Source organism: Nonomuraea sp. NPDC049758 (genome assembly GCF_040674635.1).
Lineage (GTDB): Bacteria > Actinomycetota > Actinomycetes > Streptosporangiales > Streptosporangiaceae > Nonomuraea.
The window spans coordinates 336,184-422,979 of sequence record NZ_JBFAMZ010000004.1 but is presented as its reverse complement, the minus strand read 5'-3'; the positions used below and the strand labels follow the sequence as shown (position 1 = coordinate 422,979).

Sequence of the window (86,796 nt, the reverse complement as noted above, 5' to 3'; positions counted from 1 at the left end):
TAACCATTTGTATACAGATATACTCTTCTCATTTCGTAGCGCGCGCCGACGGCCTCCCGCCGGGCGTGGGGGCGCCCCCCCCACCCCCCCCCGCCCCCCCCGCCTCCGCCGTCTCAGGCGGATGCGACGAGCGCGGCCCGGGCGCCGGCCGCCTTCAGCGCCCATCCGGCCAGGACGCCCGCCAGCAGGGCGAAGCCGTGCAGGTCCAGCAGCGCGCACAGGACGACGGCGGCCACCGCTGCGACCGCGGGGAACAGCGGGGCGGGGACCCGGTCGCGGTGCGCCACGAGCTGGAAGCCGGCCCCGGCCAGGACGATCATGAGCACGACGCCGATCGTGCCGAACGCCGACAGGGTCCAGGCGCCCGACAGGACCGCGTAGAACGCGCCCAGCGAGCGTTCCATGGGGCCGGCGGCGGTCACGGCGAGGCCGCGTTGAACAGGGTGCCGAACACGCCGCCGTCCTGGACGACGAGCGCCGTCCCCAGCCGGATCGCGCATCCACCCGGTCTCCAGCCCCGGCACGGCGAACTGAAGCAAACTGGGAACCGCCATGCCGACGAGGACGACGGCGGTGACGTATGGCTTGAAAACCGCCTAAGCCTCGCACGCCATCCATGAATCGGACATGGATGGATGTACGAGGCTTGGCGTGACAAATGTCCTACGCGGCGACCTTCACCGGCTCCCGCACGGGAACGGCTCCGAACACCGGCGCCTCCCGCCTGGGCAGGAACCGCGACGCCACGGCGATCAGCACGCCCAGGAGGACCGCGATGCCGAGCGCGCCGCGCAGCGAGGTGGCGTCCGACAGGAAGCCGATCACCACCGGGCCGAGCAGCAGGCCCGCGTAGCCCATGGCGCCCGCCTGGGCGATGGCCGGTCCGGGTGCGTCGGTCGCGGTGCCCGCCAGGGACAGCGTCAGCGGCGCGATCGTCGCCACGCCGAGCCCGACGAAGAACATCGCCAGCACCGCCACCAGCGCCGCCGGAGCCATCAGCACGACCGTGAAGAACCCGGCCGTGGCCACGCCGGACACGCCCAGCATGCCGCGCACCCCGAACCGGGAGCGCAGCCGGTCACCGGTGAGCCTGGCCAGCAGCATGCCGGCCTCGAACACCGGGTAGCCGAGCGCGGCCAGCGCCTCGGGCGCGCCGAGCTCGTTGCGCATGTACAGGCCGTTCCAGTCGGCGACCACGCCCTCGACCATGAAGGCGAAGAACATGATCGCGCCGAGCAGGTAGACGATCGCCGGCATGCGGTGCCGGGCCGTGCGCGCCGCCTCCGTCGCCGGGGCCTCCGGCAGGTACGTACGGCCGATCAGCAGCGCGACCGGCAGCGAGACCAGGGCGACCAGCGCCAGGTTGGCGGTGAACGACAGGCCGGCGGCGATCGACAGGCTGCCCAGCGCGCCCGCCGAGATGGCGCCCACGCACCAGCCGGCGTGCATGCCGTTCATCAGCGGGCGGCCGTACGCCTGCTCGACGGTGGAGCCCTGGGCGTTCATGGCGACGTCCACGGTGCCGAAGGCCATGCCGAAGAACGTGGCGGCCACGATCAGGAGGGGCAGGTTCGGGGCGAAGGCGACGGCCAGCAGGCCGACCGCGGTGAGTGGGGCGCCGATCCGCAGAACCGCCCTGCTGCCCGCGCGGGCCATGATCCGTCGCATGGACTGCATGGTCACGAGGGCCCCGAGGCCCCATGCGAGGAGCACCGCGCCGACCGTGGACTCGGACAGGCCGAGTTTGTCGGTCAGGGCGGGGATGCGCACGGTCATCGTGCCCACCATCAGGCCGCCGAGGACGAAGGTGAGGATCGCCCCGTAGCGGGCCGTCCTCAGGTCGCGGGTCATAAGGCACACCTCTCACAAACTCGTTATTTCGCCACAAAACAGGCGCTCCCATGGGGGAGCGCCCAGGAAATCCGGGGGGATGAGCACTCGAAGGGACAAAACCACCAACCACCACGCGCCCGGCCCTCCGCCCCGGTTCGCCCGGCGTTCGGCCGGCCCCCACCGCCCGTGTGCCCGGCTGTGCGGGGGCAGGGCGACTCAAGCTGTTGATGGGGCTGCTGGGGGGCGTTGGCGGGCCGAGGCCGCGGCCCTTGGGTGGGTTGAGGCGGTTCGGGGCCCTTGGGTGGGCTGAGGCGCAGGCTGAGGGCGCGGGTGGGTGTCGAGCGGGTGGTGTCGGTGAGCGGGTGGCCGGTCGGCGTCGGTCGGGGTCAGCTCGTCCTGCTTGGTGAGCGACCCGGGCGCTCGATCGTGGCCCGCGTCATGACCGGACGGCCGGCCCTGCCGGGCTGACGGCCAGGCCGGTCGGTTACCGCCGCTCGGCCGCCGCCCGCGCCCTCCGGCCTACCGTCTGCCTGACGGGGGCCTGCGCGTCCGGCCTGCCCAGCCCGTACGGGCCGGTCTGACGGGGACGGCGGGCGCCGCCGGGGCGCTCGGTCTGGACGGGAAGCGGGCGAAGGCCGCGGGACAGGGGTCGTGGGAGCACGGGATCGTCATCGCGAGACCGCCCTCCCATCCGTTCCGGTCCATCACAGGAAACCGCGGAGAACCGCGGAAAGCTCCGTGATCGAAGCTCCGACACCTGAACCACGAGTGACCCTGCCACATTCCCGTGACCACGGTGACTCACGACACACGCGGACCAGACGGTTCAGCCGGGTTTGAGCAGCGCTCTCAGCCGGGCTTCGAGGGCACGCAGGTCCGCCTCCGAGTTGAGCTGCGGGTCATGGCTGGCCACGTCCCACAACCCTTCGCACGCCAGCCGCACGATCTGCGCGGCCAGCGGGTCGGGCTCGTCGCCCAGCCCCTCCCGGTGCCATCGCGACATCGCCTCTCGCAGCGGCGCGAGCAGGAAGAGGTTCCCCGACGCGCCCGTCACGACCGCCCATCGTCGCAGCCGCCCCGAGCGCACGGCGATCAGCGTGGCGCCGAGGTACCGCTCGGTGTACGTGCCGTCCGGCTGTGCGGCCATCAGGTCGTCGAACTCTTCGATCAGCCGTTCGACCATGCCCTTGATCAGGGCCTCTTTGGTGCCGAAGTGGTAAAGAAGGCCGCCCTTGCTCACCCCGGCCCGGTCGGCCACGGCGGACAGCGTCAGCGCGGCCGACCCCTGGTCGCACAGGAGGTCTTCCGCCGCGTCCAACAGCTCGTCCCTACGCATGCCTCAACTGTACCGTCCGGACGGTACAGTGGCAAACGAGATACCCTGATCTGGTGACACGACCGTCGGCCTATCTTGATCATGCGGCGACCACGCCCATGCTGCCCGAAGCGATCGAGGCCATGACGGAGCAACTCAAACGCGTCGGCAACGCCTCGTCGCTGCACGCCGCGGGCCGTCAGGTGCGCAGGGTCGTCGAGGAGTCCCGCGAGAGCATCGCCGACGCCCTGGGGGCCCGGCCGAGCGAGGTCGTGTTCACCTCGGGCGGCACCGAGGCCGACAACCTCGCCATCAAGGGCCTCTACTGGGCGCGCGGGCCCCGGCGGCGCATCCTGCTCAGCTCCGTCGAGCACCACGCCGCGCTCGACCCGGCCGCGTGGCTGGCCGAGAGCCAGGGCGCCGAGGTCGAGCTGCTCGACGTCGACGAACACGGCCGGGTCCATCCCGACACGCTGCGCGCCGCCATCGAGCGCGACCCCGACGACGTCGCCATGATCAGTGTCATGTGGGCCAACAACGAGGTGGGCACGGTCCAGCCGGTCCACGTGCTGGCGGCCGTCGCCCACGACCACGGCGTCCCGTTCCACACCGACGCGGTGCAGGCGATCGGGCAGCTCCCGGTGTCGTTCGCCGACTCCGGCGCCGACGCCCTCACGCTGACCGGCCACAAGGTCGGCGGCCCGATGGGCGTGGGCGCGCTGCTGCTGACCAGGGGGCTGACCCCGGTGTCGGTGCAGCACGGCGGGGGTCAGGAGCGCGACGTGCGCTCCGGCACCCTCGACGCGCCCGCCATCGCCGGCCTGGCCGCCGCCGTGCGGACCGCCGTCAAGGAGCAGGAGGCCCTGGGCCGCCGCCTGACGGCGCTGCGCGACGAGCTCATCCAGCGCGTCCGTCAGGCCGTCCCCGACGTCGTGCTCAACGGCGACCCGACCGGCCGGCTGCCCGGCAACGCCCACTTCTCCTTCCCCGGCTGCGAGGGCGACGCGCTGCTCATGCTGCTCGACGCCAAGGGCGTGGAGTGCTCGACCGGCTCGGCCTGCTCGGCGGGCGTGGCGCAGCCCTCGCACGTGCTGCTCGCGATGGGCGCCGACGCGGCGGCCGCGCGCGGCTCGCTCAGGTTCACCCTGGGCCACACCTCGACCGCCGCCGACGTCGACCGCCTGATCGAGGTGCTGCCCGCGGCCGTCGAGCGGGCCCGCAGGGCCGGGCTCAGCTGAGGAAGGGGGAGACCGCGGCCCAGGCGGGGTCGTCGCCCACGTCGACCCGCGGCTCGCCCTCCTGCCAGCTCACGATCAGCTCCTTGGCGTGGATCGCCGCGTCGGAGGCCGGGTCGGCGTAGACGTGGATGACCCGATGGCCGGCGGCGCTCAGGTGCGCGGCCAGCAGGGCGTCGTCGCGCAGTTCGAGCAGGCGGGCGGCCAGGCGCTCCTCGAAGTCGCTCAACGCCTTCAGCGAATCGCCGGCGGGCAGGCCGTCGGCGTCGCGGTGGGCGTACGGAAGGGTGATCTCGATGTGCTGGTCGAGCAGCGGGTGGTCGACGGGCCGCAGCGGGAAGCGCGCGGTGGCCACCAGCGGCGCGCCCTCGCCGGTCTGCCCTTCGAGCAGCAGCCACTCCTCGCCCTCATAGCCCGAGGCCAGGTCGGCGACCACGGCGGGCAGGTGGACGGCGGCGACCGCGTCGATCGGCTGGAACGTGGCGGGCGTGATCTCGCCCACCCATCTGGCGACGTCGTCCTCGCCCAGCAGCCGGTCGAGGGCGAGCAGCGTCGCCTCCAGGCGGGTCTCCTCGTCGAGCTCGCCGAAGATCGGGTGGTGGGCGGTCACGTCGACGCGCGGCTGGTTGCGCGGCACGCGCAGCCCGAAGACCAGCTTGTCGAGCGCGAACTCGAACCCGCCCACGTCGAGCGTCAGCTCCAGCGCCTGCGGGTTGGCCTGCCGCGACGGATGGAACTCCCACAGCAGGTCGGCCGGCGGCGCGGCCCTGGCCCAGCGGTGGGCGAGCGAGCGCAGCTCGGCGTCGCCGGCCGCGGTCACCACCAGGGCGTGCGCGGCGTTCCTGCCGGGCGCCACCTCCCAGACCAGGCCGGGGTCGATCGCGGCCACGGCGGGGGCGACCAGCTCCTCGATGCCGTCGGCGGTGCCCGCCGCCACCAGCGAGTCGAGCCGCGGCCTGGCCTCCTGCCACCACGCCCAGAACGCGGCCACGCCGTCGCCGGGCCGGCCGGCCTCTTCGTCTTCGTCCTTGCGCCCGAACAGTCGCATGCGCTGAATCCTTCCAGACGGAGCCGATGGCCGCGCACTCCCCGCCGGACAGTACGCTGGAACGGTCATGGGACTGCGTGTGCTTGCCGCCATGTCGGGCGGCGTCGATTCCGCCGTGGCCGCCGCCCGGATCGCCGAGGCCGGTCACGACGTCACTGGTGTGCATCTGGCCCTGTCGGCCAACCCTCAATCCCACCGCACGGGCGCGCGGGGTTGCTGCACGATCGAGGACTCCCGCGACGCGCGGCGGGCCGCCGACGTGATCGGCATCCCGTTCTACATCTGGGACATGGCCGAGAGGTTCCAGCGCGACGTGGTGGAGGACTTCGTGGCCGAGTACGCCGCGGGCCGCACCCCCAACCCGTGCCTGCGGTGCAACGAGAAGATCAAGTTCGAGGCGGTGCTCGACCGGGCGCTCGCCCTCGGCTTCGACGCCGTCGCCACCGGCCACCACGCCAAGCTGTCCGACGGCGTGCTGTCCAGGAGCGTCGACCAGGGCAAGGACCAGTCGTACGTGCTGGGGGTGCTCACCCGTGAGCAGCTCAGCCACGCGATCTTCCCGCTCGGCGGCTCCACCAAGGCCGAGGTGCGCGAGGAGGCCGCCCGGCGCGGCCTGACCGTCGCCGACAAGCCCGACAGTCACGACATCTGCTTCATCGCCGACGGCGACACCCGCGGCTTCCTGGCCGGCCGGCTCGGCGCCGAGGAGGGCCCGATCGTCGACCAGGAGGGCGCGGTGGTGGGCACCCACCAGGGCGCCCACGGCTTCACGGTCGGCCAGCGCAAGGGCCTGCGCATCGATCGTCCGGCCGCCGACGGCAGGCCGCGCTACGTGTTGTCGATCGAGCCGGTCTCCAACACGGTCACGGTCGGCCCGCGCTCGGCGCTGGAGGTCACCTCGATCTCCTGCGTCCGCCCTGTCTGGAACGGCCCGTCCCGCCTCGACGACCTGACCGTACAGCTCAGGGCCCACGGCGAGGTCTACGGCTGCCGCTTCGAGGAGGAGGCGGGCGGCGGCCTGCGCATCGACCTCGACCGCCCGGCCACCGGCGTCGCGGCGGGCCAGGCGGCCGTGCTCTACTCCGGCGACACGGTCATCGGCTCGGCCACCATCGTCTCGGCCGCCTAGGGCAGCGTCACCGACTCACCGACCTTGAGCCGGCGCATGTCGGCGCCCTGCTTGTCCGACTCCAGCTCCAGGTAGGTGTCCACCAGCGACAGACCGATGTCGTTGAGCAGGCCGTCGTGCGTGGAGAACGCGCGGGCCGGGCGCACCGTGCGCAGGTACTCGACCATCTCGCTGAGCTTCATCCAAGGGGCGTTGGTCGGCGCGAGGAGGGTGGGCACCTCGACGCCGGGCAAGGTGAGCGCGTCGCCGGGATAGAACACCTCGTCGTCGAGCATGAAACCGACATTCTGCACGACGGGCGCATCGGGGTGGTTCTTGCTGTGCCACTCGCCGAACGCCTTCACCCGGAAACCCGCCGCGTCGAAGGCGTCGCCGTGCCGGACCACCTGGACCTTGACCGGCACGTCGGTCAGCTGGGCCGCGACGCCCTCGCACGTCCAGACCTCGACCCCGGCGGGAGCGGCCTTCAGCTTCTCGATGTCGAAGTGGTCGAAGTGCTGGTGGGTGATCAGGACCGCGTCGACGCCGTCGAGAACCGGCTCCTGCGAGAAGGTGCCCGGATCGATGACCAGGACCTTGCCGTTCTTCTCAAGGCGTACGCAGGCGTGCGTGAGTTTGGTGAGCTCCATTCGGCAGAGCCTACGCTTGTGCCCATGTCTACGTGGGAAGCCACCGGGGTCGGGTCACATCCGGGTGAGGATCATCTTGAGGCGATCCGTGTCGTGTTCGGCGAGTTGCCCGGCCTGCCGTACCTGCCGGAGCTGCCGGCCCGCGGGGTCGGCGCCGACATGATCGGCAGGACGGCCGGGCTGCTGATCGACCTGCCGGTCGAGGTGCAGCCGTCCGGGTGGCGGCTGGCCGACCGGCCGGGCCGCGACCATCAGCGGGCCGTCGATCACCTGCGCCGCGACCTCGACGGGCTGGAGGAGGTCGCGCACGACTACACCGGGCCGTTCAAGCTGCAGGTGTGCGGGCCGTGGACGCTGGCCGGGTCCCTTGAGCTGAAGTACGGCGACAAGATGCTCTCCGACGCGGGCGCCGTGCGCGACCTGGTCGCGTCGCTGGCCCAGGGGGTCGCCGACCACTGCGCCGAGGTGCGGCGGCGGCTGCCGGGGGTCACCGAGATCGTGCTGCAGCTCGACGAGCCGGGGCTGCCGGGCGTGCTGGCGGGCACGGTCCCGACCGCGTCGGGGTTCGGGCGGCTGGCGGCGGTCGAGGAGTGGCGGGTGGAGGAGTCGCTGCGGCTGTTCCCCGATGCCGTGGTCCACTGCTGCGCGCCCGGGGTGCCCTACGCGCTGCTGCGGCGGGCCGGTGCGCGCGCGGTGTCGGTCGACGCGTCGCTGCTGCGCCGCAGGGACGACGACCAGCTCGGCGAGCTCTTCGAGGCCGGGGCGGGCCTGCTGCTCGGCGTCGTGCCGGGCAGAGACGTCGCGCTGCCGGACACCGGGGTGGTCGCCAGGCCCGCGGTGGAGCTGTGGCGGCGGCTCGGGTTCGCCCCCGACGGGCTGGCCGCCAAGGTCACGCTGACGCCCGCCTGCGGCCTGGCCGGAGCCTCGCCCCGCTACGCGCGGGCGGCCCTGGCGGCGTGCAGGAAGGCCGCCCAGGTGCTCAAGGACGATCCGGCAAGCGGGATGCAAGGCGGCTGAGTAGCGTCCTTGCCATGATTGCTCGCGCTCTGGCCGTCGGTGCCGCCATGCTGATCGCGTCCGCCTCGATCGCCGTCCCCGCCGGGGCCTCGGCCAACCCGGAGATCTGGAGCTGGGGGCCGATCTACTCGGCCGACCGGGCCGGGAAGGCCAAGGGCAAGGTCCTGCTCGACCGGCCGGGGTTCGTGGTCAGCGGCGGGCTGTACGACTTCCCCGGCCGTACCGGGTGCTCGTGGCTGCAGCTGCGCTGGGTCAAGGACGGCGGCGGCGAGGGGCGCAAGACGTACCGCAACTGCTCGGGCGCCAAGCCGCTGGAGTTCTCGCTCAAGACCGGCTACATGCTCTCCGTCGAGGGCAGGGTCTGCCGGGGCACGGCAAGGAAGATCACCGGTAACTGCTCGGTCTGGGAAGGCGTCTGGGCCCAGGGCGGATGACCGGGGGAGTCGTTCCTGTCGGGGCCCGGCGGTAGCGTTTCCTCAGCGTGTCCGACGTGGAAGGAGACCCAGCGTGAGCGAGCGTGACACCGAGGTCGGGGGCGTGCCCGTGGCCGCGCTCAAGCGGCATGCGGAGCTGAGCGAGCTGGTCGAGGACGCGCGCTGGCGCTACTACGTGCTCGACCAGCCCACGGTCAGCGACGCGCAGTTCGACGAGTGGTTCCGCGAGCTGCTCACGCTGGAGCAGGCCCATCCCGAGCTGCAGACGCCCGACTCGCCCACCCAGAAGGTGGGCCCGCCGGTCTCGGGCGACTTCGCCAAGGTCAGCCACCTCAACCGCATGGAGAGCCTCGACAACGCCTTCAACCAGGCCGACATGGCCGCCTGGATGGCCCGCGTAGAGCGGCTGGCCGAGCGCGACCCGGGGCCCTACCTGTGCGAGCTGAAGATCGACGGGCTGGCCATCGCGCTGGTCTACCGCGACGGCAGGCTGGAGCGCGGCGCGACCCGGGGCGACGGCCGGGTCGGCGACGACGTCACGGCCAACGTGCGCACGATCAAGGGGGTGCCCCACCGGCTCAAGGGCGAGGGAATCCCGAGCCTGGTCGAGGTGCGCGGCGAGGTCTACATCCCGGTCGAGGGCTTCAAGCAGCTCAACGAGCAGCTCGTGGAGCAGGGCAGGCCGCCGTTCGCCAACCCGCGCAACTCGGCGGCGGGCACGCTGCGGCAGAAGGACGCGCGCGTCACCGCCCAGCGGCCGCTGCGCATGCTCGTCCACGGCATCGGCGTCTGGGAGGGCTCGGCCGTGCCGCGCGCCCAGTCGGAGGTCTACGAGCGGCTGCGGGAGTTCGGGCTGCCGGTCAGCGACCTGTTCAAGGTGGTGCCCGGCCTCACCGAGGTCGACGAGTTCATCGAGCACTACCGGGTGCACCGGCACGATCCGGCTTACGAGATCGACGGGGTCGTGGTCAAGGTCGACGACTTCCGCACGCAGCGGGAGCTCGGGTCCACCTCGCGGGCCCCGCGCTGGGCGATCGCCTACAAATACCCGCCGGAGGAGGTCAACACCAAGCTGCTCGACATCCAGGTGGGGGTGGGCCGCACCGGCCGCGTCACGCCGTACGCGGTGATGGAGCCCATCGTGGTCGCGGGCTCGACCGTCGAGCGGGCCACCCTGCACAACGCGGCCACGGTGATCAAGAAGGGCGTGCTGGTCGGCGACACCGTGGTGCTGCGCAAGGCGGGCGACGTCATCCCCGAGATCGTCGGGGCGGTCACGGCGTTGCGCGACGGCTCCGAGCGGGAGTTCGTCATGCCGACCCACTGCCCCGAGTGCGGCACCGAGCTGGCCTACGAGAAGGAGGGCGACGCAGACCTGCGCTGCCCCAACGCCCGCAGCTGCCCCGCCCAGATCCGCGAGCGCCTCTACTTCGCGGCCGGCCGGCGCGCGCTCGACATCGACGGGCTGGGTTACGTGGCGGCGACCGCGCTCACCCAGCCGGTGCCGCCGCAGGAGCCCGTCCTGCGCACCGAGGCCGATCTGTTCGACCTGACGATCGAGCAGCTCATGCCCATCCGGTCGGTCGTCCGCGACCAGGACACCGGCCTGCCCAAGCTCGACCCCGAGACCGGCGAGCAGAAGGTCGTCTCCCTGTTCTCCAACCTCGACGGCGGGCCCAGCCAGGCCGCCCGCACGCTGGTCGACGAGCTCGCCCGCGCCAGGTCGGCGCCGCTCGCGCAGGTGCTGGTCGCGCTGTCGATCCGGCACGTCGGGCCGCCGACGGCGCGCGACCTCGCCGACTCCATGCGATCGATCGACGCCATCATGAACGCCTCCGAGGAGGAGCTGGCCTCGGTCAAGGGCATCGGGCCGCGGGTGGCGGCGACGATCCGGGAGTGGTTCGAGGTCGACTGGCACCGGGAGATCGTCGAGCGGTGGCGGCGGGCCGGGGTGCGGATGGACGACGGCCCCGCTCCGGAGAAGACGGAGCCCCAGATCCTGGAGGGGCTGACGTTCGTGGTCACCGGGACGCTGGAGGCGTACACCCGCGACACCGCGTCCGAGGCGCTGACCAGCCGGGGCGGGAAGGTGGCCGGATCGGTGTCGAAGAAGACGTCGTTCCTGGTGGCGGGCGAGAACGCCGGGTCGAAGTATGACAAGGCGGTCAGCCTGAAGGTGCCGATCCTCGACGAGCAGGGGTTCGAGCTGCTGCTGAAGGAGGGCCCGGAGGCCGCGGCGCGCGTGGCGGTCGTCGAGGAGACGTAGCGAAGCCCGGCTCGCCCTTGCGGCGGGGCTGGTATTCGGTGGCCCCGCGGATGCGCACCCGGCGGGCTGGGGATCAGTGTCGTGTACGGACTGTCGATGACCGCGCTACCCATAGTGGTTTTTGGGTATATGTCGGAAAGGAGAAGTGACGGAACGTACGCGCTTGGTTTCGCGAAGTGGGGTGAAGGTCGTACCCTCCCATAGTGACCTAATGGGGGTTCTGTTACCGATGACTGACCCAACCGACACCCGTGACACCGGTCCACGCGTCGGCACGCCGCTCTGGGCGTTCCTCGCGGGCATCACCGTGATCGGCTTCACCGCGCTGGTCGTGGCCATGCTCAGGCTGGATCCGGTCGCGCTGGCGGAGCTCGCCCGCACCCCGTTGTTCTGGGTGCTGGCGGTGCTGGTGATGCTGGGCGAGCTGCGGCCCGTGATGGTGTCCTCGGCGACCGCGGTCGGCGGCACGTACCCGTCGACCATGTTCACCTTCGCGGTGCTGCTGCACTTCGGGCTGTCCACCGCCGTGCTCATGCAGGCCGTCGCGATCGCCATGAACGGCGTCGTGACGCGCAAGGCGTGGCACCGGGTCATGTTCAACGTCGCCCAGTCCACCCTCGCGCTCACCGCCGCGGCCGTGGTGCTCGGGCTGTTCGGCGTCGTGCCGGGCCCGGCCGTGCCGTGGACGCCCAGCGGGGCCGACCTGCCGGCGATCGCGCTGGCCGGGGTGGCCTACTTCGCCACCAGGGCCGCGCTCGTGTCCGGGGCGGTCGCCCTGCACGAGCGGCGTTCGATCGTCCGCGTGCTGCGGGTCACCGCCGGGCCGCAGGGGCTCGTCTACACCGCCCTGCTGGGCCTCGCGCCGCTGGTCGTCGTGGTGATGGACCATTCGCCCGGCCTCGTGCCGCTCTTCGTCGCCCCCCTCGCCGCCGTCTACTTCACCGCCACGCTGTCCATGCGCCGCGACCACCAGGCCCTGCACGACGAGCTGACCGGCCTGCCCAACCGCAAGATGCTCATCGTCAGCACGGAGGAGGCGCTGGCCGAGTCCCGCCAGGACGAGCGGGTCGGGCTGTTCCTCCTCGACCTCGACCGGTTCAAGGAGGTCAACGACACGATGGGCCATCCGGTGGGCGACCGCCTGCTGCAGATGGTGGCCCACCGGCTGACCCACTCCGTGCGTCCGGGCGACGTGGTGGCCAGGCTCGGCGGCGACGAGTTCGCCGTGCTGCTGCCCTCGATCCGGGACGCCAACGCCGCCAGGGAGGTGGCCGCCAGGCTGCGGGCCGCCCTGACCGAGCCGGTACGCCTGGAGGGCATGAGCTTCGACCTCGACGGCTCGGTAGGCATCGCGCTCTTCCCCGACCACGCCCCCGACTTCGAGCTGCTGCTGCAACGCGCCGACGTGGCCATGTACCTGGCCAAGGAAGGGCGTACCGGGGTAGAGCTCTACCAGCCCGACAAAGACCGCAACTCGCCCGAACGGCTCAACCTGCTGGGCGATCTGCGCCGCGCCATCGACAACCGCGAGCTGCAACTGCACTACCAGCCCAAGGTCAGCCTGGCCGGTGGCGCGGTGACCGGGGTGGAGGCCCTGCTGCGCTGGTGCCATCCGGTGCACGGGCCGATCCCGCCGTCCGACTTCGTCCCGCTGGCCGAGCAGACGTACCTGATGCGCCTGCTCACCGAATACGTCATCGAGGCCGCTCTTGAGCAGGCCGCCCGCTGGTGGCACACCGGCCTGCAGGTGCAGATCTCGGTCAACATCTCCGCCCGCGACCTGCTCGACGCGGCGCTGCCCGAGCAGCTGGAGGTCGGCCTGACCCGGTACGGCCTGCCGCCCGCCGCCATCCAGCTGGAGGTCACCGAGCGCATCCTGACCGGCGACCAGGCCTACACCCAGGAGACCATCAAGGCGCTGGCCACGCTCGGCGTCCCGCTGTCCCTTGACGACTTCGGCACCGGCTACTCCTCGCTGATCAGGCTCCAGCGCCTGGCGGTCTCCGAGGTCAAGATCGACGCCTCGTTCGTCCGCCGCATCGCCGAGTCCGAGGACGACGACCGCATCGTCCGCTCGATCGTCGACCTGGTGCGCTCACTCGGCCTGCGCTCGGTCGCCGAGGGCGTGGAGTCCGACGACGTCGCGCTGCGGCTGGCCGAGATGGGCTGCGACCTGGGCCAGGGCTGGCTGTTCTGCCAGCCCATGCCGGCCGCCGAAGCCACCGCCTGGCTCCGGGGCCGCTGCGAGGTGGCGCCGGCGATCGAGGTCGGCTACCAGAGCGAGGTCACTCAGACGGCCTGAGTCGTTACAGAACTGTACTTCGTCGAAGTACACTTCGTCGAAGTACCCTTCGTCGAAGTACAGTTCGATGTCTGGAGGCGCCTTGATACCGAAGCCTGAACGGATCTTCGCGCGCGACTCCGAATGGGAGGCCCTGTCCGCCTTCGTCGAGCGTGTCGGGCCTCGGCCCCGGCCTCGGCTCGGCGTCGTCAGCGGCAGGCGCCGCCAGGGCAAGACGTTCCTGGTGGAGTCGCTCGCACGTAAGACGGGCGGCTTCTATTTCGGCGCGACGGAGGGCACCCCGACCGAGTCACTGAACCTCTTCGCCGCCGCTCTGGCCCGGTACATGGGGGCTTCGGCGCCGTTCCGCTTCGCGACCTGGGACGAGGCGATCGGCCAGCTCTTCGCCGTCAGCGCCGAGCGCCGCGCTCTCATGGTGATCGACGAGTTCCCCTACCTCAGCAAGGCGTCGCCGGCCCTGCCCTCGATCATCCAGCAGGCCGTCGACCGGGCGGTCTTCGACGAAGTGCCGGCGTCCCTGCTGTTGTGCGGCTCGGCGATGTCCGTGATGGGCCGGCTCCTGGCGGGCAACGCGCCGTTGAGGGGGCGGGCTTCCATGGAACTCGCGATCCGGCCGTTCGACTACCGCCTCGCCGCGCAGTACTGGGGAATCACTGATCCGCAGTTGGCCGTGAAGGTACACGCGGTCACCGGCGGGACCCCCGCGTACCTGCCTCTGGCCAACGACGACAGGCCGGACGGCCTGGAGGACTTCGACGACTGGGTGCGGCGCACGGTGCTCTCGCCCTTGACCCCGCTCTTCAAGGAGGCCCGCTACCTTCTCGAGGAGGAGGCGGAGGTGCGGGACTCCGCCATGTACAAGTCCGTGCTGGCTGCCGTGGCCACCGGAAACGGCACCCGGGGCGGCATCGCGAGCTATGTGGGGCGCAAGGCGTCCGACATCGGCCATCATCTCAACGTGCTGGAGGACAGCGACCTGCTCCGCAGGGAGGTGGACGTCTTCCGCTCCTCGCGATCGGTCTACCGCGTGTGTGAGCCGCTCATCCACTTCTACGAGGTCGTGATGCGACCCCAGTGGGGGCCGCTGGAGAGCGGCCGGGCCGAGTTCGTGTGGCAGGACGGCCAGGCCAGTTTCAGCGACCAGGTGCTCGGCCCGCACTTCGAGGAGATGTGCCGCCAGTTCCACCTGCTTGAATTCGAAGTCTTGGGAGAGCTGCCGGGCGAGATCGGCGCGGGTACCGTCGTCGATCCCGTACGGCACGAGCAGATCCAGATCGACGTCGCGGTCTTCGCGCCCGCGATGCGCGGCGAGCGCAAGCGGGTGTTGTCGCTGGGCGAGGTGAAATGGGGCAAGGTCATGGGGCACCGGCACGTCGCCCGGCTCAGGAGGGCACGCGACCTGCTCGACGCCAAGGGATTCGACGTGCGGGACGCCAAACTGGTCTGCTACGGCGGGGCGGGATTCGAGGCCGGGCTGGCCCAGGAGAGCGACGTGCTGGCCATCGGCCTGGACCAGCTCTACGGATGAGTGTGTTTCCACCGGGTTAAGGGTTCGGGCCTGCGGCGTCAAGCCCCCTAGGATGGCAGTGTCCCAAACTCCATCCACGAAACGGGTTCAACGACTCATGTCCGCCATAACCCGCGACGAGGTCGCGCACCTGGCCCGGTTGTCCAGGCTGGCGCTCACCGACGACGAGCTCGACCACTACGCCACCCAGCTCGATGCCATCATCGAGTCGGTCGCGAAGGTGGCCGAGGTCGCCGCCGAGGACGTGCCGCCTTCGTCGCACGCGCTTCCGCTGACCAATGTCTTCCGTGCCGACGAGGTGCGACAGTCCCTGACGCCCGAGCAGGCCCTTTCCGGCGCTCCGGCCGTCGAGGACGACCGCTTCCGTGTGCCGCGCATCCTCGGGGAGGAGGCATGAGTCTGATCCGCAAGACCGCCGCCGAGCTGGGCGCGATGATCGCCGCGGGCGAGGTGTCGGCCGCCGAGGTGGCCGAGGCGCACCTCGACCGCATGGCCGAGGTGGAGCCCAAGGTCCAGGCGTTCCTGCACGTCGACCGGGAGACCACCCTTGAGCAGGCGCGGGCGGTCGACGCCCGGCTGCGTGCGGGCGAGAAGCTCGGGCCGCTGGCCGGGGTGCCGGTCGCGCACAAGGACATCTTCGCCACCCGCGACATGCCGACCACGGCCGGGTCCAAGATCCTCGAAGGGTGGCGGCCGCCGTACGACGCGACCGTGACCGCGCGCCTGCGCGCGGCCGGGCTGGTCATCCTCGGCAAGACGAACCTCGACGAGTTCGCCATGGGCTCCTCCACGGAGAACTCCGCCTACCACCCCACCCGCAACCCGTGGGACCTGGACAGGATCCCGGGCGGCTCGTCCGGCGGGTCCAGCGCGGCCGTTGCCGCGTACGAGGCGCCGCTGTCCACGGGCACCGACACCGGCGGCTCGATCCGGCAGCCCGCCGCCGTCACCGGCATCGTGGGCATGAAGCCCACTTACGGCGGTTCGTCCCGGTACGGGCTGATCGCGTTCGCGAGCTCGCTCGACACGCCGGGGCCGTTCGCGCGGAACGTGCTCGACGCGGCGCTGCTGCAGGAGGCGTTCTCCGGGCACGACCCGATGGACTCCACGTCGGTCGACGCGCCGGTCCCGAGCGTCGTCGAGGCGGCCAGGAACCCTGACGTGTCCGGCATGCGCATCGGCGTGGTCAAGGAGTTCGCCGGCGAGGGCTACCAGCCGGGCGTGCTGGCCCGCTACCACGAGGTCGTCAAGCTGCTGGAGTCGCTGGGCGCCACGGTCGTCGAGGTGTCCTGCCCGTCGTTCACGACCGCGCTGCCGGCGTACTACCTGATCGCGCCGTCGGAGTGCTCGTCCAACCTGGCCCGCTTCGACGCCATGCGTTACGGCCTGCGCGTCGGCGACGACGGCACCCGCAGCGCCGAGGAGGTCATGGCGCTGACCAGGGCGGCCGGGTTCGGCCCCGAGGTCAAGCGGCGCATCATGCTGGGCACGTACGCGCTGTCCAGCGGCTACTACGACGCCTACTACGGCCAGGCGCAGAAGGTGCGCACGGTCATCTCGCGCGAGTTCGAGGCGGCCTACGAGCAGGTCGACGTGCTGGTCTCGCCGACCACGCCGACCACGGCGTTCCGGCTGGGCGAGCGCACCGACGACCCGATGGCGATGTACCTCGCCGACCTGTGCACCATCCCGTCCAACCTCGCGGGCAACGCGGCCATCTCGGTGCCGTGCGGCCTGGCCGACGAGGACAACCTGCCGGTCGGCCTGCAGATCATGGCCCCGGTTCTGGCCGACGACCGTTGTTACCGCGTCGGCGCCGCCGTCGAGAAGGCCCTGGAGAGCCGCTGGGGCGGCCCGCTGCTGAAGGAGGCCCCGTCGCTATGACCATGGTCTATGACGAAGCGCTCGACAGGTTCGAGCCGGTGCTCGGGCTGGAGACGCACGTCGAGCTCGGCACCAAGTCGAAGATGTTCTGCGGCTGCAAGACCGCCTTCGGCGCCCCGGCCAACACCCAGGTCTGCCCGACCTGCCTGGCGCTGCCCGGCTCGCTGCCCGTGGCCAACGCCATGGCGATCGAGTCGACGATCCGCATCGGCCTGGCGCTGAACTGCTCGATCGCCGAATGGTGCCGCTTCGCCCGGAAGAACTACTTCTATCCGGACATGCCGAAGAACTACCAGATCTCCCAGTACGACGAGCCGCTCTGCTTCGACGGCTACGTCGACGTCGAGGTCAACGGCGAGACCGTGCGCATCGAGATCGAGCGCGTGCACCTGGAGGAGGACACCGGCAAGTCCACCCACGTGGGCGGCGCGACCGGCCGCATCCACGGGGCCGACTACTCGATCGTCGACTACAACCGCGCGGGCATCCCGCTGGTGGAGATCGTCACCAAGCCCATCCCGGGCACCGACCGGCTCGCGCCGGAGGTGGCCAAGGCGTACGTCACCGAGCTGCGCGAGATCATGCGCTCGCTCGGCGTGTCCGACGTGCGCATGGAGGAGGGCTCGCTGCGCTGCGACGTCAACGTCTCGCTCATGCCGCGCGGGTCGTCGGAGTGGGGCACCCGCACCGAGACCAAGAACGTCAACTCGCTGCGCAGCGTCGAGCGGGCGGTGCGCAGCGAGATCGAGCGCCAGGCGGGGGTCCTCGCCGAGGGTGGCAAGATCATCCAGGAGACGCGGCACTTCCACGAGGACACCGGCACCACCACGTCCGGCCGGTCCAAGGAGGAGGCCCAGGACTACCGGTACTTCCCGGAGCCCGACCTGGTGCCGATCGAGCCCGACCCGGCGTGGGTCGCCGAGCTGAAGGCTGCGCTGCCCGAGCTGCCGTCGGTCAAGCGCAAGCGGCTGCAGGCCGAGTGGGGTCTGTCCGACCTCGACATGCAGGCCATGCACAACGCCGACGCGATCGACCTGGTCGAGGCCACGGTCGCGGCCGGCGCCCCGGCGGCCGACGCGCGCAAGTGGTGGATGGGCGAGCTGGCGCGGCGCGCCAACGAGAGCGGCGTCGCGCTGGCCGAGCTGCCCATCACGCCGGCCCAGATCGCCAGGGTCACCGAGCTGGTGGCCTCGGGCGCGCTCAACGACAAGCTCGCCCGGGAGGTGCTCGAAGGCGTGCTGGCCGGTGAGGGCACGCCCGACGAGGTGGTCGAGGCGCGCGGCCTGCAGATCGTCAACGACGAGGGCGAGCTGTCGGCGATCATCGACCAGGTGCTGGCCGACAACGCGGACGCGGCCGAGAAGGTGCGGTCCGGGAAGGTCGCCGCCGCCGGTGCGCTGGTGGGCGGCGTGATGAAGGCCAGCCGCGGCAAGGCCGACGCGGCCCGCGCCCGGCAGCTCATCCTGGAGAAGCTGGGCGTCTCGGAGTAGGCGCGGTTCATCCGCGGGGCCCCTGGTGGTCCCGCGGATCCGCGCACGTGCGGCGGGGCCCTGGTGGTCCCGCCGATCCGGACATATCGGCGGAGCCACCGAGGGGGCGCCGTGCCTTCCGCGTGTCGTGCCGACGGAAGGCGGGTCCCAAGAACCACCGGACGACGTTCCCGGTGGGCGGGCCGGTCAGTCCTCGCGTGACACGGGTGTGACCGCATCGACGCCCCGGCGTGCCATCAGCCGCCGCAACACCGGCGTGAGCAGCGCGAGCAGGGCCAGGACGAGGAGCACGGCGGCGATCGGGCTGCGTACCAGCACGCTGACGTCGCCCGCGCCGATGGCGAGCGCGCGGCGGAGCTGGATCTCGGCCATCGGCCCGAGGATCATGCCGATCACCGCGGGCGCGACGGGCAGGCCGAAGCGGCGCATGGAGAACCCGAGCAGGCCGAGGACATACAGGACGAACAGGTCCACGACGGTGCCGTTCAGGGCGTAGACGCCGAGCGCGGCGAACAGCACGATCCCGGCGTACAGGTACGGCCGGGGGATGCGCAGGACGCGGGCCCACAGGGGAGCCAGCGGCAGGTTCAGCACCAGCAGCATCGTGTTGCCGACGAACAGCGAGGCGATCATCGCCCACACCAGGGCCGGGTTGTGGTCGAAGAGCTGCGGGCCGGGCTGCAGGCCGTACTGCTGGAAGGCGGCCAGCAGGATGGCGGCCGTGGCCGACGTGGGCAGGCCCAGCGTGAGCAGCGGGACCAGGGTCCCGGCGGCCGAGGCGTTGTTGGCCGCCTCCGGGCCCGCGACGCCCTCGATGGCGCCCTTGCCGTACTCCTCCTTGGCCACGCCCTTGGCCAGGCGCTTCTCGGCCGCGTACGACAGGAACGTGGGGATCTCCGCGCCGCCGCCGGGCAGCGCGCCGAACGGGAACCCGAGCGCGGTCCCGCGCAGCCACGGCAGCCACGAGCGCCGCCAGTCGGCGCGGCCCATCCACGCCCGGCCCACGGGCACCACCTCGGGCGCGGCGTGCCGCAGCCGGGAGGCCACGTAGAGGGCCTCGCCGACCGCGAACAGGCCGACCGCGACGATCACCACGTCGATGCCGTCGAGCAGCTGCGGGACGCCCAGTGTGAGCCGCGCCTGACCGGTCTGCTGGTCGATGCCGATCAGGCCGATCACCAGCCCCAGCCCCAGGGAGGCCAGCCCGCGCACGACCGAGCGCGACAACACCGACGACACGGCGGTGAAGGCCAGGATCGCCAGCGCGAAGTAGTCCTCGGGGCCGAACGAGATCGCGAAGCTCACCACGGCGGGCGCGGCCACCACCAGCAGCGCGGTGGCGATCGTGCCCGCCACGAACGACCCGACGGCCGCCGTGGCCAGGGCCTGCGCCGCCCGCCCGCGCCTGGCCATCTTGTTGCCCTCCAGGGCGGTGATCATGGAGGACGACTCGCCGGGCGTGTTGAGCAGGATGGAGGTGGTCGAGCCGCCGTACATGCCGCCGTAGTAGATGCCGGCGAACATGATGAACGCGCTGGCCGGCGGCACGGTGAAGGTGATCGGCAGCAGCAGCGCCACGGTCATCGCGGGCCCGATGCCGGGCAGCACGCCGACCAGGGTGCCGAGGGTGACGCCGATCAGGGCGTACAGGAGGTTGACGGGGGTGAGGGCGGCGGCGAAGCCGTCCATGAGGAGCTGGAGCGAGCCCATCTCAGATCACCCCGCCGAGCGGGCCGGCCGGCAGCGAGACGCCGAGGCCCTTGACGAACAGCAGGTACGTCGTCACGCCGAGCACCACGGCCACCACGGCGGCCCGCACCTTGTGCTCGGCCCCGAGCACGACGGACAGGCCGAAGAACAGCAGGCTCGCGCCGATGACCCAGCCGAGCACGTCGAGGAGCGCGGCGAAGGCCAGGAAGACGCCGCTGACCAGGCCGACGCTGCGCCAGTCGGTGGGTGCGTCCGCGTCCACGTCCTCGCTCTCCTCGGGGTCGCCGGCGCCGCCGCGCAGCACGTCGATCACGTAGAACAGGCCGATCAGCACCATGGCCGCGCCGACCAGCATGGGGAAGAAGCGCGGCCCGAGGCCGAGCTGGGAGGCCGCGGCCGAGACGTCGAGCGTGCCGACCATCACGAACACGCCCAGCCCGAGCACCACGACCGCCAGCCCGAGTTCGGGCCGCCACCGGCGAGCCATCAGGACACGAGCCCCATTTCGGCGATGATGCCCTTGACCTTGGTCTCCTCGGACTTCAGGTAGTCGGCGAACTGCTGCCCGGTCTGGAAGGAGTCGATCCAGCCGTTCTTGGCGACGGCGTCCTTCCAGGGCTGGGAGTCGTGCATCTTGGTGACCAGGTCGGTGAGGGACTTCTTGGCGGCGTCGTCCAGGCCGCCGGGGGCGACGAAACCGCGCCAGTTGGCCAGCTCGACGTCCAGGCCGCCCTCCTTCAGCGTCGGCGCGTCGAGGCCGGCGACGCGCGAGCCGCTGCTGACGGCCAGCGCCCGCAGCTTGCCGGACTTCACGTGCTCGGCGAACTCGCCGACGCCCGAGATGCCCGCGCTGACCTTGCTGCCCAGCAGCGCGTTGAGCGCCTCGCCGCCGCCGGAGTGGGCGATGTAGTTGACCTGCTTGGGGTCCACGCCCGCCGCCTTGGCCATCAGCCCGGCCACGATGTGGTCGGTGCCGCCCGCCGAGCCGCCCGCGACGGAGATCTTCGCCGGGTCGGCCTTCCACGCGGCGACCATGTCGGCCAGCGTCTTGAACGGGGAGTCGGCCGGGACCACGACGATCTCGTACTCCTCGGTCAGCTTGGCGATGGGGGTGGTCTCGGCCAGGGTGACCTTCGACTTGTTCTGCTCGATCGCGCCCACCATGACCAGGCCCATGGTCATCAGCAGGTTGCCGTTGCCCTTCTCGCCGGCGAGCTGGGCCAGGCCGATCGTGCCGCCCGCGCCCGGCACGTTGTAGACCTCGACCTTGCGCTTGGGGTCGGCCGTCTTGAGCGCCTGCTCGGCCGTGCGGGCGGTCTGGTCCCAGCCGCCGCCGGCCGCCGCGGGGGCCATGATCCGCAGAGAGCCGTCGCCGCCGGAGGCGCCGGTCTCGCCGCAGCCGGACAGGGCGGCGACGGAGAGTGCCGCCAGGGCGGCGGCGAATACGCGCAAGCGCATGATCACTCCAAGGGGGGATTCGCACAGTCGTTGGCCTGCGATGGTGATGCCCGTTCCCTGCCCGGTCGAGGCTTTGGGCGGTTGCCGTCATAGTGGTCGTATTGGTCGCGACCTGGCCGTGACCTGGCTTTGTTTCCATGTGGGCGTGCGCAGGGTTACCGACGCCCCCCTCGGCACCCAGTTGTTCGTGCTCCAGATGGTGATCGTGCTGCTCGCCGTCGGCGGCACGGCAGGCGTGTGGGCGGGGCACACGAGGGAGCAGCTCGACGCGCTGCACCAGCAGCGCGCCCTGGCCATCGCCCAGTCGGTGGCCGCCCTTCCGCAGGTGCGCGACGCCTTCAGGCTGGAGAACCCGGAGTCGGTGCTGCAACCGCTGGCGCTCAGCGTCCAGCACGAGACCGGAGCCGACTACGTGGCCATCGCCAACGCCGAGCAGAAGCGCTACGCCCATCCCAACGCCGCCCTGATCGGCAAGCGGCTGTCCACCGACGGCACGGCGGTCCTGCGTACGGGCCGCAGCTGGGTCGGCACCGAGACGGGCACGATCGGCACCACGGTCAGGGGCAAGACCCCCATCCGCGACGAATACGGCAACGTCATCGGCCTGGTGTCGGTCGGCGTGCTCCAGACCACGGTCACCGGCCAGCTCGGCGGCGCGCTGCCGCCGCTGATCTGGACCGCGCTGGCCGTGCTGCTGGCCGGCCTGGCGCTGGCCGCGCTGATCACCGCCCGGGTGCGCAGGCAGACGTTCGGGCTGGAGCCGCGCGAGATCGCCGCGCTGCTGGAGCAGCGCGAGGGCGTGCTGCACGGTGTGAAGGAGGGCGTGCTGGCCCTCGACCTGGCCGGGCGGGTCACGCTGGTCAACGACGCCGCCCGCGACCTGCTCGGCGACCTCGGGACCGACGTGACCCGCATGCCGGTCTCCGAGCGCATGCGCGACGTGCTGACCGGCGCCGACCCCGGCGAGGACCGCGTGGTGCTGCACGGCGAGCGGGTGCTGGTGCTCAACAGGACCCCGGTCGCGGTACGCGGCCGGCACCGCGGCTGGGTCGTCACCCTGCGCGACCGCACCGAGCTGGTCCGCCTGGCCCGCGAGCTGGACGACACCAGCAGCGCGACCGAGGCCCTGCGCGCCCAGGCCCACGAGTTCGCCAACCGCATGCACACCGTCGTCGGCCTGCTGGAACTCGGTGAGCACGAGGCCGCGATCGGCTTCATCACCCGCACCACGGCCGGCGCGTACGCCACCGGCCTGCGCGAACGCGTCCAGGACCCCACGCTGGCCGCGCTGCTGCTGGCCAAGTCGGCGGAGGCGGCCGAGCGCGGGGCGCGGCTGGTGCTGGCCGAGGACTCCGCCGTGCCGGCGGGCGCGCTCGGCGACCCGCAGGACGCCGTCCTGGTGGTCGGGAACCTGGTCGCCAACGCGATCGACGCGCTCGACGGCGCGGGCGGCACGATCGAGGTCTCGGTCGTGGCCGACGCCGAGGGGCTGCACGTCCGCGTCGGCGACTCAGGGCCCGGCATCACCCCCGAGCTGGTGGAGGAGGTCTTCAGGGAGGGGTTCACGACGAAGGCAGCCCTGTCGGGGCCGCGCGGCCTGGGCCTGGCGCTGACCCGGCAGGCGTGCCTGCGCCGCGGCGGCTGGGTCCGGGTGCGCAACGCCGGCGGCGCCGTCTTCACCGCCCTGCTGCCCGCCGAGGCCCGCGCGTGAACGACGTCCGGGTCCTGGTGGTGGACGACGACTTCATGGTCGCCCGGATCCATGGCGGCTACGTCTCGCGCGTGCCCGGCTTCGAGGTCGTCGCCGTGGCGCACACGGGGGCCGACGCGCTCGCCGCCGTGGCCGAGCTCCGGCCCGACCTGGTCCTGCTCGACATCTACCTGCCCGACATGTCCGGCCTGGAGGTGCTCAAGGCCATCGACGACGTGGACGTCCTGATGATCAGCGCGGCCCGCGACGTCGCCACGGTCAGGGAGGCCATGCGCGGCGGCGCGGTCAACTACCTGATCAAGCCGTTCACCGCCGCCGCGCTCACCGAACGCCTGCGCCAGTACGCCGACACCCGCAGGCGGCTCACCGCCATCGGCCCCCAGGCCCGCCAGGACGACGTGGACCGGCTGTTCGGCGCGCCCAAGCAGCCCGTCCCGGTGCCCAAGGGCCTGTCGGCGGCCACCTGCGCGCTGGTGGCGCAGGCGCTGCGCGAGGCCGGGCGCGACCTGTCGGCGGCCGAGACGGCCGAGCTCACGGGCCTGTCGAGGGTGAGCGCGCGGCGGTACCTGGAGCACCTGTGCGCGTCGGGCCGGGCCGAGCTCCACCCCAGGTACGGCACCGCCGGGCGGCCGGAACATCGCTACCGGTGGCTAGGTTGACACACTTCCGTATTCGTTTCTGGTGACATAGTCGGATACTCGTGCCTTACTGTTGCCTGAGACTTGGCTGCGGACCGGGAGGAGATTGAGGCGTGCGAAACGCCGGACCGATCGAATCACCGACGGACCCGTTCGCCTCGGTGCCGATGCCCACGTCGGGTGTCTCCAAGAAGCCGCGGATCGAAGGATTACCTCCGGGCGTGTCCCGTGACATCTTCGGCCCGCAGGACCAGCAGGAGCCCCGGCCGGCCCCAGGACCGAGCGCGCCCGGCGGTCAGACCGGCGGCGCGCTGCCACCGAAGGCGCCGCCCGCGCAGCCGTGGCCGATGAAGGACAAGGACCCCGCCGGGCCCGCCCCCGTGTTCGGGGGGAGCGGCGACCGGCCGCCCGCCTTCGAGCCGGAGCCCGTCCGCCGGCGCCGCCTGCTGCCCGGGGTGCTGGTGCTGGTGCTCGTCCTGGCCACGCTGGCGTACGTGGTGCCGGCCGTGATGATGTCGGGGGCCGTGCTGCGCGGCACCCGGGTGGGCGGCGTGGAGATCGGCGGCCTGACCGTCACCCAGGCGGCCGACAAGCTGCGCACCGAGCTGGGTCCCAGGCTCAGCCGGCCGGTCACGGTGAACATCAACGGCAAGAAGGACACCGTCCAGCCCGACGAGGCCGGTCTCGAACTCGACGTGGTCGGCACCATCGGGCAGGCCCCCAGCGGCTTCCCCGGCCCGGTGGAGGTCTGGCGCGGCCTGACCGGCACGACCGACGTCCCGCCGAAGATCACCATCGACTCCTCCCAGCTCGCCAGGACCGTCGAAGGCCTGGCCGAAGGCGTGGACAAGCAGGCCCGCGAGGGCAGGGTGACCTTCTCGGGGCTGGAGCCCAAGGCCCGCATGCCCGAGGACGGCGTGCTCCTCGACCGCGACGACGCCGTGCGCCGGATCGGCGAGGCGTTCCTGCGCGGCGGCGGCGCGGTGGTGCTCTCCATGCGCCCGGCCAAGTCCGCCACCTCGGCCGAGAGCGTCGAGTCGGCCCTGGCCGCGGCAAGGAAGGCCGTCTCCGCGCCCGTCACGCTGACCCTCGCCGGCAAGCAGGCCCAGCTCACCCCGGCCGTGATCGCCGCCCACCTGACCTACGTGCCGGACGGCGACGGCGCGCTCGTCCCCGAGTTCGACGCGGAGGCCGCGCTCGCGCCGGTGGAGAACAGCCTCGTGGACGCCACCCAGCAGCCGCGCGACGCGACGTACCAGATCGTCGGCGACAAGCCGGTGCTGGTGCCCGCCCGCAAGGGCCGGGGCGTGAACGCCAAGCTGCTGGCCCGCGACGTCGAGAAGCTGCTCGCCTCCGCGGGCCCGCGGACCGTGGAGGTCAAGCTGGGCGTGGTCACCCCGGAGGTCACCACGAGCCAGATCCGCGGCCTCGGCATCAAGGAGAACGTCGGCACGTTCAGCACGACCTTCGACTGCTGCCCGCCGCGCGTCACCAACATCCGCCGCATGGCCCAGGAGCTGGACGGCAGGCTGGTCAAGCCGGGCGAGACGCTCTCGCTCAACGAGGCGACCGGCGAGCGCACGGTCGAGGACGGCTACGTCCGGGCCGGCCAGATCGTCGGCGGCCGGATGGTCGACATCGTCGGCGGCGGCGTCTCCCAGTTCGCCACCACCATGTACAACGCGGCCTTCCTCGGCGGCTTCGACCTGGTCGAGCACGAGCCCATGGACTACTACGCGCCCTCCTACCCGGCCGGGCGCGACGTGGCGCTGCTCTACCCCGACCGCGACCTCAAGTGGCGCAACGACTCCGAGTACGGCGTGCTGATCAAGACCGCCACCACCGCCACGACGGTCAGCGTCACCCTGTGGAGCACCAAGCGGTACGACAAGGTCGAGGCGGTCGAGTCCGAGCGGCGCGACTTCAAGCCGTTCGGCCGGGCGACCAGCGGCGAGCCGGGCTGCGTGCCCGCCACCGGCCAGCAGGGCTTCACGATCGACGTCACCCGCGTGTTCCACAAGGACGGCGAGATCGTGAAGAAGGACAAGAAGCTGGTCACCAAGTACCGGCCACAGACCGCGCTCACCTGCGGCACGGCCGGCTAGGACGTGGCGACCGCCAGGATGCGGTCGTCACCCGGACGCGGTGAGCCTCGGCCGTCCTTGTTGCTGGTGCTCACCCACAGGCCGCCGCCGGGCGCCGCGGTGACCGCGCGCAGCCTGCCGTAGCGGCCGGTGTAGTGGGCCACGGGCACGCCCGGGGAGCCGTCCCGGGCCAGCGGCACCTGCCACAGCCGCTGGCCGCGCAGCGTGCCCACCCACAGCGCGCCGTCCGCGTACGCCATGCCGGACGGCGACGCCTCGCCGGTGGACCAGGTGACGATGGGGTTGACGAACCGGGCGTCCTTCCCCTTGCCCTCGACCACCGGCCAGCCGTAGTTGGCGCCCGGCCGGACCAGGTTGATCTCGTCGTAGGTGTTGGCGCCGAACTCGGAGGCGTACAGGCGGCCCGCGGTGTCCCAGGCCAGGCCCTGGACGTTGCGGTGGCCGTAGCTGTAGACGAGCGTGCCGAACGGGTTGCCGGGGGCGGGGGCGCCGTCCACGGTCATGCGCAGGATCTTGCCGCCGAGCGAGTCGCGCCGCTGGGCCAGGCCGCGGTCGCCGGTCTCGCCGGTGGTGGCGTACAGGTAGCCGTCGGGGCCGAAGGCGAGCCGGCCGCCGTCGTGGATGCCGCCCTTGGGGATGCCTCGCACGAGGAGCCGCTCGTCGCCGAGGCCGGCGTCGCCGAGCCGGTAGCGGACGATCCGGTTGTCCTGCTCGGCGGTGTAGTAGAGGAAGACCTGCCGGTCCTTGACCGCCACGCCCAGCAGGCCGCCCTCGCCGCCGGGCCGCGCGTCGCCGATCCTGGCGACCTCGGTGACCTTGCCCGCGGGGGTGACGCGCAGCAGCCTGGCCGTGTCCCGCTCGGTGACCAGGGCGTCCCCGCCGGGCAGGAACGCGATCGCCCACGGCACGGCCAGACCGGTCGCCACGTCCTTGGGGGCGCGGGGCGCCTTCACCGTCGGGGCCTTGGCCGTGAGAGTGGAGGCCGCCGGGACCGAGGTCGCCGGGTCCGCGGCCGTCGGCGCCTCGCCGCCGGCCGAGCAGGCGGGGAGCGCGGCCAGGAGCACGATCGTCCAGAGCTTCCTCATGTGTTCCATACTTCCCCGCGGGTCGTAAGGTTCGCGGCATGAAGATCTGGGTTCCGTCCGAAGCGGCGGCGGATGTCCTGTCTGACATTTCAGGCGTCGAATGCACTGTCTACGATGGTTCGGCCATGCCGGATGGCATCGAGGACGTCGAGGTCTGGATCCCGCCGCTGGTCGTGGTGCCCGACGTGCCGGGGACGCTGGCGCGGATGCGCTCGCTGCGGCTGGTGCAGACCGTCACCGCCGGGGTGGAGCCGTACCGGCCGCACCTGCCCGAAGGGGTGGTGCTGTGCAACGCCCGAGGCGTGCACGACGCCGGCACCGCCGAGTGGGCGGTCGGCGCGATGATCGCGGTGCTCAGGGAGTTCCCCGGATTCACCGACGCCCAGCGCCGCGGCGAGTGGACCTACCACCACACCGGCGTGCTGGCCGACTCCACCGTGCTCATCGTCGGCCACGGGTCCATCGGCGCGGCGGTCGAGCGGCGGCTGAGCGGCTTCGAGGTCGAGGTCGTCCGGGTGGCCAGGAGCGCGCGCGAGGGCGTGCACGCGATGGAGGAGCTGCCCGCGCTGCTGCCGTCGGCCGACGTCGTGGTCCTGCTGGTGCCCGCCACGCCCGACACCGCCGGCATGGCCGACGCCGCCTTCCTGGCCCGCATGAAGGACGGCGCCGTCCTGGTCAACGCGGCCAGGGGCGGCGTCGTCGACACCGAAGCCCTGATCGCCGAGCTCAAAACCGGTAGGCTACGCGCCGCGCTCGACGTCACCGCGCCCGAGCCGCTGCCGGAGGGCCACCCCCTTTGGAGCGCTCCGGGCGTGCTGATCACGCCGCACATCGCGGGCAGCACCCCCGCCTCCGTGCGGCGCACGCTCCGGCTGATCCGCGAGCAGCTCGGGCGCTACCTCGCAGGTGAAGAGTTGATCAACGTCATTACCGACTCGTATTGAGAGGATCCCGGAACGTGGCTGGTCCGTGACCTTTCGTGCGTACGGTGGCGTCTGCAGGGAGTTCCTGACTCGCTGTCAAGGAACTCTTGGCGGAAATTGGTCTGTGTGGTTATCAGATCGGTGACGACATCGGCGTTGTCACCACCCGCGCATCCGCGACCGCACACACTGGCGATGTGAGCGCCGGGCTTCGGCGGTCACTGGTGCAGGGTTCAAGACAGGATGGGCAACGACTGTGATCCGCTGGCGTGATCCACGGGCGCCGCTGGCCGCCGCAGGGGCGGCCGGAGTGGTGGCGTTCGCCGCCGCGCTCCTCGCGGGCGGGCCGGCCGTGCTGACCGGTGCCGTGGCGGGAGGCGTGGCGGCCCTGGTCGCCGCCGCCTCGCTGCTGGTGGCCTCGGTCCGGTCGGCCGAACATCGCTCGATGGCGATGGCCGCGCGCTGGATGGGCGGCGGCGCCGTCGTGTGGCTCGCCGGCGTGGCGCTCCGCGCGGTCGCCACCAGCTTCGTCGTCAGCTTCGCCGACCTGTTCGTCCTGCTCGGCACCGTGATCATCGCGGGCGGCGCGCTGATCGCCGCCGACCGCAGGTTCCCGGCCAAGGTCGTGTTACGGCATCTCACGGACGCGTACCTGTGCGCGGCCTCGCTCTTCCTCATCGGCTGGGTGGTGGCGCTGCGCCACTACTACGAGGACGCGGGCGACGCGCCCACGTTCACGTTCGCCATGGTGCCGCCGATGATCGCGTTGCTCGTCACCTGCGGGGTGATCCCCTCGGTGCTCACCAGCCGGGCCGGCTCCTGGCTGCTCGGCCTGGCCGGGGTGGGCGTGCTGGCCACCATGACCGTCGGCGGCCTGTCGGCCGCCATGGCCCGCCTGGCCGGCGACCCGCCGCCCATGTGGACCGTCATGCTCGTGCCCGTCGCGCTGCTGCTGCTGGCCGCCGTGCCCTGGGGGCCGCGGGCGCGGCCGGTCGGCGGTCCCGTCGTGCGCAACGTGGTCGCGATGATGCCGCTCGCGCTCGTCGCCGTGGCCGCCTGCACGCTGCTCGCCCACCTGGCCGGAGCCCGGGCCGCGCAGCCGGTGACCGGCGTCGTGGTGGTCGCGGTCTCCGTGGTGCTGCTCCTGCTGGTACGCCTGTTCGTGCTCTCGGCGGCGTCCATCCGGCTGCGCGGCCTGGTCTCGCTGGGCGAGCGGCAGCTCAGGGAGCTGGCCGAGAGCACCGGCGACGTGGTGCTGCTGTGCGACTACGAGGGCGTCGTCCACGAGATCGGCGCCGGCGTCGAGGTCACGTACGGCTACCCGCCCGAGGAACTGGTCGGCGGCTCGATCTTCGACTACATCCACCCCGAGGACGTCCCGGGCATCCAGGCCGCGATGCGCGCCATGACCACCGACGAGGAGGGCGCCGCGCCGGGCGCCTGCATGATCGCCTGCCGGGTGCGCGCCGCCGACGGCACCTGGCGGCCCACCGAGTCGGTCGCCACCCGCCACATCGGCGGCGACGACCTCATGCTCGTCACCACCCGCGACGTCAGCGACGAGGAGGCCCTGCGCAACCAGGTCGCCCACCTGACCTTCCACGACGGCGTCACCGGGCTGCCCAACCGCGCCTACTTCGAGGAGCGCACCCGCGAGGTGCTGGCCGGCCGCACGTCCGGCAACGTCGCGGTGATCTTCCTCGACCTCGACGGGTTCACCTCGGTCAACGACTCGGTGGGGCACGCCAGCGGCGACTACCTGCTCGGCCAGGCCGCCCGCCGGCTGCGCGGGGCCGTACGCGCCGACGACACGCTGGCCCGGTGGGGCGGCGACGAGTTCGCCGTGCTCGTGGAGACCGGCGGCGACGCCCAGATGGCCGTGGACATGGCCGAGCGCCTGGTACGCGCGGTCTCCCAGGAGCCGTTCCGGGTCGCCGACCGCGACGTGGCGCTGACCGCGAGCGTGGGCGTGGCCTTCACCGAGGACGGCCTGCCCGCCGGCGACCTCATGCGCAACGCCGATGTGGCGATGGCGCGTTCCAAGGAGCTGGGCGGGCGGCGGGTCGAGGTGTTCGCCGCGCAGATGCACGCCGACGTGGTGCGCCGCCTGGAGCTGGCCGCCGACCTGCAGCGGGCGCTCATCGAGCAGCAGTTCGCCATCGAGTACCAGCCCGTGGTCGACCTGGCCACGTCCCGGGTGACCGCGGTCGAGGCGCTGGTGCGGTGGTGGCGCGGCTCGGTGTTCGTGCCGCCGGAGCAGTTCCTCGGGCCGGCCGAGGACACCGGGCTCATCGTGCCGCTGAGCGAGTGGATCCTGCGCGAGGCGTGCCGCGAGGTGGCGTCCTGGCGGGCCTCCTCCTGGGACATCGGGCTGTCGCTCAACCTGTCGGCCCGGCAGATCACCGCGCCCCGCTTCGTCGAGACCGTCGAGCAGGCGCTGGCCGAGAGCGGCCTGCCCGCCTCCGCGCTCACCCTTGAGGTGATCGAGGAGATGCTCGTCGAGGACGCCGAGGAGACCATCAGGCGGCTGTCGGAGCTGCGCGCGCTGGGCGTGCGGCTGGCGATCGACGACTTCGGCACCGGTTACGCCTCGCTGGCCTTCCTCCGGCAGCTGCCGGTCGACATGATCAAGATCGACCCGTCGTTCGTGTCCGGGCTCGGCAGGGACGACACGCTGACCCTGCTCACCCGCACGATCGTGCGGCTCGGCCACGACCTCGGGCTCACCGTGGTGGCCGAGGGCATCGAACGGCCCGAGCAGCTGGAGCTGCTGCGCGAGATGGGCTGCACCAGAGGGCAGGGATTCCTGGTGGCGCGTCCCATGGCGGCCCGCGGCGTGGACAGTCTCATGCGGACGAGTCTCACCGTGTGAGACTCGCGTCCCGCCAAGTTGACATCGGGGCGTTCTGAGCGGCTATGGTGTAAGGCATGCTTCGCAGTGAGATTCTCGTAGTACTTCGCCGGCGCGCAGGCCGATAGCGAAGCACTCCGACCTGCGCGCCGCCCCAGTCCCACCCCCGCCGGTGGGAAGGGGCATTTTTTATGTCCTTAAGTGAGTAGCCACGCAAGGAACGAGCCGATGACCGAACGGATGACAGGTGCACAGGCCCTGGTGAGGGCGCTGGAGCACGTGGGAGTCGACACCGTGTTCGGGATCCCGGGCGGCGCGATTCTGCCCGCCTACGATCCCCTTTACGACTCGACCAAGGTCCGGCACGTGCTTGTACGGCACGAGCAGGGCGCCGGCCACGCGGCCGAGGGTTACGCGCAGGCCACCGGCAAGGTCGGGGTCTGCATGGCGACCAGCGGCCCCGGGGCCACCAACCTGGTGACGCCGATCGCCGACGCCTTCATGGACTCGGTGCCGATCGTGGCGATCACCGGCCAGGTCGCCGCGCCGATGATCGGCACGGACGCGTTCCAGGAAGCCGACATCTCCGGCATCACCATGCCGATCACGAAGCACAACTTCCTGATCACCGATCCCGCGGACATCCCGCGCACGATCATGGAGGCCTTCCACATCGCCTCGACCGGCCGTCCGGGGCCGGTGCTGGTGGACATCTCCAAGGACGCGTTGCAGGCCCAGACCACCTTCAGCTGGCCGCCTGTCATGCAGCTGCCGGGCTACCGCCCGGTCACCAGGCCGCACTCCAAGCAGATCCGCGAGGCCGCCAAGCTGATCGCCGAGTCCCAGCGGCCGGTTCTGTACGTCGGCGGCGGCGTGCACAAGGCCGGCGCGTCGGCCGAGCTGCTGCAGCTCGCCGAGCTGACCGGCATCCCGGTCGTCACCACCCTGATGGCCCGTGGCACGTTCCCGGACAGCCACCCCCAGCACATGGGCATGCCGGGCATGCACGGTAGCGTCTCGGCCGTGGGCGCGCTGCAGAGATCCGATCTGATCATCGGGCTGGGCGTGCGCTTCGACGACCGCGTGACCGGCAACCTGGCCTCGTTCGCGCCGCAGGCCAAGATCGTGCACGCCGACATCGACCCCGCCGAGATCTCCAAGAACCGGCACGCCGACGTTCCCATCGTGGGCGACTGCAAGGAGGTCATCAGCGACCTCGTCGGCGCGATCCAGGCCTCCGGCCAGAAGGGCGACTACACCGACTGGTGGACCGTCCTGAACGGCTACAAGGAGACCTACCCGCTGGGCTACGAGACCTTCGAGGACGGCACGCTGGCCCCCCAGTACGTGATGGAGCGGCTGAGCGCCATCGCCGGGCCCGACGCCTACTACGTGTCCGGGGTCGGCCAGCACCAGATGTGGGCCGCGCAGTTCATCGACTACGAGAACCCCGGGACGTTCATCAACTCCGGCGGCCTCGGCACGATGGGCTTCGCCGTCCCGGCCGCCATGGGCGCGAAGATGGGCCGGCCGGAGGCCACCGTGTGGGCCATCGACGGCGACGGCTGCTTCCAGATGACCAACCAGGAGCTGGCCACCTGCGCCCTGGAGGGCGTGCCGGTCAAGATCGCCGTCATCAACAACGGCAACCTCGGCATGGTCCGCCAGTGGCAGACGCTCTTCTACGAGGAGCGGTACTCCAACACCAACCTGCAGACCGCGCGTCGCATCCCCGACTTCGTCAAGCTGGCGGAGGCCTATGGTTGTGTGGGCCTCAGGTGCGAGCGCGCCGAGGACGTCGACGCGACCATCAGGAAGGCCATGGAGATCAACGACGTGCCGGTCGTGATCGACTTCGTCGTCCACCAGGACGCCATGGTCTGGCCCATGGTCGCGGCCGGCACCAGCAACGACGACATCAAGATCGCCCGTGACATGGCGCCGAAGTGGGAGAACGAGGATGAGTAGACACACGCTGTCCGTGCTTGTCGAGAACAAGCCGGGTGTTCTCGCTCGGGTCTCCGCGCTGTTCAGCAGGCGGGGGTTCAACATCGACTCGCTCGCCGTCGGGCCCACCGAGCACGACGACATCTCGCGCATCACGATCGTGGTGAGCGTGGAGGAGCTGCCCCTTGAACAGGTCACCAAGCAGCTCAACAAGCTGGTCAACGTCCTGAAGATCGTCGAACTGGACCCGTCACAGTCGGTCCAGCGCGAACTCATGCTGATCAAGGTCAAGGCGGACGCCGAGAACCGGTCGCACGTCCTCGAACTCGTCAACCTCTTCCGTGCCCGCTGCGTGGACGTCGCGGCCGACGCGGTGACCATAGAGGTCACCGGCACTCCCGACAAGCTTGAGGCCTTCGTCAAGGTCCTTGAGCCGTTCGGGATCAAAGAGCTCGTTCAGTCGGGCATGGTGGCCATCGGCCGCGGCGCCCGTTCCATCACAGACCGGTCCCTCAGGGCACTGGACCGTACCGCCTGAAAGGTTTTATTCAAGTGACCGAGATCTACTACGACGACCAGGCCGACCTGTCGATCATCCAGGGGCGTCACGTGGCCGTGCTGGGGTACGGCAGCCAGGGCCACGCCCACGCGCTCTCCCTGCGTGACTCCGGCGTCGACGTGCGCGTCGGCCTTCCCGAGGGCTCCAAGAGCCGCGAGAAGGCGGAGAACGACGGGCTGCGGGTCGTCACCCCGGCCGAGGCGGTGGAGGAGGCCAACCTCACCATGATCCTCGCGCCGGACCACATCCAGCGCCACCTGTACGCCGAGCACGTCGCCCCCAACCTCGTCGAGGGCGACGCGCTCTTCTTCGGCCACGGCCTCAACATCCGCTACGGCCTCATCGAGGCGCCCGAGGGCGTCGACGTCTGCATGGTCGCCCCGAAGGGCCCGGGCCACTTGGTCCGCCGCCAGTTCGAGGCCGGCCGCGGCGTCCCGTGTCTGGTCGCGGTCGAGAAGGACGCCTCCGGCAAGGCCCTCGACCTGGCGCTGTCGTACGCCAAGGGCATCGGCGGCACCCGCGCCGGCGCGCTGCGCACCACCTTCACCGAGGAGACCGAGACCGACCTGTTCGGCGAGCAGGCCGTGCTGTGCGGCGGCGTCTCCGAGCTGATCAAGGCGGGCTTCGAGACCCTCATCGAGGCCGGCTACCAGCCCGAGGTCGCCTACTTCGAGTGCCTCCACGAGATGAAGCTCATCGTCGACCTCATGTACGAGGGCGGCATCTCCAAGATGTACTGGTCGGTCTCCGACACCGCCGAGTACGGCGGCTACACCCGCGGCCCGCGCGTCATCACCGACGAGACCCGTCAGGAGATGCGCCGCATCCTCGGCGAGATCCAGGACGGCACCTTCGCCCGGCAGCTCGTCGAGGAGTTCGACGGCGGCCAGAAGGAGTTCACGCGTCACCGCGAGGAGCTGGCCGAGAACCCGATCGAGAAGACGGGCGCGAAGCTGCGTCCGATGATGAGCTGGCTGAAGGGCTGACCTTTCGCCGTACGTCGCCCGCCTGCTGCACGGTCAGCGGGCGGGCGATGCTTTTCGCCCGTTTTCGGGGGTTCTCTGGCGAGGCGATGGCATGATGCCGGGATGCCTTTCGATCACAACGATCACTACCACCCGGCGATGGCGCGGCTCGTGCCCGAGGGGGCCAGGACGGCGCTCGACGTCGGCTGTGGCACCGGGCGGTTCGCGCGGCGGCTGGCGGGCCTCGGGATCGAGGTCGACGCGGTCGACCCGGCGTCCGAGGTGATCGAGGCCGCCTCGTCGGCGCCGGTGAGCGGGGTGCGGTTCCTGTGCGCCGACGTCACGCGCATGGAGCTGCCCGCGGGGCGCTACGACTACATCTCCTGCCTGGCCAGCCTGCACCACATGCCGTTCGCGACCGTGGCCGCCTTCCGGGACGCGCTGGCGCCCGGCGGGGTGCTGGCCGTCCTCGGGTGCTACGCGGAGCGGACGGCCGCCGACTTCGCGTGGAGCCTGGCCGCCATACCGGTGAACGCGGCGGCCCGGGTGGTGGTGGCGGCGGGGGAGCGCGTGGGCGGGGCGCGTGCCGGGTCCGTGCCCGCGCCGGTGCGGCCGCCGGACATGTCCTTCGCGGAGGTACGGCGGGAAGCGGCGTCCCTGCTGCCCGGCTTCTCCCTGCGCCGGCTGCTCTTCTGGCGCTACCTCCTGACCTACCACAAACCCGCCACGTAGGGTCATCCGTTCGGACCTACCGCAAACCCGCCACCTCGGGGCTGCCGGGGTGACCTGTCGCGAGGCGCGGCCCCTCGGGCTTGCGGCGCTGACCTGCCGCAAGGCGCCCGGCTTCCCGCTTACACGGCTGACCGGCCGCGTGGGTGCGGGCCCGCGCGGTGGGTCGCGGTGAGGGCCCAGGCGGCGATGGCCGCCGCGACCGTGGCCGGGGCGATGAACGGGGTGACGGCGGCGTGCAGGCGCAGCGCCGAGGCCGCGACGACGGCGCCCGAGACCACGCAGAGCACCACACCCAGCGGGCGCAGCACCCCCGAGCGCGGGCCGACCGCCCGGCCCGCCAGGCTGGTCAGCGTGCCCGTGACGTAGGTCGTGGACAGCCCGGGGCCGCCCGCCCAGCGCGTGACCGCGCTCTGCAGGCCCATCGCCGTCCCCGAGGCGGCGATCAGCGCCGGATGTGGCAGCACGCGCGCGGCCCATCCGGCCGCCACAACCAGCAGCAGCGCCAGCTCCGCGAGCAGCACCACCAGCGGCCGCACGGGCACCCCGATCGGCACTCCGACCGGCCCCTCCGCAGGCTCCCTGGCCTGCACCTCCACGCGTTCCCGGTCCAGCCCCTCCGCCCGTTCCCTGCCCGGCGCCGTCGCGGGCTCCTGGGGCTGTGCCTCCGTCGGGGTGCGGGCGGGTGGGGTGGTGGGCCGCGGGGGCGGGGGAGCGCGTCCTGCGGGGGTGGTGCCGCCCAGCAGGGTGAAGCCGATCGCCAGACCCAGGCAGAACGTGGTCAGGGCGATTCCCGAGCGGATGACGTGCGAGGTGTCGCCGGTGCCGAGCGCCAGGCCGAGCAGGACGACGTTGCCGGTCATGTTCGCGGTGAACACCTGTCCGAGCGCGAGAAAGCTCAGCGCGTCGACGGCCCCTGCCGCGAGCGCCAGAGCGAGCATGGAGAACCGTCCGAAACGCATACCCTGAGCACTATAACGATTACTCTGGGTGATTAGTCAACGGGGTGGCGGGACAGCTGCGAGCTCTCGGGAAGCGTGATAATAATACCGGTATAGTTATCGCGCCGAGGGCTGGGAGGCCGCTGTGATCACGCTCAAGACCGCCGGGGAGATCGACGCCATGCGGGAGGCGGGCCGTGTCGTGGCCAACGTGCACGCCGCCGTCAAGGAGCGGGCCGCCGCCGGGGTGTCGCTGCTGCAGCTCGACGAGGTGGCCCGCGAGGTCATGCACGAGGCCGGGGCGCGGTCGTCGTTCCTCGGCTACCACCCGTCGTTCGGGGCCATGCCGTACCCGGGGGTGGTGTGCACGTCCGTGAACGGGGTCATGCTGCACGGGTTGCCCACGCCGTACCGGCTGCGCGAGGGCGACGTGCTGAGCGTGGACTTCGGCGCGCACATCGACGGCTGGCACGCCGACGGCGCGGTCACCTTCACCGTCGGGCCCGGCCGCGCCGAGGACCTCAAGCTCATCCGGGTGGCCGAGGAGACGCTGGCGGCGGGCATCGCGGCCGCCGTGCCGGGCGGCCGGATGGGTGACATCGGGCACGCGATGTCGCTGGTCGGCCGCGGCGCCGGCTACGGCATGCAGAACGACTTCGGCGGCCACGGCATCGGCCGGGCCATGCACGAGTCGCCGTTCGTGCCCAACGAGGCCCGCCCCGGACGCGGCCTGCGGCTGCGCCCCGGACTGGTGATCGCCATCGAGCCGAGCCTGATGGCGGGCGGCGACGACGAGTACGTCATGGCCGAGGACGGGTGGTCGGTGTGCTCCGGCGACGGCAGCAGGAGCGCCCACGTCGAGCACACGGTGGCCATCACCGCTGACGGCCCGGTGGTTCTCACCCTCCCCTGACGCCTCCCGTCAGCGCCCGGTCACGGCGGGGCCGGATATTCCTCTGCCGCGTACACCGATCGGTCAAGAAGGGCGAGCTGTGTCACCCCTTCCCCCAAGCCGCGTATTTGCGCTGGTAAAGACAGAAATAGCGGCGTTTGTTGAAAGAGGGCCTAGGGCAAATCTCCTCCCGATAGCTACGGAGAGTAGTCGATAGGTATCAAGGAGAATCGATATGTTCAGACAAGGGCTCATCCTGGCCGGGCTCGTCGGCGGGATGGTCATGGTCGGCGGCTCCGCTCTAGCGGCGACCCCTCACATGGCCTTCGTCCCTCACTCCGACGAGGACCCGGGCCGGGTTCTCTTCGTCTGCGGTGACGAGAACATCTTCGCCCGTGGCGAGGTCGACAACAGCACCAGCGGCGTGCTCGTCCTCGAGACCGGCGACATCCTGAGCCAGATCCTCGGCATCAAGAGCAAAGACACGAAGTGCGCCGTCAGCTGAAGTAATTCCTCAGCGGCTGAACTGCGCGACTAAGGGGCCTGCCCGCCGGGGCAGGCCCCTTTGTCGTGCCCTTTTCGGGGTCCCGATGCGGAAGCAGAAGGTTCGGGCCGTGCTGCCGGAGGGGGCGGGCCCGGCCGCGGTCCGGTGTGCGGGGGGACGTGCGGCGCGGGCCCGCCGGGAGGGGAGCGTGCCGGGCATGCGGTGGGACGACCGGCTTGGGGGTGGGGGCCGGTGACGGCCCGGCGCTCCCGGGGTCAGGGGTTCGCCACGGCGTTGAATCCGAATTCTGGCGCGCCCATGTCGGCTATGTAGTGAAAATGCGGACTATATCTGGAGCTCCAGGTGATCGGATCGTGATGACCATCCTGTCGAGCCGGGTGAACTGCGGCGGCCCACCGGGCATGCGGAGGCCGCCGGGGGGCGTTCACCGGTTCGTCAGCACTGGGCCGGCTTCAGCCACGAGCACTCCAGGTCGCCTGCCGTGCCCTGGTCTGCGGCCTTGAGCTGGGCGGTGACGTCGGTCGCCGTCGCCCGCGAGAACTGCGCGAGCCGTACGGCGATCTTGTCCTCGATGTCCTTCGGCGAACCGGACAGGTACTGGTTCAGCATGATCGAGAAGATCAGCGGCTCGCCCTCGGCGCTGGTCACGTAGCCGGACAGCGAGGTCACGCCGGTCAGCGAGCCCGTCTTGGCGTGCACGTTGTTCGCCGCGGGGGTGTTCCGCATCCGGCTGCGCAGCGTGCCGCCGGTGAAACGGTCGGCGTTGCCGGCGATGGGCAGGGCCTCGTACCAGGTGCTGAACCACGGCTTGGTCCGTACGGCGGTCAGGAGCTGGACGATCGAGTCCGGCGAGAAGCCGTCGCGGCGCGACAGGCCGGAGCCGTCCCGCATGTTGATCACCTGGGCGCCGTTGGCCTTCGCGAAGTCCGTGGCGACCTTCAGCCCGGCCGACCAGGTGCCCTGGTTCGCGGCCTTGCGGCCCATGGCCTTGGTGAGGATCTCGGCGTGCATGTTGTTGCTCAGCTTCAGGAACGGCACCAGCAGCTCGCTCAGGGGCATCGAGTCGTGCCTGGCCAGCTCGGCCGCCCCGGCGGGAGCCGTGCCCGTCGCCGTCGGGCCGAGCACCCGTACGCCGTGCGCGGCCAGCGCCTTGCGGAACAGCGAGGACACGTAGGCCGTGGGGTCGTCCACCGCCACCCACTCCTGGTACGGGTCGGCGACCGTGCCGGTGATCACGACCGTCCGGGTGCCGTGCTGCCGCTCGATGAGGACGTCGGTCTCGGCGCCCACGGTGGCCTTGTTGACGATCTTCAGGTAGTCGGTCGCCGGGGTCGTCGAGACCTTGACCTGGCCGCCGTCGGCCTCGACCGAGACGATCACCGAGCCGGCGTCGTAGTCGCGGTCGGGGGAGGCGGTCAGCGCGGAGATCGGCGCCGCGTAGTAGGCGGTCTCGTCGTCCCAGGCCCAGTCGGTGCCGAGCCGCTGGCCGTCGAACCAGGTGTCGTCGGCGATCAGCTTGCCCGTGACGACCTTGACGCCGGCCGCCGCGACCTTGGCCGCCAGCGCGTCGTAGTCCTCGGCGAGCATGGTCGGGTCGCCGGTGCCGCGCAGCACGAGGTCGCCGGTGAGCACCGAGCCGACCTTGCGGCCGGCGTTCAGCACGGTGGTCGGGAAGCGGTAGTCCAGGCCGAGCGTCTCCACGGCCGCCGCCGAGGTGAACAGCTTGGTGTTGGACGCCGGGGTCATGAGCTTGCCGGCGTCGGTGGCGTAGAGCTGCTCGCCGTTCGCGGCGCTCTTCACGACGACGCCCGCCCTGGCGATCGTGAGCCGGGAGTCGCCGAGGATCTGGTTGATGTCCTGGGTCAGGTCGGCCACGCCGGGCGAGGGGTCGAGGGCGACCGCCGGTGTGGAGGGGCCGGACGCCCACGCGAGTGCCGCGACGAGCGTGCCCGCGAGGAGGGAGGCTGAGGTGCGCCGCATGTGGTCTCCAAGGGACTGGGGGATCGCATGTGAGCATGAATCAGCGCAGTCGCCGTGTAATCCGCAAATATCCGTATTTCTGAAGCCGGCTCGGCGCCCCAGCGCCTATCGGCGCATAACCCCAGCGGCCCGGCGCGAGGGCGCGTCCTGGGCGGAGGCAGGGAGGGCGCGTGACGTGGCCGGGATGCGGGGTCGGGGGTCAGGCGGAAGGGTGGCCGGAGGCGAGGAGGAAGCCGCAGTCGCCGAAGGCGATCTCGTCGCCCGACTTGACCCGGACGGGCCCCACCAGCCGCCACCCGTTGAGCCGGGTGCCGTTGAGCGAGCCGAGATCGACCAGCAGCCAGCCGCCGTCGCCCTCCCGCCGCAGCTCGGCGTGCACGCGCGACACCGTCAGGTCCGACAGGACGAGGTCGCAGGCCGACCCCCGGCCCACGACGTAACGCAGCCGGTCGTCGTCCGGCAGCGCCAGCCGGGGCAGCCGCGGCCGCCGCCAGGCCGCCTGCAGCCGGGTGGTGAGTTCCGACACCGACGAGACCGCGTCCGTCAGCCGCTGCCTGATCGTGGGCCGGCGCGGCAGGTCGGCGACCAGCTCGTCGAGCTCGTGCTGGTTGCGTGCCCGCAATGCCTGGTCGACCCGGCCGACGAAGGTGTCGTGGGAGATCCGGCCCTCCACGGCCCGGTGCTTGAGCTCGTCGATCGCGCGGTCGCGTTCCCCGTCGGAGGCGCGGAACGGCGGTTGGGTGGAGCTCATGTCCCGAGTATCGGCCTGAACGGCGTTCCGTGTCCAGAATACGCGAATCAGTTGCGATGGCCATACTCAGTATGCATACTCAGTATCCATGTCGATCAGACACGGACTGCTCGCCCTGCTGAGCAGCGCACCGCGTTACGGCTATCAGCTCCGGGTGGAATTCGAGGCGTCGACGGGGGCGACCTGGCCGCTCAACATCGGCCAGGTCTACACGACGCTCGCCCGCCTGGAACGTGACGGCCTGGTGGCGCCGGGTGGAGCCGACGAGCAGGGCAGGGCCGTCTACACGATCACCGAGGCCGGTCGGGAGGAACTGGAGCGATGGTTCAGCACCCCCGTCGACCACTCCGACCGGCCTCGGGACGAACTCGCCATCAAGATCGCGATGGCCGTCGCCGCCACCGACGTGGACGTGGGCGCGGTCATCCTGGCCCAGCGAATGGCGACCATGCGCACGCTCCAGGACCTGACCAGGGCCAAGAGGGCCGCCGGTGACGGCCTCGCCCAGCGGCTCGTCCTGGAATCGATGATCTTCAAGGCCGAGGCCGAGCAGCGCTGGCTCGACCACTGCGAGGCCGTTGTCAAGGAGAAGAACCAATGACTGTGGTGGAGCTGCGGGACGTGACCCGCGAGCACGGCCAGGTGCACGCCCTGCGCGGCGTGAGCCTGGAGGTGGCACAAGGGGAGCTCGTCGCGGTCATGGGCCCGTCGGGCTCGGGGAAGTCGACGCTGCTCAACGTGGCCGGCGGCCTCGACCGGCCCACGTCGGGCACGGTCCGGATCGAGGGCCGCGACCTGGCCGGGGTCCGCGACCTGGCCGCACTGCGACGCGGCAGCGTCGGGTACGTCTTTCAGGACCTCAACCTGATCCCGTCCCTGACGGCCGCCGAGAACGTGATGCTGCCCAGGGAACTGGACGGCGTCCGCGCCGGCCAGGCCCGCCGGGAGGCGCTGGCCGTCCTGGCCGACGTGGGCGTCGACCAGATCGCCGACCGGTTTCCCGAGGAGCTGTCCGGCGGCCAGCGTCAGCGCGTGGCCATCGCCAGGGCGCTGGTCGGCGAACGGCGGCTGCTGCTGGCCGACGAGCCGACCGGCGCGCTCGACACGGCCACCGGCGACGAGATCCTGCACCTGCTGCGCAACCGCTGCGACGAGGGCGCGGCGGTGCTGCTGGTCACCCACGAGCCGCGCTACGCGGCCTGGGCGGACCGGGTGGTCTACCTGCGGGACGGCCTGATCGCCGAGGCGTCGGCGGTGCGGATGGAGAGCTCGCGATGAGCGCCTTCCTCGCCGCCCTGCGCATCTCCCGCAGGGACGCGTCACGCTTCAAGGGCCGCAGCGCCCTGATCATGGTGATGATCGGCCTGCCCGTCCTGGTGATCACGGCGGTGCTCACCGGCGCCGCCACGACCAGCGTCACCCCGAAGGAGCGGGCGGTCACGCGCTTAGGGGCGGCCGACGCCCGCCTGATCACCTTCCCGTACCGCGCCCCGGTCCGGCAGGACTACAGCGGCGACTCCGCGTACCAGCCGAAGAGCGGCACCTCACAGCGGCCGTGGACGCCCGCGGAGATCAACACGCTGCTCCCGGGCCGCCTGCTGCGCTACCAGACGAGCCTGGCCAACGTCCGGCTGCCCGACGGCTTCAACCAGGCGGACGTCGTGGAGGTCGATCTGCGCGACCCCATGACGGCCGGGATGCGCATCCTGGAGCAGGGCCGCTACGCCGCCGCGCCCGGCGAGGTGACGATCTCGCCGAAGATGGCCGACCTGGGCGTCCGGGTGGGCGACACGCTCACCTTGCGGCGGCCGGACCGCACCGTGAAGGTGGTCGGCGTCGCCGAGAATCCCAACCGGCCCGGCATCCTGGAACTGTTGGCCCTGCCCGAAGGGGTGCTCGTCCACCAGAACGACGGCAACAGCAGCGGCTGGCTGGTCGACACCGCCGGTCCGGTCCTGCGGTCGAAGGTGTCGCAGCTCAATGACGCGGGCCTCGGCGTCACCTCCCGCGCGGTGCTCGACGCCCACAAGGACGACGACTCCCGCGGGAACCCGAATGACACCCGCGACCTTGTCCAGCTCGGCGTGGTGATCGTGTTCGTCGTGATGGAGACAGTGCTGCTGGCAGGGCCGGCGTTCGCCGTGGGGCTGCGGCGGCGGCGCAGGGAGCTGGCGGTGATCTCCGCACAGGGCGGGTCGCCCCGGCATCTGCGCATGATCGTGCTGGCCGACGGCCTGGTGCTCGGCGGCGCGGCGGCCGTGCTCGGGGTCGTCCTGGGCATCGGCCCCGGCCTGCTCGTCGAGTCGGTCGCGGCCAGGGAACTGGACTGGTCGCACGGGCCGGCCGACGTGCCGTGGCTGCCGGTGCTCGGCGTGGCGGCGCTCGGCCTGGTCAGCGGGCTGATCGCGGCGATCGTGCCCGCGGTGCAGGCGAGCCGGCAGAACACCGCGCAGGTGCTGTCTGGCCGGGCCGCCGAGGTCCGCGGGCGCGCCCGGCGCCCCCTGCTCGGGATCGTGCTGGTGGCGGCCGGGCTGGGCGCGATCGGATACGCCATGACCAGGGGTCAGGTGACGATGATCGCGGCCTTCGTGCCGTTCGTGTTCGGCATGGTGGCGTTGATGCCGTGGCTGGTCCAGGCCACCTCGCGGATCGCCGCCCGGCTGCCGCTCCCGCTGCGCCTGTCCGTGCGCGACGCCGCGCGCCACCGTGTCCGTACGGCCTCGGCCACCGCCGCGGTCATGGCGGCGACCATGGGGGCGGTCGCGATCGGCATCGGCAGCAGCAGCGCGTACGCCCAGCAGGAGGAGCAGAACGTCACGGTGTTCCCGCTGGGCACCACGGTGATCGGCGGCGCCACGGAGATGGACGGCCAGACGTGGGCCCGGCTGAAGGACGCCGTCCGCGCCCGCTTCCCCGGCACCGACATCGTCACCGGGCACGAGGCGACGGACGCCAAGGGCCGGGACCTCTGGTTGACCGTGCCGCGGACGTGCGAGCCGGCATGCGCGCAGCGGTTCTACGACCAGCCGCCGATCGGCGGGGCGGACCTGCTCGCCTTCCTCCAGAAGCGCCGGGACCCGCAGGCGGCCGCCGCGCTGGCGGCGGGCAAGGCCGTGGCGTTCAGCCCGGACGTGGTGCGCGACGGCACGATCGAGCTGACCATGAGCGACAGGGACTCCGACACCATCAAGGAGCGGAGGCGGATCCGGATCCCGGCCGTGGTGTCGAGCGGCGCCGACCCCCGGCAGGCGGGCGCCATGATCCCGCCGCAGGCGCTGGCCAAGGCCGGCCTCGGCACGGTCGAGCGGCTGCTCTACACCGCGTCCCCGCCGCAGGACGAACGGCGCATGGAGGCCGACCTGCGGGGTGAGGTGAACGGCAACCTGTACCTGAACGTCGAGCGGGGGAAGGCGGAGGACCGCGCCTTCGCCCTGCTGGTGCTGCTCGGCGCGGCGCTGGTCCTGGTGCTCGGGGGCACGTTCGCGGCCACCGGGCTGGCGGCGGCGGACATGCGTCCTGACCTGAACAACCTGTCGGCGGTCGGCGCGGCGCCCCGGGTGCGCAGGCTGGTGGTGGCCGCCCAGGCCGCCTACATCGCGGGCCTGGGCGCGGCGGTTGGCCTCGTCGCCGGCGCGGTGGCCGGTGTCGCGCTGACCTGGCCGATGACCAGGATGGGCTCAGGCGGCATGCACGGGCTGCTGGAGGGGCCGGGCGCGATCGACGTCCCCTGGTCGTTCCTGGCCGTGGTCGTGCTGGGCCTGCCGCTGGTGGCGGCCCTGGTGGCCGGGCTGTTCACCCGGACACGCCTGGTGCTGGCCCGTCGGGTGGCCTGAGCCGGTACCGCAGCGTCACCAGCACGGACAGGAAGATGATCAGCGCCGGGACCGCGGTCTGCCCGACGAGGACCGCGGTCACGGCGCTGTCCGGCTGCTGGACGGGCGTGCTCGCGTCGGACTCGACGAACCCGCCGATCGACAGGATGACCCCGAAGATCAGCGCCCCGAACGAGCTGACGCCGCTCTCGATGGCCGTCCACAGCCCGGTCAGCACGCCGGCCCGCCGCTTGCCCGACTCGGCGGCGTCGGCGGCGACCACGTCGGCCAGCATCGAGAACAGCATGAGCTCGACCCCGGCGATGCCGATGCCGACGAGCAGGATGGTCAGATGGGCGTACAGGGGGCCGAACAGCGGGGTCGCCATGGCCGCCGCCGTGCCGCCGCCGAACAGCAGCGCGGCCAGGATCATCGCGCCGCGCTTGTCGAAGCGCCGGGCCAGCCACACCCACAGCGGCATGGTCAGCAGCATCGGCCCGACCAGCGCCGCGAAGAGCGTCTGCGTGCTCTTCGGCGACCCCAGCGTGTACGACGCGAAGTACGGCGCCGCGGCCAGCATCATGCTGACGGCGAGCATCTGCAGGCAGGCCATGACGGTCAGCCACAGGAACGCCCGGTTGCCCCTGATCGCCGCGAGCTGCTCGCGCCACCCGCCGTGGTCGGCCTCCGGCGCGCCGGTCATGGGGGCGCGGGCGGTGCCGAAGAACGAGCCGAGCATCGAGGCCAGCAGGATGAGGGCGATCGTCAGGCCCATCAGCCGGTAGCTGCCGAGCGTGCCCTTCTCGCCCTGACCGGTGGCGATCATCGGGGCCAGCACGCCGCTGATCGCGGTGGCCGCGCCGATGAAGACCATCCGCCACTGCAGCAGCGAGGTGCGCTCGTGGTAGTCGTCGGTCATCTCGCCGGGCATGGCCTTGTACGGCACCTCGTACAGCGCGTACGCGGTCGCCGTCGCCATGAAACAGAGCCCGACGTACAGGGCGGCCGGGACCCCGGTCAGCGGCGGCCCGGCGAAGACGAGGAAGAACGCGACGGGCAGCGTCAGCGACCCGGCCAGCAGCCAGGGGCGGCGCGGCCCCATCCGCGAGACGGTCCGGTCCGACCAGCGGCCGACCAGCGGGTTGATGATCAGGTCCCAGACCTTGGGCGCGGTGACCACCACGCCGGCCAGCCAAGCGGGCACGGCCAGGAAGTTGGTCATGTAGTACAGCAGGAGCAGGCCGGGCACGGCGCTGACCGTGGCCGTGCAGAAGGAGCCCACGCCGTAGCCGAGGCGCACGCCCCTGGAGACCGTGGGCGCGCTCACCGGCGATGTGATCATGAGGCCCATTCAAGCCGAGCGAGGGCTTGTTCGGTAGGGCCCAGTTTCCCGGGCCCACCGGCTACTCGCCCGTGTCGGCTACTCGCGCACGTTGGCGCAGACCACGTGCGCGCCGATCTCGATCATCCGGCGCTCGCTGCGCGCGTCGGCGACCCTGGCCATGAGGATCGGCGCGCCGCTGGCCGCGAACTGCGGCAGGCGGGCGCGTACCAGGCGGTGCAGGTCGCGGACGACGTCCTCGGCGGCCGACATGTGCACCTTGACGTGCAGCATGATCCCGGTCGCCCCGGACGCGGTGCCCGCCTCGGAGATCCACACGTGGTGCACGAGCGGGAAGTCGCCCAGCAGCTGCGCGATGGCCTGCCGCAGCGCCGGCAGGATCGGGTGCGTGCACCGGCGGTAGCCGGGGTCCACCTGCTGCATCGGCCCCGACAGGTGGGGCCGGGGCGCGGGGACCCACGGCAGAGCGGGCGCCTGCGGGGTGGGCGGGGCCACCTGCGCCAGCGAGGGCACGCGCGAGACGGTGGCCATGGCGCCGGTCGCGTAGGCGGCGGGCGCCGCCCCCGACAGGACGGGTGTGGGCCCCGAGCGCGTGCCGGTGAGGAAGCGCTGGAGATCGTCGATGGGCACGGCCGCGGCTGCGGGGCCCGCGGCGTCGATCACGATCTCCGGCACGCCGGTGACGCGCTGGATGTCCAGGATGGTGTCGGCGTCGCACACCGACAGGGAATGGCTGCCGCGGTGCCTGGCGTAGGTAGCAGGGCTGGTGTACCCGAGCAGAACCCGGTCACCCGCCTGGGTCGTCCCAAGGACGACCGATCGATCTGGTCGCACTGCCACCAGGACTCCACCGTCGGCGAGGGCCGCCAGCAGGCGATGAGGCATGCCATGCTGTGCGAGCACGTCGGCAAGCGCAGGATTCCCGATGCTCATATGACGAACCATAGGTAGTCGGCCACGGCTTATCAGGCTAATGGCCAATAAATCCCCCGATCAAGACAAAGATGTGTGCAGAGTGGATGACTTTGTTGCCGCCTGGGTACCGGAGCCCCGTCCCGGGGGGTCGCGACGCCGAGCGGGCCGTCTCAAATCGTGGGTCCCTCGTGAACGCGTTCACAAGCGCGGATAGACTCTGAGGGATCCGAGGGGCCCAGCGACGTGTCCCTCCAGCCCGCCGCATGCCCCTAAGGATCCACGCCTGTGAACAAGCCCGTCGTTCTGGTCGCAGAGGAGCTGTCCGAGGCCGGCCTCGCCGTGCTCGGCGCCGATTTCGAGGTCCGCCACACCGACGGAGCGGACCGTTCCCAGCTTCTGCCCGCCCTCGCCGACGTGGACGCCCTGATCGTGCGCTCCGCCACGCAGGTCGACGCCGAGGCCATCGCCGCCGCGCCGAAGCTGCGCGTGGTCGCCCGCGCCGGCGTCGGCCTCGACAACGTCGACGTCGAGGCCGCCACCAAGGCCGGTGTCATGGTCGTCAACGCGCCGACCTCCAACATCACCAGCGCCGCCGAGCAGACCATCGCGCTCATCCTGGCCAGCGCCCGCAACACCGCCCAGGCCCACGCCGCGCTGAAGAACGGCGAGTGGAAGCGCTCGAAGTACACCGGCGTCGAGCTGGACGAGAAGGTCGTCGGCATCCTCGGTCTCGGCAAGATCGGCCAGCTCGTGGCCCAGCGGCTCCAGCCGTTCGGCGTCGAGCTGATCGCCTACGACCCCTACCTGCCGCCGGCCCGCGCCGCGCAGATGGGCGTCAAGCTGCTCAGCCTCGAAGAGGTGCTCAAGCAGGCCGACTTCATCACCGTGCACCTGCCGAAGTCGAAGGAGACCCTCGGGCTCATCGGCGACAAGGAGCTGCACGAGGTCAAGCCGTCCGTGCGGATCATCAACGTGGCCCGCGGCGGCATCGTGGACGAGGCCGCGCTCTACTCGGCGATCAAGGAGGGCCGCGTCGCGGGCGCCGGCCTTGACGTGTTCGCCAAGGAGCCGTGCACCGACAGCCCCCTGTTCGAGCTGGACCAGGTCGTCGCCACGCCGCACCTCGGCGCCTCCACGCACGAGGCCCAGGAGAAGGCCGGCACGCAGGTCGCGCGGAGCGTGAAGCTGGCGCTGGCGGGCGAGTTCGTGCCCGACGCGGTCAACGTCCAGGGCGGCGCGGTGGCCGAGGACGTCAAGCCGGGCCTGCCGCTGGCCGAGAAGCTGGGCCGGGTGTTCACCGCCCTGGCCGGCGAGGTCGCCACCAAGCTCGACGTCGAGGTCCGCGGCGAGATCGCCTCCCAGGACGTGCGGGTCATCGAGCTGGCCGCGCTCAAGGGCGTGTTCGCCGACGTGATCGAGGAGCAGGTCACGTACGTCAACGCGCCGCTGCTGGCCAAGGAGCGGGGCATCAGCGTGGAGCTGGTGACCAGCTCCGAGAGCCCCGACTGGCGCAACGTGGTGACCGTGCGCGGCGTGCTCGCCGACGGCCGCCAGATCTCGGTCTCCGGCACGCTGTCCGGCCCCCGGCAGATCACGAAGATCGTCGAGGTCAACGGCTACGAGATGGAGATCGAGCCGACGGCCCACCTGTCGTTCTTCGCCTACACCGACCGTCCCGGGGTCGTCGGCGTGGTCGGCCGGCTGCTCGGCGAGGCCGGCGTGAACATCGCCTCGATGCAGGTGGCCCGCGACGTCAAGGGCGGCAAGGCGCTCATCGCGCTGACCGTCGACTCGGCCATCCCGGCCGTCGTGATCGACCAGATCGCGGCCGAGATCGGCGCCGAGAGCGGCCGTTCGGTCGACCTGGAGGACTGACCTCGCGACCTGAGGACTGAGCCCCCGATCGGGGGGAAGGCCGTCACCTGGACCGTTCCGGGTGGCGGCCTTTTCTTGTCTCAGAATGCGAGATAGTAGGACATCCAACGAGACAGCGAAACAGCCGCCGGGTACCGTGTATGGAAATGCGCCAGGTTCTCGTACTCATTACCTGCCGCGGCGGGGCCTGTTAGGGCAGGCCGACGACCCGCCGCGGTGAGTGGTGATGCCGTCGGCCGGTCAGTCCCTTCCCCTTCGCCCGGTCCGTGACCCGGACCCGCGAGAGCAGGCCCGGTCGGATTCGCGACCGGGGTCCGACGCCCCCTTTTCTGGAACGCGCCAGCGAAACGAGATGAGCGACATGTACGAGATGTACGCCTGGAACCGTACCGAAGAGAACGAGAACGAGGCCGCCGAGGCCCTGCAGACCGCCCTCGACCGCAGGGACAACGGCGGCGCCCCCCAGAACTCCGCCCGGTAGCGCCGCCCTCAGACCCGCGCCGCGGCGTGGGCCAGGGCGAGCGCGCCGAGCAGCGGCGCGTCGTCCGTGAACCGGCCGGGCCGGATCTCCGGCGGGAACGGCACGGCGCGCCGCACCTCCCCGGCCAGCCTGGGCACGATCAGCCCGGCCGCGCCCATCATGCCGCCGCCCAAGACCAGCACCTCGGGGTCGAGGGTGACGCACAGGTTCGCCACGGTCATGGTCAGCACCGACAGCGCCTGCGCCACCAGCTCCGCCAGCGGCCCGGAACGCGCGGCGAGCACCTCCTCCGCCGTGGTCGCGCGGCCGAGCAGCGCGCCGCCCCTGGCCGCCAGCCCCGCGCCGGAGACCAGTTCCTCCAGCGGCGCCCGCCCGTCGGCGAAGGCCGCCTGCCCCGGCGTGACCTGGAGGTAGCCGATCTCGCCCGCCGCGCCGTGCGCGCCGGGCGTCACCCGGCCGCCGACCACCAGGGCCGCCGCCAGGCCGGTGCCGAGGTTGAGATAGACGCCCGTGGAGACGCCGCGCAGCGCGCCCCACCGCAGCTCGGCCGCCGCCGCCGCGTTCACGTCGTTGTCGATGGCCACCGGCGTCGCGCCGAACTCCTCGCGCAGCAGCCTGGGCAGCTCCAGCCCTTCCCAACCGGGGACGTTCGGCGCCAGGCGCACCACGCCGTCCCTGATCACCCCGCAGGTGGAGAAGCCGACCGCGGCCGGCCACCCGTCCAGGGCGCGGGCCGCGGCGAGGGCCCGGACGAGCGTGTCCGGGCCGGTCTCCAGCCGGGTGCGCCCGGCGACCACGGGCCCGTCGGAGCCTGAGACCCCGATCGCGACCTTGGTCCCGCCGACGTCGATGCCCAGGACCCGGCTCACCGCGCGGCGCCCCTGCGGGCCAGCGAGTCGATCGCCACCGCCAGGGCCAGCACGCCGGCCGTCACCATGAACCGGACGGAGGAGTCCACGCTCAGCAGGTACATGCCGTTGGTGATCGACTGGATGACCAGCACCCCGAGCAGCGCGGCGTAGGCCCGCCCCCGTCCGCCGAACAGGGACGTGCCGCCGATGACCGCCGTGGCGATGGCCATGAGCAGGATGTCGCTGCCGCCCGACCCCTGGTTGACCGCCGACAGCCGGCTGGCGGCCAGCACGCCGCCCGCCGCCGCCAGCGTCGAGGCCAGCACGAACGCCAGGATCCTGATCCTGGTCACGTTGATGCCCGCGCGCCTGGCGGCCTCGGCGTTGCCGCCGACGGCGTACAGGTGGCGGCCGAACGCGGTGTGCCGCAGCACCAGGTCGAGCAGGACCACCAGCGCGCCGAAGAGCACCAGCAGCAGTGGCACGCCGCGGTCGGCCGACATGACCGCCACCGCCGCGCCGAGCACGACCGCCAGCCCGCCCGCCGTCACGGGGACCTGCCAGGCCGGCGCCACGGGCAGCCCGGCGGCCAGCCGCGCCCGCCTGGCCAGCGTGGCGATCCCGGCGTGACCGCCGGCCAGCCCGATCACCAGCGCCCAGGACAGCCATCCCGGCAGCCAGGTGTCGCTCAGCCCCGAGATGAACCCGTTGAACGGCAGGTTGATCGTCCCGCCCTGGCGCAGCAGGTAGAGCAGCAGCCCGAGCCAGCCCATCAGCCCGGCCAGCGTGACCACGAACGACGGCATCCGCAGCTTGGTCAGCATGAGCCCGTGCAGCAGCCCGATCGCCGCGCCGGCCGCCAGCGCGAGCAGGATGGCGAGCAGGGCGTTCCAGTCCTGCTTGACGTGCGCGATCGTCATGATCGTGGCGCACAGGCCGCTGACCGAGCCGGCCGACAGGTCGATCTCGCCGAGCAGCAGCACCATCATGACGCCGAGCGCGATCGTGCCCGTGGCGGCCATCTGGAGTGCCAGGTTGGTGAGGTTCTCGGGCGACAGGAAACGTTCGTTGAGCGTGCTGAACACGATCGTGATCGCCACCAGGCCGCCGACCACCGGCCAGGCGCCGGCCTCTCCCTGGCGCAGCCGTCCGGTCACCGTGATCGGCATCGCCGTCATTCGCCCGCTCCTGTGATCGCGGCCACGATCTCCTCGCGGGAGGCCTCGGCCGTACGGAACTCACCGGCGTTGCGTCCGAGACGCAGCACCACCACCCGGTCGCTCACCTCGCGCACGTCGGCGAGGTTGTGCGAGATGACCAGCACCGCGAGCCCGCGCTCGCGCAACCGCCTGATCAGCGCCAGCACCTGGGCCGTCTGCTCGACGCCGAGCGCGGCGGTCGGCTCGTCCAGGATGACCAGCCGGGGTTCGCCGAGCAGCGCCCTGGCGATGGCCACCGACTGCCGCTGGCCGCCCGACAACGTCGACACCGGCACCCTGATGTCGCCGATGCGCACGTCGAGCTGGGCGAGCAGGTCGCGGGTCGCGCGTTCCATGCTCAGGTGGCGCAGCACCGACCAGCGGCGGCGTTCGGCGCCGAGGAACAGATTGGCCACGACGTCGAGGTTCTCGCAGAGCGCGAGGTCCTGGTAGACGGTCGAGATGCCGAGCGCCTGCGCGTCGTGCGGGGTGGCGACGCGCACCGGCGCGCCGTCCACCGTGATCTGGCCCTCGTCCGGCACGACCGCGCCGGAGATGGTCTTGACCAGCGTCGACTTGCCCGCGCCGTTGTCGCCCATGAGCGCCACGACCTCGCCGGGACGCAGCTCCAGCCCTGCCCCGTCGAGCGCCCGCACCGCTCCGTACCGTTTGGAGATCCCGGTCGCCGCGATCATCTACTCGATGCCCGCCTTCGCGCAGGCGGCCTTGACCTCGGCCGTGCAGATCTGGTCGGCCTTGTAGAACCCGTCCTTCACGATGGTGTCCTTGATCTTGTCGGCGGTGACCGCGATGGGGTCGAGGAGGAAGGCCGGGATGTCGGCCGTGCCGTTGTTCACCTTGGAGGTGGCGGCGGGCTGCTCGCCCTTGGTCAGGGCGACGGCCAGCTCGGCGGCCTTCTCCGCCTCTCTCCTGATGTCCAGGTAGATGGTCATGTACTGCTCGCCGGTGAGGATGCGCTGCACGGCGGCCAGCTCGGCGTCCTGGCCGGTGATGGGCGGCAGCTCCTTGTAGCCCGCGCGCTTCATGGCCGCGATGGCGCCGCCCGCCATGCCGTCGTTGGCCGACAGCACGCCGACGATCTGGTCCCGGCCGATGGCGGTGATCGCCTGCTCCATCTGCTGCTGCGCCTTGTCGGGGCTCCAGTCGGGGGTGTCGAACTCCCTGCCGACCTTGACCCTGCCGTCCAGGACGCTCTTGGCGCCCTTCTTGTAGTCGGCCGAGCTGGGGTCGGTGGGCGAGCCGTGGATCATCACGATCTGGCCCTTGGCCGTGGTGCCCTTGGCGTTCATGGCGTCGAGCAGCGCCTGACCCTGCATCTCGCCCACCCGTACGTTGTTGAACGAGACGTAGTAGGCGTAGTCGATCCCCGAGATCAGCCGGTCGTAGGCGACCACCGGGACCTTCTTCTGCCTGGCCTGGTTGACCAGGGGCGCCACTGCGTTGGCGTCCACGGCGTCCAGGACGAGCACGTCGGCGTCCTGGGTGAGCGCGGCCTCGACCTGTTGTTGTTGTTTGGCCGCGTCCTGCTCGGCGTTGCCGTAGATCACCTTGCAGGCCGGGCACAACGCCTTGACCTTGGCCTCGAACAGCGGGCGGTCGAAGGCTTCGTACCGGGTGGTCTTGGATTCGGGGAGGAACAGGGCGATCGTCCCGCCCTGCCGCGGCCCGTCGGCCTGAGTGGCCGTCGTGCCGGTGGTGGTGCTGTTCCCGCAGGCGGCGGCCAGCAGGACCGCCGCCGCGGGGATGAGTCGCCAAGCTCGGTGCATCGCACTTCGTCCTCTCAGAAGATGCCCGCCCCCGCTTGGTAAGAAAGGTAGTTTACTATCAGGCGTGTTGGCTAGAGTGCACCTCGGAGGGAGGCCGGACATGCGACGCGACCTGGCGAATCCACGGCTGCTGCGGGTGCTCAACGAACGCCGTCTGCTCGACCAGCTGCACGAGCACGGCCCCGCCTCGCGCGCCGACCTGGCCAAGAGCACCGGCCTGTCCAAGCCCACGGTCTCGGCCGCCCTGGCGGGGCTGGCCGAGGACGGCCTGGTCCACCTGGTGGGCGAGGTGTCCGGACGGCCCGGCCCGGTCTCCTCGCTCTACGACGTGAACGCCGCCTCGACGCACGTCGCCGGGATCGACATCGGCCGCGACTGGATCAGGGTGGCCGTGGCCGATCTGCGCGGCGCGTTCGCGGGGCGTACCGACGGCCGCAACACGGCCCGCACGTCGGCCGAGCTGGCCGCGCTGGTCGGCGAGCTGGCCGCGGCGGCGGCCCGCGAGGCCGAGGTCGAGTGGCGCTCGATCACCTGCGCGGTGGTGGGCTCGCCCGGTGTGTACGACCCCGTGCGCGGCGGCCTCGACTTCGCCCCCAACCTGCCCGGCCCGCCTGACCTGGCCGACCGGTTGCACGCCGCCCTGGGCGTCGACCTCGTCATCGAGAACGACATCAACCTGGCCGCCGTCGGCGAGCACGTTCACGGGGCCGGGCGGGGCAAGGCCAACTTCGCCCTGGTGTCCATCGGCACCGGCGTCGGCATGGGCATCGTGATCAACGGCGAGCTGTACGTCGGGGCGCGGGGGGCGGCGGGCGAGGTGTCCTACATCCCGGCCGCCGAGGAACCCCCCGCCCCCGCCCCACCGACCGGCCCTTTCACGCACGCCGCCGACCCCTTCGCCCAGGACGCCGACTCCTTCGCCGAGGACGCCGACTCCTTCGCGCACGACGGCGACCCCTTCACGCACGGGGCCACCGAGGCGGCCACCTCCGCGCCCGGTGTGGTGCGCGCCGCCCGGGCGGCGGGGCTGGAGCTGGAGACGGCGAGGGAGGTCTTCGCCGCCGCCGCCGAGGGGAACGCGGCGGCCAGGTCGGTGGTGGAGGCCGAGGGCCGGCGCATCGGCGGGTTGCTGGTGGCCGTGGCCGCCGTGCTCGATCCGGAGGTGATCGTGCTGAGCGGGGGAGTGGGGCGCAACCTCGACCTGCTGGGCGCGTCCGTGGAGCGCCGCATCGCCGAGCTCGGGCCGCTGCGCCCGCGGGTGGTGGCCAGCGCGCTGGGCGACAGCGGCGTGCTGCTGGGCGCGGTCGCCCACGCCAAGTCCCGCGCCTGGGACCTCATCTTCGACGCCCGCAAACACTGACCTTCAGCCCCGCCTCCCCTGTAGGCCGGTAGCTCCGCGCCCTGGGGTACCAACAGCCAGCCCCTCTTCCCTGTAGGCCGGTAGCTCCGCGCCCCGAGGTGCCGACTCCCAGCCCCCGCCTGTGGGAGGGGGGTTTGGGGCGATGCGGGGGAATGGGGGCGCGCTTACGATATGGGGGTGGCCGGCCTCCTTCGTTCTGTGTGGCGCGAGCCTCGTCCTCCCGGCCCGCCCCTGCGGGTGTGGCGTGACTGGGCGCTCGTCGCGGTGCTCGTGCCGGCCGCGGTGATCGAGGGCGTGCTGCGGCCCGACCTCCGCTGGCCGGTGGTCTCGACGGCCGTCACCGTCGCGCTGATCCCCACGCTGCTGTGGCGCAGGACCAGGCCGCTGCTCATGGTCGCGCTCGTGTTCGGCGCCACCACCCTGGCCCCGCTGCTGACCGGCGGCGAGCCGGTGGAGACGTACACGCTGGCGTTCGTCACGATCGTGCTCTACGCGCTGTTCCGGTGGGGCTCCGGGCGCGAGGCCGTGATCGGGATGGCGGCCGGGCTGGTCGCGGTCGGCCTGTCGCTGGTGTCCGGACGCATGGCGCCCGGCGACGTCGTCCCGGCGCTCGGCGTGCTGGTCGCGACCGTCGGGCTGGGCAGCGCCTTCCGCTACCGGGCCGGCGCGCGGCTGCGCGAGCTCGACCAGGTCAAACTGCTCGAACGTGAACAGCTCGCCCGCGACCTGCACGACACCGTCGCCCACCACGTCTCGGCCATGGCCATCCGCGCCCAGGCGGGCCTGGCCACCGCCGCCTCCGAGCCGGGCGCGGCCACCGACGCGTTACGGGTGATCGAGGCCGAGGCGTCGCGCACGCTCGCCGAGATGCGGGCCATGGTCCGGGTGCTGCGCAGGAACGAGCCGGCGGAGCTGACCCCGGGCCGCCACCTCGACGACCTGCGGCGGCTCGCCGGACGCCCGCGCGTCGGCCCGGCCGTCGAGGTGGAGATCGCGGACGGGCTCGGCGACCTGCCGCCCTCGGCCGGCGCGGCGCTCTACCGCATCGCCCAGGAGTCGATCACCAACGCCCGGCGGCACGCCCGTCACGCCACCCACATCACCGTCCGGGTCACCGCCGACGACGCCGCCGTACGCCTGACCGTGAGCGACGACGGCGACCGCGCCGGCGGGGTCGCCGCCCCCGGCTACGGCCTGATCGGCATGATCGAACGCGCCGCCCTCCTCGGCGGCACCTGCGAGGCCGGCCCCAACCCCAACCGGGGCTGGACGGTCACCGCCGTCCTGCCGAAGGAGACCGCATGAACGCCCGGCGGGAGGCTGCGGGAAGCGACCCGGAGGGCACGGAGGCCATCCGGGTGCTGGTGGCCGACGACCAGGAGATCGCCCGTACCGGGCTCAGGATGATCCTCGACGCCCAGCCCGGCATCGAGGTCGTCGGCGAGGCCGGCGACGGCAGGCGGGCCGTCGAGCTGGCCCGCCGCCTGCGCCCCGACGTGTGCCTGTTCGACATCCGCATGCCCGGCCTCGACGGCATCGCGGCCACCCGCGAGCTGGCCGGCCCCGACGTCGCCGACCCCATGGCGGTCGTCGTGATCACCACGTTCGACCTCGACGAGTACGTCTACGCCGCCCTGCGCGCCGGAGCCAGGGGTTTCCTGCTCAAGGACGCCGGCCCGGCGCTGCTCGCCCAGGCGGTGACCGCGGCGGCCGGCGGCGAGGCGCTCATCGCTCCGAGCGTGACCGCGCGCCTGCTGGCCGCGTTCGCCGGGGCCGGGCGTACGGAGGCGCCCGCGCAGCCGGTCGAGGCGCTCACCGGCCGCGAGGAGGAGATCCTGCGCGCCGTGGCCCGCGGCCGGACCAACAGCGAGATCGCCCGCGAGCTGCACATCTCGCTCAGCACGGTCAAGAGCCACGTCGCGAGCCTGATGACCAAGCTCGGCGTGCGCAACCGCGTCGAGATCGCCATGTGGGCCTACGAGACCGACCGCGTACGCACCTGACCTCCAAGGGTTCTGCGGACGACCCACTCGGCCACCGCCAGGTTGATCACCCAGCCCGCGCCGACGAGCAGCGCCCGGCCGAGCTCGCCGGGCGGCCCGAAGGCGGCCAGCCCGAACGCCAGGGTGAACGCCTGCGTGCCCGCGCCGAGCCCGATCGCGTACCCGCGGGTCATCCAGGCGCGATGCCGGGCCACGTCGCGCCGCCGGATCGCGGCCAGGCCGAGCAGGAGGCAGGCGGCCATGGCCGTCCCGAACAGCAGCCGGAAGGCGGCCAGCAGCGTCCCGTCGCCGGCGGGAAGGTCGGAGAAGAGCGTCAGCCACACCCCCGACAACGCCGCGACCAGCCCGCACGCCACCAGCACCCGCCCCGCCGCGCGGTGCCACCCCGGCCGCCCGGCCCGGAACCGGGCCTGGAACTGGAACGTGCCGAGGACGCAGAACACCAGGGAAGCCGGGATGTGCAGCAACACCGGCACGGGCATGGCGAAGAAGCGCGCGTTGTCCGCCGTGACGGGGGCGCCGGCGGCCAGTTCGGTCAGCCGGAGTGCGCCGGCGACCAGCGGGACGACGCTGAGCGCGAGCAGCCCGGCGGGTGCGATCCATCTCATGCCCGAGAGCGTGCCGTCCGCGCCCGTGCCCGGTCATCGCGCGGACGGCCGGTCCTGATTCGCACCATCGGCGGGCGGGCGGTCGTACTTTCGGCCATCGAGCCGTCGCCTTTCGACCGTTGAGCGTCCGCGCAGGTCACGCCCACACTGGCGGCACATCAGCGGCACGAGGGAGAAAACGATGAAGGCGTACGTCCTGCGCTCGTTCGGCTCGCCCGACCAACTCGTCCTGACCGACGTGGAGCGGCCCGTGCCGCGCGACGACGAGGTGCTGGTCCGGGTGCGGGCCACGTCCGTGCAGCCCTACGACTGGCACTTCATGCGGGGGGAGCCGTACCTGGCCCGGGTCATGGGCGGCGGGGTCGGGCTGCGACGGCCGCGCATCGCCGTCCTCGGGGCCGACGTGGCGGGGGAGGTCGAGGCGGCCGGCAAGGACGTCACGCTGTTCCGTCCCGGCGACGAGGTGTACGCGATGTCGCTGGGGGGCGGCTTCGGCGAGTACGTCTGCCTGCGGCAGGGCGAGGTGGCGCCCAAACCGGCGGGCCTGTCGTTCGAGCAGGCGGCGGCGGTGCCGATGGCGGCCAACACCGCGCTGATCGCGCTGCGTGACGAGGGACGCCTCCAGCCGGGCCAGAAGGTGCTGGTCAACGGCGCGTCCGGCGGCGTGGGCACGTTCGCCGTGCAGCTCGCCAAGGCGCTGGGGGCGCACGTCACGGGCGTGTGCAGCGGGCGGAACGCGGACCTGGTCCGCTCGCTCGGCGCGGACGACGTCATCGACCACACCAAGGAGGACTTCGCGGCCTCGGGCCGGCGCTTCGACCTGCTGCTCGACGTGGCGGGCGGCCGCCGGGTAGCGGACTGCCGCCGCGTGCTGACCAGGCAGGGCACGTACGTGCTGGTCGGCGGGCCGGCCGGCCGCTGGGTGCAGCCGGCCGGCCACATGTTCGCCGCGCTCGCGTCGGGGCCCTTCGTCCCGCAGCGGATCGTCAGGGCGGACGTCGTCCGCTGCGGGAGCAACAGGGCGAACCTGCTGATGCTGACCGGGCTGATCGAGCGGGGCGCGGTCACCCCGGTCATCGACAGGACCTTCCCCTTCGGCGAGCTCCCGGCGGCCGTCCGCTACCAGGAGGAGGGGCACGCCCCGGGGAAGGTCGTCGTCACAGGGTCGCGGTGAGCATGGCGGGGGCGGGGGCCTTCTGGAGCTGCTTGTAGTCGGCCCAGCGCTTGACGCCCTTGGGGTCGGGGCGTACCGCGCCGACGAAGGCCTGCCTGCGCCACTGCGACAGGCGTTCCTCCTTCACCACGTCGCCGGTGTGGGGGGAGTGGACCATGTAGCCGGGCTTGGAGATCATTCCGACGTGGCCGAGGCCGCTGAAGAACACCAGGTCGCCTGGCTTGAGGTCCTTCCAGGCGATCTTCCTGGAGAAGGCGCCGTACTGCTCCGCGGCGGTTCTGGGGAGCTCGATGCCGGCGTCCTCGTAGGCCCGGAGCATGAGGCCCGAGCAGTCGTAGCCCCGTTCGCTGGCGCCGCCCCACACGTACGGGGTGCCGCGCTTGTCCATGGCGTATTCGAGGGCGACCTTCCAGGCCGGTTTCGGCACGTGCCGTTCCTGGACCTGTTTCACCTGGGGGCCGGTGAGGGTGATGGAGGGGGTGGGGGCGGCCGGAGCGGCGGGAGCCGCGGGAGCGGCAGGCACGAGACCTGCGGCGCCCGCTGCCACCGCCACAAGGATGGCGATGCTAGACAGGGGACTGTCCTTCCACGTGGCCGACCGGGTTAGCTGACGGGCTCGGGCCTGGAAGTAGCCCTACGGCGGCTCCTCGGGGGGAGGCGCAGCCGATTCGCCCCGGGGGGAAAGGTGGGTCCCCGGCTCCACGCAGCGGCTGCGTGGATTAGGCTCGACGGACTCTAACGAAACGGTCAAAAGGTCGCAATCCCCCCAAAACGGATTGTCCGGTTGTTGAGATGATGTGTTCGTCAGCCGAGACGAGCCGGTAAGGTACCGCCCATGGAGTCGCGTAACATCCGCCTGGCCGTCATCCCCGGGGATGGCATCGGCGCCGAGGTCGTAGCCGAAGGGCTCAAGGTCCTGGAGGCCGTGGGCACGAAGATCGAGCCCACCCACTACGACCTGGGCGCAGCCCGCTACCACCGCACGGGCGAGACCCTGCCCGACGCGGTGCTCGAAGAGCTGCGCGGCTACGACGCGATCCTGCTCGGCGCCGTGGGCGACCCCAGCGTGCCGCCCGGCATCCTGGAGCGCGACCTGCTGCTCAAGCTCCGGTTCGAGTTCGACCACTACGTCAACCTGCGGCCGGTCAAGCTGTTCCCCGGCGTCGAGACCGCGCTGGCCGGCGCCACCGCCGAGCACATCGACATGGTCGTCGTCCGCGAGGGCACCGAGGGCCTCTACGCGGGCACCGGCGGCGTCATGCGCCGCGGCACGCCGCACGAGATCGCCACCCAGGAGTCGCTGAACACCGCCCACGGCGTCGAGCGCGTCGTGCGGTACGCCTTCCAGAAGGCTCAGTCGCGGCCCCGCAAGAAGCTCACGCTCGTCCACAAGACGAACGTGCTCACCTTCGCCGGCGACCTCTGGCAGCGCACGGTCAACCGCGTGGCCGCGGAGTTCCCCGACGTCACCACCGACTACAGCCACATCGACGCGGCCTCGATGTTCTTCGTCACCCAGCCCGAGCGCTTCGACGTGATCGTCACCGACAACCTGTTCGGCGACATCATCACCGACCTCGGCGCCGCGATCGCCGGCGGCATCGGCCTGGCGGCCAGCGGCAACATCAACCCCGAGCGCACCTCGCCGAGCATGTTCGAGCCGGTGCACGGCAGCGCCCCCGACATCGCCGGTCAGGGCAAGGCCGACCCGACCGCCACCATCCTGTCCGTGGGCATGCTCCTCGACCACCTCGGCCTGCACGCCGAGGCCGCCAAGGTCGAGCAGGCCGTGGCCGCCGACATCGCCGAGCGGGTGACCGGCCGCGCCGGCCGCTCGACCAGCGAGATCGGCGACGACATCGCCGCGCGAGTAGCCGGCTAGGACCGCCTAGCCCCGCACGCGCCTGGCGGTCCGAACGCGGACTGCCAGGCGCTTTTTCGCGTTCGCCGGATCTAACCACCCCAACTGCCTCTTGCCATCCCAAATCGCGAGACACTAGGAAGTACGAATACTGCTCGCGGGCAGTAGCTAACAGAATCAGCTTTCGAAGTCGCAGATTCGTAGAGAGAAGGACCTTCGTCATGACCATCGCTCAGAAGCTCAGCTTCGACGTGCAGCATTCCGACCACGCTCGCACCGCGGCCGAGCGGGAGCAGGTACTGGCGAACCCCGGGTTCGGGCAGGTCTTCACCGACCACATGATCTCGATCGACTACACCGACGGCGAGGGCTGGCACGACGCCCGGCTCATGCCGTACGGGCCGCTCTCGCTCGACCCCGCGACCTCGGTCTTCCACTATGCGCAGGAGCTGTTCGAGGGCCTGAAGGCCTACCGGCAGATCTCCGGCTCGATCGCGACCTTCCGGCCGTACGCGAACGCCGCCCGCTTCAACCGCTCGGCCGAGCGCATGGCCATGCCCGAACTGCCGGAGGACGCGTTCGTGGAGTCGCTGGAGCTGCTGGTCTCGGCCGACAAGGAGTGGGTGCCGACCACCGAGGGCCACAGCCTCTACCTGCGCCCGTTCATGTTCGCCACGCAGGCCGGGCTCGGCGTCAACTACCCGTCGAAGACCTACAAGTACATGGTGATCGCCTCGCCGGCGGCCTCGTACTTCAGCGGCGGCATCAAGCCCGTCTCGGTCTGGCTGTCCACCGAGTACACGCGCGCCGCGCCCGGCGGCACCGGCTTCGCCAAGTGCGGTGGCAACTACGCCGCCGCCTTCGTCGCCCAGCGCCAGGCCGTCGACAACGGCTGCGACCAGGTCGTCTGGCTCGACGCCCACAAGCACGAGTACGTCGAGGAGATGGGCGGGATGAACCTGTTCTTCGTCTTCGGCAACAAGCTCGTCACCCCGGCGCTCACCGGCACCCTGCTGCCCGGCATCACCCGGGAGTCGATCCTGGAGATGGCCGGCGACCTCGGCCTGGAGACCGAGGAGCGGCTGATCTCGGTGGACGAGTGGGAGTCCGCCTGCGCCTCCGGCGAGCTGACCGAGGTGTTCGCGTGCGGCACCGCCGCCGTGGTCACGCCGGTGGGCTCGGTCAGGGGCGACGACCGCTCCTGGACCATCGCCGACGGCACCCCCGGCCCGGTGACGATGCGGGTGCGCGAGGAGCTCGTCGGCATCCAGTACGGCGCCCGTCCCGACACCCGCAACTGGATCCACAAGATCGGCTAGAGCCGCGCGGACGGCCGGCGTTCAGGCGCCGGCCTCCGTCAGGGCCGCGGTGTCGACGTGGAGGTTCCACGGATCGGGCAGGAACACCGGCTCGCCCAGGGAGACGACGTTCTCGCTGCGGTAGCGCCGCCCGCCCGGCCCGCCGAACAGCGTCACCAGCCGCTGGAACGGGTCGATGACCAGGTAGAGCGGCACCCCGCCGCGCGCGTATCCGCCCGTCTTGACGAAGTGCACGTCGTAGGTCGTGGCCACCGAGACGACGTCCACGAGCAGGATCGTCGAGGCGCCGTGGACGGCGTGCTCCTCGTGCAGACGCGGCCGGCGCGGGACCACCGCCAGGTCGGGCACGTAGAGATCGTGGCCGGGGCCCAGGTAGACGGTGATGTTCGGCCAGATCTCCCAGCCCCGGACCGCCGCCGCGGCGGCGAGCTGGAACAACGTCCGGGACAGGATCGTGTTGTGCTGCCAGGTGCCCGGCTCGTTCACCACGATCCGGCCCTGGACCGTCTCGATGCGGAACTCGGGGAACAGTTCGCGCACGGTGCGGTAGCGCTCTTCCAGGGGCCTGACCATGCCGCCGTCCTCATGCTTTCCCGGGGGTTTCCAAAGGATCACTCAGAGTAACGGCGGCGGCGTCCCGTGATCTAGTGGTTCTTCCTGATCATCGTGATCCCGTCGGCGACCGGCAGCATGACCACGCTCACCCGCGGGTCCTCGATCACCAGGTCGTTGAACTCGCGGATCTGCACCGTCGTCGTCTCCGAGCGCGCCGGGTCGGCCACGTGGCCGCTGCGCAGCGTGTTGTCGGCCAGCAGCAGGCCGCCCGGCCGCAGCCGCTCGACCAGCAACTCGTAGTAACCGGGGTAGTTGCCCTTGTCGGCGTCGAGGAAGGCCAGGTCGATCGGCTCGTCGAAGGCGGCCAGCGTCTCCAGGGCGGGCCCGAGCGTCAGTGAGACACGGTCCGCCACACCCGCCCGCTCCCAGTAGCGCCGGGCGATCGACGTCCACTCCTCGCTCACGTCGAAGCAGTGCAGCCGCCCGCCGGACAACCCCCGCGCGATGCACACCGACGAGTAGCCGGTGAACGTGCCCACCTCGACCGCCACGGCCGGAGCCGCGAGCTGGGTCAGCATGGTCAGGAACCGGCCCTGGTCGGCGGAGATCTGCATCCTGGCGGCGTCGCCCGTCGCCTCGGCGGTCTCCCGCGCCAGCTCGTCGAGCAGGGGGTCGGGCGGGGTGGAGTGGTCGAGGATGTACCGGCCCACCGCGGGGTCGAGGAGGTTCGCCTTCATGAAGGTCATTCTCCCCCTCACAGCGTTCTCTCATCGTCATCAGGTACCAATGAGGGACCCGCCCTGGGCGGCTGTCCGGAGCGGGGTTGTGTCGTTGGTAGGGTCTGCGCGATCGGTGAGCTGGAAGTGGGCGGATGATGAAGCGGTTGGTTGCGGTCGCGGTCGCGTGTGCGGCGCTGGTGATGCTCGGTGTGCTGGCCTTCTCGGAGCCGGGTGAGACGGCCGGGTCGGTACGCCTGACCAGGCAGCTCGACGGTTCGATGGTGCTGGCCGACAGGTCCGGCGACGCCCCCGTGCTCGACGTGTACGAAGACTTCGACTGCCCGATCTGCAAGGAGATGCACTCCAAGGTCGACGGCACGATCCAGAAGCTGGCCAGGGAGGGCAGGCTCAAGGTCGTCTTCCACCCCGTGACGATCTTCCAGGACGAGCCCATGCGCTCCAACTCCATCAGGGCCGCAGCCGCAGCCCGATGCGTGCCGGAGGAGAACTGGCTGGCCTTCAGGGACGAGCTCTACGCCATGCAGCCCGCCCCGCACGGCTCGGCCTCGGGCTTCACCGTGCAGGAGCTGGTGGCCGCCGCCAGGAAGGCCGGCGCCTCGGTGGACGAGTGCGTGACCTCGCAGTCGTACGCCAAGACCCACCTGGCGGAGACCTCGAAGATCCACATCCAGGGCACGCCGACCGTCCTGCTCGACGGGCAGCAGCTCGGCAACGAGGTGTTCGACCCGGCGGCGCTCGAGCGCGCCGTCACCGGGGGCGGCGGCGTGCAAGTGTAAAGGTCGTGTCCACAAGCTGAGACCGATGTGCCAGATGGTGAATCCCTGTGGCAGACTGGCAGGCACCATGTTCTACGGTCTGCTCATTATCGGCAGGCGCGCTGGCTGACACAGGGACACCGCCAGCGCGCAGACCTCTCACGTCCGTGAGGGGTCTTTTTGTTTTCCAGGACACGGATCCGAAAGAAGAGACTTCATGGCCGACGACCGCTTCCACGTCTACGACACGACCCTGCGCGACGGCGCGCAGCAGGAAGGACTCAACCTCACCGTCGTCGACAAGCTCGCCATCGCACGGCAGCTGGACAGCCTGGGCGTCGGTTTCATCGAGGGGGGCTGGCCGGGCGCCAACCCCAAGGACACAGAGTTCTTCAGGCGCGCTCGAACAGAGCTCGACCTGAAGCACGCGCAGCTCGCCGCGTTCGGCGCGACCCGCCGGGCCGGTGTGAAGGCCGCCGACGACCCATTGGTAGCCGCATTGCGCGAATCCGGCGCGCCGGTCGTGACCCTTGTCGCCAAGAGCCACGACCGGCACGTGGAGCTGGCCCTCCGCACGACTCTCCAGGAGAACCTCGCGATGATCCGCGACACGGTTTCTCACCTTCGTGCGGAGGGACAGCGAGTCTTCCTCGACGCCGAGCACTTCTTCGACGGCTACACCTCCAACCCAGCCTACGCGCTGGAAGTGCTGCGGACCGCCGCCGAAGCCGGGGCCGACGTCATCGCCCTGTGCGACACGAACGGCGGCATGCTGCCCGACGAGCTGGCCGAGACCGTGCACGCGGCCGTCCAGACCGGGGCCCGCGTCGGCATCCACTGCCACGACGACACCGGCTGCGCCGTCGCCAACACCCTTGCCGCGGTCAAGGCGGGCGCGACGCACGTCCAGGGCTGCGCCAACGGCTACGGCGAGCGCTCGGGCAACGCCAACCTCTTCACCGTCGTCGCCAACCTCCAGCTCAAGCGCGGCTTCGACCTCGTGCCGCGGGAGGCGCTGGCGGACATGACCCGCATCGCCCACGCGATCACCGAGGTCACCAACGTCACCCCCAACTCGCACGCCCCCTACGTCGGCATGTCCGCCTTCGCCCACAAGGCCGGCCTGCACGCCAGCGCCATCAAGGTCGACCCCAACCTGTACCAGCACATCGACCCGGCCGCCGTGGGCAACGACATGCGCATGCTCGTCTCCGACATGGCCGGCCGCGCCTCCGTCGAGCTCAAGGGCCGCGAGCTGGGCTACGAGCTGACCCCCGAGCACACCAAGACGCTCGTCGAGCGGGTCAAGGAGCTGGAGTCACAGGGCTTCACCTTCGAGGCCGCGGACGCGTCGTTCGAGCTGCTGCTGCGCGACACCGTCCAGGGGGCGCGCCGGCGGCACTTCGAGGTGGAGTCGTGGCGGGTGATCGTCGAGCGGACGAAGGGCGGCGAGCTGGTCAGCGAGGCCACCGTCAAGCTGCACGCCAAGGGCGAGCGCATCGTCGCCACCGGCGAGGGCAACGGCCCTGTGAACGCCCTGGACAAGGCCGTACGGCAGGGGCTAGAGCAGCTCTACCCCGAGCTGGCCCGGCTGGAGCTGGTGGACTACAAGGTCCGCATCCTCGAAGGCACCCACGGCACGGACGCCGTCACCCGCGTCCTCATCACCTCCAGCGACGACACCGCCGAGTGGGCGACGGTGGGGGTGGCCGAGAACATCATCGACGCCTCCTGGCAGGCGCTGGAGCAGGCGGTCACGTACGGCCTGCTGCGCGCCGGCCGCGACTGCAGCTGACCCCGGGGGCGGCGCGCGCGCCCCGAGCGGTTCCTGGGGTGCGCGCTCCGAGCGGGCTTCGGCTTCGGGGCGTTGCGCGCCTGGGGGCTCAGGCGTTTTTGATCTGGCGCCTCCGGCGCGGGCGCTGCTGGGTGTCAGCGTGGAAGGACCTCGGCCCGTACGCCGGGGAGATCGCCGAACGCGGCGGAGGCGTCCATGGTGACCACGGTGCGCGCGGTGGCCGCCGCCGTCGCCGCGATGAGCAGGGCGTGGGCTCCTCGTTTCTTCCCCTCCCGCCGGACATGAGCCATGAGGCGCCCATGAACCCTGGCGACGTCCGTGGTGTACTCCTCGACCGGAATCAGGGCGAGGGCCTCGTCCACGAATGCCTGCCTGCGCGGGCGACGGGCGTCGTCGGCCAGTTCGACGCCCACGAGCAGTTCGGCCACGGTGATCGCCGCGATCGCCACGTCGTCGGCGTCCCCGATCACCGCGTCGATCGCCGCACTGCCCCGCTCGGCTGCGCTGAGCACCCCGGTGTCCAGGATCAGGCGTCGGGCCACGTGTCCCTCATCTCGTCGTCGAGCGCCTCGCGGGCTGCGGCGACGTCCGTTTCGAAGTCGGCGTCCAAGGAGGCCGCGCTTCTCGCCAGGAACGCCTTGACCATGCGGCCCGGTGCCGTGGGGGCCGGTCCGATCACGGCGATCTGCTTCCCGCCGCGGGTGACCACGATCGTCTCTCCGTGTTCGGCCTCGTCCAGGACGGCGGCGAAGCTTCTGGACGCTTCGGTGGCGGTCATCACTTTCATGGAATCGGATTATCTGATCGACGGGATGTCGTCTGGGGGTCGCCGGGGCGGACGAGGCCGGATTCGTAGGCGTGGCGGACCATCTGGGCGCGGTCGCGGAGGGCGAGTTTGGCCAGCAGGCGGTTGATGTGGGTGCTGACGGTCGCCTCCGTGATGGACAGCGTGCCGGCGATCTCGGTGTTGGACAGACCCTGCGCGACCAGCCGCAACACCTCCTCCTCCCGGGCGGTCACCCCCGTGGCCGCCGGTGACGGGGCGGGGGCCGTACGCCGGTAGGCCGCCACGACGCGGCCGGTGACCGCCGGGTCGAGCAGGACGTCGCCCCGCGCGGCGCTGCGGATGGCGGCGAACAGGTGCTCGGGCGGCGACACCTTGAGCAGGAACCCGCTGACCCCGGCGTGCAGCGCGAGGTCGAGGTTCTCGTCGGTGTCGTAGGTGGTCAGCACGATCACCCGTGGGGGCGCCGGGGTCGCGAGGATGCGGCGGGCGGCCTCCAGGCCGTTCAGGCGGGGCATCGCGATGTCGAGCAGCACGACGTCGGGGCGCAGGTCGCGGGCCAGCTCCACGGCCCGCTCGCCGTCGGCCGCCTCGCCCAGCACGGACAGGTCCGGCTGGGTGCCGATCATCAGGCGCAGCCCGGCCCTGATCATCGCCTGGTCGTCGGCGATCACCACGCCGATCCCGCCGCCGGGCTCGTCAAAGGCGGGGGCGGCGAAGGCGCCGGACTCGTCGAGGGCGGAGGTGGTGGAGGCGTCGGGGGCGTCCGGGGGGCCTGAGGAGGAGGGGGTCACAGGGGGAGCTCCGCACGTACCGTGAAGCCGCCTCCAGGAAGGGGCAACGCCGTCAGCGTGCCCTCGAAGAGGGCGGCTCGCTCGCGCATGCCGATCAGCCCGTGGCCGCCGCCTCCGGCCGACGGCGGCCGGGGGCCGCGCGGCCCCTCGTCCGTGATCTCCAGCCGGAGCTCTGCCGGCAGGTACGAGACGCTCACCGCCGCCCGCGTCGGCCCGGCGTGCTTGAGGGTGTTGGTCAGCGCCTCCTGGACGATCCGGTACGCCGACAGATCCAGCCCGGCCGACAACGGCGCCCGCTCGCCCGACACCGCCAGCGTGACGTCGAGCCCGGCCGACCTGAACTGCCCCAGCAGATCCTCCAGCCGGTCCAGGCCGGCCTGCGGAAGCAGGTCGCCGGCCTGCGTGCCGCGCAGCAGCCCGAGCATGCGCCGCAGCTCCTCCATGGCCTCCCGGCCGGCTGCCTCCACCGTGCTGAGCGCCTGCCGCTCGGGCTCCTGGTCCGCGCGCAGGAGCAGCCGGACGGTCCCGGTGTGCATGGTCATCACGCTGACGCTGTGCGCGACGATGTCGTGCAGCTCGCGGGCGATGCGGGCACGTTCCTCCTGCACCGACTCGCGCGCCAGCAGCGCGCCGCGCTCGGCCGCCTGCACGGCCAGCACGCGGTGGCGGCGTACGGCCAGACCGGCTCCGGCGGCGATGGCGCACATCACCAGCGCCACGGCGACGTCCCCCCATCCGGACGGAGGGGAGGTCCTGGACAGCATGGCGGCCACGAACACGCCCGTCGCGGTCAGCCCGGCCACGGCCCGCGCGCTGTCGGGGCGCACCTCGGCCAGCAGCGTGCACAGCAGCACGAGCTGGGTGTAGAACTGCCAGGCCGCGGGGGAGCCGGGCGCCAGCGCGAACGTCGCGATGTTGGTGGCCGAGTAGACGACCAGGATCGCGAACGGCGCGCGCGTCCGGAACAGCACCGCGACGGCGGTGACCAGCCCGGCGGCGATCCACAGCAGCACGTAGGAGCGAGGAGAGGCCATCGAGCGCACGCTGACCTCCTCCGCGACCGCGAACAGGGCCACGACCGCCGCCACGAGCCAGTCGACGGGGGAGGGGGAGCGGCGGTGGAGCATGAGGCGAGAGTAGCCCGCCCGGATTGTCACAATGTGCAGCGGAATCCACCGAAAGGGGGACGTCGGATCCAAGCCTGCCTTGACGACGGACCCGGCGGGCGACGCCTACCGTGCCCGGCATGTTCACCGACGCACTCTCCATCCGCCGCCTCCTGGCCGGCGGCAGCCTCGTCCTGGCCCCGGTCTGCCTGATCCTCGGCATGATCACCGACCCGTCCGAGCCCGGGGTCGAGGACCCGCTGGTCTACGCGCACAACCCGGGCGCCGTGGGCGTCAGCGCGACGCTCCTGCACTACACCTGGGTGCTGTTCGTGCCGGGGGTGATCGGCCTGGTCCTGCTCGTCCGGGGCAAGGGCAGGGCGCTGGCCACCGTCGCGGGCGCGCTCGCGGTGCTCGGACTGACCAACTTCTCGTCGCTGATGATCTCGGACTTCTTCGACATCGTGCTCTTCGACGCCCTGCCCGCCGCGCAGGCCGAGCAGCTCATGCAGGACGCGGCGCAGCCCGCCCTCATCGCCGCCTGGCAGCTGCCCGGGATGATCGGATCCTTCCTGGGCCTGGTCCTCGTCGCGGTCGCGTACGCGCGGGCGGGGCTGCCGGCGCGGCGGGAGCGGGCGGCCTAGAGCCGGTCGGGGCCGCCGTCCTCGTCCAGCCAGGCCACGACGTGGGTGGTGAAGCTGTCCACGAGGGTCAGGGGTTCGCCGGCCAGCACGAGAAGGGCGACGAGCTGGTTGACGCCGAACGCGCGCTCCCACGTGACCGCCCGCCGGTAGGTGCCGGCGTCGACGGCGTCGCGCAGGTGCTCCCAGCCGTGCCAGCCCATGAAGGCCGCGTCGATCGCCGGGTCGAACAGGTGGGCCCGGTCCCAGTCGAGGACGCCGACCAGCTTGCCGTTCGCGTCCCAGTGGACGTTGTCGCCGACGAGGTCGCCGTGGACCAGCGAGTCGGGGACCTGTTCCAGGGCCAGGGCGTCGTCGAGGCGCCGGCGTCCCTCCTCCCGCCACCTGGCAGGGAAGCGCGGGATGACCTCTTCGGCCAGGATCGTGCTCCAGCTCGCGGGCCCGGCGTACGAGCGCGGGGCGGGCAGCAGGGCCCGCAGCTCCGGGGTGACGGGCAGCTCGCGGAGGGCGCCGAGCAGGTCCCCGATCAGAGCCGGGTCGCCCTGGCCCGCGCCGAGACCGGCGCCGTCCAGCCAGGACACGGCCACGGCGGCGCGCTCCCCGAACATCGTCACCGGCGTCAGCGGCTCGGGCACCGCGAACGGCAGCCCGGCGGCCGCGATCGCGCGCAGCAGCTCGGTCCGCCGCGGCAGCGCCGCGCTCACGCTCGGCCGCCGGCCGACCCGCACGGCCGCCACCCCGGGGAGCAGCACGACGTCGTGCATCCCGCCGGGGGCGAGCCGCGCACTGCCGAGGGGAGCGCCGGGCACGAGCGCGTCGACGATCTCCAGCAGGTCAGGGGGCACGGGCTCGCTCATCGGCTCATCTCTTCCGAGGGGGAGGGGTACGCGTAAAGCCTACGCGGGTCCTGACCGGTGCCCGGCCTCCATACGATGGGGTCCCATGAGCTTCAGTGTGCTCGGCGTGCACGCCCACCCGGACGACGAGGCGATCTGGACCGGCGGCACCCTCGCCAAATACGCCGACGAGGGCGCCACGACCGCCGTCGTCACCTGCACCTGGGCCGAGGGCACCCAGCGGGCGCAGGAGCTGGAACGGGCCCTCGACATCCTCGGCGCGGGCAAGCCCCGGCTGCTCGGCCTCGCCGACGCGGGCAGGCCCGAGTCCGCCCCCGGCCGTCCGCGCTTCCTCGACGTGCCGTTCGACGAGGCGGTGGGCCTGCTGGTCGAGCACATCAGAGCCGTCCGGCCCGACGTCGTGCTCACCTTCGACGGCTTCGGCGGCTACGGCCACCCCGACCACGTGCACGTGCACCGGGTCACCCTGGCCGCGGTCGAGGCGGCCGGCTACGACCAGCTCTACCCCGGCACGGGCGACCCCTGGCGGCCGCACGCGCTCTACCTGGCGACCGTCCCGCGCTCGGTCGTGACGGCTCACTGGCGGGCGGTCTTCGGCGCCGATCCGGAGCCGGGCCAGGCCCTGCCCGGGGTCCCCGACCACCAGGTGTCGGCCGCGATCGACGTCTCGCGCTGGTCGGAGCGCAAGTGGGCGGCCATGCTCGCCCACGAGTCCGAGGTGGAGCGCGGCGCGTCGATGACCATGCTGACCGGGCTGCCGGAGCGGGCCCGCGCCCAGATGCTCGCCAACGAGTGGTACCGCCGGATCGCCTTCTAGAGCGGCTAGAGCAGGCCCGCGGAGAGGGTCTCGCCCTCGACCTTGAGCTTGCCCCCCGAGCACGACACCTTGGGCGAGTCGGTGCCCGGCACGATCACCGTCAGCAGCGACTTCGCCGCCGGCGACACCACCACGTTGGTCGCGTCCTTGGCCAGGTAGGTGGGCGAGACCCAGCCCAGCTTGCCGCCGCGCTCCACCTTCTGGCCGCCGACCCGCTCGCACGAGGAGAACTGCATCAGCGTCACCTTGAAGGCGCCGTCGGCCAGCACCACCTTGCCGCCGCTGTTCGAGACGACCTTGTACGAGGGCGCGAACCGCCACAGGTTCCTGACCTTCTTGCCCCCGGAGGCCGTGTCGAGCACCGCCATCAGGTCCTGGCCGTGGTTCACCAGCACCGAACGCGTCCGGCTCACGCCGTAGGCCCGGTCCGTGAGGCGGAAGGCCTGCCGCTTCTTGCCGTAGGAGGTCTTGGTCAGCCTGGACGAGGTGCGCGGCCGGAACCGGGCCCCCTCGACCGTCGGCACGTTGTGCGCCTCGGGGGAGAGCGTCCAGTAGCGGTAGGCGCTCTTCTCGTAGGAGTGGAAGCCGCCGTCCATGAGGATGTCGTGCCCCTGCGCGTAGTACGTCACGCCGAGGTGGTCCTCGTGCCCGTGGAACTTCATGCCGGGCCCGAACCTGATCGAGTAGTACGACGAGTCCGGCTTGCCCCAGGCCGTCCGGCCGTAGACGTAACCGGCCTTGTAGACCTTGACCTTCTGCTCCGGGGTGCCGGTCTCCATCTTCGGCTCGGTCTCGGCGCTGCCGTCGCCGATCGGGACCATGTAGCCGTTGGGCATCGTGGAGTGGGCGATGAAGTCCTTCAGCGCCTCGGCCCGCCGGCTGATCTCGGCCGGCACCTTGCGGTCGCACGCCTTCATGTTGGTGATGGCGACCTGGAGGCGGCCGTACACGTAGACGGCGTAGCGGGGGGCCTGCTCCATGAGCGCGCCCTGGGAGTCGACGTCGAGCTTGACCGTGCCGGTGAGCCGCCTGGAGGCCAGGTTCGACCAGTCGGAGCGGCCGTACCGGCAGCCGATGCCCATGAGGGCGATGTCCTGGTCGATGCCGTGGTTGTGGCCCTTCTTGTACAGCCGCGCGTCCGACAGCAGCTTGGCGTGGTCGGCCAGGCTGTCCTTCAGCCAGCTCTCCTTGACGTGCATGCTCAGGCACAACAACGGCTGCGTGCGCAGCGAGACCGGGTGGTCCTTCCACACGTACGGCTTGGTGGCGGCGGCCCCGCGCCGGTTGTTCGCCACCCAGTCCTTGGTGATCTCGGTGGCACGATCCAGGTAACGCCGCTCGCCGGTGTTCTCGTAGGCCACGACCAGCGTGCCCATCCAGCGCAACGACTGGAAGACGAACTCCCACGACCGGTTCCGGTACGGGCTCGCCCCCCAGTCGATGTCCTTGCCCAGCTTGTACGCCGGCAGCCCCACCAGCGAGATCTCGCCCTTCATGACGTCCTCGGCCGTCGGGGTGCCCGGCAGCCAGTCGCCTTGGCACTGCGCGGTACGGGTCACCTTGTCGGCGGCCTGCGCCGGGCTCGTCAGCCCGCCGAGCGCGAGCGTGAGGGCAAGAGGTATCGCGAGCCGGCGCACGCCAGGGTTCCTTCCGGACAAGAAAGTGAGGGCGGGACATGCTTTCGGAATCACGATCAACCGGTCAAGTCGCGTACCGGATCGTTAACGGCCCGATGCCCGCCGGTGCCTCCGGCAGCGCCGATGTCATGCTGGGGCGGTGAGATTCGACGACATCGTGCTGCCCGACACGCCCGCCTGCCGCGGAGCGCTGGAGGTGGCCACCCGCTACCAGTCACCCTCGCTGCTCAACCACGCCATACGCGCGTACCTGTGGGCCGCCGCCTACGCCCAGAGCAGGGCGATCGACTTCGACGCCGAGCTGCTCTACGTGTCGTCCATGCTGCACGACATCGGCCTGGTCGCCGAGTTCGACAGCCACACGGTGCCGTACGAGGAGGCCGGCGGCCACGTGGCCTGGGCCTTCTGCGCGGGGGCCGGCTGGTCGCCCGAGCGCCGGCTGCGCGCCGCCGAGGTGATCATCCGGCACATGTGGGAGGAGGTGCCGGTGGAGGAGGACCCGGAGGGCCACCTGCTGGAGCTCTCGACCGGCATGGACATCTCCGGCCGGCGCACCGAGGACATCCCCGACGGCGTGCGGCGCGAGGTGCTGGAGCGCTACCCGCGGCTGGAGATCGCCAAGGAGTTCGCCGCCTGCATCGCCGACCAGGGCGCGCGCAAGCCGTCGAGCTACGCCGGCCGGTTCGTGCGCGGCGGGATCGCCGACCGCATCGCCGCCAACCCCCTCGACGCCTAACCCTTGGGCCCGGCGCTCTGCACGACGTCGAAGCTCCACACCTGGGAGTCCGTCGCCGCCGGGCCCTGCCCGTGACCGTGACCCTGGCCCTGGCCGTGCCCTGCGGCGGCCTGGGCGTGGCCGCGCTGGAAGGCCTGGCCCTGCTGCCAGGTCCGGAAGTCCTCCTCGCTGCGCCAGCGCGTGTAGACGAGGTACTGGTCGGTGCCCTCGACCGGCCGTAGCAGCTCGAACCACTCGAACCCGTCGGCCGACTCCACCATCCCGGCCCGGCCGGAGAACCGCCGCTCCAGCTCCTCCCGCATCTCGGCGGGCACGGTCAGGACGTTGATCTTCACGATGGACAACGGAGGACCCCTCTCGGCGAAGCCTTAGCGCACGACCCGCTGCGTCGCAGGTGAGGGCTCCAGGCTAACGCGGGCCACCGCCGGTACGTGATCCCTGTCCAGCGCGTCCCGCAGGTTCGGCAGGGTGACCCGGGACAGGTGCTCGCTCAGCTCGCTCATCGGGGCCGCCTCGTCGGCGGCCACGCGCAGCCGTACCTCCGGGTGGCCGCGCGGGCCGACCAGGTCGGCGTCGGCGTTCAGGACGGCGGGGCTGGCCGCGACGTCGGCGGCGACCGCGTGAGCCATCCCGCCCGCCGCGATCTCGGTGACGCCGTCCGGTCCGGCCTCCAGGCGCAGCCGGGTGTGGGCGTCCCTGCGGCCCTGCGCGACCAGCCAGCGCAGGGCCAGCAGCGCGACCAGGACCGACACGGCGGCCACGGCCCACCACACGGGCGGGCTGTTGCGGGTGAAGAACCCGCGCACGCCCGCGTCCAGGATCGGCGTGGACGGCCCCAGCAGCCCGCGGGCCAGCGCCAGTCCGCCGAGCACGGCCAGCACCAGCCCGACCAGGGCCAGCCCCCACCGGTTGCCGCGGCCGGTCTTCCTGTTCATCGGCGCTCCTTGACGTTGACCGCCACCCGGTACGGCTCCACCGGGTCCAGCCCGGCGAGCCTGGTGAGGACGGCTTCGCGCACGGCCCGGCCGAAGCCCTCGTCGTCCCAGCCGGACGTGGCGGGCGTGACGGCGACCGTATGGCCGCGCAGGCTGGCGTGCGCCGAGCGCACCCCGGGCACCTCCTCGGCGGCGTGCTCCAGGGCCCTGGTGAAGCTCTTGGGACGCACGCCGATGATCAGGTCGGGGTCGCCGGTCCGCACGGGGACCATCCGCGGCCGTCCCGGCACCAGGGCGGTGACCAGCAGCGCCAGGCCTGCCAGCGCCACGATCGCGGCCCCGGTCAGGACCAGCGGGTCCGACCACGGCGTCGTGGCCGCCCACGCCAGCATCCGGTCGTAGGGCAGCCATCGCAACGGGCTGCCGGCCAGCGCGGACACCGTCTCGGCGGCGACCAGCAGCCCCAGCAGCGTGAGCAGGACGGCGACCACGATGGCGGGCACCCGGCGCTGCGGCCGGAACGCGCGCACCGCGGCCCGGTCGGCGCCCTTGTCCCGCGGCGGCGCCGCTTCCGGCTCGCCCCGATGCGCCCCCGCCCCGCCCGCCGGGACGGCCCCCCGCGTCTCCCCGGGCTCCTCGGACGGGAGCGGGCGGGTCATGCCGGGCCTCCCGCCAGATCGGTCATGATCACGTCGAGGCGGGTGACGTCCAGGCCGGTCTGCATGGCCACCCGGTTACGCACGTGCTCCCGCAGCCGCGCGGCCACGGCGTGCAGCGGGGCCGGGTAGGCGACGGTCACGTCCAGCTTCAGGGTGGCCCGCTCGCCGCGCACCTCGGCGCTGGACGAGTGCGTCCACGGCGCCCCGCCCAGCCGCACGTCGAGCACCTCGGGCACCTCCCGCGCCGCGCAGCAGGCGATCTTGGTGACCACCCGCTCGGAGATCTCGGTACGGCCCCGCCGCTCGGGCTCGGCCGACGGCGCGAGCCGCTGCCGGGGAACCGTGACCTGGGGAGTGGTGGTCATCGCCGCCTCGCGGTCAGGCCGGACAGGTTCAGCTCGCCGGTCTCGGCGACCTTGCCGACCAGGAAGCCGACCGCGCCGAGGACGAGGACGAGCAGGAACGCGCCGAGGCCGCCGAAGGCCCCCGCGAGTCCGAGGATGATGCCGACCGCCATGCCGATGACCGGCAGCCAAGGGACGTTGCTCATGATTCCTCCACCACGTCGATCACGTCGTCGATGCGTACGTTGACGGGACGCCCGCCGCCCGGCTCCCACACCGCCTGGCGGACGTCCTCGGCGGTCTCGGGCAGCGGCCGTTCCAGGGTCGCCACGATGGCGATCTCCACCGTGTCCCCGTCGGCCGAGACGCCCATGACCCGCGCCCCGGGCAGGTACGTCGCCACCGTCCCGAACGGGCCGCCGGAGAGCCTCGCCACCCCCGGGCAGGCCCGTACGAGCTCGGCCAGCGTCTCGGCCTCCGCCTTGGCGTCGGCGTCGGCGTCGGCCCGCGTATAGGCGGTGGCGCCGGGCCCGGTCATTGGACCCGGGGCTCCGGCTGCTCGATGACCTCGCGGCGACCGTCGCCCCTGTCCCTGTCCCTGTCGCGGTCCTGGCCGGGCAGGTGCACGTCGTCCACCCTGATGTTGACCTCGGTCACCTCCAGGCCGCACATGCGCTCGACCGCCGCGATGACGTTCCTGCGCACGGCCGCGGCCAGGTCGGGGATGGCGGTGCCGTACTCGGCGACCAGGTCCATGTCCACGGCCGCCTGGCGCTCGCCGACCTCGACCGAGACGCCCTGGGCGACGCTGCGCTCCCCGCCGACCATCCCGCGCACGTTGCCGAGCGCCCTGGCGGCGCCGCCGCCCATGGCGTGCACGCCGGAGACCTCGCGTGCGGCCAGTCCGGCGATCTTGGCGACGACGACGTCGTCGATGCTTGTCGTGCCCTTGTCGGTGACCAGCGAAGTCGCCGGCCCGCCCTCCTGCGTTCTGGCCCGCGGTACGGCAGAAGTCTGGTTGACCATCGTGTCCGGCACGTTCCGTCACCCCCTAGAAGTCTCTGATAAGCAGAGATATCCGCTTAACCACCACCGATGCCCCACAAAACGGACTCTGGGGGCATTTATGGCGAGTTCCTGACTTTTTTGCCGGTGGGCGGACCCCTCCGGCGGCGGCGATAGCCTTGTCAGGTGCGTATAGCGAGGTTCTCCACAGGCGAAGGCGTGTCGTTCGGCGTGGTCGAAGGCGGCCCTGGAGAGGAGTTCGTCTCCACGGTCTCCGGCCATCCGTTCGGCCAGGTGCAGTTCACCGGCGAGCGCTTCCCGCTGTCCCAGGTGAAGCTGCTGGCCCCGATGCTGCCGAGCAAGGTCGTCGCCATCGGCAGGAACTACGCCGAGCACGCCCGCGAGATGGGCAACGAGGTGCCCGACGAGCCGCTCATCTTCATGAAGCCGTCCACGTCGGTGATCGGCCACGGCGAGGCCATCGCCTACCCGACCTCGCTGTCCGACCGGGTCGACTACGAGGGCGAGCTGGCCGTGGTGATCGGCAGGCTCTGCCGCGACGTGCCCGTCGACCGGGTCAAGGACGTCATCTTCGGCTACACCTGCGCCAACGACGTCACCGCCCGCGACCTGCAGAAGAAGGACGTGCAGTTCACCCGGGCCAAGAGCTTCGACACGTTCTGCCCGCTCGGGCCCTGGATCCAGACCGATCTCGACGCGAGCGACCTGGCGCTGACCACCACGGTCAACGGCGAGATCCGGCAGAGCGGCCGCACCAGCCAGCTCATCAACGACATCCCCGCGCTGGTCGCCTACGTCAGCGCCGTCATGACGCTGATCCCCGGCGACGTCATCCTGACCGGCACCCCGGCGGGCATCGGCCCGCTGGAGATCGGCGACGAGGTCAGCGTCGGCATCGAAGGCATCGGCACTCTCACGAACAAGGTGGTCTCCCGTGACTGATCTACGGGTGCGTTTCGCCCCGTCCCCGACCGGCATGTTCCACGTCGGCGGCGCCCGCACGGCGCTGTTCAACTGGGCCCTCGCCGAACAGTCCGGCGGCCGCTTCGTCCTGCGCGTCGAGGACACCGACGCCACGCGCAACCGTCCGGAGTGGACCGAGGGCATCATCTCGGCGCTCGACTGGATCGGCATCAACGGCACCAACCCGGTGTTCGAGGGCCCCTACTTCCAGTCGGCCTACGAGCCGCAGCACCGCGAGGCCGTGGCCAAGCTGCTGGCCGACGGCAAGGCGTACCACTGCGACTGCACCCGCGAGACCCTGGTGGCCCGCACCGGCTCCGAGCACAAGGGCTACGACGGGTTCTGCCGCGAGCGCGGCCTGACCGAGGGCGCGGTGCGCTTCCGCACCCCCGACGAGGGCATCACCCTCGTCGAAGACCTGATCAGGGGCAACGTCGAGTTCCCCAACGAGGCGCAGGAAGACTTCGTGATCGCCCGCACCGACGGCTCGCCGCTCTACGTGCTGGCCAACGCCGTCGACGACATCACCCAGGGCATCACGCACGTCGTGCGCGGCGAGGAGCACCTGGGCAACGCCGCCAAGCAGGTGCTGCTGTGGCCGGCGCTCGGCTCCACCCCGCCGGTCTGGGCCCACCTGCCGGTGATCGTCAACGAGCAGCGCAAGAAGCTGTCCAAGCGCCGCGACAAGGTGGCCCTGGAGGACTACCGCGACGAGGGCTACCTCGCCGAGGCCATGGTCAACTACCTCATGCTGCTCGGCTGGGGCCCCGGCGAGGACCGCGAGATCATGCCGTGGGCGGAGATGGTCCCGCTGTTCAGGCTGGAGGACGTCAACTCCGCCAGCGCCTTCTTCGACGAGAAGAAGCTGCGGGCCTTCAACGGCGAGTACATCAGGGCCCTGCCGCTGGAGACCTTCGAGGAGCGCTGCTCGCCCTACCTCGACCCCGCCTGGGACCGCGAGCTGTTCAGCAAGGTCGCGGCGCTGGCCCAGACCCGCATCGGCGTGCTGTCGGAGATCCGGCAGAACGTCGACTTCCTCTTCCTCGACGAGCCCGTCTTCGACCAGCCGTCCTGGGACAAGGCGATGAAGAACTCCCCGGTGGAGATCCTCGGCGGCTATCTCGACCGCCTCCAGACGGTCGCCTGGGACCCTGACTCGCTCAAGGAGGCCCTGGAGGAGGTCGGCGCGCCGCTCGGGCTCAAGCTGGGCAAGACCCAGGCCCCCGTGCGCGTGGCGATCACCGGCCGGACGGTGGGCCTGCCGCTGTTCGAGTCGATCGAGGTGCTCGGGCGCGAGCGGTCCATGGAGCGGATCCGAGCGGCGCTAGCGCGCCTGCGAGGCTGAGCGACGACCCGACGGCCATCGACAGCCACACGCCCGTGACGCCGAGCCACGAGCTCAGCAGATAGGCGAGGGGCAGCTGCACCGCGAAGCCCGCCAGCGTGGCGGCGAGCAGGCGGCTGCCCTTTCCGCTCGCCTGGAGCACCCCGCCGACGGCGATCAGCCCGCCGAACGGCACCAGGTAGAGCGCCATCCAGCGCAGGAAGCCCACGGCCACCGCCGGGTCGTCGGTGAACAGCCCGGCCGCGGGCGCGGCCACCAGGTTGACCACCACCGCGACCACCGCCCCCGTCACCAGCCCGAGCCGCAGCGGTGACCCGACGGGCTCCGACCGCGCGGTGCGGATCATCGCCGCCTGGCGCAGCGCGTAGAAGACCATGACGCCGGCCAGCATGATCTTCTGGCTGATGCCGTACCCGGCGACCTCGGCCGTGCCGAACCCGGCGACGATCTCCACCAGCGCCATGCCCACCAGGGAGCGGGCCAGGAAGTCGCCCGACATGGGCAGGCCGGTCCGCAGCACCTCGCCGGCGAGCAGGCCGTCGCCGCCAGCGGCGCGGAGCCGTACGAGGGAGGTCGCCGCCACCCCGAGCGTGACCAGCCGCGCCGCCACGGTGGCCAGCGCGGCCCCCTGGACGCCCAGGTCGAGGCCGTAGATGAACAGCGGGTCCAGGACGATCACCAGGGCGTTGCAGATCAGCGCGTTCCGCATGGGGGTCTTCGTGTTGCCCAGCCCCTTGAGGACGCCGTCCACGACGGTCTGGGCGAAGAACACCGGCAACCCCGCCAGCGAGACCAGGAAGAAGCCGGCCGTCAGCCCGGGATCGTCGGTGAACAGGGCCGCCAGCGGCTCGCGCAGCAACACGCCGGGGACGGCGACGGCGACCGAGAACGCGGCCCACAACACCCAGCCCGTCCTGATCACGGGCCCGATCGGCGCGTGCCCGTCACGCCGCCCGATCAGCACGGTCATCCCCGTCGGGACGGCCAGGAACAGCCCGTAGGCCAGGTATTCGGCCGTGGTGCCCACGGTGACGGCCGCGATGGCGCCCTCCCCGAGCCCCGAGACCCACAGCAGGTCGATCACCCCCACCGCCACCACGGCGGTGAGCAGCTCCACGTAGATGGGGAGAGCCAGCCGGAACATGCGTACCTCGATTCGTTGTACCTCGTTTCGAGGTATAGCGTTACGATGCACGACATGGCAAGCGGCGGGGATCTGTCCCTCACCATCCTGGGCTTCCTGAACGAACGTCCGATGCACGGCTACGAGCTCAAGGCCCGCCTGGCCGCGCTCACCGGCCACCTCCGCCCGGTCAGCGACGGCGCCCTCTACCCCGCCATATCGAGACTGGAGAGCAAGGGCCTGGTCGAGCGGCACGAGGAGGCGGGCGCCGCGGCGGCCCGCAGGCAGGTGCTCACGCTCACCGGCAAGGGCCGCGAGGAGCTGCTGCGGCGGCTGCGCGAGCCGAGCGAGCTCGACATCAGCGACCAGACGCGCTTCTTCGCCCTGCTGACGTTCCTGTCGGCGCTGCCCGACCCCGCCGACCGGTCACGGGTGCTGCGCCGCCGGCTGGCCTTCCTGGAGGCCCCGGCGAGCTTCTTCTACGAGGGCGGCCGGCCGGTCCGGATCAAGGACGAGCCCGACCCGTACCGGCGCGGGATGCTGGAGATCGCCCGCGCGTCGAGCCGGGCGGAGAAGGAATGGCTCCGGCAGCGCATCGAGGAGCTGCCGGAGCCGTAGGGAAAGCCTCATCGGGGGAGGCGGGGGAGGCGGGGGAGCGGCGGTCAGTCGAGGCCGCGGCGGGCCAGCAGCGGCCCGATGCCCGCCTCGCGCCCGCGGAAGTTGCGGAAGGCGGTCAGCGGGTCGAGGCTGCCGCCCCTGGAGAGCAGCTCGCGGCGGAAGTGGTCGCCGTTCGCCCTGGTCAGGCCGCCGTTCTCCTTGAACCACTCCACACTCTCGGCGTCGAGCACCTCGCTCCAGATGTAGGAGTAGTAGCCGGCGCTGTAGCCGCCCGAGAAGATGTGGGCGAAGTAGTTGGTCCGGTAACGCGGGCGCACCAGTCGCACGTCGATCCCGGCCGCCTCCAGGGCCCGCTGCTCGAACGCCTGCGCGTCGGCCACCTGCTCGCCGGGCGCCAGCCGGTGCCAGGCCCAGTCGAGCAGCGTGGCCGCCAGGTACTCCACCGTCGCGAAGCCCTGGTTGAACTTCTCGGCCGCGTTGAGCTTGTCCACCAGCTCGGCGGGCATCGGCTCGCCCGTCTCGTGGTGCTTGGCGTAGTTGGCCAGGACCTCCGGCCAGGTCACCCACATCTCGTTGACCTGCGAGGGGTACTCGACGAAGTCGCGCGGCACGCTGGTGCCCGACACGCGCGGGAAGCGCACCTGCGAGAACAGCCCGTGCAGCGCGTGGCCGAACTCGTGGAAGGCGGTGTTCACCTCGTCGTACGTCAGCAGCGTCGGCCCCGAGGCCGGCTTGGTGATGTTGAGGTTGTTCATGACCACCGGCAGCTCGCCGAACAGGTGCGACTGGTCGACCAGGTTGTTCATCCACGCCCCGCCGCGCTTGTTCGCCCTGGCGTAGGGGTCGAGCAGGAACAGGCCGAGCGCGCCGCCGTCCTCGTTGAACACCTCGAAGACGGTCACGTCGGGGTGGTAGCCGCGCAGGTCGGGCCGTTCGGTGAAGGTGATGCCGTAGAGCTTGGTGGCGGCGAAGAACACGCCGTCCCTGATGACCCGGTTCAGCTCGAAGTAGGGGCGCATGGCGTCGGCGTCGAAGTCGTAGCGGGCCAGCCGCACCTTCTCCGAGTAGTACGACCAGTCCCACGGCTCGATCTCGAACCCGGCCTGCTCGGTCAGCGCCTCGGCCTCCTTGCCGGCGTTGCGCACCGCCGGGCCGACGAGCTGGCCGAGCATCTCCTCGACCGCCTCGACGGTCTTGGCCGTCTGGTCGGCCACCGAGTAGGCGGCGTGGTCGGGGAAGCCGAGCAGCGCGGCCCGCTCGGCCCGCAGCGTGGCCATCCTGGCGGCCCGCTCGAAGTTGGCCGGGGCGCGGCCGACGCTCCGCTCGTACAGGCGGCGGCGCACGTCGCGGTCGGTGAGCTGGGCCAGGCCGGGCTGGTTGGTGAAGTTCAGCAGCGGCAGGACGTACGTGCCGTCGTCCTTGCGCAGGGACTCGATCCTGGCCTCGTCGAAGCCGTCGAGCTCCTTGGCGTCCGTGAGGACCAGGGCCTCCTCGGTGGACGCCTTGAGCAGGGTCTGCGCGAACTCGGTCGACAGCTTCGACAGCTCGCCGTTCAGCTCGCGCAGCCGGTCCTGCTCCGGCTCCGACAGGTCGGCCCCGGCCCGGACGAAGTCCTCCCGGTACTTCTCCAGCAGCCACGCCTCCTCGGCGTCGGACGTGCCGACCTGCTTGATCCGCGCCCACAGCGCCCGGTTGAGGCGGATCGCGTCGTTGTGCGCGGTCAGCTTCGGGGAGATCTCCTTCTCGATCTCCATGATCCCGTCGCTGGAGTTGGACGCGGCCATGCTGAAGAAGACCGTGGCCGTCCGGTCGAGGATCCGCCCCGAACGCTCCAGGGCCGCGATCGTGTTGTCGAAGGTGGGCGGCTCGGTGTTGTTCGCGATCGCGTCGACCTCGGCCAGGTGCTCGGCCATGCCGCGCTCGAACGCGGGCAGGTAGTGCTCCTCGCGGACGTCCGCGAACGGCGGCAGCTGGTACGGCAGGCTACTAGGGGCGAAGAACGGGTTCTCGGCCAACGCTTTGGCTCCTCCACGTGGTGTTTTGTCCTCTTCAGCTTGGCACGTCAGAGCCTGTGCCGCAGGCGGCCGGACACCGCTTCGGCAATCGTTTTGGTCTTACCCCCCGAGCTGGGCTATTCTTTCGGACGTCGCCAAGCGCGCTCCGAGAAGGAGTTCGCAGCGGTGGGGTATGGTGTAATTGGCAGCACGACTGATTCTGGTTCAGTTAGTCTAGGTTCGAGTCCTGGTACCCCAGCAAGTTCCCGAAACGGATGTCTCCCTGAGAGACATCCGTTTTTTCGTGTCGGCGACCCGTCAGATCACCAGGTCGTCCAGAATCTCGCTGATCACGCGGTGCTGCAGCGCGAGCGGGATCACCCGGTTCCGCGTCGCCCAGGAGGCGATGGCCGACGTCGCCGAGCGTGCCGATGCCGCCAGGACGGCCCTGACCCTGTCGTACACGGACGAAGTCGTCATGCTGGACATCCGGGGGACGAGGGGCGTGGCTTCGTTCCGCAGGAGGCTGTTGAGGGCTTCGGGGTGGAAGGCGTGCGCCGGCCGGTACGCGCTGTGCGGGTCATGTACGAGGGGAAGGCCGCGCCGCCGCCGTGGCCTTCCGCCGTGGGGTGCTCGGCGGGTAGCGTCCCTCGCCTCATGGACGAATTCCGCATGCGCGAGGGCGGCCTCGCCCGTTTCGTCGCCCCGTTCGCCGCGCCGCTGGCGCTCTTCTTCGCCGTCTGCCTGCTGCTCGGGGCCATCTTCACCGGCAGCTCGGCGCTGGGCGTCGTGATCGGCGCGCTCGCCACGGCGGCCCTGACCGGCGTGCTCGTCGTCAAGCACCGCCGTCTGGTCGCGGGCACGGTGGTGCGCTTCTCGCCGGAGGGCGTGGAGCTGGCCGACGCCCGCGGCTTCCGGGTACGCCTGCGCTGGCCCGACATCACCGCGATCGGCGTGGTGGACACCCGGACGGCCGGCCCCGGGCCCCTGGGCCGGCCCGGCGGCGTCCGCGTACGCGTCCCGGCGCTGCGCTCGGTGGGGCTGGTCGGGTGGGGCGAGCGCACGCTCCCGCCGCGGACGCCGGGGTGGATGCGCGAGCGCCTGGCCCGGGCGCCCGCCGACCCCGTCACCGGACGGCCCGAGGTCGCGATCCCGCTCGGTGAGATCGACCCGCTGTGGGAACGGGGGCCGATGGGCGACTGGGTCCGCCGCCACAGGCCCGATCTCATGCGGTGATAAGCGGTTTGGTTGTGGTCTGCGGGGTGCGGTAGAGTTACCTGCGTCGCCGGGGAGACCCGGCACACCAGCTTGTGGACAAGGTCCCGTCGTCTAGTGGCCCAGGACGCCGCCCTCTCAAGGCGGTAGCGCCGGTTCGAATCCGGTCGGGACTACCACGATCACAAGCTGTGCGAAGGTCCCGTCGTCTAGTGGCCCAGGACGCCGCCCTCTCAAGGCGGTAGCGCCGGTTCGAATCCGGTCGGGACTACGTTCACCCAAACGCTCCGGTGCGTCAAGCACCGGGGCGTTTTTCGCGTTCCAAGGGACGCTCGAAAACGGAACAGGGCCCCGCGCTGATCGCGCGGGGCCCTGGCCGGAGTGGGGTCAGGCCGAGGAGCGGGCCTTGAACAGGGCGCGGCGGGCCGCCTTGGCGATCTGCTTGTCGGGGTGGACCTGGGAGATCAGGTCGAGCAGCTCCTCGACGTGCGCGTGCGGGATCTTCCAGATCACCTCGAGAAGACCGTTGACCATGTCGGGGCCGATGTCCCGCAGGCTGCTGACGAACTCCGAACGCCCCAGCCCGGCCGAGATCGTCCACATGTCGAGGATCAGCCAGTGGGTGTCGTCCTGGGTGGGCTCGGGCGCCCCCTCGACCCCGAGCTGGCTCAGGTGCGTCGCCGCGTACGGCCGCAGGGACGGCTGCTTGAGCGCCTCCTGCCAGGCCGGGACGGCGGCCTCGCCCAGCGTGCCCACCACGCTGGCCGCCTGCACCCGGATCAGGGCGTCGCTCTCGTCCTCGGCCGCCGCGTCGAGCAGCTCCTCGGCGGCCTTGGCCGGCTCCCTGAGCTGCATCCAGGCGGCGAACTCGGCGTCGGCCTCGTCCTCGGGCAGCTCGGCGCTCAGCGCGAGCAGCTCGTGGGCGCTCATCGACTCGATCGCGGGCCGGGCGTCGACCTCGATGTCGGCGTCGTCCACCAGGTGGACGACGCCCTCGGTGCCCAGCGGGGTGAGGCGCACGGTCGTGCCCTCGACCTCGACCATGCCGTAGCCGGTCAGCCAGTCGATGGCGGGGGCCAGCGGGTCGCCGGCCGCCTCCCAGGCGTCGCCGCCCAGCTCGTCGAGGTCGGCGGCGGCCTCGGCCAGCTCGCGGGCCAGGTCGTCGCGCTCGCGTGAGCCGCCGGCCAGCAGCAGCCTGACCAGCAGGCCCCGGGTCAGGCCGGCCAGCGCCATCGTCAGGTCGTCGTCGTCGAGCTCGGGGTCGCCGTAGTCGACCGAGTGCAGGCCGAGCATCCAGGCGTCGAGGACGTCCTCGTCGTCGTCGAACGGCCACTCGGAGGTGTCGTCCTGGACGGCCACGGTGTTGCCCTCGCCCGGTTCGAGGAACTCCAGGTCGACGGCGAGGTTCCAGATGTTCCAGAGCTGCGGGACCGCCTCGGCCACCGGGCCGTCGGTCTCGGGCCTGGGCAGGCCGACGGCGGCCAGCGCCTCCTCCACCTCGGCGTCGGTGAGCAGGGTGTCCTCGCCGACGCGACGGCCGGAGCCGACCCACAGCGCCAGGTCGCGGGCCTTGGCGACCAGCGGGGACCGGCGGGCGGCCGCGGCCAGCTCGGAGTCGGGGCGCAGCCTGATCGTGTCGAGCTCGGCCAGCTCGTCGGCGAACGCCTCGAAGTCGCCCAGGTCGCCCGTTTCCTCCTCCTCGTCGTCACCCGCGCCGTCGTCGTCGAGCAGGTCCTCCATGAGTTCGACGAACTCGTCCTCGACGTCGTCGAGCTCGGCCTGCAGGTCGGCGAGGGAGTCGGAGCCCTTGGCGAGCCTGCCGGTCTGGGAGAGGAACGTCAGGTACGCGTCGACGGCGGGCAGCATGCCGTCGGCGGCGGCGTCGGGATCCTCCACGACCTTCGGCATGCGGTCGAGCAGCAGGTTGCGCAGGTCGGCACGCTTCCACGTGCCGAGGTCCTGCGAGAAGGCGAGACGGTGCCAGAGTGCGGCAGGCCCCACGAGCTCGGGGTCGCTTCCGGGCGCGTTGGAACGCGCCCACATGATGAACTCTTCGAGCAGGGGTCGCAGCTCAGTGGCGGCTACCTCGATGCGATCTGTCACGCACTCAGGCTAGTGCGCCCGCGAGGCAGTCGGCCCCCGAAATACGAGCTTTCGCCGATCATGACGTGCGGCGCATGGCCTCGGTGATGCGTTCGGCGGCCGCCATGACGGGCACGGCGTGCAACCGGCCGGGCGCGCGGGTGAGCCGCTCGATGGGCCCGGAGACCGAGACGGACGCGATCACCTTGCCTCCGCTGCCCCTTATGGGGGCGGACACGCTGGCCACCCCCTGCTCGCGCTCGCCGACGCTGTGGGCCCACCCGCGGCGGCGCACGGAGGCGAGGGTGGCGGCGGTGAACTTGGCGCCGCGCAGGCCCCTGTGCAGCCGGTCGGGCTCCTCCCAGGCCAGCAGGATTTGAGCCGCCGAGCCGGCGGTCATCGGCAGCGCCGAGCCCACCGGGACGGTGTCGCGCAGGCCGCTGGCCCGCTCGGCCGCCGCCACGCAGACCCGCTCGTCACCCTGGCGCCGGTAGAGTTGCGCGCTCTCGCCGGTCAGGTCGCGCAGCTGCATCAGCACGGGCGAGGCCACCGCGAGCAGCCGGTCCTCGCCGGCCGCCGTGGACAACTCCGCGAGCCGCGGCCCGAGCACGAATCTGCCCTGGGTGTCGCGGCTCACGATGCGGTGGTGCTCAAGTGCGACGGCCAGCCGGTGGGCCGTGGGGCGGGCCAGGCCGGTGGCCTGGACGAGCTGAGCCAGGGAAGCGGGACCCGCTTCGAGGGCATTGAGTACAAGAACGGCCTTGTCGAGTACTCCGACTCCGCTAGAGTTGTCCATACACCGATACTGCCGTCTCGACATATGAGAAGGCAAGTCGGAGGAAATCTCAAGGAGGAGATCATGGGCCGCACACTGGCCGAGAAGGTCTGGGAGCAGCACGTCGTCCGCCGTGCGGAGGGCGAACCCGACCTGCTCTACATCGACCTGCACCTCATTCACGAGGTGACCAGTCCGCAGGCGTTCGACGGACTCCGTCTCGCCGGCCGGAAGGTGCGCAGGCCCGATCTCACCATCGCCACCGAGGACCACAACGTCCCGACCGTGCTCGGCCCGATCTCCGACCCCGTCTCCAAGGCCCAGGTCGAGACGCTGCGCAAGAACGCCGCCGAGTTCGGCATCAGGCTGCACCCGATGGGCGACGCCGGCCAGGGCGTGGTGCACATCATCGGCCCGCAGTTCGGCCTGACCCAGCCGGGCATGACGATCGTCTGCGGCGACTCCCACACCTCCACCCACGGCGCCTTCGGCGGCATCGCGTTCGGCATCGGCACCTCCGAGGTCGAGCACGTGCTGGCCACCCAGACGCTGCCCGCCTACCGGCCGAAGACGATGGCCATCGAGGTCTCCGGCGAGCTGCCCGCCGGCGTCACCGCCAAGGACCTGATCCTGGCGATCATCGCCAAGATCGGCACCGGCGGCGGCCAGGGCTACATCGTCGAGTACCGCGGCGAGGCCGTGCGCAAGCTCTCCATGGAGGGCCGCATGACCGTCTGCAACATGTCCATCGAGGCGGGCGCCCGCGCCGGCGTGATCGCCCCGGACGAGACCACGTTCGCCTACCTCAAGGGCCGCCCGCACGCCCCCGAGGGCGAGCTGTGGGACCAGGCCGTCGAGTACTGGAAGTCGCTGCGCACCGACGACGACGCCGTGTTCGACAAGGTCGTGGAGATCGACGCCACGACGCTGACCCCGTACGTCACGTGGGGCACCAACCCCGGCCAGGGCCTGCCGCTGGGCGGGTCCGTGCCGAGCCCCGACAGCTTCGCCGACCCGGTCGAGCGCTCGGCCGCCGAGCGTGCGCTGGAGTACATGGGCCTGACCGCGGGCACGCCGCTGCGCGAGATCGAGGTCGACACCGTGTTCGTCGGCTCGTGCACCAACGGCCGCATCGAGGACCTGCGCTCGGCCGCCGAGATCCTGCGCGGCCGCCAGGTCCGCACCCGCACGCTGATCGTGCCCGGCTCGATGCTGGTCAAGCTCCAGGCCGAGCAGGAGGGCCTGCACGAGGTGTTCAAGGCCGCCGGCGCCGAGTGGCGCGAGGCCGGCTGCTCGATGTGCCTCGGCATGAACCCCGACACGCTCAAGCCCGGCGAGCGCAGCGCCTCCACCTCCAACCGCAACTTCGAGGGCCGCCAGGGCAAGGGCGGCCGCACCCACCTGGTGTCGCCGCAGGTCGCCGCCGCGACCGCGGTCACCGGCCGCCTGACCGCCCCCGCCGACCTGTAAGGAGAACCAGACCGATGGACGCCTTCACCACCCACACCGGTACGGCGGTGCCGCTGCGCCGCAGCAACGTCGACACCGACCAGATCATCCCGGCCGTCTGGCTCAAGCAGGTCAGCCGCACCGGCTTCGAGAAGGGCCTGTTCGCCGCCTGGCGCGAGGACCCGACGTTCGTCCTGAACGATCCCTCCTACGAGGGCGGCTCGATCCTGGTCTCCGGCCCCGACTTCGGCACCGGCTCCTCCCGCGAGCACGCCGTGTGGGCCTTGCAGCAGTACGGCTTCCGCGCCGTGATCGCCGCCCGGTTCGGCGACATCTTCCGCAACAACTCCACCAAGATGGGGCTGCTGCCGGTCGTCCTGCCCGCCGAGAAGGTCGAGGCCCTGCAGGCCGCCGTCGAGGCCGACCCGAAGCTGCAGGTGACCGTCGACCTGCTGGAACGCCAGGTCCGCTGGGCCGGCGAGGTCGTGCCGTTCGAGATCGACGACTACACCCGCTGGCGCCTCACCGAGGGCCTGGACGACATCGGCCTGACCCTGCGTCACGCCGACGACGTGGCCGCGTACGAGAATGGTCGGCAGCCATG

84 protein-coding genes, 3 tRNA genes and 1 riboswitch (2 of these 88 cut by a window edge) are annotated in these 86,796 nt (G+C 71.6%); of the genes, 47 read left to right on the top strand and 40 right to left on the bottom strand.

Going from position 1 to position 86,796, the window contains the following annotated elements:
• Positions 1-113 precede the first annotated feature (113 nt).
• From AB0J46_RS13435 to AB0J46_RS13425, 3 genes are all read right to left on the bottom strand, one after another.
• A complete protein-coding gene (locus AB0J46_RS13435) occupies positions 114-422 on the bottom strand; it encodes a hypothetical protein (protein ID WP_364330568.1) in 309 nt (102 codons plus the stop codon).
• 241 nt (positions 423-663) lie between these two features.
• Positions 664-1,851, bottom strand: a complete 1,188-nt coding sequence (locus tag AB0J46_RS13430) for an MFS transporter (protein ID WP_358288701.1) — start codon at positions 1,849-1,851, stop codon at positions 664-666.
• Positions 1,852-2,659: 808 nt separating this feature from the next.
• A complete protein-coding gene (locus AB0J46_RS13425) occupies positions 2,660-3,169 on the bottom strand; it encodes a TetR/AcrR family transcriptional regulator (RefSeq protein ID WP_352318933.1) in 510 nt (169 codons plus the stop codon).
• Between the two features lie 53 nt (positions 3,170-3,222).
• On the opposite strand from AB0J46_RS13425, the gene AB0J46_RS13420 reads away from it, so the two are divergent.
• Positions 3,223-4,386, top strand: a complete 1,164-nt coding sequence (locus tag AB0J46_RS13420; protein WP_364330564.1) for a cysteine desulfurase family protein — start codon at positions 3,223-3,225, stop codon at positions 4,384-4,386.
• On the opposite strand, the gene AB0J46_RS13415 is transcribed toward AB0J46_RS13420, so the two are convergent.
• A complete protein-coding gene (locus AB0J46_RS13415) occupies positions 4,379-5,431 on the bottom strand; it encodes a DUF695 domain-containing protein (RefSeq protein WP_364330561.1) in 1,053 nt (350 codons plus the stop codon). The two genes, AB0J46_RS13420 and AB0J46_RS13415, sit on opposite strands and share 8 nt — an antisense overlap.
• Before the next feature lie 67 nt (positions 5,432-5,498).
• On the opposite strand from AB0J46_RS13415, the gene mnmA reads away from it, so the two are divergent.
• Complete coding sequence (gene mnmA, locus AB0J46_RS13410; RefSeq protein WP_352318938.1) at positions 5,499-6,560, top strand: tRNA 2-thiouridine(34) synthase MnmA; 1,062 nt, start codon at positions 5,499-5,501, stop codon at positions 6,558-6,560.
• Here the strand turns inward: mnmA and AB0J46_RS13405 are convergent.
• The gene (locus AB0J46_RS13405; RefSeq protein WP_364330558.1) at positions 6,557-7,189 is read right to left on the bottom strand and encodes an MBL fold metallo-hydrolase; all 633 of its coding nucleotides are present in this window, start codon (positions 7,187-7,189) and stop codon (positions 6,557-6,559) included. The genes mnmA and AB0J46_RS13405 overlap by 4 nt on opposite strands.
• A 24-nt stretch (positions 7,190-7,213) precedes the next feature.
• Between AB0J46_RS13405 and AB0J46_RS13400 the strand changes: the two genes are divergently transcribed.
• From AB0J46_RS13400 to gatB, 8 genes are all read left to right on the top strand, one after another.
• Positions 7,214-8,206 (top strand): methionine synthase, encoded by a 993-nt coding sequence (locus tag AB0J46_RS13400; protein WP_364330555.1) that lies wholly within the window; start codon positions 7,214-7,216, stop codon positions 8,204-8,206.
• A gap of 14 nt (positions 8,207-8,220) precedes the next feature.
• On the top strand, positions 8,221-8,640 hold the full coding sequence (locus AB0J46_RS13395; protein WP_364330552.1) for a hypothetical protein: 420 nt from the start codon (positions 8,221-8,223) through the stop codon (positions 8,638-8,640).
• Positions 8,641-8,713: 73 nt separating this feature from the next.
• Complete coding sequence (gene ligA / locus AB0J46_RS13390) at positions 8,714-10,906, top strand: NAD-dependent DNA ligase LigA (RefSeq protein WP_364330549.1); 2,193 nt, start codon at positions 8,714-8,716, stop codon at positions 10,904-10,906.
• Positions 10,907-11,135: 229 nt separating this feature from the next.
• Positions 11,136-13,208 carry an EAL domain-containing protein gene (locus tag AB0J46_RS13385; protein ID WP_364330546.1) on the top strand — a complete coding sequence of 691 codons (2,073 nt, stop codon included), beginning with the start codon at positions 11,136-11,138 and terminating at the stop codon, positions 13,206-13,208.
• Positions 13,209-13,290: 82 nt separating this feature from the next.
• Positions 13,291-14,736: an ATP-binding protein gene (locus AB0J46_RS13380; protein WP_364330543.1), complete on the top strand. Its 1,446-nt coding sequence runs from the start codon at positions 13,291-13,293 to the stop codon at positions 14,734-14,736.
• Positions 14,737-14,833: 97 nt separating this feature from the next.
• Positions 14,834-15,133: an Asp-tRNA(Asn)/Glu-tRNA(Gln) amidotransferase subunit GatC gene (gene gatC, locus AB0J46_RS13375; RefSeq protein ID WP_101787882.1), complete on the top strand. Its 300-nt coding sequence runs from the start codon at positions 14,834-14,836 to the stop codon at positions 15,131-15,133.
• Positions 15,130-16,620 carry an Asp-tRNA(Asn)/Glu-tRNA(Gln) amidotransferase subunit GatA gene (gene gatA / locus AB0J46_RS13370; protein WP_364330540.1) on the top strand — a complete coding sequence of 497 codons (1,491 nt, stop codon included), beginning with the start codon at positions 15,130-15,132 and terminating at the stop codon, positions 16,618-16,620. Before gatC ends, gatA begins: the two co-directional genes overlap by 4 nt.
• Before the next feature lie 2 nt (positions 16,621-16,622).
• Complete coding sequence (gatB, locus tag AB0J46_RS13365) at positions 16,623-18,110, top strand: Asp-tRNA(Asn)/Glu-tRNA(Gln) amidotransferase subunit GatB (RefSeq protein WP_364330953.1); 1,488 nt, start codon at positions 16,623-16,625, stop codon at positions 18,108-18,110.
• A 186-nt stretch (positions 18,111-18,296) separates the two neighbouring features.
• Here gatB and AB0J46_RS13360 read toward each other — a convergent pair whose 3' ends face one another.
• From AB0J46_RS13360 to AB0J46_RS13350, 3 genes are read right to left on the bottom strand one after another with little or no spacing between them, the layout of a single operon-like run.
• Positions 18,297-19,820 (bottom strand): tripartite tricarboxylate transporter permease, encoded by a 1,524-nt coding sequence (locus AB0J46_RS13360; RefSeq protein WP_364330537.1) that lies wholly within the window; start codon positions 19,818-19,820, stop codon positions 18,297-18,299.
• 1 nt (position 19,821) lies between these two features.
• Positions 19,822-20,307 carry a tripartite tricarboxylate transporter TctB family protein gene (locus AB0J46_RS13355; protein ID WP_352352222.1) on the bottom strand — a complete coding sequence of 162 codons (486 nt, stop codon included), beginning with the start codon at positions 20,305-20,307 and terminating at the stop codon, positions 19,822-19,824.
• Complete coding sequence (locus AB0J46_RS13350) at positions 20,307-21,278, bottom strand: tripartite tricarboxylate transporter substrate binding protein (RefSeq protein ID WP_364330534.1); 972 nt, start codon at positions 21,276-21,278, stop codon at positions 20,307-20,309. Before AB0J46_RS13350 ends, AB0J46_RS13355 begins: the two co-directional genes overlap by 1 nt.
• A 145-nt stretch (positions 21,279-21,423) precedes the next feature.
• On the opposite strand from AB0J46_RS13350, the gene AB0J46_RS13345 reads away from it, so the two are divergent.
• The 3 genes from AB0J46_RS13345 (at position 21,424) to AB0J46_RS13335 (ending at position 25,732) form a co-directional block, all read left to right on the top strand.
• Entirely contained in the window at positions 21,424-22,989 is a 1,566-nt protein-coding gene (locus AB0J46_RS13345; RefSeq protein WP_364330531.1) for a sensor histidine kinase, read from the top strand.
• Entirely contained in the window at positions 22,986-23,648 is a 663-nt protein-coding gene (locus AB0J46_RS13340) for a response regulator (protein ID WP_358288670.1), read from the top strand. Before AB0J46_RS13345 ends, AB0J46_RS13340 begins: the two co-directional genes overlap by 4 nt.
• Before the next feature lie 200 nt (positions 23,649-23,848).
• Positions 23,849-25,732, top strand: a complete 1,884-nt coding sequence (locus AB0J46_RS13335; protein WP_364330527.1) for a VanW family protein — start codon at positions 23,849-23,851, stop codon at positions 25,730-25,732.
• Here AB0J46_RS13335 and AB0J46_RS13330 read toward each other — a convergent pair.
• The gene (locus tag AB0J46_RS13330) at positions 25,729-26,817 is read right to left on the bottom strand and encodes a PQQ-dependent sugar dehydrogenase (protein ID WP_364330524.1); all 1,089 of its coding nucleotides are present in this window, start codon (positions 26,815-26,817) and stop codon (positions 25,729-25,731) included. The genes AB0J46_RS13335 and AB0J46_RS13330 overlap by 4 nt on opposite strands.
• A gap of 125 nt (positions 26,818-26,942) precedes the next feature.
• Between AB0J46_RS13330 and AB0J46_RS13325 the strand changes: the two genes are divergently transcribed.
• From AB0J46_RS13325 to AB0J46_RS13300, 6 genes are all read left to right on the top strand, one after another.
• The gene (locus tag AB0J46_RS13325) at positions 26,943-27,761 is read left to right on the top strand and encodes a 2-hydroxyacid dehydrogenase (RefSeq protein ID WP_364330521.1); all 819 of its coding nucleotides are present in this window, start codon (positions 26,943-26,945) and stop codon (positions 27,759-27,761) included.
• A gap of 235 nt (positions 27,762-27,996) precedes the next feature.
• Positions 27,997-30,612 (top strand): sensor domain-containing phosphodiesterase, encoded by a 2,616-nt coding sequence (locus AB0J46_RS13320; RefSeq protein ID WP_364330518.1) that lies wholly within the window; start codon positions 27,997-27,999, stop codon positions 30,610-30,612.
• 207 nt (positions 30,613-30,819) lie between these two features.
• Entirely contained in the window at positions 30,820-32,559 is a 1,740-nt protein-coding gene (locus tag AB0J46_RS13315) for an acetolactate synthase large subunit (protein WP_357973239.1), read from the top strand.
• The gene (ilvN, locus tag AB0J46_RS13310) at positions 32,552-33,076 is read left to right on the top strand and encodes an acetolactate synthase small subunit (protein WP_352318972.1); all 525 of its coding nucleotides are present in this window, start codon (positions 32,552-32,554) and stop codon (positions 33,074-33,076) included. The genes AB0J46_RS13315 and ilvN overlap by 8 nt, the downstream gene beginning before the upstream one ends.
• 23 nt (positions 33,077-33,099) lie before the next feature.
• Entirely contained in the window at positions 33,100-34,083 is a 984-nt protein-coding gene (ilvC, locus tag AB0J46_RS13305) for a ketol-acid reductoisomerase (protein WP_352319077.1), read from the top strand.
• A gap of 102 nt (positions 34,084-34,185) precedes the next feature.
• Positions 34,186-34,794 carry a class I SAM-dependent methyltransferase gene (locus tag AB0J46_RS13300; RefSeq protein ID WP_364330515.1) on the top strand — a complete coding sequence of 203 codons (609 nt, stop codon included), beginning with the start codon at positions 34,186-34,188 and terminating at the stop codon, positions 34,792-34,794.
• A gap of 119 nt (positions 34,795-34,913) precedes the next feature.
• On the opposite strand, the gene AB0J46_RS13295 is transcribed toward AB0J46_RS13300, so the two are convergent.
• Positions 34,914-35,753, bottom strand: a complete 840-nt coding sequence (locus tag AB0J46_RS13295; protein WP_364330512.1) for a YoaK family protein — start codon at positions 35,751-35,753, stop codon at positions 34,914-34,916.
• A 124-nt stretch (positions 35,754-35,877) separates the two neighbouring features.
• On the opposite strand from AB0J46_RS13295, the gene map reads away from it, so the two are divergent.
• A complete protein-coding gene (gene map, locus AB0J46_RS13290; RefSeq protein WP_364330509.1) occupies positions 35,878-36,645 on the top strand; it encodes a type I methionyl aminopeptidase in 768 nt (255 codons plus the stop codon).
• A 214-nt stretch (positions 36,646-36,859) separates the two neighbouring features.
• On the top strand, positions 36,860-37,129 hold the full coding sequence (locus AB0J46_RS13285; RefSeq protein ID WP_352318980.1) for a hypothetical protein: 270 nt from the start codon (positions 36,860-36,862) through the stop codon (positions 37,127-37,129).
• Between the two features lie 435 nt (positions 37,130-37,564).
• On the opposite strand, the gene dacB is transcribed toward AB0J46_RS13285, so the two are convergent.
• Both dacB and AB0J46_RS13275 read right to left on the bottom strand, forming a co-directional pair.
• Entirely contained in the window at positions 37,565-39,109 is a 1,545-nt protein-coding gene (dacB, locus tag AB0J46_RS13280) for a D-alanyl-D-alanine carboxypeptidase/D-alanyl-D-alanine-endopeptidase (protein WP_364330506.1), read from the bottom strand.
• A gap of 199 nt (positions 39,110-39,308) precedes the next feature.
• Complete coding sequence (locus AB0J46_RS13275; protein ID WP_364330503.1) at positions 39,309-39,860, bottom strand: DUF1707 and FHA domain-containing protein; 552 nt, start codon at positions 39,858-39,860, stop codon at positions 39,309-39,311.
• Between the two features lie 88 nt (positions 39,861-39,948).
• Here AB0J46_RS13275 and AB0J46_RS13270 point away from each other — a divergent pair, with 88 nt between their 5' ends.
• The 3 genes from AB0J46_RS13270 to AB0J46_RS13260 are packed head-to-tail and all read left to right on the top strand — an operon-like array spanning position 39,949 to position 43,693.
• Positions 39,949-40,461 carry a helix-turn-helix transcriptional regulator gene (locus AB0J46_RS13270; protein ID WP_352318985.1) on the top strand — a complete coding sequence of 171 codons (513 nt, stop codon included), beginning with the start codon at positions 39,949-39,951 and terminating at the stop codon, positions 40,459-40,461.
• On the top strand, positions 40,458-41,138 hold the full coding sequence (locus tag AB0J46_RS13265; RefSeq protein WP_364330500.1) for an ABC transporter ATP-binding protein: 681 nt from the start codon (positions 40,458-40,460) through the stop codon (positions 41,136-41,138). The genes AB0J46_RS13270 and AB0J46_RS13265 overlap by 4 nt, the downstream gene beginning before the upstream one ends.
• Positions 41,135-43,693: an FtsX-like permease family protein gene (locus AB0J46_RS13260; RefSeq protein ID WP_364330497.1), complete on the top strand. Its 2,559-nt coding sequence runs from the start codon at positions 41,135-41,137 to the stop codon at positions 43,691-43,693. The genes AB0J46_RS13265 and AB0J46_RS13260 overlap by 4 nt, the downstream gene beginning before the upstream one ends.
• Here AB0J46_RS13260 and AB0J46_RS13255 read toward each other — a convergent pair.
• Positions 43,653-45,014 (bottom strand): MFS transporter, encoded by a 1,362-nt coding sequence (locus tag AB0J46_RS13255; RefSeq protein WP_364330494.1) that lies wholly within the window; start codon positions 45,012-45,014, stop codon positions 43,653-43,655. The genes AB0J46_RS13260 and AB0J46_RS13255 overlap by 41 nt on opposite strands.
• Positions 45,015-45,092: 78 nt before the next feature.
• A complete protein-coding gene (locus AB0J46_RS13250) occupies positions 45,093-45,917 on the bottom strand; it encodes a hypothetical protein (protein WP_364330491.1) in 825 nt (274 codons plus the stop codon).
• Positions 45,918-46,214: 297 nt separating this feature from the next.
• On the opposite strand from AB0J46_RS13250, the gene serA reads away from it, so the two are divergent.
• On the top strand, positions 46,215-47,804 hold the full coding sequence (gene serA, locus AB0J46_RS13245) for a phosphoglycerate dehydrogenase (protein WP_364330488.1): 1,590 nt from the start codon (positions 46,215-46,217) through the stop codon (positions 47,802-47,804).
• 352 nt (positions 47,805-48,156) lie between these two features.
• Positions 48,157-48,285 (top strand): hypothetical protein, encoded by a 129-nt coding sequence (locus tag AB0J46_RS13240; protein WP_352318996.1) that lies wholly within the window; start codon positions 48,157-48,159, stop codon positions 48,283-48,285.
• 8 nt (positions 48,286-48,293) lie between these two features.
• On the opposite strand, the gene AB0J46_RS13235 is transcribed toward AB0J46_RS13240, so the two are convergent.
• From AB0J46_RS13235 to AB0J46_RS13220, 4 genes are read right to left on the bottom strand one after another with little or no spacing between them, the layout of a single operon-like run.
• Positions 48,294-49,154, bottom strand: a complete 861-nt coding sequence (locus tag AB0J46_RS13235) for an ROK family protein (RefSeq protein ID WP_364330485.1) — start codon at positions 49,152-49,154, stop codon at positions 48,294-48,296.
• On the bottom strand, positions 49,151-50,314 hold the full coding sequence (locus AB0J46_RS13230) for a sugar ABC transporter permease (RefSeq protein WP_364330483.1): 1,164 nt from the start codon (positions 50,312-50,314) through the stop codon (positions 49,151-49,153). The genes AB0J46_RS13235 and AB0J46_RS13230 overlap by 4 nt, the downstream gene beginning before the upstream one ends.
• The gene (locus AB0J46_RS13225; protein WP_352352201.1) at positions 50,311-51,030 is read right to left on the bottom strand and encodes an ATP-binding cassette domain-containing protein; all 720 of its coding nucleotides are present in this window, start codon (positions 51,028-51,030) and stop codon (positions 50,311-50,313) included. Before AB0J46_RS13225 ends, AB0J46_RS13230 begins: the two co-directional genes overlap by 4 nt.
• Positions 51,031-52,122, bottom strand: a complete 1,092-nt coding sequence (locus AB0J46_RS13220; protein ID WP_358288620.1) for a sugar ABC transporter substrate-binding protein — start codon at positions 52,120-52,122, stop codon at positions 51,031-51,033. It lies immediately after the preceding gene.
• Positions 52,123-52,222: 100 nt separating this feature from the next.
• On the opposite strand from AB0J46_RS13220, the gene AB0J46_RS13215 reads away from it, so the two are divergent.
• The 3 genes from AB0J46_RS13215 to AB0J46_RS13205 all read left to right on the top strand — a co-directional run bounded on the left by AB0J46_RS13215 (position 52,223) and on the right by AB0J46_RS13205 (position 55,485).
• A complete protein-coding gene (locus AB0J46_RS13215) occupies positions 52,223-53,482 on the top strand; it encodes an ROK family transcriptional regulator (protein ID WP_364330480.1) in 1,260 nt (419 codons plus the stop codon).
• A 177-nt stretch (positions 53,483-53,659) separates the two neighbouring features.
• Positions 53,660-54,787, top strand: coding sequence for a sensor histidine kinase (locus tag AB0J46_RS13210; protein ID WP_364330478.1), 1,128 nt, complete (start codon positions 53,660-53,662; stop codon positions 54,785-54,787).
• Positions 54,784-55,485, top strand: coding sequence for a response regulator transcription factor (locus AB0J46_RS13205; RefSeq protein ID WP_364330475.1), 702 nt, complete (start codon positions 54,784-54,786; stop codon positions 55,483-55,485). The genes AB0J46_RS13210 and AB0J46_RS13205 overlap by 4 nt, the downstream gene beginning before the upstream one ends.
• Here the strand turns inward: AB0J46_RS13205 and AB0J46_RS13200 are convergent.
• The gene (locus AB0J46_RS13200; protein ID WP_364330472.1) at positions 55,458-56,093 is read right to left on the bottom strand and encodes a DUF2306 domain-containing protein; all 636 of its coding nucleotides are present in this window, start codon (positions 56,091-56,093) and stop codon (positions 55,458-55,460) included. The two genes, AB0J46_RS13205 and AB0J46_RS13200, sit on opposite strands and share 28 nt — an antisense overlap.
• Positions 56,094-56,274: 181 nt before the next feature.
• Between AB0J46_RS13200 and AB0J46_RS13195 the strand changes: the two genes are divergently transcribed.
• Entirely contained in the window at positions 56,275-57,267 is a 993-nt protein-coding gene (locus AB0J46_RS13195) for an NAD(P)-dependent alcohol dehydrogenase (RefSeq protein WP_364330469.1), read from the top strand.
• Here AB0J46_RS13195 and AB0J46_RS13190 read toward each other — a convergent pair.
• Positions 57,251-57,814, bottom strand: a complete 564-nt coding sequence (locus AB0J46_RS13190) for a C40 family peptidase (RefSeq protein ID WP_358288603.1) — start codon at positions 57,812-57,814, stop codon at positions 57,251-57,253. The two genes, AB0J46_RS13195 and AB0J46_RS13190, sit on opposite strands and share 17 nt — an antisense overlap.
• A gap of 30 nt (positions 57,815-57,844) precedes the next feature.
• Positions 57,845-58,003: riboswitch (cyclic di-AMP (ydaO/yuaA leader) on the bottom strand.
• 99 nt (positions 58,004-58,102) lie between these two features.
• Between AB0J46_RS13190 and AB0J46_RS13185 the strand changes: the two genes are divergently transcribed.
• Both AB0J46_RS13185 and AB0J46_RS13180 read left to right on the top strand, forming a co-directional pair.
• Positions 58,103-59,149: a 3-isopropylmalate dehydrogenase gene (locus tag AB0J46_RS13185; protein ID WP_364330466.1), complete on the top strand. Its 1,047-nt coding sequence runs from the start codon at positions 58,103-58,105 to the stop codon at positions 59,147-59,149.
• Between the two features lie 200 nt (positions 59,150-59,349).
• Positions 59,350-60,447, top strand: a complete 1,098-nt coding sequence (locus AB0J46_RS13180; protein WP_364330463.1) for a branched-chain amino acid aminotransferase — start codon at positions 59,350-59,352, stop codon at positions 60,445-60,447.
• A gap of 21 nt (positions 60,448-60,468) precedes the next feature.
• Here AB0J46_RS13180 and AB0J46_RS13175 read toward each other — a convergent pair whose 3' ends face one another.
• Positions 60,469-61,020 (bottom strand): Uma2 family endonuclease, encoded by a 552-nt coding sequence (locus tag AB0J46_RS13175; RefSeq protein ID WP_358288597.1) that lies wholly within the window; start codon positions 61,018-61,020, stop codon positions 60,469-60,471.
• A gap of 71 nt (positions 61,021-61,091) precedes the next feature.
• Positions 61,092-61,739: an O-methyltransferase gene (locus AB0J46_RS13170; protein WP_364330460.1), complete on the bottom strand. Its 648-nt coding sequence runs from the start codon at positions 61,737-61,739 to the stop codon at positions 61,092-61,094.
• 134 nt (positions 61,740-61,873) lie between these two features.
• On the opposite strand from AB0J46_RS13170, the gene AB0J46_RS13165 reads away from it, so the two are divergent.
• Complete coding sequence (locus AB0J46_RS13165; RefSeq protein WP_364330457.1) at positions 61,874-62,518, top strand: thioredoxin domain-containing protein; 645 nt, start codon at positions 61,874-61,876, stop codon at positions 62,516-62,518.
• A 196-nt stretch (positions 62,519-62,714) separates the two neighbouring features.
• Complete coding sequence (gene cimA / locus AB0J46_RS13160) at positions 62,715-64,292, top strand: citramalate synthase (RefSeq protein WP_358288591.1); 1,578 nt, start codon at positions 62,715-62,717, stop codon at positions 64,290-64,292.
• Positions 64,293-64,426: 134 nt separating this feature from the next.
• Here the strand turns inward: cimA and AB0J46_RS13155 are convergent, their stop codons facing one another.
• The 4 genes from AB0J46_RS13155 to AB0J46_RS13140 are packed head-to-tail and all read right to left on the bottom strand — an operon-like array spanning position 64,427 to position 66,997.
• Positions 64,427-64,834 (bottom strand): PIN domain-containing protein, encoded by a 408-nt coding sequence (locus tag AB0J46_RS13155; RefSeq protein ID WP_364330455.1) that lies wholly within the window; start codon positions 64,832-64,834, stop codon positions 64,427-64,429.
• Positions 64,819-65,070 carry a type II toxin-antitoxin system prevent-host-death family antitoxin gene (locus AB0J46_RS13150; RefSeq protein WP_364330452.1) on the bottom strand — a complete coding sequence of 84 codons (252 nt, stop codon included), beginning with the start codon at positions 65,068-65,070 and terminating at the stop codon, positions 64,819-64,821. Before AB0J46_RS13150 ends, AB0J46_RS13155 begins: the two co-directional genes overlap by 16 nt.
• A 5-nt stretch (positions 65,071-65,075) precedes the next feature.
• Positions 65,076-65,870, bottom strand: coding sequence for a response regulator transcription factor (locus AB0J46_RS13145; protein WP_364330450.1), 795 nt, complete (start codon positions 65,868-65,870; stop codon positions 65,076-65,078).
• On the bottom strand, positions 65,867-66,997 hold the full coding sequence (locus AB0J46_RS13140; RefSeq protein WP_364330447.1) for a sensor histidine kinase: 1,131 nt from the start codon (positions 66,995-66,997) through the stop codon (positions 65,867-65,869). The genes AB0J46_RS13145 and AB0J46_RS13140 overlap by 4 nt, the downstream gene beginning before the upstream one ends.
• A 119-nt stretch (positions 66,998-67,116) precedes the next feature.
• On the opposite strand from AB0J46_RS13140, the gene AB0J46_RS13135 reads away from it, so the two are divergent.
• Positions 67,117-67,620 carry a hypothetical protein gene (locus AB0J46_RS13135; protein ID WP_364330444.1) on the top strand — a complete coding sequence of 168 codons (504 nt, stop codon included), beginning with the start codon at positions 67,117-67,119 and terminating at the stop codon, positions 67,618-67,620.
• Here the strand turns inward: AB0J46_RS13135 and AB0J46_RS13130 are convergent.
• Complete coding sequence (locus AB0J46_RS13130; RefSeq protein WP_364330441.1) at positions 67,617-68,474, bottom strand: phosphotransferase; 858 nt, start codon at positions 68,472-68,474, stop codon at positions 67,617-67,619. The two genes, AB0J46_RS13135 and AB0J46_RS13130, sit on opposite strands and share 4 nt — an antisense overlap.
• Positions 68,475-68,559: 85 nt before the next feature.
• Here AB0J46_RS13130 and AB0J46_RS13125 point away from each other — a divergent pair, with 85 nt between their 5' ends.
• Positions 68,560-69,291 (top strand): PIG-L family deacetylase, encoded by a 732-nt coding sequence (locus AB0J46_RS13125; RefSeq protein WP_352352184.1) that lies wholly within the window; start codon positions 68,560-68,562, stop codon positions 69,289-69,291.
• A 5-nt stretch (positions 69,292-69,296) separates the two neighbouring features.
• On the opposite strand, the gene AB0J46_RS13120 is transcribed toward AB0J46_RS13125, so the two are convergent.
• A complete protein-coding gene (locus AB0J46_RS13120) occupies positions 69,297-70,928 on the bottom strand; it encodes a heparinase II/III family protein (RefSeq protein ID WP_364330438.1) in 1,632 nt (543 codons plus the stop codon).
• 139 nt (positions 70,929-71,067) lie between these two features.
• Between AB0J46_RS13120 and AB0J46_RS13115 the strand changes: the two genes are divergently transcribed.
• Positions 71,068-71,664 carry a cyanamide hydratase gene (locus tag AB0J46_RS13115; protein ID WP_364330435.1) on the top strand — a complete coding sequence of 199 codons (597 nt, stop codon included), beginning with the start codon at positions 71,068-71,070 and terminating at the stop codon, positions 71,662-71,664.
• Here the strand turns inward: AB0J46_RS13115 and AB0J46_RS13110 are convergent.
• From AB0J46_RS13110 to AB0J46_RS13080, 7 genes are read right to left on the bottom strand one after another with little or no spacing between them, the layout of a single operon-like run.
• Complete coding sequence (locus AB0J46_RS13110; protein ID WP_364330433.1) at positions 71,661-72,008, bottom strand: antibiotic biosynthesis monooxygenase; 348 nt, start codon at positions 72,006-72,008, stop codon at positions 71,661-71,663. The genes AB0J46_RS13115 and AB0J46_RS13110 overlap by 4 nt on opposite strands.
• A gap of 24 nt (positions 72,009-72,032) precedes the next feature.
• Positions 72,033-72,599: an alkaline shock response membrane anchor protein AmaP gene (locus AB0J46_RS13105; protein WP_364330430.1), complete on the bottom strand. Its 567-nt coding sequence runs from the start codon at positions 72,597-72,599 to the stop codon at positions 72,033-72,035.
• Positions 72,596-73,258, bottom strand: coding sequence for a DUF6286 domain-containing protein (locus tag AB0J46_RS13100; RefSeq protein WP_364330427.1), 663 nt, complete (start codon positions 73,256-73,258; stop codon positions 72,596-72,598). Before AB0J46_RS13100 ends, AB0J46_RS13105 begins: the two co-directional genes overlap by 4 nt.
• Complete coding sequence (locus AB0J46_RS13095) at positions 73,255-73,623, bottom strand: Asp23/Gls24 family envelope stress response protein (RefSeq protein ID WP_364330424.1); 369 nt, start codon at positions 73,621-73,623, stop codon at positions 73,255-73,257. Before AB0J46_RS13095 ends, AB0J46_RS13100 begins: the two co-directional genes overlap by 4 nt.
• On the bottom strand, positions 73,620-73,808 hold the full coding sequence (locus AB0J46_RS13090; protein WP_352352177.1) for a hypothetical protein: 189 nt from the start codon (positions 73,806-73,808) through the stop codon (positions 73,620-73,622). Before AB0J46_RS13090 ends, AB0J46_RS13095 begins: the two co-directional genes overlap by 4 nt.
• Positions 73,805-74,140, bottom strand: a complete 336-nt coding sequence (locus AB0J46_RS13085) for a hypothetical protein (RefSeq protein WP_364330421.1) — start codon at positions 74,138-74,140, stop codon at positions 73,805-73,807. The genes AB0J46_RS13090 and AB0J46_RS13085 overlap by 4 nt, the downstream gene beginning before the upstream one ends.
• Positions 74,137-74,640 (bottom strand): Asp23/Gls24 family envelope stress response protein, encoded by a 504-nt coding sequence (locus AB0J46_RS13080; RefSeq protein WP_364330418.1) that lies wholly within the window; start codon positions 74,638-74,640, stop codon positions 74,137-74,139. The genes AB0J46_RS13085 and AB0J46_RS13080 overlap by 4 nt, the downstream gene beginning before the upstream one ends.
• 153 nt (positions 74,641-74,793) lie before the next feature.
• Here AB0J46_RS13080 and AB0J46_RS13075 point away from each other — a divergent pair, with 153 nt between their 5' ends.
• Both AB0J46_RS13075 and gltX read left to right on the top strand, forming a co-directional pair.
• Complete coding sequence (locus tag AB0J46_RS13075) at positions 74,794-75,570, top strand: fumarylacetoacetate hydrolase family protein (protein WP_352319059.1); 777 nt, start codon at positions 74,794-74,796, stop codon at positions 75,568-75,570.
• On the top strand, positions 75,563-76,936 hold the full coding sequence (gene gltX / locus AB0J46_RS13070; RefSeq protein WP_364330415.1) for a glutamate--tRNA ligase: 1,374 nt from the start codon (positions 75,563-75,565) through the stop codon (positions 76,934-76,936). The genes AB0J46_RS13075 and gltX overlap by 8 nt, the downstream gene beginning before the upstream one ends.
• Here gltX and AB0J46_RS13065 read toward each other — a convergent pair.
• On the bottom strand, positions 76,830-78,080 hold the full coding sequence (locus AB0J46_RS13065) for an MATE family efflux transporter (protein ID WP_364330412.1): 1,251 nt from the start codon (positions 78,078-78,080) through the stop codon (positions 76,830-76,832). The genes gltX and AB0J46_RS13065 overlap by 107 nt on opposite strands.
• A gap of 54 nt (positions 78,081-78,134) precedes the next feature.
• On the opposite strand from AB0J46_RS13065, the gene AB0J46_RS13060 reads away from it, so the two are divergent.
• Positions 78,135-78,677 (top strand): PadR family transcriptional regulator, encoded by a 543-nt coding sequence (locus tag AB0J46_RS13060; RefSeq protein ID WP_364330409.1) that lies wholly within the window; start codon positions 78,135-78,137, stop codon positions 78,675-78,677.
• 44 nt (positions 78,678-78,721) lie between these two features.
• Here AB0J46_RS13060 and AB0J46_RS13055 read toward each other — a convergent pair whose 3' ends face one another.
• The gene (locus AB0J46_RS13055) at positions 78,722-80,692 is read right to left on the bottom strand and encodes a M3 family metallopeptidase (RefSeq protein WP_364330406.1); all 1,971 of its coding nucleotides are present in this window, start codon (positions 80,690-80,692) and stop codon (positions 78,722-78,724) included.
• A gap of 166 nt (positions 80,693-80,858) precedes the next feature.
• Between AB0J46_RS13055 and AB0J46_RS13050 the strand changes: the two genes are divergently transcribed.
• A tRNA-Gln gene (locus AB0J46_RS13050) sits at positions 80,859-80,930 on the top strand.
• A 59-nt stretch (positions 80,931-80,989) separates the two neighbouring features.
• Here AB0J46_RS13050 and AB0J46_RS13045 read toward each other — a convergent pair.
• A complete protein-coding gene (locus AB0J46_RS13045; RefSeq protein WP_364330403.1) occupies positions 80,990-81,151 on the bottom strand; it encodes a hypothetical protein in 162 nt (53 codons plus the stop codon).
• 177 nt (positions 81,152-81,328) lie between these two features.
• Between AB0J46_RS13045 and AB0J46_RS13040 the strand changes: the two genes are divergently transcribed.
• The 3 genes from AB0J46_RS13040 (at position 81,329) to AB0J46_RS13030 (ending at position 82,157) form a co-directional block, all read left to right on the top strand.
• The gene (locus AB0J46_RS13040; RefSeq protein WP_364330400.1) at positions 81,329-81,907 is read left to right on the top strand and encodes a hypothetical protein; all 579 of its coding nucleotides are present in this window, start codon (positions 81,329-81,331) and stop codon (positions 81,905-81,907) included.
• A gap of 82 nt (positions 81,908-81,989) precedes the next feature.
• Positions 81,990-82,065 (top strand) — tRNA-Glu (locus tag AB0J46_RS13035).
• 19 nt (positions 82,066-82,084) lie between these two features.
• Positions 82,085-82,157, top strand: a tRNA-Glu gene (locus tag AB0J46_RS13030).
• Between the two features lie 116 nt (positions 82,158-82,273).
• On the opposite strand, the gene AB0J46_RS13025 is transcribed toward AB0J46_RS13030, so the two are convergent.
• The gene (locus AB0J46_RS13025; protein ID WP_364330397.1) at positions 82,274-83,989 is read right to left on the bottom strand and encodes a hypothetical protein; all 1,716 of its coding nucleotides are present in this window, start codon (positions 83,987-83,989) and stop codon (positions 82,274-82,276) included.
• 58 nt (positions 83,990-84,047) lie between these two features.
• Positions 84,048-84,764, bottom strand: coding sequence for an IclR family transcriptional regulator (locus AB0J46_RS13020; RefSeq protein ID WP_352319070.1), 717 nt, complete (start codon positions 84,762-84,764; stop codon positions 84,048-84,050).
• 63 nt (positions 84,765-84,827) lie between these two features.
• Here AB0J46_RS13020 and leuC point away from each other — a divergent pair, with 63 nt between their 5' ends.
• Positions 84,828-86,213 (top strand): 3-isopropylmalate dehydratase large subunit, encoded by a 1,386-nt coding sequence (gene leuC / locus AB0J46_RS13015; RefSeq protein WP_364330394.1) that lies wholly within the window; start codon positions 84,828-84,830, stop codon positions 86,211-86,213.
• Between the two features lie 14 nt (positions 86,214-86,227).
• On the top strand, positions 86,228-86,796 hold the 5' portion of the coding sequence (gene leuD / locus AB0J46_RS13010) for a 3-isopropylmalate dehydratase small subunit (RefSeq protein ID WP_364330391.1). Its footprint extends 19 nt past the window's final position; the window shows 569 of its 588 coding nt (coding positions 1-569); the start codon lies at positions 86,228-86,230; its stop codon lies off the right edge, out of view.
• Positions 86,794-86,796 carry the 5' end (the start) of a hypothetical protein gene (locus AB0J46_RS13005; RefSeq protein ID WP_364330388.1) on the top strand. The gene runs 225 nt beyond the window's last position, so the window shows 3 of its 228 coding nt (coding positions 1-3); its start codon is at positions 86,794-86,796; the stop codon falls past the right edge of the window. Before leuD ends, AB0J46_RS13005 begins: the two co-directional genes overlap by 22 nt.

Coding starts and splice junctions, on each gene's coding strand:
- AB0J46_RS13430 (WP_358288701.1), bottom strand. CDS start 1,851: ATGACCCGCGACCTGAGGACGGCCCGCTACGGGGCGATCCTCACCTTC.
- AB0J46_RS13425 (WP_352318933.1), bottom strand. CDS start 3,169: ATGCGTAGGGACGAGCTGTTGGACGCGGCGGAAGACCTCCTGTGCGAC.
- AB0J46_RS13415 (WP_364330561.1), bottom strand. CDS start 5,431: ATGCGACTGTTCGGGCGCAAGGACGAAGACGAAGAGGCCGGCCGGCCC.
- mnmA (WP_352318938.1), top strand. CDS start 5,499: ATGGGACTGCGTGTGCTTGCCGCCATGTCGGGCGGCGTCGATTCCGCC.
- AB0J46_RS13405 (WP_364330558.1), bottom strand. CDS start 7,189: ATGGAGCTCACCAAACTCACGCACGCCTGCGTACGCCTTGAGAAGAAC.
- AB0J46_RS13400 (WP_364330555.1), top strand. CDS start 7,214: ATGTCTACGTGGGAAGCCACCGGGGTCGGGTCACATCCGGGTGAGGAT.
- AB0J46_RS13395 (WP_364330552.1), top strand. CDS start 8,221: ATGATTGCTCGCGCTCTGGCCGTCGGTGCCGCCATGCTGATCGCGTCC.
- AB0J46_RS13385 (WP_364330546.1), top strand. CDS start 11,136: ATGACTGACCCAACCGACACCCGTGACACCGGTCCACGCGTCGGCACG.
- gatC (WP_101787882.1), top strand. CDS start 14,834: ATGTCCGCCATAACCCGCGACGAGGTCGCGCACCTGGCCCGGTTGTCC.
- gatA (WP_364330540.1), top strand. CDS start 15,130: ATGAGTCTGATCCGCAAGACCGCCGCCGAGCTGGGCGCGATGATCGCC.
- gatB (WP_364330953.1), top strand. CDS start 16,623: ATGGTCTATGACGAAGCGCTCGACAGGTTCGAGCCGGTGCTCGGGCTG.
- AB0J46_RS13360 (WP_364330537.1), bottom strand. CDS start 19,820: ATGGGCTCGCTCCAGCTCCTCATGGACGGCTTCGCCGCCGCCCTCACC.
- AB0J46_RS13355 (WP_352352222.1), bottom strand. CDS start 20,307: ATGGCTCGCCGGTGGCGGCCCGAACTCGGGCTGGCGGTCGTGGTGCTC.
- AB0J46_RS13350 (WP_364330534.1), bottom strand. CDS start 21,278: ATGCGCTTGCGCGTATTCGCCGCCGCCCTGGCGGCACTCTCCGTCGCC.
- AB0J46_RS13330 (WP_364330524.1), bottom strand. CDS start 26,817: ATGAGGAAGCTCTGGACGATCGTGCTCCTGGCCGCGCTCCCCGCCTGC.
- AB0J46_RS13325 (WP_364330521.1), top strand. CDS start 26,943: ATGCCGGATGGCATCGAGGACGTCGAGGTCTGGATCCCGCCGCTGGTC.
- AB0J46_RS13315 (WP_357973239.1), top strand. CDS start 30,820: ATGACCGAACGGATGACAGGTGCACAGGCCCTGGTGAGGGCGCTGGAG.
- ilvN (WP_352318972.1), top strand. CDS start 32,552: ATGAGTAGACACACGCTGTCCGTGCTTGTCGAGAACAAGCCGGGTGTT.
- AB0J46_RS13300 (WP_364330515.1), top strand. CDS start 34,186: ATGCCTTTCGATCACAACGATCACTACCACCCGGCGATGGCGCGGCTC.
- AB0J46_RS13295 (WP_364330512.1), bottom strand. CDS start 35,753: ATGCGTTTCGGACGGTTCTCCATGCTCGCTCTGGCGCTCGCGGCAGGG.
- AB0J46_RS13285 (WP_352318980.1), top strand. CDS start 36,860: ATGTTCAGACAAGGGCTCATCCTGGCCGGGCTCGTCGGCGGGATGGTC.
- dacB (WP_364330506.1), bottom strand. CDS start 39,109: ATGCGGCGCACCTCAGCCTCCCTCCTCGCGGGCACGCTCGTCGCGGCA.
- AB0J46_RS13275 (WP_364330503.1), bottom strand. CDS start 39,860: ATGAGCTCCACCCAACCGCCGTTCCGCGCCTCCGACGGGGAACGCGAC.
- AB0J46_RS13270 (WP_352318985.1), top strand. CDS start 39,949: ATGTCGATCAGACACGGACTGCTCGCCCTGCTGAGCAGCGCACCGCGT.
- AB0J46_RS13265 (WP_364330500.1), top strand. CDS start 40,458: ATGACTGTGGTGGAGCTGCGGGACGTGACCCGCGAGCACGGCCAGGTG.
- AB0J46_RS13260 (WP_364330497.1), top strand. CDS start 41,135: ATGAGCGCCTTCCTCGCCGCCCTGCGCATCTCCCGCAGGGACGCGTCA.
- AB0J46_RS13255 (WP_364330494.1), bottom strand. CDS start 45,014: ATGATCACATCGCCGGTGAGCGCGCCCACGGTCTCCAGGGGCGTGCGC.
- AB0J46_RS13240 (WP_352318996.1), top strand. CDS start 48,157: ATGAGCGACATGTACGAGATGTACGCCTGGAACCGTACCGAAGAGAAC.
- AB0J46_RS13230 (WP_364330483.1), bottom strand. CDS start 50,314: ATGACGGCGATGCCGATCACGGTGACCGGACGGCTGCGCCAGGGAGAG.
- AB0J46_RS13225 (WP_352352201.1), bottom strand. CDS start 51,030: ATGATCGCGGCGACCGGGATCTCCAAACGGTACGGAGCGGTGCGGGCG.
- AB0J46_RS13220 (WP_358288620.1), bottom strand. CDS start 52,122: ATGCACCGAGCTTGGCGACTCATCCCCGCGGCGGCGGTCCTGCTGGCC.
- AB0J46_RS13215 (WP_364330480.1), top strand. CDS start 52,223: ATGCGACGCGACCTGGCGAATCCACGGCTGCTGCGGGTGCTCAACGAA.
- AB0J46_RS13205 (WP_364330475.1), top strand. CDS start 54,784: ATGAACGCCCGGCGGGAGGCTGCGGGAAGCGACCCGGAGGGCACGGAG.
- AB0J46_RS13200 (WP_364330472.1), bottom strand. CDS start 56,093: ATGAGATGGATCGCACCCGCCGGGCTGCTCGCGCTCAGCGTCGTCCCG.
- AB0J46_RS13195 (WP_364330469.1), top strand. CDS start 56,275: ATGAAGGCGTACGTCCTGCGCTCGTTCGGCTCGCCCGACCAACTCGTC.
- AB0J46_RS13185 (WP_364330466.1), top strand. CDS start 58,103: ATGGAGTCGCGTAACATCCGCCTGGCCGTCATCCCCGGGGATGGCATC.
- AB0J46_RS13180 (WP_364330463.1), top strand. CDS start 59,350: ATGACCATCGCTCAGAAGCTCAGCTTCGACGTGCAGCATTCCGACCAC.
- AB0J46_RS13175 (WP_358288597.1), bottom strand. CDS start 61,020: ATGGTCAGGCCCCTGGAAGAGCGCTACCGCACCGTGCGCGAACTGTTC.
- AB0J46_RS13170 (WP_364330460.1), bottom strand. CDS start 61,739: ATGAAGGCGAACCTCCTCGACCCCGCGGTGGGCCGGTACATCCTCGAC.
- AB0J46_RS13165 (WP_364330457.1), top strand. CDS start 61,874: ATGATGAAGCGGTTGGTTGCGGTCGCGGTCGCGTGTGCGGCGCTGGTG.
- cimA (WP_358288591.1), top strand. CDS start 62,715: ATGGCCGACGACCGCTTCCACGTCTACGACACGACCCTGCGCGACGGC.
- AB0J46_RS13150 (WP_364330452.1), bottom strand. CDS start 65,070: ATGACCGCCACCGAAGCGTCCAGAAGCTTCGCCGCCGTCCTGGACGAG.
- AB0J46_RS13140 (WP_364330447.1), bottom strand. CDS start 66,997: ATGCTCCACCGCCGCTCCCCCTCCCCCGTCGACTGGCTCGTGGCGGCG.
- AB0J46_RS13135 (WP_364330444.1), top strand. CDS start 67,117: ATGTTCACCGACGCACTCTCCATCCGCCGCCTCCTGGCCGGCGGCAGC.
- AB0J46_RS13130 (WP_364330441.1), bottom strand. CDS start 68,474: ATGAGCGAGCCCGTGCCCCCTGACCTGCTGGAGATCGTCGACGCGCTC.
- AB0J46_RS13125 (WP_352352184.1), top strand. CDS start 68,560: ATGAGCTTCAGTGTGCTCGGCGTGCACGCCCACCCGGACGACGAGGCG.
- AB0J46_RS13105 (WP_364330430.1), bottom strand. CDS start 72,599: ATGAACAGGAAGACCGGCCGCGGCAACCGGTGGGGGCTGGCCCTGGTC.
- AB0J46_RS13100 (WP_364330427.1), bottom strand. CDS start 73,258: ATGACCCGCCCGCTCCCGTCCGAGGAGCCCGGGGAGACGCGGGGGGCC.
- AB0J46_RS13095 (WP_364330424.1), bottom strand. CDS start 73,623: ATGACCACCACTCCCCAGGTCACGGTTCCCCGGCAGCGGCTCGCGCCG.
- AB0J46_RS13090 (WP_352352177.1), bottom strand. CDS start 73,808: ATGAGCAACGTCCCTTGGCTGCCGGTCATCGGCATGGCGGTCGGCATC.
- AB0J46_RS13085 (WP_364330421.1), bottom strand. CDS start 74,140: ATGACCGGGCCCGGCGCCACCGCCTATACGCGGGCCGACGCCGACGCC.
- AB0J46_RS13065 (WP_364330412.1), bottom strand. CDS start 78,080: ATGTTCCGGCTGGCTCTCCCCATCTACGTGGAGCTGCTCACCGCCGTG.
- AB0J46_RS13060 (WP_364330409.1), top strand. CDS start 78,135: ATGGCAAGCGGCGGGGATCTGTCCCTCACCATCCTGGGCTTCCTGAAC.
- AB0J46_RS13045 (WP_364330403.1), bottom strand. CDS start 81,151: ATGACGACTTCGTCCGTGTACGACAGGGTCAGGGCCGTCCTGGCGGCA.
- AB0J46_RS13040 (WP_364330400.1), top strand. CDS start 81,329: ATGGACGAATTCCGCATGCGCGAGGGCGGCCTCGCCCGTTTCGTCGCC.
- AB0J46_RS13020 (WP_352319070.1), bottom strand. CDS start 84,764: ATGGACAACTCTAGCGGAGTCGGAGTACTCGACAAGGCCGTTCTTGTA.
- leuC (WP_364330394.1), top strand. CDS start 84,828: ATGGGCCGCACACTGGCCGAGAAGGTCTGGGAGCAGCACGTCGTCCGC.